This is a genomic window from Mucilaginibacter sp. A3364 (assembly GCF_059690715.1).
In genome coordinates, this window is sequence record NZ_JCAWED010000002.1 from 806,247 (window position 1) to 921,589 (window position 115,343).

Sequence of the window (115,343 nt, forward strand, 5' to 3'; positions counted from 1 at the left end):
TGGCCGGACAATTTTTGCCTAACGAGGGCAAGGTTGTTCAAACCAAGGACCTGCGCATGGGCTACCTGGAACAGGATCCGCACTTTAAGGATGCTGTTACCATAAGCGATTATATTTTCCATGCCGATAACGTGCAACAGCAGGCCATCCGTAAATATGAGGAATTGCTGGAAAACGACCCTGAAAATGCCGACGCTTTAAATAAGGTAATGGAAGAGTTGAGCGAGGTTGATGCCTGGGAATATGAGTATAAGATCAAAACCATTTTGGGTAGATTGGACATTCATCATCTAAACCAAACTATTACTACCCTATCGGGCGGTCAAAAGAAACGTTTGGCTTTGGCTAAGCTTTTAATTGACGACCCGGAGTTGTACATACTCGATGAGCCTACCAACCATTTGGACATTGACACTATTGAGTGGCTAGAGAAATTACTGACCGAAGGATCAAAAACCATCATTATGGTTACGCACGACAGGTATTTTCTGGATAATGTGTGTAACGAGATATTGGAGCTTGATCGCGGTAAGATCATACCCTACGTAGGTAACTACGGATATTACCTTGAGCGTAAAGCCGAACGTGAAGCATCTGACGAAGCATCATTTCAAAAGAACAGCAATTTATTGCGTAAAGAATTGGAATGGATGCGCCGCCAGCCTAAAGCCCGTGGTACCAAATCAAAAGCCCGTATAGACGCGTTTTACGAATTGGAAGATAAAACCAAAAACCGCGGCACTAAACAAACTGTGGAACTGAGCGTGAAAACATCCCGCCAGGGCAACAAGATCATGGAGCTGCATGATATAAGCAAGGCTTTTAGCGGTAATACTTTTACCAATCACTTTAGTTATGTATTTAAAAAAGGTGATAGAATTGGTTTAGCGGGTAAAAACGGCAGCGGTAAATCAACCCTGTTAAATATGATAACCGGCAATTTACAGCCGGATAGTGGCCATATTGAAACCGGTGAAACTACGGTATTGGGTTATTTCCATCAATCGGGAATTACTTTTAAGGAGGATGACCGTGTTATTGATGTGGTGAAAAACGTAGCAGAGTTTATCACGATGGCTGATGGTAAGATGATCTCGGCATCGGCATTGCTTACGCTGTTCCTGTTCCCTCCTGCCAAGCAATATGGTTTTATATCGAAACTAAGCGGTGGCGAGAAAAAACGTTTGCAGTTAATGCACATCCTGATGAAGAACCCGAACTTCCTGATACTGGATGAGCCTACAAACGACCTGGATATTGATACGCTGAATGTGCTGGAAGAGTTTTTGACTACCTATCCTGGTGTATTGATGATCGTATCGCACGATAGATATTTGTTGGATAAGCTAACCGATCAGTTATTTATTGTAGAAGGTGGCGGTATCGTTAGGGTTTACAATGGCAATTATTCTTCGTTCCGTATAGAACAGGAAGAGGAAAAACAACAAGGTAAAAAGGAAAGTACGCCTACTCCTGTTACCAGCCCAGCTGCTACACCTGCCAAAAATAAGCTAAGCTTTAAAGAGCAAAAGGAGTTAGAAACTCTGGATAAAGACATAGCGGCTTTAGAAACTGAGATCAAAAAGCTAAACGATGAGCTACATTCGGGCAGTTTAGGTAATGATGATATTATCAAAACATCAGAAAAAGTTGGTGTGTTAACTAGCCAGTTGGATGATAAAACCATGCGTTGGATCGAACTAAGCGAATAATTATAAGGCCATGAAGACATCAGATATTATAGCATCCCTCGGAGTAATTATATTACTGGTGGCTTTTTTGCTTAATTTATATAAGAAAATACCTGCCAATAGCAGACCATATACCGCTATGAATTTTATAGGTGCTGCTTTGTGTGGGTTCTCATCATACCTGATCAGCTTCTATCCTTTCGTGGTTTTAGAGAGTATATGGGCTGGTTTTGCGCTGGTGTCATTCTTTAAAGTTCCACGTGGAACATCGAAATAGAATATAAATAAGACTGTTCCACGTGGAACTTTTGCCAAGAGTTAACCCTCTATAAAAGAAATATTAGAATGTTCCACGTGGAACATGGAGGTAAAAATGTTTAAGAAATACGATATAATAGTTGTAGGTGCAGGCCATGCGGGTTGCGAAGCAGCGGCAGCGGCAGCTAACTTAGGTTCATCAGTATTGCTAGTCACCATGAACATGGGCACTATAGCACAGATGAGCTGTAACCCTGCCATGGGCGGTGTAGCCAAAGGGCAAATAGTACGGGAGATTGATGCCTTGGGCGGACACTCAGGTATTATCACGGATAAAACTTCCTTACAGTTTAGGATGCTTAACCTATCTAAAGGCCCCGCCATGTGGAGTCCAAGAGCGCAAAGCGACCGCATGAAGTTTGCCGAAGAATGGCGCTTAGCTTTAGAGCGTACTGAAAATCTCGACATATGGCAGGACATGGTAAGCTCGCTATTGGTAAGCAATGGGACTGTTAAAGGTGTACGTACCTCGCTCGGTATCGAGATAGAATCAGACGCCGTAGTATTGACCAATGGTACTTTCTTAAATGGCTTGATACATATCGGCGAGAAAAGATTTGGCGGCGGCCGTACCGCAGAGAAAGCTGCCACAGGAATTACCGAGCAATTAGTAACCCTCGGCTTCGAAGCTGGCCGCATGAAAACCGGTACCCCACCCCGCATTGATGGTCGTAGCTTAAACTACAGCCTGATGGAAGAACAATGGGGTGATGCAGAACGTGGTCGTTTTTCATACATCGATGTAGAAGGTATAAAAGAACAACGTTGCTGCTGGATAACCTATACTAACCCTAATGTACATGAAACTTTAAAGGAAGGCTTTGAAAAGTCGCCGATGTTTACGGGTAGAATTAAGGGTTTAGGGCCACGTTATTGCCCTTCTATCGAAGATAAAATTAACCGCTTTGCTGAACGCGACCGTCACCAAATATTTGTAGAACCGGAAGGCCTACATAGTGTAGAGATGTATGTAAATGGATTCTCTACATCATTGCCTGAGGACGTTCAATACAAAGCTTTGATCCAAATCCCGGGATTTGAGAACGCCAAAATGTTCCGTCCGGGTTATGCGATAGAGTATGATTACTTCCCACCTACCCAGTTAGGTTTGACTTTAGAAACCAAACTGATCAGCAATCTGTATTTCGCCGGCCAGATAAATGGTACCACCGGTTATGAGGAAGCAGCGTCGCAAGGCTTCATAGCCGGTATTAATGCGCACCAAAAACTGAAGGATAAACATGAACTGATCATGAAAAGATCAGAATCATACATCGGTGTATTGATAGATGACCTGGTGACTAAAGGCACCGAAGAGCCTTACCGCATGTTTACTTCGCGTGCTGAACATCGTTTACTGCTCCGCCAGGATAACGCTGATATCCGCCTAAGCCCTATCGGCCATGAGCTCGGCTTGATCAGCGATGAGCGTTTAGATAAAGTAAAACAGAAAGTAAAAAACTCTGATGATATAGTTGCGTTCACCCGCACTAAAAGTGTTGAACAAAACGTTGTAAACCCGTTGCTTGACGAGTTGGGAACCAGCGCGGTATCGCAGGCTACCCGTTTGTTTAATTTAGTTAGCCGGCCACAGGTAGCCATAAATGATCTGAAACGTGTTGACGAAGTACTGGCCAATTACTTATCAGCCTTTGATAAAGAAACAATTGAGCAGGCCGAGATCAAAATAAAATACGAAGCTTATTTTGAAAAAGAGCTTGACATTGTAGAGCGGATGAAAAAAATGGAGGACAAAGAAATTAATCCCGATTTTAATTATCAGCAAATGCAATCACTGTCAAAAGAAGCGCGCGAAAAACTAATGAAGATAAAACCGCGCACTTTGGGCCAGGCATCAAGGATCTCGGGCGTTTCACCGTCGGATATCTCTGTAATTATGGTTCATTTAACAAAATAGTATATAAATTATTGATTATCAAGTAATTATAAAATATTTGATTTAAGGCGATATTTTAAAATCCGAATGATAATCATCATAAAAACTAAAAAAACGTTTATTTCGCTTAAAAATGGGGTTAAATAAAAAACGGTCGATTTTTACAAAAATATTGATGCTACTTTCGGCCATTTTGCTGGTAATGGGCTGCGCGGTACAACAAAAGCCGGAAGGCGGTCCGCGCGACAAGACCCCGCCCAAATTGCTCAAGCAAAATCCCAAAAACGAAACCCGCAATTTTAAGGCGAAAGAAATTGAAATGGAATTTGACGAGTACTTTAAACTCACCAATCAATTCCAGGAAATTACCATTACCCCTAATATTGAAAAGTTACCGGAATTTAAAGTCCGCCAAAAAAGACTGATCGTTGAGTTTAACGACACGCTATTAAAAAACACAACCTACGTCATCAACTTTGGTAAGGCCATCCAGGATGTAAACGAATCAAACATCCTGAAAAATTTCACTTATGTTTTTTCAACGGGCGATCATATTGACTCCTTAAGCATATCGGGAAAGGTTGTCGATAACCAAACGCAGAAGCCCGAAAAGGAAGTTACCGTGATGTTGTTTACGCCGCAACAGGATTCCCTGCTTTTTGGTAAAAAGAAACCGGGCATTTTCACGTCCACTGATTCGGCCGGTAATTTTAAATTGAGTAATTTAAAAGAAGGCACTTATAAAATCTACGCGCTGAAAGAAGTAGCCAATGATAAGATATACAATAACGATAACGAGTTAATTGCATTCACCAATAAACCAATCGTATTAAAAAAAGATACGGCCAACATACAGCTAAAACTGTTTAAGCAAATCCCACCGGTAATACGTTTTACCGAGCGCAGGTTTGATAATATTGGCGCCATGTCGTTTATCCTAAATAAGGGCATTAACAAACCCAAAGCCCGAATTATAGAGCCACAAGGACTGGATGCTCAGAAAATAACAGAGTATAGCCGACGTGGGGATAGTATTCTGATCTATTCAAAAAACCTGGATTTTGACTCGGTTAAAGTCGAATTTTCTGAGAATAATATAGCGTTTGATACGATTACGCTCCGCAAAGCCAGGCGCGAAACTTTTACGCGGAACGTAGGCTTAGCGTATAATTTTAACAAAGGGTCGTCATTGCTTAAACCGGGATCTGATCTCCACTTTAGGTCTAATATTCCTATTCAATCTATTGATCAGTCTTTAATGACTTTAACCGAAGATTCTACTTCTGTTAGTTTCACTTTACAAAAAGATACCGGTAATACGAAAGGTTATACATTAAAGTATCGGTTTAAGCCCCGCGTACAATACAACATCATTTTCGAACCCGGGGCCATTACGACTATATATGGCGAAAAGAATAAACGCCTGGTGCAGAAATTTACACAAGATAAAGAAGACAATTACAGCAACCTGGCTTTAAAAGTTACATTGCCTGACGAAACAAAGGCCTATGTAGTTGAAATACTGGATGCTACAAAAACGATATTGCGTAGCGACCCCATTACCAAAAGCGGTATTCTAAACTACAAGGGTTACCTGGCCGCTAAATACACCATACAGGTAGTTTACGATAGCAACCGAAATGGCAAATGGGATAGCGGTAGCATTAAAGAAGTGCGACAACCCGAGAACATTTGGACAGCCGATAAGGAAATGACGCTACGTGCCAACTGGGATGTAGAAGAGGCTATAACAGTACCTAAAGAAGTTATTGCTCCTTAAACCAACCCGAATACATAACATAATTATCCGGCAGGCGATCAAGCATAGCGCGTTGATCGTCTGTTAATGGTTTTATTTTTTTTGCGGGGGTACCGGCATATAAATAACCTGATTCGCAGATGGTTCTCTCTAATACAACTGAACCTGCCCCTATAATTACATATTCTTCCACCACGGCATTGTCCATTACGATAGCACCCATACCTACCAAGGTATGATCATGTAATTTGCAGCCATGTACCAATGCGTTGTGGCCTATAGAAACATAGTTACCAATATCTGTAGCAGCGCCATTGTATGTACAGTGAATTACTGCGCCATCTTGTATGTTTGAATTGTTGCCTATATTAATATAATTTACATCCCCACGAATCACCGCGTTGAACCACACAGAGCAATTATTACCCATTACCACATCGCCAACAATGGTAGCGTTAGGTGCTATGAAACAATCGGTTCCCCAGGTTGGGTTTTTATCTTTAACGGGTAGGATTACGGGCATATTTATTTATTAAAATCAGCAGAATAATAATTACCAAATGATGCCAATGTAGCATCACTAACATCATAATTTACAAGCTTATCATCATCAGAAATTACAACTATACTAAACCTGTTATTTTCAAATTGGCCTATTGCACTTAATCCCCTTTCCGAAATATCTCGAACAGTTATACCTTTAGGTATAGTAAAAATGACGCTATCTTTCTGATTACTAAACACTCGAACCTTCACATCCTTTTGAAGAATACCCAAATTATTGGTGTGAGCTGTACTTTGCAGATAGTATAGAAAAACTAATACAATATTAACTGTAACTGAGATCCTAAACATCCATTTAAATTTCTTCGACATATTGAATTTATTTAAAACACCGTATCCTCCAAAACCTCCTGATGCTGGGGATAATCCGTCGTGTAATGCAATCCCCTGCTCTCCTTACGCATCATAGCTGATTTTACAACAATGTAAGATACCTGTATCAAGTTACGCAACTCGCAAAGTTTTACCGATACTTTGGTTTTCTTATAAAAATCTTCGGTTTCTTCATATAATAAACCTAAGCGACGCATAGCCCTTTCTAATCTAAAATCAGAACGAACAATACCTACATAATCGCTCATCAACTTCTGCATTTCGCGGATGTTATGAGTAACCAGGATATCTTCGTTGGATAGCTGAACACCTTTTTCATCCCAATCAGGAATGTTATCGGGTATTATCATCGTCTCAAAATCAACTACAGCACTTTTATAAATGCGATGTGCAAATACCAAAGCCTCTAATAATGAATTAGAAGCCAAACGATTAGCGCCATGTAAACCGGTTGATGAACATTCGCCGCAGGCGTATAAACGTTGTATAGATGAATGGCCAACATGATCAACCAACACACCGCCACACATATAATGACAGGCTGGCGCAACCGGGATCAAATCTTTCGTCATATCAATACCTATCTCTAAACACTTGGCATAAATATTAGGGAAATGCGCCAGGATATCTTTCTTATTACGATGACGGATATCCAGGTAAACATAATCTTCTCCCGATTTTTTTATCTCGGCATCAATAGCCCGGGCTACAATATCACGCGGCGCTAACGAACCGCGTTCATCATACTCGTACATAAATTCCTCGCCATTAGTGCGTTTTAAAACACCACCAAAACCACGTACAGCTTCTGATATTAAAAATGAAGGATATTCACCAGGGTTATATAAAGCCGTAGGATGAAATTGAATAAACTCCATATTGCGCACTTTACCTTTAGCACGATAAACCATAGCCACGCCATCACCGGTAGCAATGGTTGGGTTAGTAGTTATACTATATATATGCCCGGCACCACCCGACGCCATTACCGTAATTTTAGATTGTATTTTTTCTACCTCTTTACTTACCGTATTAAAAGCATAAATACCGTAACAAGTAATATCCTTGCTTGATTTATCCACAAACTCACCCAAATGGTGTTGGGTTATCAGATCAACCGCGAAATGATGCGTTAAAATTTCGATGTTAGGATTAGCATGGATCTGCTCCAGTAATGAACGTTCAATTTCAAAACCGGTGATATCCTTATAATGTAGTACCCTAAATTCAGAATGACCGCCCTCTTTAGCCAGGTCATAAATACCTTCGTTTGTCTTGTCAAAGTTGGTTCCGTACTCAATAATTTCATTAATACGGTCCGGTCCTTCTTTAACAACAATCTCCACAACTTCGGTGTCACACAATCCGTCACCGGCGTCTAAGGTGTCTGCAATGTGTTTTTCAAAGGAATCTTCTTTTTTATCCACAACCACCGCAACGCCGCCCTGGGCGTACTTAGTGTTTGATTCATCTTCGTTTGATTTTGTAACTATCAGTACCTTACCGTGTTTGGCAGCTTTAAGTGCAAAACTTAATCCCGCAATGCCCGAACCTACTACCAGGAAATCGACTGTTCTGGTCATGTTTTATGTGTTAGATGTGTAAAATTATAAACTGTGTTAACAACAGGGTATAAAGATGTTAATTTTGTGTAAGCAAAAACTTAGAAAGTTTTTAAATAGTGGATAACCTTGCTTTTCATGGTTAATTGTAACAATTTTTAAGCGACTTTTGCATTGTTTACACCACGAAACTAACATTTATCAACGTATCAAAATATTAACAAATAACTTTTTAAAATAAATGTTGTTTATCACAGCAATCTAATAATCAATAAAATAAATAATAAGGAATATTGATTTCATGTTAATAACTCGTTAAAAAGATATATCGACAAAAAAACATGAACCATTTTTTTAACAAAACTAACACCCTAATAACAATAGCTTTTTTATATAAATTAAAATAGTTGTTATTAATTGAATTGTGGAAATGAATACCTTCGAAGAAATAAACCTGAAAGGCTACGTGGAGGAAGAGATCGATCCGACGCTTGACCTTTATGCCGAAATTGAACGTTTAAAAAAAGAAAAAAATGCCATCATACTTGCGCACTATTACCAGGACGGAGATATACAGGACATTGCAGATTATATCGGCGATAGCCTGGGCCTTTCGCAAAAAGCTGCAGAGACCGATGCCGACGTTATTGTATTTGCCGGTGTACACTTCATGGCCGAAACAGCAAAAATATTATCGCCTACAAAAAAGGTTTTACTGCCCGATGCAAAGGCCGGATGTTCATTAGCCGACAGCTGCCCGCCGCATTTGTTTAAAAAGTTTAAAGAGCAACACCCTGATCACCTGGTAATTACTTATGTAAACTGTACTGCCGAACTAAAGGCACTAAGCGATATAGTTTGTACATCAAGCAACGCGGTGCAGATAGTTGAAAGTTTACCTAAAGATCAAAAGATCATCTTCGGCCCGGATAAAAATTTGGGTGCTTATGTGGCCAAAAAAACCGGTCGCGACCTGGTGTTATGGAACGGTGCCTGCATGGTGCACGAGATATTTTCGAGAGAGAAAATTACCAAACTAAAAGAGCGCTACCCTAATGCTAAAATACTTGCCCACCCTGAGTGTGAGGATGTTATTTTGCAAATGGCTGATTTTATTGGCTCGACAACCGGTATATTAAAATATGCTACTAAAGACCCAAGCCAGGAATTTATAGTAGCTACCGAACCGGGTATTATTCACCAGATGGAAAAAGAAAACCCGGGTAAAACATTCATTCCGGCGCCGCCGAATAATAATTGTGCCTGTAATGATTGCCCGCATATGAAGCGTAATACACTGGAAAAATTATACCTGTGTATAAAAAATGAAATGCCCGAAATTACTGTACCTGAGCATATTATTGAAAAAGCAGTATTGCCTATTCAGCGTATGTTGGATATATCTGCCAGGTTAGGCCTGTAATAAAACTAGGTCATTGCTAGGAACAAAGCAATCGCACGGAGAACGGTAGCAGACTTGCAAAGTTCGCGATTGCCACGCTACGCTTGCAATGACAAGTAGGATTAAACCTTTCAAATAATTTTAACTCTATATCGTAGAAAAAAGCAAATACTACGATTATGAAAAAAATTATTCTTTTAACTATAACCCTTTTAACATTCATCAACATTGCTGCTGATGCACAGCGCAGGGTTTATCGCCAGCCGCGCAGATCATATGCACAACCACAACGTCATAGTAGCCATGATAACCGCGATTGGTATACGCCAACATTTGGTGTGGCCATTGGCGCCAACTTTGCCAATGTGATTGAATCAGGTTATTCAAATAACTACAGTTCAGACGGATTGATTGGTTTGAATGTTGGTTTTACTGCCGATCTGCCAATTGTTTATCCTTTATCATTTGCTCCAGAGATCAGGTATTCACAAAAAGGATATTCAGTTACTGATAGGACAGGCGATTTTACACAACGTACCCACTTTATTGACCTGCCTTTACTGGCTAAATTTAAAGTGGCGCCAATGTTTAATATTTATGCAGGTCCGCAGTTTTCATTCTTGTTGTCAACAACCAATACTTTTGATAACGGCACAATTATTACTCGTGAGCATTATAGTAATGATGGCGACCAAAAAACATTTTTGGATGGTGTAGTAGGTGTAAGTTTTGATATTAACAGAAATGTAGATATCCATGGCCGTTACACGATAGATTTTGCTGCTTCGGATTACCGCGGCGATACTTATGAGCCCAGGTACCGTAACCAGGTTTGGCAAATTGGTTTAGGCTTTAAATTCTAAAAAATTTTTCGGCTCCGCCGATATTATGGCGATGGGTTGCGGCCCGTCGCCATTTTTGTTTTAGTGAATATCTGCCTTTCGGTTTTCTACAATGTCTTGTATACTTTGCGTCAGGTTTGATAGTAGGTTATAGCCGGTGGCAGATTCAATGGCTTGAACCGTTACCAGGTATTTTTTCCAGTCTTTGCTGATGCTATTATCGTTAGGCGTGTTGATAGCGATAATGCGCGTATTATTATTCACCCGTGTTATATCGTTATTACCTGTCGGGATTACTACAGCTATTTTCCAGATATTTTTGGGAATGTTGATAGTATGGTTTTTATCAACAATAGCGGTAAATGTTCCTTTTGCACCGGTTCCGCCGGTTCCATAGCTGCCCATAATAACGTAAAGCTCATTACCTTGTAAAGCCAGCGAACGTAAATAGGCCTCAAAATTGTTCCAGGTATGCTGGTTATTTTGCGGTGCCTGCGGTATCATATTGGTCATTAAAAAAGTAGCCGCATTAGCATTAGCCGAACTCGTCCTATCCGCCGAAGGACAATTATGCCCCCTGTCGAAACCATATTTGTTAAACCGGTAACTATCGCTTTGCACGGTATACCAATCTGCCAATAAACCATTGAACCCCGCAAAGTTATTACGACGATCGGCGGCATTGGTGATATTAGTGGCATCAACATGCCAGCTTACCCAGTTAGGGCCTGCCTTGGTGGCATTATACGATTCGACATAATAACCCATATCCATCAAATAATTATCCATCATACCAGAAACCGCCTGCGCGCCCGACGGATTACCAAACAACAGGTTGCTGTTATCGCCACTGGCCGGCGGAGCGTCCGAGCCAACACTAATTCCTCTGGAGACCGATGAGCTGATAACAGCCGCCGTATCTAAAAATATTTTTTCGGCTTCGCCGATGATAAGCTGAGAGTCTCCCCGGCCGAGAAACGTGATATCGTCAATATTGATACGACCGGTGCCCTTTTTGGATATTTTAAACCGGACTTTGCCGGGCGCGTTTACGGCGAAGGAATCAGTTGTAAAAGTGGTGACCGTATCTTTTACCGTAGCCAGCAATTGATAGTTGCTGCCGCTGTCTGTGGAAAAGTATAGATTCCATGTGGAATTTGAGCCCATACCGTACTTTGCGTGCCGTAGGCGGATAAATTGTACGCCGGTAATATCAAAGCCCATGCCCAGGCTACCCTTCGCCAGGCGGACGGATTTTGCCCCGTTTTTGATGTCAGCTTCGCTGGTGCCGATCAAAGCATTATCCAAGGTCCATAAACCGGTCAATAATTTTACCGAACCGATGGCATACGTTTTTTTGTCGCCTTGTTCAAAATCTTCGGTAATGGTATAAGTCGGTTGCTCAGCAAGGGGCGCAATTGCAGGCTGTATGGGCTGCGGTGTAAACGGATCTGCCTGGTGAATGGGCTTATTACTCTGGCAAGCGGCAAAAAATATAGCAAAAGCTAAAAACGAAAAAAATTTCCGGGGGAATAGCATCCGGTAAATGTCGGCAATTGGCTATAAAATAAAAAAGCGATGAGGATTGGCCCATCGCTTTTTTCAGTAATATCTAGCCGGGTTTAGTTGCCCGCGTCCTTTTTAGTTTCGATAGCGTCCTGTATACCTTGAGGCAGGCTCGATAACAGGTTGTAGCCCGTAGCAGTTTCAATATCGCGTACAGTAACAATATACTGCTTCCAATCGGTGTTTAAGCTGTTATTGTTAGGGGTGTTAACCGCAATTACACGGGTTGACGAAGTAACCCGACCAACATCGCCGGTGCCGTTAGGAATGATCAGGGCCACTTTCCAAACATTGGCCGGAACGGTTACTTTATTAACACCGTCGGTTAAGGTATTGAAAGCACCTTTTGCACTTGTACCGCCGGTACCATAACTTCCCATTATAACATATACCTCGTTGCCTTCAACAACCTTGGCACGTAGGAAACCTTCAAGGTCGGCCCAGGCTTTTTGGTTGTTTTGTGGGGCTTGCGGTATCATATTGGTCATCAGGAAAGTAGCCGAGTTGGCATTTATCGAACTTGTTCTATCGGCAGACGGGCAGTTATGTCCTCTGTCAAAACCGTAAGTTGCAAAATTATAGCTGGTGCTTTGTACAGCATACCAACCGCCCGGTAAACCATTAAATGCCGCAAAATTGTCCTGTCTTTTTACCGTAGTTGCAATATTGTTGGCGTCAACGTGCCAGCTTACCCAGTTAGGTGTAGCCCTGTTGCTGCTGTATGATTCTACATAGTAACCCTGGTCAATTAAATAGTTATCCAGCATCACCGCGTTGGCCTGGGCGTTTGATGGGTTACCAAATAACAAATTGCTGTTTTCGCCGCTGGCTGGTGGGGCATCGGTGCCTACAGTTACACCCCGTGCGGTGGTTGGTGTACTTGTCTGTGTAGTATCCGGGCCCTGGGTATCAGGCGTGCCAACAACAATGCCCGCGTCGCCTTTACCTTTAAATGTAATGTCGTCAATATTTACGCGGATGGTCGCGCTGGTTTTGGTGATCTTGAATCTCACTTTTGAAGTGGTGCTAACCGCGAACGAATCTAGAGATAAAGTGGTCGAAGTTTCTGTAATAGGGTTGCCCACATTGGTGTAGGTAGTACCACCATCGGTAGACATGGATAGCTGCCACGTACCGGCAGCGTCAGTACCATACTTGGCATGCTTAATAGCTATCTGCGTTACGCCGTTAATATCAAAATTCATGCTCAGGCTGCCGGTTTTTAAACGCACAGACCAATTGCCATTTTTAGCGTCTCCGGAAAGGTTACCAATCAAGGCATCATCCATTTTCCACGAACCCGTTAGCAAGCTCACATCGGCAACAGCGTAACCGCCTTTAGTGCCCGACTCAAAACCTTCGGTAATAGTATATGGCTGAGCTACCGGTGGTACTACAACAGGTGGAGTTGGCGGAGGTGTTTCTCCACCATCGTCGGTATTTACGGGGCTTTTCTTACAACTCGCCACAAAAACCGTTAACAACAGACCAGAATAGATCAGTATTTTTCTAAAACTCATAAGTAATTATTTTTTCGGTAAATATCGGCATCAAATATTAATTGTGTATTAATTTTTTTGTTATTTGGGCAATGTCATGCCTGTAGCCTGATTTAATATACATAGGCTAATATTGTATTAATTAAACAATACAAAACTTGTTTTAGTATAATAGCAGTTTTTGCGTATTTGCTTTCGTATTTTTGTTGGCTGAGAGTTTACTGATATTTTATGAACCAAAATCAGTGTAATCATTTTTAAAAATCAGTGTAATCCTAGTATATGTTCGATAATAAAGAAAAAACCAATATAGAAGCGCTTGGCGAGTTTGGCCTGATCAATCACCTGACCAAAAACATACAACTGGTGCAAAAAAGCACCGTCAAAGGCGTTGGCGATGATGCTGCCGTACTTGACCCGGAAGGCAAACGCGTATTGATATCAACCGATATGCTGTTAGAAGGTATTCATTTTGACCTGGCCTACACGCCACTAAAACACCTTGGCTATAAAGCCATACAGGTAAACCTGAGCGATATTTACGCTATGAACGGTATGGCAACACAGGTTACGGTTTCTATCGGCATGTCGAGCAAATTCCCGATAGAGGCTGTAGAGGAATTATACGAAGGTATTTATATAGCCTGCGAAAAATACGGGGTTGATTTGATTGGCGGCGATACTACTTCATCCAAACAGGGCCTGGTTATCAGCGTAACTTCTATCGGCTATGCCAATGCCGAAGACGTAGTTTACCGTAACGGCGCGCAGGAAGGCGACCTGATCTGTGTATCCGGCGATTTGGGCGGTGCTTACCTGGGCCTGCAGTTGCTTGAACGCGAAAAACAGATATTTTTAGAGAACCCGCAAATACAACCCGACCTTGAAGGCAAAGACTATATTGTAGAGCGCCAGCTGAAGCCTGAGGCCCGCAAAGATATTGTAGAATTATTGAAAGAGATAGGCGTAAAACCAACCTCGATGATCGATGTGTCTGACGGTTTGGCTTCCGAGATCATGCACATTTGTAAACAAAGCGGAAAGGGTTGCAGCATATACGAAGAAAAGATCCCGCTTGACCCAATGACCTTCGAGACAGCCCGCGAGTTTAACCTTGACCCTACCGTATGCGCCCTTAGCGGCGGCGAAGATTATGAACTGCTTTTTACGGTTAAGCAAGCCGACTATGATAAAGTTAAATTTAAAATGGATTTTACCATTATCGGCCATATTACCGAACCGGCTTCGGGCGCCAACCTGGTAACTAAAACCGGTAACATACATCCGCTAAAAGCGCAGGGCTGGAACGCTTTTCCTAACAGCGAAGCTAATAATGAGTAAACTGTAACATTAAAAGCTCATCAACATCTAAAAATAAAAACAAACCATGAAAAAACCTTTACTTATCGCAGCCCTGCTGTTATCGGGCTTAGCGCTTAAAGCGCAAACAGTAACGCTTAAATACGGCTATTCGCCAAAATCGTTTTACAAAACAACTTGTAGTGCTATTGCTGCTATGGATATGCAGGGGCCAGATAAAACGCCGCTTAAAATGAACATGGATATGCGCATGAATTACGAGGCCAAAACACAGCCACGTAAAACCGACGGCGCTTTTTTAATAACCCTGAAGTACACTGATTTTACCATAAAGATGAACATGAACGGTGCCGAACAGCCTATACCCGACAAAAACGCGTTGGTAGGGCAAGTGGTGTATGGCCAATGCGATAAAACCGGAAAATTGCATATCGACTCGGTTGCCGGAGCGCCCGATGAACAGAAGAAAGCAATGGTGATGCAGATGATCAACCAGTTTCAGGACCAGATGAAATTTCCTGAAAAACCAATGAAGGTAGGCGAAAGCGCGACGGTTGATATCCCCTTAAATGCACCGGGCATGGCGCAGGGTATGAATATGAACATGAATACCAAAGCCACTTATAAACTGGTATCGGTAAAAGATGGTATGGCTTATTTTGATGTGGTGCAATCATTAAAAATGGACATGGATCAAGGCGGTAAAGCTTTTACGATAGCGGCAGACGGCGACGGTAAAATGGTTTATGATATTGCCAAACAATTCCCGGTGGTGTTTACCAGTAATATGACTATGAGCTTTAATATACCCGGAGCCGATGCCCCGGGAGGTATGAAAATGAAGATGAACATGGACGTGAAAACCGATATAAGCGCTAACTAAACAATTACATATAAAAAAAGCCCATTGCAAGTTATTGTAATGGGCTTTTTTATTACTGCTTTTTTATGCTGAATTAATTTGAGAATGCCGTGAAAATTGCTGCCCTTTTGATACTATACTTTTAGCGAGTTCAAAATCAGCATAAAATGAAATTTAGATTTATAGCAGTTTGCATTGTTTTCATAAACAGTATCTCACCGGCGAAGGCATACACCATTAAGCCGGTGGGTTTAAAGTGTGAATATTTGAATGATCCGGCGGGCATAGATGTGCGTAACCCCCGGTTAAGCTGGCGGTTAGCAGCCGTAGATCAAACAGCTAAAGGCCAAAAGCAAACCGCCTATCAATTGATCGTTGCCGGCACGCCCGAAATTTTGAAGAGCGGGAAAGGCGACCTATGGGACTCGGGGCAGATCACATCTGATGAGTGCCTGAACATACAATACAGGGGAAACACACTAAGATCGGGCAGGCGATATTTCTGGAAGGTTCGCGTGGCAGACGAATCCGGAAAATGGACAAACTGGAGTGAGGCCTCTACATTTAGTATGGGACTACTTGATCCTTCCGAGTGGAAAGCCGGCTGGATAGGAAGCCCCGAAGCTGCAGGGAAGAAAATCCCGAAACCGCAATACAATACCATGCGCGACCCATGGTTCAGGAAAAATTTTGAATTGACCGAAAAACCGCGAAATGCGGTAATCTATGTCGCGTCTGTTGGCTATCATGAATTATATGTTAACGGGCGAAAAATAGGGAACAGCGTGTTGGCTCCCTCCGTGTCCGACTTGTCCAAACGAGCCCGCTATATCACTTATGATATTAAGGATTGCCTTAAAAAAGGAAAAAACACGATAGCAATATGGCTGGGTGTATCCTGGTCGGTTTTTCCGGCACATCAAACAGATAATAAGCCTGCTGCACCTATGGTCATCGCCCAGGCAGATATTACCTTATCCAAAGATCAAAAAATACAGATCGTTACGGATGATAAATGGAAGACGCACGACAGCCCTAATATGCTTACCGGTTATTGGGACCTGGGGCATTATGGGGGAGAGTATTATGATGCGAACCTGGAAATTGAAGGCTGGAATAAAGCGGGTTTTGATGACTCAAACTGGCGGCGAGTGGTAGTTTTTCAGCCCAAATTGATTCTTTCGGCAGAAATGTGCGAACCCAACAGAAAGATCAAAGAGATAACACCGGTAACTATTGAGGAACCGACGCCGGGGGTATTTAAAATAGACATGGGCGTTAATTTTACGGGATGGTTTCAGTTACATGTTACCGGCCGGCCGGGAGATGAAGTAAAGATCGAATTCTCGGAAACAAAGGCAGATAGCGTCAGGTTTGGTTTGTGCAGCAGGTACCGTATCGGCCCCAAGGGAAATGGTGTTTTTTGCAACAGGTTTAATTACGCCACCGGACGATGGGTGCGCGTCTCGGGCCTTAAAACAAAACTTTCTGTAAGCGACATTAAAGCCTGGATGATACGCTCCGACTATAAGCGCGCCGGCTGTTTCGAAAGCGATAACGCATCGCTGGACAGTATCTATAACGCCGCTACCTGGACTTTTGAAAACCTGAGCCTTGGCGGTATGGTGGTAGATTGCCCGCATCGCGAACGGCGCGGATATGGGGGCGATGCGCTAACTTCTACCCGCATGGCGCTTGATAATTATCAAATAGGCGCATTTTATACCAAATGGGCCGAAGATTGGCGAGATGTACAAGGCGCCGACGGCTACATACCACATACAGCGCCTACCACCGTAGGCGGTGGCGGCCCCGCCTGGAGTGGCTACAGCGCCACCCTTCCCTGGCAAATTTATAAGCAATATGGTGATGTTAATATTTTAGAGAAAAGCTTCCCTGCTATTGAGCGGTGGCTGGCGTTTATGGAGACCAAATCCCGCGATAACTTATTAGTTCGTTGGGGAGGGAGATGGGACTTTCTGGGCGACTGGGTGTGGCCGGGTGCATGGGACGAGCGCAGGCAAGTGGAGAAACAGGGCTTGTTTTTAGGCGATACCAAAGAAACCTTGTTTTTTAATAACTGTATCTGGGTGCATCATTTGGAGCAGGCGGCAAATATGGCCGATGTGCTGGGTAACGGCAAGGGAACTCATTACCGCAAGCGAGCGGCACAGATCAGGCTTGCCATACATAAAGCGTTCTTTAATCCCGACGATAACAGCTATGTAAATGGTTTTGAGGTGTATTTAGGTATGGCCTTGTATACAAATATTCCTCCGCCGGAATTACGCCAAAAGGTATGGGCAAGGTTGGAGTACGAAATAAAAGTAAAGCGTAAAGGCCACTTCTGGGGCGGTATTACCGCAGGAGCATACTTGTTTAACTTCCTGATAGACTCACAACGCCATGATTTGATCTACCTGATGGCCACCAAAGAAGACGCCCCGGGATGGCTCAATATGATCCGCCGGGGGCCCGGTACTTTTTTCGAAGACTGGTTTAGTGACGGCTCGGCCATGCACGCCTCCTATTTATATATTGGCGGCTGGTTTATTGGGGGCTTGGGCGGTATTCAGCGATCTGACGCTGGCTTCAAGCATTTTGTTATTGCACCGTGGATCAGTAAGAACGGCCCGAAAAGGGTTAAGAGCCACTATGATTCGATGTACGGGCGCATTGTGTCTAACTGGACATTGAAGGGGGATAAAATAAATATCCGGGTAACTATTCCACCAAATACAACAGCCACGTTAAAAGTTGCCGGTACGGCGAAGGATTTGAATGCGGGAAGTTATGATCTTGAATTTCCTTATAAATAAACGAGCAGGAAAGTAGCCTGATTACAAGATCACCGCGTCATTGCCGCCTGGAAATTATCCATCGCCGCGTGCAGCACATCGCTCATTTTTTTAACTATAAGATGAGCCTGGGCCACGGGAATAGTTTTTGAACCGTGTTCAATTAAACGGCGTTCGGTAACCAATGTGTTTTGATCTGTTAATACCAGGTCGTAAAAGCGTAGACTGTATTTATGGGCAGTTACATCTATCTGGAATTGTGCGGTAAAAGGATAACGACTTCTATTATCGAGGCCAACAACAGTTAAAAAAGCTTTACCGGCAACTACTCCAATTTTACTCTCCGGGATATCTTTAGCGTGTAAGTTAGCGATGGCCCATTGGCGGGCGCGCGAATAATTTTGTTTTTCAAACGGTTTGGTTTGCTCAACAGAAAAGCTATAAATAACAGTTTTATCTTTTGGCTTTATAAACAGGCCTTCAGCGTTTTTTTGCGCAAAGCAAACAGCCGAAGAAAACAGCAAGGCAATAAGGATAAGGTTTTTCATGCCTTAATGATACAAAATATTACTCGTTCAGTAAAAGGTCGTCGCCGCTTTCCACATATTTTTGGTCGAGCTGTTTGTTGGCTTTAGCTCCCAGGCTTTTAATTTTTTCGGCAGTTTTGGTTAGGTTGCCCGCTCCGTCAACCAGTTTATTCAGGGCGCCATCGTAGGCGCTTTGAGTTTGCTTAATGTTTTTGCCGATGCTTTCCATATCGCTTACAAAACCAACAAATTTATCATACATGCTGCCGCTTAAGCGGGCAATTTCCAACACGTTTTTGTTTTGGCGCTCCTGTTTCCACATACTGGCAATGGTGCGCAGGGTGGCCAGCAGGGTTGATGGGCTAACAATTACCACACGTTTATCCCAGGCATCGCTAAACAATTCCGGGTCAACCTGTACCGCCAGGCTGAAAGAGGATTCTATTGGCACAAACAGCAATACAAAATCCGGCGAATTGATCTGGTACAGATCATGATAGTTTTTGGTAGATAGCCCATGCACATGCCCGCGTAATGATTCGACGTGTGCTTTCGAGAATAGTTTTCGATCTTCTTCTGTCTCGCAATTCACCAAACGCTCGTAAGCTATTAATGACACTTTAGAGTCGATTATCAGGTGTTTCTCATCCGGGAGGTCTATGATAGCGTCGGGCTGCAAACGCGTACCGTCAAGGCTTGTAATGCTGGCCTGCAGGCGATACTCGCGGTCTTTCACCAGGCCAGATCGCTCCAGCACACGTTCCAATATCACCTCGCCCCAGTTACCTTGTTTTTTATTGTCGCCTTTAAGCGCTTTGGTCAGGTTGCTGGCTTCGTCGCTTATTTGCTTATTCAATTCCATTAACTGGGTGATAACGCCCTTCATGGTATTGCGTTCGGCGGCTTCCATGTTGTAAACCTTGTCCACCTTATCTTCAAAAGCTTTCAGGTTTTCTTTAAGCGGGTTGAGGATGACATCCAGATTAGCCCGGTTGGCTTCCACAAATTTCTGCGATTTTTCGTCCAGCAGTTTATTGGCCACATTTTGAAACTCCAGTTGAAACTTATTGCGGATCTCTTCTACTTCTGCCTTTTGTTCGGCGATCTTTTCCTGTTGGGATTTATAGTAAGAGCGGGCGCTTTCCAGCGATTGATTGGCTTGGTCAAGATTGGTACGTACTGTCGCTAATTCATCAATCAAGCGGTCTTTTTCTTCTTTTAATAACTCCGTAACGGTTTCCTTTTCGGCAACCAGGCCAAGGGCTTTTTGTTCGGCAATGGCCAGGGATATTTTAAGCTGATCGGCCTCGGCTTTTAAACGGCCCATCTCCTCTACCGAAACACTATCGACAGAAGCCTGCGGTTTTTTTAGGAACAGGAAAACCGCGATCAACAAGATAATAACCGAAACACCAAGTATTGCAAGCACCATTTTGATAAAAATATTAGCAAAACGAAGGTAGGAAAAAAATGTGCAAATATGCGGATGTGCGAATGTGCAGATAAAAAATTTGCAGCTCTAAAATGATGTGATACAAATCATCCGCACATCTGCATATGCCCGCCTCTGCAGATCGGGGTGCGCCACTTTTTTAAGTGCAAACCCGTCGCTTTTTATAAGTTGTTGATAAACAATAATATAAAAAATTATTGGGGTGCGCCGCATTGCGCCGCTTTTTTCGATAAATAATTGACAATTAATTGCTTATGAAAAACGAGTGCGCCACATGCGCCACTTTTAAAGTGGCGCACCCTGTACAGCCTTTTAGTTTGTTGTACCGTTGCTTTTCTCCACCCGTAAGCCCACATCGCTCACCTCATGCAAAGGATTGTCGCGCATGTTTTGCTCAATTTGGATACGATAGGTACCTGCGGCCGGGAACTTGTAGTTTTTACGGAAAGGGATCTGGAAATTATACAGGCTACCCGAGCCCTGGCCCAGCCATTCGCCATCGGGGTTGGCCAGTTTAAATTCATAGCGATTGGCGCTGCCTTTTTTCTCAGGGTTTGAGATCATGGCAAACAGGTTTGAATACTTGTAATCGCCGGTTACGCGCAGGTTGAGGTACATATTGTAGGGTACCGCTGCGTCATCTATTTTAACATCATACCCGATCTTGTTTTGATACGACCAGTTTTTGTTAGCTATCTCGGTATTTTGGTCTATAACCGCGTTCGGGTCCGAACAGCCGGTAGCGCCGGTTATTAGTAATAACAACAGCGCTACCGGGTATAAATGGGTTAAAATATGTTTCATTTTTATTATTCGGCTTGTGGTGCATTGCCTCCGCCGCCACCTTCGGGCCTGTTGCCACCGCCGCCGCGGTTACCACGATTACGGTTGCGGTTTCTGTTGCGGTTATTATTGTTGCCGCCTTCACGCTGACCGCCTTCCGGCCTTGGTTCGCCTTCGGCACGTGGCTGGCCACCTTCAGGGCGAGGTCCGCGATCCGGTCTTGGCTGGCCGCCTTGTTGGCGTTGCCCCTCAGGCCTTGAGCCTTGCTGACGGTTTTGGTCGCGCTGACCGCCATCCGGGCGTTGCCCTTGCTGACGGTTTTGATCACGTTGACCGTTTTCCGGTCTTTGCTGGCGGTTGCCTTGTTCGTTTCGCTGGCCTTGTGGCCTGTCCTGGCGCTGGCCGCCATCCTGGCGGGCCTGCTGCTGGCTGTTATCGCCACCCGGCTGACCGCCTTTGTTTTTATTACGGTTCTTGTTTTTCTTTTTGTTGCGATTGCGCTCATCCAAACGGGTAAGACTATCCTGGCCAACTACGTTTTCGTAATCCGGCGCTTTAACGGTTTCCACCTCGGTTTCAACATATACCAAAAGGTCATCCGGTAATACGCCTTCTTTGTTCATGGCCTGCACCTCTTTTACACGCGCGATCGGTACGCATATCCATGACTCTTCGCGGGGGTAGCTAAACCACATCTGCTTTTTAAAGATGTCGGTCTTTTGCAAACGGGCATCGCCTCTAAGCGTCTTTAAAAAGTTTACATTATCTGGGATGTGTTTCAGCGCATCCATGTAAGTATCCAGTTCGTAGTTTAAACAGCATTTAAGCTTGCCGCATTGGCCGGCCAGTTTAAGCGTGTTTAACGACAGGTTTTGATACCGCGCAGCGGAAGTAGATACGGTTTTAAAATCGGTTAACCAGGTTGAGCAGCACAGTTCCCTGCCGCAAGAACCTATACCGCCTAAACGGCTGGCTTCCTGCCTCATGCCTATCTGCCGCATCTCGATACGGATACGGAAGCTTTCGGCCATTTTTTTGATCAGCTCCCTAAAATCCACACGGCCTTCGGCAGTGTAGTAAAAGGTGGCTTTGCTTTTATCGGCCTGGTAATCCACATCGCTAAGCTTCATGCTCAGGTTTAGGCTCAGGGCCAGTTTGCGGGCGCTATGCATGGTTTCCCATTCCATATCCTTGGCCGATTTCCACTTGTCAACATCGGCAGGCGTGGCCCGGCGATAGATCTTTTTAGATACGTCCTCTTCCTTCACACGGCGCTTCACCATCTGCATGCGCACCAGCTCGCCGGTTACGGATACGTGGCCAATGTCATAACCGCCGGTGGCGGCTTCAACCACCACTAGGTCGCCGTTTTCAATGTAAACGTTATCTGTATTTTGATAGAACTCCTTGCGCGAGCCCTTAAACTTTACTTCTATAATAGAGAACGGTTTGTAATTAACCGGCAGGTCCATATGCGACAGCCAGTCGTACACATCCAGTTTGCTGCAACCATTAGTTAGGCATGAGCCATTACTTTTGCAGCCCGCCGGTGTACATCCGCCCCCCGTTGAACAACTTCCACATCCCATAATTTAATTCGATATATATTGATTCCCTTGCGGGCTTGGTTTAACTTTTAAATATCCTACAATTTGTAAAGATACATCTAAAAACAAAATTTTAGGGTTTGCATTTCTTTCTACATGATAATGAGCCCTTTCCAATTCGGTACTAATGGCCTGTGCCACCGGTATGCTCATAATGTTGGTCATTTTTTGCGCCGTGTCCAGTTCGGCAGCCGGTAAATGCACCAGGTTGCCGGCCCCCGCCATCAGCAAACAGCATTCGCGCATAAAGCTGATGCCGTAGCGTAAAAAGTTTTTCTGGTTTTCGCGGCCCATCTTGGCCAGCTGATCAACAAAGCTTACAATTTCTATCCCCTTGTTACCAAATGCAAGGCGCAACCACTGCACAAACAGTTGATGATAGCCTTTATTATCCTGCTGCAGCATCAGCAAGGCTTCGGTAAGATTGCCGTTGCTCAGGTAGGCAATTTCGGCAGCGGCGGTCTCAGTTTGGTTATGCTGGCTGATCAGATGTTCGCGGATCTCGTCGTAACTTAAGCATGGTATTTTTACCAGTTGCGTTCGCGAGAGGATGGTATTCAATATCTGGTCCTGGTTTTGGGCCACTAATAAAAACAGGGTATTGGGCTGCGGCTCTTCAATGATTTTAAGTAGCGCATTGCCCTCTTTATCCAAAAACTCGGGCAGCCAAAGTATCAGTATCTTATATTCCGATTCGAACGGTTTGAAGCTTAGTTTTTTGATGATCTGGTGGCACTCAGCAATGTTAATGTTGGCCTGTTTGTTATCGGCCTCCAGGTAATCGCGCCATACATCCAGGTTTAAATAGGGCATGGCAGTAAACGCCTCGCGCCACTGCTCCAAAAACGTAATGGCCGTATCTTCCTTATGCTTGGCGAAGAAAGGGTATGAAAAATGCAGATCGGGGTGCATCAGTTTATTGTACTTGCGGCATGATGAGCATTCGCCGCATGAATCATCGGCCTGCTTATCCAAACACGACAAATACTGTGCATACGCCACCGCCAACGCCAAACTTCCCGACCCCTCGGGCCCCAAAAACAACTGCGCATGACTAACCCGGTTATCTGTAACCGAACTGATCAATCGTTGCTTGATGGCCGCCTGCCCTACTATTTGTTTAAACTGCATTTGGTGCAAAATAGTTATTAGAAGTGAGATTTGGGATATGAGATTTGAGATGGGCGGGTTTTTGACACAAAACAAATAGAATACCCGTATCTTAGCTGTGATGAAAAAATGGATGTTATTGGCCGGTATTTCGCTGTTATTTATCAGCAGCAATACCCAGGCGCAGCAGGCTAAGGATAAAGTACCGGCATTTTTAACCGGCACTTTTGTTGATGATTACAAGATAACTTACACCATTAACGACACGCTGTGGATACAGCACCCGCGCACCAGATTCCACATCATTAAATGGAATACCGAAAAGCAATACCTGATTGCCCATAACGACGCCGCCAACCCCGGCGATAAGAATAAGTATACCCGCATTGACTACATGACATTTACCGGCATGGCTCCCTGGAACTGGGGTTACTGCCTCACCGCCTACGCCGCCGAGTCGGATAAGGAGGCCGAAGCAACTGCGGCAGCCGATCGCGCTAATCCCAAAACAGGTTGTGGCGGATACCCGTTTTCAAGAATGATGGTGACCAAATAAACTAATTCAAACATGAAATTCACCTCACATATCCCATCTCAAATCTCACAGCTATGAGAGTAATGGCTTTCGACTACGGTACCAAACGCATAGGCATTGCGGTTACCGACCCTTTGCAGATCATCGCCACCGGCCTTGATAATGTGCACCCCAACCAAATCATCGAATACCTGCAAAAATACCTGCAAACCGAACAAGTGGAACGCTTCATAGTAGGCGAACCCAAACAAATGGATAATACCCCCTCGCAATCGGCACAACATGTAACCGGTTTTGTTCGCCTGCTTAAGAAAACTTTCCCAACTATCCCTGTTGAAATGCTTGACGAGCGCTTTACCAGTAAAATGGCTTCGGCCGTTATAGCGCAGAGCGGCATGGGTAAAAAGGCCAGGCAGAATAAGGAGTTGGTGGATACGATCTCGGCAGTTATACTGTTGCAGACCTGGATGCAAACCGCTTGATGCTTTCCTGATAATGACGCGCGGGGAGAGTGTTATAACCGCCTGATAATCACCCTCAAAAATTTTCCTTATCTTTGCCCCCGTGGAAATTTTAGACGCCAAACTACAAACGTACTTAGATAACCATTGCGACGCCGAGCCTGATGCCTTAAAGCACATTAACCGCGAAACGCATTTAAAGGTGCTTAAACCCAATATGCTTTCGGGGCATTACCAGGGGCGGGTGCTAAGTATGCTGAGTAAAATGTTGAGGCCTCGCCGCATTTTGGAGATAGGGACCTTTACCGGTTACGCTACCATTTGCCTGGCCGAGGGGCTTACCGAAGACGGCATCATCCACACTATTGAAGTTAACCGCGAGCTGGAAGAAATGCTGGCCCAGCACTTTGCATTAACAGATGTTGAAAAAAAAATAAAGCAACATTTTGGCCCTGCAGAGGACGTATTGGCCGATTTTGAAGAGCAAGTGCTTGATTTAGTGTTTATTGATGCGGATAAAAAGAATAATTACCATTACTTTGCGTTAGTATTTGACAAAGTAAGATCCGGAGGGATCATAATAATTGATAATGTTTTGTGGAAAGGGAAAGTATATGGCGACGAAAAAGATGCCGATACCGAAAGTTTCCGCAAACTAAATGACCAGATAGCTGTTGACACAAGGGTTGAAAAATTGATTCTCCCGGTCCGAGACGGTCTGCTGATCATCCAAAAAAAATAATTATGAAGAGAACCTTACTGATTACTGCAACACTGCTGTTATCTATTACAACAGCGTTTGCTCAAAAGAACACTTCAACTTCGTATATCGAACAGTTCAAAGACAATGCCATATCTATTATGAATGAAACCGGCATACCGGCCAGCATTATTTTAGGTATAGCCATGCACGAGAGTGGTAACGGCAATAGCAATGTTGCAAAAAATTTGAACAACCAGTTTGGCATAAAAGGCGGTTACACCACTACGTATACCAAAAACAACAAAAAAGTTAAGTCGGCCTATAAAAAGTACGATTCTATACTGGAGTCGTTTGCTGATTTTGCGCGCATTATTACCAAACGCCAGGATGCCGGTAAAATATCAAGCAGCCTTACCCAGTACGATTATGTGAAATGGGTAAAAGGTATACAGCGTAGCGGATATGCCAGCAGCAAAAAATGGGCAGCCCAGGTTTTAGGCATTATTAATAAATACGATCTGGACGAGTTGGACAAAACTAATCCGCCACCGGCCGAGCCTGCTAAAGTTGCGCAAGTCAATTAATTTTTCCCGTAATAAAACCTATTTTGGCAAAATGATATTTGCCCGTGCTTTCTTTGTGTCCGTAAAATTCTATGCGGCATTAGCCCTTGTTATAATTGTTTTATTGTCATCGTGCGGGATACGCAAACCTGGTGGCGGTTTAACACCGGCCAAACCTGCCGGTACCAATCCGGCTGTATCAAACACCGTAGCGCAAAGAAATAACGAGATCATTAAGCAGGAAGCGCTATACCGTTCACCTGCCGCAACGGTTCCGTATACCCCGCAAACTTATATCGAGCGCTTTAAAAAAATAGCCATACAGGAAATGAACCTGTACGGCATACCGGCCAGTATAACACTGGCGCAAGGCCTATTCGAATCGGGCAACGGCAATGGCGACCTGGCCAAATATGCCAACAACCATTTCGGCATAAAATGTACCAGCGATTGGAAGGGCAAAAGCTTTTATAAGAACGATGATATTGAGAACGACTGCTTCCGTGTGTATGAAAACCCGGAAAACTCCTATCGCGATCATTCCGAATTTTTAAAGCGGAAACGTTACGCCGGTTTGTTTGAGCTGGACAAGAACGATTACGAAGGCTGGGCCTACGGATTGAAAGCAGCAGGCTACGCCACAAACCCTAAATACCCCGAGTTGCTGATCAATGTGATAAAAAGATACCAGCTGGACCAATATGATCGCCCGGAAAACGAAGAACAAAAAATTAAGCGCGAAGACCGTGTGTTAACACAGATCAATAACAACATTGGCAAAGAGGTAAAAGATTCGATAGTTACCGCCGCGCCCGCCTTTAAATTGTACGAAATACAAAAAGGCGACACACTATATAACGTATCAAAACGTTTTGGCCTTACTGTTGATGAATTAAAAGCATTGAACAACATGGGCGATAATAACATTAAAATTGGCCAGAAACTGGTTGTTGTTAAGTAAGCGCCTCCTGTTAATTATTGTTAAAAATATGCTTAAACCTAAACAATGGTTTAGTTTAGCTTTGTGATGAAACCGGGATTATTTTTACTACTCATACTATTAACCACCAAACTATTTGCACAGGATAACTATGTGGAGGGTATTGTATTTGATAAGGATAGTAAAGAGCGAATAGCTATTGTACATGTTTTAAATGCCAGCACGGGCGCAACAATTTACAATAACCTGAGCGGGATATTTAAAATAGAAGCCAAAATTGGCGATATCCTGATATTCACCAAAACAGATTACGTACCCGATACGTTACGTATACAGAATAGCATGGCGCAGGCCGTTTATTTACAGGCTACAGGTATACGTTTGAAGGAGGTGCGCATACGCGACTCGTTAAACAGCCCTATGGCCAGGCTAAAGGCCAATCGGGCGTTATATAACCGGGCTTACAGTACTACCGCCAATGCCGATCTGTTAAGTGTAGGTAATGGCAGGTTGGGTTTTAGTACCGATGCGCTTTACAACATGTTTAGCAATAAGGGGCGTGATTTGGCGCGTTTGCAAGGCGCACTGGATGAAGAGTATAAACAGGATGTGGTTGACCATAAGTTTACCAAAACGGTGGTAGGCCGTATAACTGGGTTAAAGGGAGCACAGCTAGAGGATTTTATGCTAAAATACCGGCCCGGCTACCATTTTATAAACTTTGCCAGCGAGTATGAGTTTATAAACTCGATACGAACCAATTTAAAAAGATATTACCGCAACCCGGATGCATACGCCCTCTCGCCCCTGCCGGATGGAGATGCAAAACCATAACAGCGGTTTAATAAGGAAAACGAGGTGTTTACCATAATTTTCCGTTAATTTGTGCTTATGTCAAAACATCTACGTGTATTAATTTTTTGGCTATGCCTGTTTGGCGCAACAAGCGCAAGCGCACAAGAGGCCGATACCACCAAAAAACCGGAAGTTAAAATTGACACCGCTTTACTAAACAGATACCGTTTAGGCCCCCGCAGAAATGCCATCCCCGTTAGGATGCGATCTGTACAAATACAGCCCAACTACCTGCCTATTACCATGCTCGACTATAAGGTTAACTACTGGAAAAAGTGGATAACCGTGCAGATTGACCTTAGCCAGGCAGCCTTTTCAAATAACTTTTCAAACGGAGGTGTAAGTTCAATGGCCGTCAACTCCAAATTTATATACCGCACAGAGTATCGTAAAAATACCTTTAGCTACACGGGCAACTTTGAGTTTTGGTATGGTATCACTAAAAATAAAGGCCAGGGCTCGCGTAAATCAAACGACCGTATATTTTTAGATAATAAATTTGCCACCCAGTTTTCTAAAAAATGGAGCTTCTTCGGCTCGTTAACTTTCGAGTCGCAGTTTGACCGTGGTTACCAGTATACCGGTGCCAATAATGTTTCGTTACCCAAACCTATATTGCTGTCGCGATTTATGTCGCCCGGTTATTTAACCGAGTCGTTTGGTTTTGAGTATAAGCCGGCACCGTATTTTACCACTCGCTTTGGTACGGGTACCGCCCGCCAAACCTTTGTGTTAGACACGGCCATCTATCGTACAAAAGCCGGTAACTATGGTGTACCTGTCGGGAAAAGAGTAAAAAACGACCTGGCTTTCCAGATTGTGTCTGAGTTTAACAAAGGTATAGCTACCAACATGGGTTTAAGATGGCGCTATGCCTTGTTCATCCCGTACGAAAAACATATCAGCTTTATAACTCATCGCCTGGATGTTGGGTTAAGCGCACAGGTAAACAGACTGATCTCGGCTAATATTAACGGCGTGGTGGTGTATGATAAAAACCAATCGAAAGAAGTACAGGCCTCGGAAAATATATCGTTAGGTATGGTTTATCGCTTCCCGTAACTTATACAGGGCATTTTGTAGTCACAAACACACAAAATGCAAAAAATCGCACAATAAAATTTCTTGGGCATAAAAATTGTTAACCTTAAGTAAAACAAACGTATTTATGAAAAGGATAGCATTTTTAGTATCAACAGCAATTTGTGCTTTTACCGTAAACTTAGCGGTAGCTCAGGTTAATACAGGACAGGGTACAGGCACCGGAACAGGTGTTGGTACAGGAACAGGCGTTGGCACCGGAACAGGTGTAGGTACAGGTACCGGAACGGGTACCCAAATAGGCACAGGTACCAATGGTACGCTTAACGGTACCGGAACTTTAAATGGCACCAACGGCACCGGTACACTAAACGGTACTGGCACGTTAAACGGCACAGGAACCTTAAATGGCACCGGCACTAATGGTAGTCTGAATGGCACCGGTACTTTAAACGGTACAGGCACGCTTAATAACAATGGTACCTTAAATAACAACGGCGGCAAGCCGGTGATAGGCGTTGGCACCAATGGTACGCTTAACAATACCGGTACTGCTGGGTACGGCAATTTAAACGAAACCCAGCAACGGGTAGATACCGGCAAAGCGATACGCCCGGTTAAACCACGCACAGGTACTGGCAATAATGGTGGCGCTACGGGTAATGGCACCAACGGCACCCCGCCGCCGCGTAAATAGTTGAAAATATAATTTAATAACGAGGGCCCTTAGGGGCCCTTTATCGTTTAATAATACTTGTATCAGCCAACAATTACATTTTCCTTAAAAACCAATCCATCAAAATGATAACTTTGCAGCTTATATAAAATTGAAGGTTATAAACTATGTTTGAAAATCTTTCGGATAAACTCGACAGGGCGTTTAAAGTCCTGAAGGGTCAGGGTAGCATTACAGAGATAAACGTGGCCGAAACCATGAAGGAAATACGCAAAGCCCTTCTGGATGCCGACGTAAATTATAAAACAGCCAAAGCATTTACTGATGATGTAAAGCAAAAGGCCATAGGCGCAAATGTATTAACCTCTATTTCGCCGGGGCAGTTGCTTACCAAGTTAATGAACGATGAGCTGGCCGAACTGATGGGCGGCACCGCTTCGGAGCTTAACCTGAACACATCGCCAACCATTATTTTAATAGCGGGCCTTAACGGTGCGGGTAAAACTACGTTTACCGGTAAGTTGGCGAACTTCCTTAAAACACAAAAAAATAAAAAGCCGCTTTTAGTGGCCGATGATATTTATCGCCCCGCGGCAATAACCCAATTACAGGTTTTAGGCGAGCAGATAGGCGTACCGGTTTATGCCAACCCGGAATCAAAGGACCCTATCGCGATAGCAAAAGAAGGTATAGCCCACGCTAAGCAAAACGGCCATAACGTGGTTATTATTGACACCGCCGGCCGCTTGTCTATTGATGAGGCCATGATGGTGGAAATTGAGCAGGTAAAAGCCGCCGTTAATCCGCACGAGATATTATTCGTGGTGGATTCGATGACCGGTCAGGATGCGGTGAATACCGCCAAGGTGTTTAACGACCGTTTGGACTTTACCGGTGTTGTTTTAACCAAATTGGATGGCGATACCCGTGGTGGTGCCGCACTTTCCATCAAATCGGTAGTTAACAAGCCGATCAAATTCATCGGTACCGGCGAGAAGATGGAAGCTATTGACGTGTTCCACCCGGACAGGATGGCTTCGCGTATTTTGGGTATGGGCGACGTGATCTCGTTGGTAGAGCGTGCGCAGCAGCAGTTTGACGAGAAGCAGGCAGCCGAGCTACAGAAGAAGATCCGCAAAAATAAATTCGACTTTAACGACTTCTACAGCCAGATACAGCAGATCAAAAAAATGGGTAACATGAAAGATCTGATGGGCATGATACCAGGCGTTGGTAAAATGATGAAGGACGTAGAGATAGGCGACGACGCGTTTAAAAACATCGAAGCCATCATCAGCTCCATGACGCCGGCCGAAAAGGAAAATCCGGACATCATCAGCCAAAGCCGCCGTACCCGGATCGCTAAAGGCTCGGGCACCAACATTACCGAGGTTAACCGCCTGTTAAAACAGTTTGACGATATGCGTAAGGTGATGAAGCAAATGAGCAACCCTGCAGCCATGGCCAGTATGATGAAACGCATGCCTAAAATGTAAAAATTGTATATACATAACTTATTAAAGCGGCTCCCGGGCCGCTTTTTTATTACGAAAAAATTAGCTTTACAGTTAATACATACCAACATATGCATAAGCTGAAAGCGATAGTTCTGGGAGGGGTTTTATTATATACAATTAGCGCAAAAGCACAGGTGCCGGGTTTAGCCATTGATGTTTTGCACTATGGGTTTGGTATACAACTAAACGATGCCAATAACAACATAAAAGGCAAGGCCGATGTAACTGTAAAATTTACCAGGAACACGGATTCATTCGCGTTAGACCTGGTGAAGAAAAATGCCGACGGCAAAGGTATGCTGGTTAGCGCGGTAACAAGCAATGGCAAAGCCGTGCGTTTTGTGCAGGATACCGATGCTGTTACCCTATACGGTAAAGGAATTAAAGATACCAAGGCAACCTTCACCATAAGCTACGAAGGCGTGCCCGATGACGGCCTGATCATATCAACCAATAAATACAAGCACCGTACTTTTTTTGGCGATAACTGGCCAAACCGCGCCCACAACTGGCTGCCTTGTGTTGATGACCCGGCCGACAAAGCTTCGGTTGATTTTGTGGTGACCGCACCAGCTCATTACCAGGTGGTGGCTAACGGTATTAAAGTGGACGAAAACAAACTCCCCGGAAACAAAAAACTAACCCATTGGCACGAAGCCGCGCCGCTATCAACCAAAATAATGGTTATCGGTGTTGCTAAATTCGCGGTAGCGCAATCGGGCACAGTAAACGGTATCCCGGTTTATAGTTATGTTTTCCCCGAGAATGAGGCACAGGGTTTAAAAAGTTATGAATGTGCCAACCAAATACTGCCTTTTTATATGGAGAAGATTGGTCCGTTCCCTTACAAAAAGCTGGCTAATGTGCAATCGAAAACCATTTTTGGCGGAATGGAAAATGCGGGCGCGATATTTTATTATGAAGACTCATTTAAAGCAAAGGATATTGAATCGCTGGTGGCGCACGAAATTGCTCATCAATGGTTCGGCGATTCGGCCAGCGAGAAAAACTGGAGCAATATTTGGTTGAGCGAAGGTTTTGCCAGCTATCTTACCCATTACTACCTGGAAAGTAAATATGGCACCGACAGCCTGAACAAACGCCTGGTGGAGGACCGGAAAAAAATATTCGCGTTTGAACGTAAGCGCTACAAGCCCATTGTAGATACTACCGTAAAAGGCGATTACATGGTATTGCTCAACGCTAACAGTTACGAAAAAGCCGCCTGGGTACTGCATATGATGCGCCGCCGCATGGGCGATGCCAATTTTTGGAAAGGTGTACGTGCCTATTACGCCAAATACACCAACGGCAATGCCAATACCGAAGATTTCAGGCAGGTGATGGAGCAGGCTGCGGGCCGTAACCTGGAAGGCTTCTTTAAGCAATGGTTTTATACGCCCGGTCACCCATACCTGGATATTGTTTGGAAGTATAACGAAAGCGACCAGGAGCTAAACATCACCATCACCCAAAAACAACATACCCTATACCGCATACCGCTAGACCTGGCCATTGATGGTAAAATCCAAACCATCCGCATTGGCGATAAGCAAACGGTTATTAACCTAAAAGCCGCCAAAAGGCCCACTAATGTTGTAGCCGACCCCAACGTTTCGTTGCTGGCCAGCTTCGCGATATCGGGTTTATAGGCAGTATTTCAGACCATCAAAATTTTCTGTACCTTACGCTACTAAATCTATCAAAAAGCGTGTTAGTAAAAACCTTTGGCAGCGCCGTTTATGGTATAGAAGCCATCACCATTACCGTTGAAGTTAATATAAGCGGAGGCGCCAAACCCTTCTACTTAATTGTGGGCCTGCCGGATAATGCCGTGCGCGAATCAATGCAACGTGTAGAGTCGGCCCTGCAAACTAACAACCTGCGCATGCCCCGCCAAAAGATCATTGTGAATATGGCGCCAGCGGATATCCGCAAGGAAGGCTCGGCTTATGATCTTCCTATTGCTATCGGGATTTTAGCCTGCTCTGGCCAGGTTAACAGCGAGGAGCTGGATAAGTATATCATTATGGGCGAACTATCCTTAGATGGCAGCCTTCAACCTATAAAAGGGGCTTTACCTATAGCCATTCAGGCCCGTAAAGAAGGTTTTAAAGGGTTTATCCTTCCCAAACAAAACGCCCGCGAAGCCGCCATAGTAAGCGACCTTGAAGTTTACGGTGTAGATAGCATAAAAGAAGTAGCCGGCTTTTTAAACGGCGACATAGACCTGCAGCGTGTAATTGTTGATACCCGCGAAGAGTTTTACAACAGCCTGAGCAATTACGACAGCGACTTTAGCGAAGTAAAAGGCCAGGAGAATATTAAACGAGCTTTAGAGATAGCCGCCGCAGGCGGACATAATGTGATACTGATCGGTCCGCCGGGGGCCGGTAAAACTATGCTGGCGCGAAGACTGCCTTCTATATTGCCGCCTTTGAGTTTATATGAGGCTTTGGAGACGACCAAGATCCATTCGGTAGCGGGCAAGTTATCCGCCGCGGATGCCTTGGTTACGGTAAGGCCCTTTCGATCGCCGCACCATACAATAAGCGATGTGGCTTTGGTTGGCGGTGGAGGCAATCCTCAACCAGGCGAGATATCTTTAGCCCACAACGGTGTTTTGTTCCTGGATGAATTGCCCGAGTTTAAACGTACCGCACTTGAAGTAATGCGCCAACCGCTGGAAGAGCGCCGGGTAACCATATCGCGCGCTAAGTTTACGGTTGATTACCCGAGCAGCTTTATGCTGGTGGCAAGTATGAACCCATGTCCTTGTGGTTATTATAATCACCCCGAGAAGGAATGTATCTGCCCGCCGGGCGTGGTGCAAAAGTATCTGAGCAAGATCTCCGGTCCGTTGTTGGACAGGATAGATCTCCACGTAGAAGTAACCCCGGTAAATTTCAGCGAACTGGCATCAGACAGGCTGGCCGAAAAAAGCGAACTCATCCGCGAACGCGTAATGAAAGCCCGCGAAGTGCAAAGCCAGCGCTTCGGCGAACGCCCCGATCTGCATGCAAACGCCCAGATGAGCCCCAAAATGGTGCGCGACATCTGCAAAATATCCGAAGCCGGCCAGGCCCTCCTCAAACGCGCTATGGAAAAGCTCGGCCTATCCGCCCGGGCCTATGACCGCATCTTGAAAGTATCCCGCACTATTGCTGACCTTGCCGGCAGCGAAGACATACAAATGGAACATTTGGCCGAAGCTATACAGTTTAGGAGTTTGGATAGAGAGGGTTGGGCTGGCTAAACGTTTCAAACATGCCGTGAAAAAGTAAGTAAATTAGAATAACCAAACCGCATGAAAAAACTAGGCGCCATTTTGCTATTACTCACCACGACATTATTCGCGCGCGCTCAAAACAATCAAACTATAACAGGTACAGTGCTTGACGACAAAGGCGCCCCCATACCAGGCGCCACTATATTCATCACCAACTCCAAATACATTACCGCGGCCGATAAAAAGGGAGAGTTTGCTTTTTATGGGATTAAACCTGGTGGTTACGAGGTGGTGGTGCGCAGCATTGGTTTTTCACCCTATGTGCAAAGTGTGGTGGTGCAAAACCAACCTGTTAAGCTAATAGTAAAGCTTAAGGAAAGCAACGACCAACTAAAAGCGGTTACCATTGACGGCTCGGGCAATCGCGAGCGGTACATGAAAATTTTTGTACGAAATTTTATTGGCGAAACCGATAATGCCAAACTATGCAACATCGTTAATCCGCAGGTAATACATTTTAGCTATAGCAAAAAAACAGCGTCGCTAAAGGTGAGGGCCGACGACATGGTTATTGTAGAGAATAAAGCACTGGGTTACCGCCTTAAATATTTGCTGCGCGAGTTTGAGGTTTTTACCAAAACCTTTACCTGCGTTAACGTCGGCTCGCCCTATTTTGAAGAGCTGCAGGGAACGGCCGATGAGCAAAAGCGATGGGAGCTTAACCGGCGTAAAGCATACCTTGGTTCGGCCAGGCATTTTATACGATCGGTTATGGGCGGTGCTACCTTTGCCGAGGGCTTTATATGTTACCGTATCCCCGAGAACATCAGCCAGGAGGAATTTGCCACAACTCCTGTAGAAAAAAACATCGACTCGTTGTTTGTGCCCGATGCCGGTAAAAGCTTTAAAGTAATGCAATGCCCGCCGGTGCAGATTGGTAGCACCAGTTTAAGGCTGGCCTTATATGTGGTATATGTTGGTCCCAAAGTGGCCGAGCGGGTTTACAAAAGTGGTATACGTGGCTTTGATAACCGTAACGACCAGCCAAGCATGCTGGTGCCGCAGGTTGATGCCATCAGGATAGATCGTAATGGTGGCATATCACCGTCAAAAAGTGTGGTGGTTACAGGCTATTGGTCAAAAATGCGGATAGCCAACCTAACACCTATCGAGTACAGCACCGTTGCATCGCCACAAACGGAGGCCGATGTAGAAAACCATTTCTCCATTAAAGAAGAGAAAGGTATTCAGAACATTCACGTAATCGAATGAGAGCTAAAGCTCGGTTATTATCACCTCATACTCGCCTAACCTGCCTGAGTTTCCGTTGATCTGAAGTGTTCCCTCAGATAAAAAACTATAATCCTGGTATTGGCAGGTAAAATCCATATGCACAACTCCTCCGTTTAGGGTTTTGCCATCGTATATAGAAATTTGGCCATACTCCATTGTTGTAAGCCTGACTGCCACATCAAGCGACTCTTTTAATAAGTTATTTTGAAACTGGTATGAGATTAAGGCTCTTATGCGTCTGTCTCCGTTAGATAATTGCCTTGCATTGGTTAAGCTGTTTTTAAAATGTGTGAAGGCCGAAAAGGATTTATCGCTCATGATTAAGATTTGGGTTGTTGACTAAGATAATAAAGGAGCCATAAAATCGAGAGAAAAGGTTGAAAAATTGACACAAAAGTAAGGTAGCATTACCCGCGGTTAGCGCCATTTTTGGAACGGTGTTTTATCGTAACTTCCTGTAGATAAATACTCCGACCCTAAAACCAGATAAACCCTGTTATGAAAACAAAACGCTATGTGCCAAGCATTGGCCCCGGCCTTATGTGCGCAATTATTTTAACACTAAACCTTATCACATACAGTTATGCCCAAACCGCCAAAAAATCTACCGGCCGCGGGCAGTGGACCGAAAAACAAGCCTGGGACTGGGAGAAAAAGCACGGCGTAATAAAGGGCTTTAACGCCCCGCAACCGGCCTACCCGGGCATGCCGCGTATTGATATCCTAAAAAAAGCAGACAGCCTGGGCTACAATAGTGTGCGCATATGGATACCCGCGCGCGAACGTGGTGCAGAATTTTTACAGGCTATTTTGGATGAGGCGGCACAATGCAATATGACGGTTTCGCCCGTATTAAGTACCAACAGCTATTTTAATATTACCGATGCCGCCGAGCGTGAAAAACAGATTAAAGCATACCTGGCCGCTACCGTAGGCAAGTTTAAAAACGATCCACGAATTGTTTTTTGGGACATAGCCAACGAACCGGCTTTAAGATATTCCTTCGATGGCAAGAACTGGGAAGACGGGGCCTTAGGTGAGATTGGTTTAGTGAAGGATATGGTAAGGTGGACAAGGGCGCTTGTGCCTACGCAACCCATCACCACATCGGCCCTGTTTTTAACCGAGCATGTGTATAACCAAAATAAGGTGCATGATGCTTTGAAAGAATTGGGCTCCATGAACGATATCCATAATTTTCACCTGTACGATCTGAGTGTCGACCGCATGAAGGCGCTTGACGTAATGGTAGCCGAGATCAAAAAGTTAGGTAATCGCCCGATAGTTTGTACCGAAATAGTAGGCCGCACGCGCGGTGGTACCTTTGCCCGTAGCCTTACGGCTTTTGCCAAGTATCATATCCATTTTTATAATTGGGGCTTGTTCACCAGCGACTCCAACTGGGATGCTGCCTGGGGCCTGAGTTCGTTCGAGCCGTATGAACCATGGTTTCACGACGTGTTACACCCCGATGGCGACCCTTACGAATGGCGTGATCTGGAATGGATAAGAAACTTCCGCTTTGCGAAACCGGGCGAACAAACCGACCCGGGCGCCGAAGTAACCGAGCGCTGGGATAAATGGCGCGCCTGGAAATGGATGGCAAACGGCCCGGTAAAAGGCTTGTATTATGTACCCGAAGGCAACGGCCCGCAAGCCATCGCCACCTGGGCGAAAACTATTGACGATGCCGAAGATATGGGCTACAACGGCCTGCGCCTTAAACTAAGCTACAGCGAGTGGAAAAAAGACACTACGGCCTTTTACAAGAAAGCAGATACCCTGTTAGGTTTTGCCGATAAGCACAACATGCGCGTTACCCCCGCCCTGCTTACCGATGATGACGCCGGAAACAATGAAGTTGCCCTATCAGACTATGTGAGCCAGGTGGTTAAAAAATACGGTTATGATACCCGCGTTTTAGCCTGGGAGCTTTATACCGCCCCGGGTAAACAAAATGTGCCGAAGGATAAGTTGAGATCAATATTAGCTTTAATATTCCGCGTAGCGCGATTTGAATTTATTGATCAGCCGCTAACGGCTACACCTGTAGTAAAAACCACCGATTTTGCACCGGGCTTTGATTACAAAGGCGCATTGATACACGGCAAGCGCGGCGGATGGAACCGCCTGGAGTATGAGGGCAGCAGCGATGCCGAGCTGTGTAATTACATCTGGAGCCTGAGCGATGTACTATCTTTCAGCACCGATAAAAAAATGCCCGAAACGGGTTGGCTGCTGAGCGTGGTTAACCGCTATGGCCGCCCTATGATCTGCTCGGCATGGAACGCGCCGGATGAGGCATCGGTTAAGCAAACATTGGACTTGTTCTCGCGTAATCAGGTGTTTTGGTATAGCGCCGGAAAGATAATGGATAAATCGGCTATACGGTCGTTCAGGTTTATGCGGATAAGTACGCCGCGGAGATAGTAAAAGGGCGCTTGAATAAAGGGACGTTTGTTTATTTGCCTGGTGGGGTATCTTGGCAGCAGTTGAGGAGGCGCTTACGGAGCCTGATAATCTCTGTTGTGAAGGGCTATAAACAGGTAGCCCAAAGGGGCTTCTTTGTGCTGGCTATCTTAATGGCAAATCAATAATCATATTGGTGGACAGCCAAGGGTTTTACGAGGCTCCTACGGAGCCCTGTCACCTCAATTATAGATTGCTATAAACACGTAGCCCCTCCAGGGCTTTTATGTCGGTTATCTCAAAAGCCAATTAATATCCATATGGGTAAATAGATATGTCGAGGGGTTTACGAGGCGCTACGGGGCCCTGTCGTCTCAACCATAGATTGCTTAAACATGTAGCCCCTCCGTGGCTTTTATGCCAGTTATTTTAAAGCAAATCAGTAACCGTATCGCTAAATGGAAAGCACCTACCGGTACCAGTTTTGCCCTCAGAAAACTCCGTAGGAGTGTCGTGTTTATAGAAAAACATTACATGTATAAAAAAGGCTCCATAGGTGCCTCGTAAAACCTTTCGGACGAGGTTGCTAATTTTTTTTGCCTAAGCACAATCTTTTGCAAGTCCTGCAATGTTGTATTGGTCCTCCCCCTCGGAAAAATCTGTATTCCAATACTAATTACTACATTAGTATAAACCCGTAATATATAACCAACATGTTGCAGCCCAATGAATTAAAGCTTGATTTGCCGGTGGCGATAGCAAACGGCGCTTTTTGTACTACTGCCGAGTTATGGCAAATACTTTTGGCAAGCTACCAGGGAAACCTGGACCTGGTAAAAGATACGGTTGCTGCAAAGCCCGAATTGATCTATGCCAAATACAACTATATGCCCCCAATTCACCTCGCGGCCAGGGAAGGGCACCTGGCATTGGTACAATATTTTTTAGCGCATAATGCATACGAGCCAGATCATGAAAGCTACCCATTCAGGGAGCGTTTAATAACCGTTGTAGAAGACAGGGGCTATAAAGAAATAGCAGCAACCTTAAAAGCATATTCGGGCCCTTCGGCGAGCTCTATATATCCAATAGAGAACGGGGACATACAGTATAAACGGACAGACCTTCAAAAAGAGTTTGAGCACGCTGTTGACACCAACGATCTGCATAAAGCGGAAGCGATACTGAGCAAGCACCCTGAGTTTGCACTTGACGATACCTTTTTTTGGGGCGAAGGCATACTGATGATGCCTGCCAAAGAGAACCATCGTGATATGATAGACCTGTTGATAAAGTTTGGTGCAAAGACTCCAACCATATTAAAATGGACACCACAATACTATTTTGAACGTACGGACGGCGCGGCCTATATGTTAGCTAAAGGAATGTCGGCGGCTACGATGAGTTGCCACCACGTAACCATTTTGCATGATATGGCCCGTAAAGGTTTTGTTGACCGGGCAGAGCTGCTGATAAATTACGGCGCCGATATTAATGCTGTTGACGAGGAATATCAGACGACACCCTTGGGCATGGCCGCAAAATGGGGACAGGAGGAAACGGTTAGCTACCTGTTAGCTCAAGGGGCAGATGTGAACAAAGCGGGCGCACCATGGTCAACCCCGCTGGCCTGGGCTACAAGAAATGAACACGCGGCGATCTGTGAATTGTTGTTAAGTGCCGGTGCTGTATAATATGTCGGTGACCGATTGAAAAACCGATCAAAAATTTACAACAGCGGCATACGCTTTTTTAGGCTCCAGATTAACACCAAACAACAATGGATATGCCTTTATAATTTTGCCGCGTTGAGCAGGTGGCGCCCCTGGCGTTGGTGTTGCTTGCGCGCCGCCGGCTAAACCACCGTCGCGACCGTCCAGCCAACTGCCTCGGTCTGATACGTTCCAGAAAGTAACATTGGTAATATGCTTTTTGTATTGTCTGAATATTTCAAAAACTTCTCCGTAGCGTTTTGCCTGTTTCTCTGCTATTTCATCTGTGTAAGCGGCCGCGGTATCCGGGGGCATTCCGGGTTGTGGCCTTGTGCGTATACTAATATCCAGTTCGGTGATCTGGCATTTTACACCTAAAGAAATATACTTATCCAGCGCTTGCCTGATCAGTTCGGCCGACGGGCTTCCCAGTTTCCAATGGCCCTGTATGCCGATGCCGTGAACAGGGACCTTTTTATCGATAAGGCTTTTTACCAGTTTGTAGATCTTATCCCGTTTTGACGGGTTCTCGCTGTTGTAATCATTGTAATAAAGCGCGGCTTCCGGGTCGGCAGCGTGTGCATACTCAAAGGCGGCGGCTATAAAATCCTCGCCACATATTTTGTACCATTGGGTTTCGCGCATGTATACATCTGTCCGGTCGTCAATGGCTTCGTTTACTACATCCCAGGCATATATTTTGCCTTTGTAGCGGCTTACAACGGTGGTGATATGGTCCTTTAAGCGTTTTAACAAAACTTCTTTGCTTACGGTATTACCGGCGCTGTCTTTAAACATCCAGGCCGGTGTTTGGTTATGCCATAACAGGTTATGCCCGCGTATTTTTATGTCGTTTTTTACTGCAAAATCAACAATAGCATCGGCATTTTTCCAGTTGTATTGGTCTTCCTTGGGATGAAGTGGTCCCATCTTCATATCGTTCTCTGCCGTTATGCTGTTAAACTCGCGTTTAATAAGCTCGGTCTCATCGCCCCCGGCAACATTGCGCGAATTAACTGCCACACCAATAGAAAAGTATTTTTTATAGTAGTCTTTCAGGCCCTTATCGGCAGATGCCGGCTTTTTAATAGCAATGAAGGTTACGGGCTTGCGATCAACCCACTGTACAGCTATAAGGGCTGAAGCAAAGGCCAAAGCGATAACAGTAGTTTTTGCAACACATGAGGGATCGGGAAAATTTAACATATCTATGGTTAAATAAGGCACATAAAGCTAATACATAACACTTTATTTACCAAAGGTATTATCGGTATCCCGGGGCGTTTTTTCCGTCTCAGCAGGGTCTCTCGGCAGAGGACCCTGCGCCGGTTCAATCCCAGATCCCGTTACCGGCGGTAAATATCACAGGCTCACCGCCGGTTACCATAATGGTATGCTCATGCTGCGCCACAAAGCCGCCTTTGTTACCTATTAGCGTCCACCCGTCTTCCTGCGTTTCGGCGATGGTTGACTTGGTGGAAATAAAAGTTTCGATAGCTACTACGGAGTTCTTTTTAAAGCGTTGAAAGTTAAAGCGGTCGCAATAGCTGGCAATTTCGTGCGGCTCCTCGTGCAGGCTGCGGCCAACACCGTGGCCGGTAAGGTTTTTAATTACCGTATAACCGGCTTTACGGGCTTCGGTTTCGATCAGCCTGCCAATCTCTGATATCCGCACACCGCCCTTAATTTGGCTGATGGCTTTTTTCAATATCTCTTTTGACGCATCTACCAGTTTGCCATGGCCGTGAATATCCTCCCCTAAAACAAACGAACCACCGTTATCGGCCCAAAAACCATTCAGTTCGGCCGATACGTCGATATTAACCAGGTCGCCTTCTTTTAATATTTTATGGGTTGAGGGTATGCCATGCGCAGCCTCTTCGTTAACGCTGATACAGGTATAGCCCGGAAACTTATACGTTAAATAAGGTGCCGATTTTGCACCCATCTGCGCCAGCAAACCGCCCCCGTATTCATCAAGCTCTTTGGTGCTCATACCCACACGGGCATATTCGCGCATTTTTTTAAGCGTAATGGCCACAGCATCGCTGGCTTGCTGCATTCCTATCTTTTCGTCTTCGGTAGTTATAGACATGGTTATGATATTGCTAATACAAAGATAAGGAATAAGCGGGCCGGCAGGGTTTGTGCAATGTAAGTTTATAGCCTGCCGGCCTGCTTATCAATATCCGTTTTGCTGTAGCGTAACATCAAACTTTGTTTGCCCGATACCGGTGCGGTTTATATAAGGCACAGCAAAGGTATCTCCGAAGTATAAAATATTCCTGCCGGATGGATAGTCGGAACCGCTTATCTTCTTTTTCGACAAACTGATCATGCTGTCCCATTTACCATTTTGCAGATCGAGAACGCCATATATGGCGCTTTGACTACCGGCTTTCCCGTCGGGCGCAGTCATGTGCAGTTTGTTATTTTTAACAAAGTAACCTGTAGAAGATTGTAATATGGACATTGACCTTGATGGCATATAGGCTTGAAATTTAGGCTTCAGATCGGCGGCATTGTAAGCGTTAATTACTATAGAGTTGTTGAAAGCAACCGATGTGTATTGGCCCGACCAGCGGCCCCGCTCGCAAAACGAAGCGATGAGTATGCCATTAACTTCTTCCATATGGTCAAGGTCAAAACCGGCCGGTTCGCCTAAGCCAAAATCATCCAGCTTTTTATTTACGGCAACGAAGCTTTTATCTATTTCTTTAACATGCGGCTTGTCAAACAATTCAATGTTCTGTTTTCTTTCGCCCGATGAAAGGTCAAGACTACCTATCCAGAGGGCTATCTTTTTGGTTTCGCTATCCTTAAAAAACAAGCCATAAAATAGCAGGTTTCGGTTGGTAGATGAAGGCGCATAGATCACGTCTGGCCCGTCGCCGCCTTCCTTCAGTTGCAGATCGGACTTGGCTATACCCTTAGCCTCGGTTTGTCCTTGCTCGTAACGGTAAATATTAACAGAGCCATTAATAAGCCAACTCACAAACAGGTCGCCCCAGGCGTTTGCCTGCATGCCTAATAAAATGCTGTTTTTAACCAATTGAGGTTTGTAGCTATTTAGCGGCTCCAGTTTATCGTTATATTGAACAACATCCACGTCCTGAGTAGTGCGTAGTTCTTTATCAAGCTTATTGATGCTGATAATAGCAAATACGCTTGGTAGCGCTACCCTGAGCTTGCGCTTGGCAGAAGTTTGCCTTACAGCTATGCCTTTAAACTCGTCATTATTAACCAAAATGGTGGGGTAGTTCATAAACTCGTCGGTATCCTTAAATACCTCTTTTTCTATCACTGTTTTCCCTGATGTTGGGTCTATAAGGAAACCTTTGTAGGTATTATTCATCCCCTTAACAAAAGCATGATCAGTAGCCGCGATAGCCAATATCTTGCCCTGGAAACGGGCAAGTTTAAGCGCGTAGCCGTTGTAGTTGTTTGTCCAAACAATGTTCATGTTTTGGTCGACGCCTGTTACCTGGAACTCGTCGTCGCTTTTTTCAACCAGAACCACATTAAGCTTATCGTTAATTTTAACGGTGCTGATGTTTTTGGCTTTTTCAATAATGTCTTTAGAAAGTACGGGGTCCTGCGCAAGCGCGAATAAAGGCAGCAAAGCCGCTGCCAGGCAGATAAGGTATTTTTTCATGATGAAGGTTAAGCCGTAAATATAAATAAAACGTAATAGCACGCAATGTTAAGTTTAAGCACAAATTGGTGTAGCATGCGCTACAAAAAAGTGTAGCGGTGTAGCTGCTACGCATAAAGTGCTACACCGGGCATGGCCCCGGCGGCGGGCTATTTAGGATGTGAGATTGTAACAAATTGGATAGGATCGGCAATTATTACCATTGGTCAATTTAAATCCTATATTCGTCCCGCAAAATATAACCCCTATTAATAATTAACATGAAAAAAATTGATATCGCATGCGTTATCGACGACGATGAGATCTATACCTTTACCGTAAAGCGTATAATCGACAATTCTCAGCTAGCCAACAAAACCCTGTTTTTCCCTAATGGTAAGCTAGCCCTGGATTTTTTTAAAGAGTATCTTGACCAAACCGACAGCCTGCCTGATCTTATCCTGCTGGATATTAACATGCCCATACTAGATGGCTGGCAGTTTATGGATGAATTTATTACCCTGAGTCCGCTTATTCCCAAACGCATTGTGGTTTACATTGTAAGCTCATCTGTTGACGATGCGGATATGCGTAAGGCACGATCGTACGAGCAGGTGTCAGACTTTATCGTGAAGCCTATCACCACCGAGATGTTTAAGAAAATGGTGGCCGAAACAACCGCGTCTGTTTAAGTCTGTCCAAAATTAAATAGAGCCCGTTTTGTACCTAACGTATAAAGCGGGCTTTATTATTTTACGCCTCTTGGTTGTATTGTTGTACTAAAAAATGTACAAAAACTGTGGTGCCTATTCTATTATAAAAACATCAATCTTTCCTAAAACTCAAAAAAATAAAGCCACGGTATCTAACCGTTGAATTAAACGGCAAATGCTGCGTTTTGGCACCTGCTTTGCCTAGTTTTGTGTATATCAAAATACACACATGAAAACTTTAAACTTAAAAATAGCTACAATAGGCTTTGCTATGGCAACCCTTGTAGTGGTAGAAACAGGCTGCAGCTCGATGAATAAAACCCAGAAAGGTGCCGTAATTGGTGCCGGCGCGGGTGGCGTAATAGGTGGCCTTATAGGCAAAAGTGCGGGCAATACAGCGCTGGGTGCAATTATTGGCGGTGCTGTAGGTGGTACGGCTGGTGCCTTGATCGGCCGCCGTATGGATAAACAGGCTGCCGAGATCAAGCAAAGCGTTCCGGGGGCGACCGTTATTCGTCAGGGCGAAGGTATATTGGTAAAATTTGACTCAGGTTTACTGTTCGATACCAATAAATCTGATCTGAAAGCAGCCTCACAATCTAACTTAACCAACCTGGCTACTTCACTGAAAAACAACCCGGAAACCAATATTTTGGTTGTTGGCCATACAGATGACACTGGTGGCGATCAGCTAAATATGGATCTTTCTGTTCGTCGTGCCGAGTCGGTAAAATCATTTATCACCGGCCAAAATGTTAGCTCATACCGCTTAACCACTACCGGTAAAGGCGAAAGCGAGCCAATTGCTGATAACACCACTGTTGATGGCCGTGCGCAAAACCGTCGTGTTGAGATCGTGATTGTTGCTAACGAGCAAATGAAAAAAGAAGCCAAACAAGGCTCATAAGTATAAATACCATATAGTTTTAATTAGCCCCGGCCGTTTGGTTGGGGCTTTTTTGTTTTGGGCGATGATGTTCTGACAAATCTTTGATCATCAGCTATTGATAAGCCGGTCTATATCGCTAATTTTGCTGCATGCTAAAAAGATCAGGCGCCATATTGTTAAGCATGCTGTACATAGTTACAGTATTTGGCTTTGCGCTTAATCTGCACTTTTGTGCCGATGTGTTGGTCAATGTAAAAGTTAACGCCCCAGTTAAGGACTGCAAAACCCTATCAGGCAAAAGCATGAAAACCTGCAAATACAAGCAGGTTGTTGTTAAGGTAAAAGATGCCCACCAAGCCGAAATTCCGTCGTTTATTAGTGGTCTGCAGGTTTTTGAGCTACCTAAACTTTTCCCGGGCGATTACCTGTTACCGGCCCAACAGGACGTGATATTGGCCATGCAGCAACGTGGCCCGCCACCAAATGTTGCCTGTGCCAAGGTCCCCACGTTTGTTAAAAACTGCAATTTCCGTATCTGATAATTATTCATCGTTTTGTTTTGGAGCGATAAAAAGTCGTGCCCTGTTTATTTACGATCAATAATTATTTTTTCAAATGAATTTTCATAAAACACTTATAGCGTTGCTGTTTGCGGCAACCACTACTTCGGCCATGGCGCAACACGAGCACCATACGGGCCACGGTACTGATACCACAAAAACAACATCGGCCAAAAAGAAGCCGATGTTAATGATGAACAGCCAATACTCGCGCAGCGTACCCATGAACCGTGATGGCTCAGGTACATCATGGGTGCCTGATGAAACCCCGATGTACGCCTACATGTTCCACGGTGAGAAATGGATGACCATGATTCATGGCAACATATACGCCCGCTACAATTACCAGGACGTGTTTAAGGCAGGCAGTCGCGGCGGCGGTAAGTTTGATGCCCCAAACATGATCATGGCTATGACGCAGCGCAAAATCGGCCGGAACGGCTTGTTCGCTATCAATACCATGTTCTCGCTCGATCCGTTAACGGTTGGCCTCGGCGGCTATCCGCTGCTATACCAAACCGGCGAAAGCTACAAAGGCGAGAAACTGGTAGATCGCCAGCATCCGCATGACCTGTTCGCGCAATTAAGCGTGGCCTACACTCAGCGTGTTAGTGATGACGCCGATGTTTTCTTCGCCTTCGGTTACCCGAGCGAGCCTGCGCTTGGGCCGCCAGTGTTTATGCACCGTTTGTCGGGCTTTAACAACCCTGATGCGCCACTGAGCCACCATTACCAGGATGCAACGCACATTGCTTTCGGTGTGAGTACATTGGGCTTACGGTTTAAGAACTTTAAACTGGAAGGTTCGGTATTTACCGGCCGGGAGCCGGATGAGCATCGCTATGATTTTGATAAGCCGAAGTTTGATTCGTACTCACTACGCCTATCCTTCAACCCAACCCGCGAATGGGCGTTGCAGGTATCAAACGGCTGGCTGCACAGCCCGGAAGAAGCTGAGCCGGGTGAGAATGTGGTACGTACCACAGCATCAGCCATACACACCAAAATGCTGAACGGCGATAGTTACATAGCCACCACCTTAGTTTACGGGCAAAACAAGCACGAGGGCCATGCCATTGAGCCATCAGTATTGCTGGAAAGCGCTTTGCAATGGCATAAAACCGCAGTTTACGGTCGTTATGAATACGTGCAAAAAAGCGCCGAAGCGTTTAACCTGTTGGCCGGGCTGCCGTCAAATCCGCATATGAATATTAATGCCATTACGTTTGGCGCCAACTATCGCATTGGTCAAATAGGCCAAACAGCTATTACCGCCGGCGCGCAGGGCGCGGTAAACATATCGCCAACACAACTTAAAAGCATTTATGGCGCGGTGCCAACCGCTGTACAGGTATATTTAAGGATAAACCCGATGTTGATGAAATTGAGAGCACCGAGGTAGGTTGTACGTTTTACGTAGTACGTTTGACGTGTTACTTTTTGAGGTATTATACCAGCCTATCTTACGTACTACGTCAAACGTTCAAATATCAATCACATCCTTCTTCTTCCGTGTTTTCATGCGTTTGGGCACAAACTCCAGGATCTCATTTTTAAGGGCCTCTATCATGCGGCGTTTCAAGAAATTACGTTGGATGACGATGCTTACCTCGCGGGCCGGTTCGGGGGCTTTAAAGTAGCGTACCTTGTCCAGCTGTTTGTCGCTCAGGTCGGCAAGGGCCAGTTCGGGTAAAATGGTGGCGCCGTTATTTTGGTCAACCATGCGTTTCAGGGTTTCTACACTGCCGGTATTGTATTCAAAATGCTGATAGCCCTGGGTGGCTTTTCGCCTTTGGCAAATGTTTAAAACCTGGTCGCGCATGCAATGGCCTTCGTTTAGTATCCATATCTCTTCCATATCAATATCAGCCGGGCTGATGTGTTTCTTTTTGGATAGATTGCTGTTTTTAGATACGTAAGCTACAAAGTTCTCGTAAAAAACAGGAATCTCCTTCAGTGTAGCTTCGTGCAATGGGGTTGATAAGATACCACAATCCAATATCCCCAGTTTTAATTGTTGGATGATCTGCTCGGTGGTTTGTTCCCATACGGTAAGTTTTACTGCCGGATATTTGGTTATAAAGCCCTTGATCACCTTTGGTAAAATATAGGGCGATACGGTTGGAATGATGCCTACCTTCAATTCGCCGGAAAGATCTTTTTGCCTGTCGGATATAATTTCTTTGATCTTCTCGCTTTCTGCCAGTAAAACACGTGCCTGTTGTATAATGTCTATACCTATTTCGGTAGGCACTACAGGCTGTTTACTACGGTCGAATAGCCTTACGCCTAACGTATCCTCCAGCTTTTGTATTTGCATGCTGAGGGTGGGCTGCGTAACAAAACATTTTTCGGCGGCTACTACAAAACTTCGGTAAGTATCCACGGCTACCAGGTATTCTAGCTGTACTATGGTCATGTTATAAATAAAATCTATGTAAATATAATAATTATTGATTTTTTCTATTGAAAGAATATTGCAAGCTTTGTTTAAACATTAAAGCCAATAATTATGGAAACGCCTAAAAAGAAACTCACAACAGCCTCCGGTATTCCGTATGCGGAGAATGAAAACTCTATGACCGCGGGGCCGCGCGGCCCAATATTGTTGCAGGATTTTGTGCTGCACGAAAAAATGGCCCACTTTAACCGCGAGCGTATCCCGGAGCGAGTGGTGCATGCCAAAGGATCCGGAGCTTACGGAACCTTTACTGTAACACATGATATAAGCCAATATACCCGCGCCAAAGTTTTTAACGACCTCGGCAAACAGACCCGTGTTTTCCTGCGTTTTTCAACCGTGGGCGGCGAGAAAGGTTCGGCTGATACCGAGCGCGACCCGCGAGGCTTTGCGGTTAAGTTTTATACCGAAGACGGTAACTGGGACCTGGTAGGTAACAACACCCCGGTATTTTTTGTAAAAGATCCGAAAAAGTTTGGCGACTTCATCCACACACAAAAGCGAGACCCGTACACCAATTGCAAAAGCGCAACCATGATGTGGGATTTTTGGTCGCTTAACCCCGAGAGTTTGCACCAGGTAACCATCCTGATGTCAGACCGCGGCACGCCTTACGGGTATCGCCATATGGATGGCTTCGGCAGCCATACCTTCTCCTTCATCAATGATAAAAACGAGCGCTTTTGGGTAAAGTTCCACTTTAAAACTCTACAAGGCATTAAAAACTTTACCGATAATGAAGCGGGCGATATGCGCGGCAAAAACCCGGACTTTGCGCAGCATGACCTGCTAACGCATATTGACAACGGCGATTTCCCGAAATGGGCACTTAAAGTTCAGATCATGCCGGAGGCAGAAGCCAAAACGTATCACATCAACCCCTTCGATCTAACCAAGGTTTGGCCACACGCCGACTACCCACTCATAGATGTTGGTGTGCTTGAGCTAAACGAAAATCCGGATAACTATTTTGCACATGTTGAGCAATCGGCATTCGCGCCGGCACATGTAATAGATGGTGTTGGCTTTTCGCCGGATAAAATGTTGCAGGGACGCATATTATCATACCCCGACGCGCACCGCTATCGCTTAGGCGGCAATTACGAGCAGATCCCCGTTAACCGCTGCCCATTCATGGTAAACAATTATCAACGCGATGGCTTAATGTCTGTGAACGGAAACGGAGGCTCTAATCCCAACTATTTCCCTAACAGCTTTGATGATATCGAGGCTGATAAAAGCTATAAAGAACCGGCCTGGGATTTCGGTTCATCTGTAGGTGATTGGTACGATCGTAATGCCGAAGGCGAGAACGATCATTACAGCCAACCCGGCGACTTGTATCGTTTAATGGACGAACAGCAAAAGAACGACCTGGTAACCAACATCGTTAACTCCATGAGCGGCATTGATGGCCCTAAAAAAGACCTGATCACCAACCGCCAGTTGTGCCACTGGTTCCGTGCCGATATTAACCTTGGTATCGCTATAGCAAAAGGCCTGCAGCTGGATCTGAACGAGACGATGAAGCAGATGAGGTAGGTTTTAGTCTGAGGTCTTGAGTCGAAAGTCTTAAGTCAGGCGCAAAATACTACTCAATAAAAAAACCCTTGCAAACTCGCGAGGGCTTTTTTATTATAACGACTTAAGACTTTCGACTCATGACTTTGAACTAATCTCTATTCCACCGTAACCGATTTAGCCAAATTACGCGGCTGATCGACGTTACAGCCGCGCATTACCGCTATGTGGTATGATAATAATTGCAATGGTATAGTAGCCAGCAATGGTACAAAGGCCTCATCTGTTTGAGGGATCTCTATCACGTGTTCGGCCATGCCGCGTACAATTTCGTCACCTTCGGTAACAATAGCAATTACGTGTCCGCCGCGTGCTTTAACCTCCTGTATATTGCTTACTACTTTCTCGTACGATGAGTTTTTGGTAGCAATAAACACTACCGGCAGGTCGGCATCTATCAACGCGATAGGGCCGTGCTTCATTTCGGCAGCAGGGTAACCTTCGGCGTGGATGTATGATATCTCTTTCAGCTTTAAAGCGCCTTCCAACGCAACCGGGAACGAGCTGCCGCGGCCTAAGAACAAGGCGTTGCTGGCATCTTTGTATTCGGCAGCTATTTGTTTAACATGTTCGTTGCACTCTAAAGTTTTTTCAACCAGGTCAGGGATCTGGTTAAGCTCGGTCAGAAACTCGATCAGCTTGCTTTGGTTAAGCGTACCACGTTGCTGCGCGATAAAGAAAGCAATCAATGTTAACACGGTAACCTGGGCGGTAAATGCTTTGGTTGATGCTACACCAATTTCGGGGCCGGCATGGGTATAAACGCCCGCATGCGTAATACGCGGAATAGACGCGCCTACTACGTTACAAATACCGAAAATGGTAGCGCCTTTTTCTTTAGCCAGCTCTAAAGCGGCCATCGTATCAGCAGTTTCGCCTGATTGTGATATGGCGATAACAATGTCTTTTTCGGAAATGATAGGGTTACGGTAGCGGAACTCTGACGCATACTCCACCTCTACCGGTACACGTGCGTATTCTTCTATCAGGTACTCGCCTACCAGGCCTGCATGCCATGAAGTACCGCAGGCTACAATGATGATACGGTCAACATTTTTAAGCTTATGCGCGTACTCGTTCATGCCGCCCAGCTGCACTTTGCCCTCGTTAGGGTAAATACGGCCGCGTAAGCAATCGCGGATAGAGCGAGCCTGCTCGTATATCTCTTTCATCATAAAGTGATCGTAGCCGCCCTTTTCAAGCATTTCAAGCTTCAGGTCCAACTCGTGGATATATGGAGTTTGAACGGTATTATCAATGTGTTTGATCAACAGGTTATCGCGCTGTATGTAGGCAATTTCCTTATCGTTCAAATAAATTACGTTTTTAGTGTATTCAACAATAGGCGTAGCGTCTGATGCAACGAAGTATTCGCCTTTGCCAACCCCAATAACCATCGGGCTGCCTTTACGGGCAGCTATTAACAGATCAGGCTCATCAACGCTCATTACAACAATAGCGTAGGCGCCGATAACCTTGTTTAATGCTACACGTACCGCTTCTTTCAGGTCGATGCCGGTTTCGCTGATAATGTCTTCCACCAAATGGATCAGCACCTCGGTATCAGTATCGCTTTTAAAGGTATGACCCTTTGCCAACAACGCTTCCTTTAAGGTTGCATAGTTTTCGATAATGCCGTTGTGGATGATAGTTAGTTTGCGGTCGCCGGATGAGTGCGGGTGCGAGTTGCGATCGCTGGGCGCACCATGGGTCGCCCAACGGGTATGGCCCATACCCACCGAACCATTAAGCGGGATATCTTTTACAAATTTTTCAAGATCGCTTACTTTACCGGCTTTTTTATAAACCTTAAGATCTTTATCTAATAGGGCAACGCCCGCGCTGTCATAGCCACGATACTCAAGCCGGTGTAATCCTTTAATAACAATGGGATAAGCATCCCTGTGGCCAATATAGCCTACAATTCCACACATAGAAGTAGTTTAGAGTTAACGTTGCAAATTTAATGAGCTATATGATAATATCATACAGCGATACAAATTAAATATTATAAAATAAAAAAGCCCGTTAAGGGCTCTTTATTATTTTGATATTTTTGTGTAAAATATATTTAACCTGAGACGGTATGGCGACGTTTTGTCGCTCCCCACCGCTATGGTTCGGCCATCGGCCTCGGCTGTTGAGTTAAAGGTAAGCGAAAACGCGTTACCATCGCCCTGGCCTAAAAACGTGCCATAATCAGTAGTAGTACCGCGTAGCAGGTTTTGCACGTAAGTGGTTACCAGGAAGTGATACTCTTTAGACGATGGTAAATAATAGCCGCCAAACCCACCGCTTCCTGCAACCGATCGCGGATCATTGGGGTTTGAATCCTCAATAATGGTACGCTGGTGCGCCAGGTCATACCGGTACATACTTATGCGCGGCATTGGTGGAAATGGTATGCCCGATCCCGGAACGGGAGTGACAACCAGTTCGGCCCGGTTAATTAAAACATCGCTACCTAAAGATTTAACAATATTTTTAATATATGGGAATGATATTTTAGCACGTAAGCCGCCTAATCCCTGTATATAAAACACATTGCGTGAAACCGCGGTATTGCTAAGCTCTGTTTGTACCTGTGCTGTGTAAGTATGTTTTACTTCGGCAGCGTGTGCAGTTATAGGCAGCTGCAACAATGAGGTATCAACCGTACTGCCGTTGTTGGTTTTAAAATAAACGTCGACAGATGATGAATCTAACGCTATCATAAATGTACCACCCGGGCCGGTTTGGTTTTTATCAAGCGTTACAAACAAACCTTTAACAGCGTTTTTGAATACCAGGTTTGATGCAAGCTGGTTAGCAGGTGCGCCAAAAAGGTTATTGTTAATAAAGTTTTGATCAAGCTTAATGCGTAGCTGTGGCCTAACCCGAATCAAGGTATCTGGCCCGCCAGCAACTATCTGCGTAATTTTGATGGTATCATGCGTGCGCGAAAAAAACGACTGCGTGCCTAGCGCTGTGGTGCCATGGCTCCACTGTTTAGTGTTAAAATAATTGGTAGCCGAGAAGATACGCTCATTAAGCTGGTACACATTGGCTTTGTAGCGGGATGCTAACGAGTCGCCGGTAAAGCCTGGGGCATATTTTAATACCAATATGGCCGAGTCGATAGTATTTGTACCAACCGGCAATTTGTAGGCGGTTTGATTTGGTAAATTTAAATCAAACACCATGTTGGCTTCTGTTGTGCCGAACGCGGGGTCCTTAAGGTACGAAAGCGGTGTTTTGGCCAAGCCTTGCGTTAATACCGAATCATCTAAAACGGTATTAATAAAAACGGTAGAAGTATCCATCAGGCTGCCATTTAATTGGTTTGATGAGTTGATACCCAAACCAATATTGTCCTGATTTTTACAGCTATTCAAAATAAAAAGACTTATTAACAGGGTCAATAAGTCTAGTCTGATAAATTTCATATTCGATCTCAAAAGCTTATCCAATATTCACTAATTCCTCATTAGCAATTTCGTCGTAAAAATTGTAATAATTTTCGAAATCTGATATAGAATCGAACTCCAAAACCGGTTTTTGGCTGTTTTTAACATTATTTAACACATCCGCGTCAATGTCATCGCTGCCTATAACAATGGCGTCGCTATAGCTAATTGCGCCTGCATATAATGCATTGTTAGTGGCCGGTTTGTACAGTTCGGTATGCTGCTCGTCCATGTCATTCATAACGGCTTTTTGTGCAAAATCGTTATTCATGGCGCCTTTAAAACCATCACCGTAAATAGAGTAAACTATTTTTGAATGTTTAAAGGTAGGATCGTCCTTGTACGTTGTTTTTAAGTAAGCAGGTACTAAAGCGCTCATCCAGCCGTGGCAGTGGATAATGTCAGGCGCCCAGCCCAGTTTCTTCACCGTTTCTAATGCACCCTTGCAAAAGAAGATAGTACGCTCGTCATTATCGGCGTAAAACTTGCCGTCTTTATCCTCAAACACATGCTTGCGCTGGAAGTATTCTTCATTATCTAAAAAATATACCTGCATACGTGCGGCCGGGATAGAAGCAACTTTTATAATTAGTGGATTATCGTTATCATTAATGATGATGTTCATTCCTGATAAGCGAATCACTTCATGAAGGCGGTTCCGGCGCTCATTAATGTTTCCAAAACGAGGCATCAGGATACGAATTTCGTAACCTTTTTCCTGCATAGCCTGCGGAAGCTGGCGTGTTATTTCAGAAATTTTGGTGAGTTCAAGGAAAGGCGACATTTCATGAGTTATAAACAAAAGCTTAGATTTACCCATCTCCAGATCAAATTAAATTTATGTAAGCCACCCAAAAAATTTGGGTTTGCAAATATAAGCATTATTATATGAAGTATCAACCAATTACGCAAGGGGTTTGGATAATTATATTCTATTGTGCAACTTCGCCAACTTTTTGTATCGCATAAGTATTGAAAAAGTTCCACAAAAAAACAGACCTGCAGCAACAGCTTAATGCATTGCGCAGCCAGGGTAAAGTAATTGGCCTGGTGCCTACTATGGGTGCGCTGCACGAGGGGCACCTGTCGCTGATAGCGCTGGCACAACAGGCCTGCGATGTGGTGGTGTGCAGCATATTTGTAAACCCCACACAGTTTAATGATCCCAAAGACCTTGAAATATACCCCCGCCCATTAGCTGATGACATTGCAAAACTAGAAGCTGCAGGTTGCGATATGCTGTTTAACCCGGAGGTGAACGAAATGTATGCCGGCAATGAGCAATGGCATTTAAACATTGGCCCGCTGGAAGGTTTGCTGGAGGGGAAATTTCGCCCGGGCCATTATCAGGGTGTTACACAGGTAGTACATAAACTGTTTGATATAGTTAAGCCGGATGTTGCGTTTTTCGGGCAGAAAGACTATCAGCAATACCTGGTGATAAACCGAATGGTTGAGCTGTTAAACATGCCTGTAAAGCTGCAAATGTGCCCCATACAGCGCGAAACGGACGGTCTGGCCATGAGTAGCCGCAACATACATTTAACGGCAGATGACAGGCGGCATTCTCTGGTGCTAAGTCGCACGCTGAATTACGTAAAACAAAACTTCGATCCCAATAAAATAGAACAATTGCAACAGCAAGCCGAAGCCGTAATAAGCGCCGAGCCGGGCGTTGAGCTGGCCTATTTTGAAATGGCAGATGGCGAAACCCTGCTGCCCGCCAACAAAAACACGCAAAGCGTTGTTGCCCTGGTAGCCGCCAAAGTTGGTAAAACGCGGTTGATTGATAATGTGATTGTGAGATAGTCTGAGGTCCATGGTCCATAGTCGATAGTCCATGGATGGATTATTTTACATACTATGGACTATCGGCCATTGACTATCGACTAAAAAAACCACTAACTTTGCCCCCATGATTATTGAGGTATTAAAATCAAAGCTTCACCGTGTAAAAGTTACCCAAGCCGAGTTAAACTACGTAGGCAGTATAACTATTGATGAAGATTTGATGGATGAGGCAAATATTATTGCCAACGAGAAAGTGCAGATCGTAAATAATAACAACGGCGCCCGCTTTGAAACCTACGTTATCCGTGGCGAACGAGGCAGCGGTACCATTTGCCTTAACGGCGCAACGGCGCGTTTGGCACAGGTAGGCGATATAGTGATCATTATGTCATATGCCTACATGGAGCAGGACGAGGCCCGCAAATACGAACCCATACTGGTATTCCCAGACCCGGATAACAAGCTGGTAAAGTAAGCTTTATTTAACCCCTACCGGCGCCGCGCTGATATTTAATACCGCCATGATATTGGTTTCGGTAGCTGTTTTTTTGCTAAGTTGATATATCAGCTTTACCTTCATGTCCGGGTCACGTATATACTTGTCTAAAAAGTTAGAATTATCGGCGTTAAGTGTTAACACGTTCCCCGATTCAACGTTGATGTTTTCTTTTGACGCTACTAAAATGGCCTCGCTTTCATCGCCGGAGCATAAATAAACTTTTACTGATTTAAGGTTTCCCAGGTCAAAATCGGCGGGAGTTGATGAGCGTAATTCGGCGGTGATCACCTTAATGGCGTTAATGTTATTATTCTTCTTGAAAAAGTTTTTGTCAAAGCTGCTGGCCAATGCCGCTACCGAATGGTTTTCGCCCACTTGCGTGCCGGCAGGTATAGTTAGCGTTGCTGTGTAAGGAAACGATGTTTTAACCAGCGACTGCATAGTGCCGCATGCAGTAAAACACAGGGCAATAGCCCAGGCAAGTATAATTTTTTTCATTACGGGTCGGTGTGTGTTGTGCTTAGTAATAAATATCGTTTATATAAACCAAAAAAGCTCGGCTTTGTGTTATAATTAAAACGAGGCCCGGAGCAAAATAGTTACATCGCTTTTATCAACCCATCAATAAAAGCATAAAAGCGCTTATCGGCGTAGTTGGCGGCGCCTTCGTGTTTGGCAATTACGCGGTGTTGACTATCTAGTATTACTGTTGTGGGGATACTTTCAAAATCAAGGCTCGTGGGCAATTGACCGGCCATGGCGTAAACCGGCAGATCGTACCCGTTTTTAGCCATAAATGCTTGCGACAGTTGCAGCTTGTTATCCACATCAACCGGCAATATCATCACTTTAGGGTTGTTTTTATAATGTTGATGCAGCTCGTTTAACGATGGCATTTCGGCGCGGCATGGCGGGCACCAGGTGGCCCAAAAGTTAATGATGAGTATTTTGCCCTTGATGTTACCGGTAGAGAAGACACTGTCCGTTGTGGTGCGAAGTTCGATTTTTGTGGGTGTTGTATTGATACCAGCCTGCGTAGAAGCTTCGGTAGGCGCGCGCATTAAGCCTATACGCATCATCGCGCTTATAAAAAACACCTTAACCGCCGGAACAAACAAAATAGCCAATGCTATTGCCAGTATGGCCGCGTTAGCAGTATTGCTCCAGGTTAGTTTGGCTTTGAATTTATTCATGCTGATGTAAAGTAAACAAAAAAGCCCCACAACAAGGCGGGGCTTTAATATGGGGTGTGTTTTTGGCTGTTATTTATTTGGCCGAAAACTTATAAATAGTAACACTCTTATACGTTTCGCCCGGATTTAGTACGGTTGACGGAAAGGCCGGTTGATTTGGCGAATCCGGGTAATGCTGGGTTTCCAGGCAAAAGCCGGTTCGTTGGGCATCTCCAATGTTACCTTTTAGCATATTTCTGCCGCGCATGTAGTTGCCGCTGTAAAACTGTATGCCCGGTTCGGTAGTATAAACCTGCATGGTTATGCCGCTTTTATCTCCGGTAATGGTGGTAATTGGTGCGGTTAATGTATGTTTATTCAGCGCGTAGTTATGATCATAGCCGCCGCCATATTTCAACTGCTCGTTGGTTTCGCCAATGCGCGAGCCTATTTCCATTGTTTTTGTAAAGTCAAACGGTGTGCCTGCAACGGGGCTTACACCTGTCGGGATCAATGTAGCATCAACCGGGGTATAGTTATCGGCAGCTATCTGCAGTTTATGATTTACGATGGTGCCGCTGCCTACGCCGTTCATATTCCAGTAAGTGTGGTTGGTTAGGTTAACCACCGTTTTTTTATCGGTAGTGGCGGTGTAGGTAAATTTCAGGCTATTATCATCCAGTAGCTCATAAGTAACCTTAGCGTTTAAATTACCCGGGAAGCCCTGCTCGCCATCTGCCGAAAAGTAGCTGATCTCTAAAGTGTGGTCGTTAACTTGTCTGGCATCCCAAACCTTAGTATCAAAGCCCTCTCGGCCACCGTGCAAAGTGTTTGCGCCGTTATTTATAGGCAAAGTATATTCTACGCCATCCAACTTAAATTTGCCCTTGGCTATCCGGTTACCAAAACGGCCAATACTGGCACCGTAAAATGATTTGGCGTTTTGGTAAGCAGCCAGGCTATCAAAACCTAAAACCACATCGGTCATCACTCCATTTTTATCAGGCACTATCAGGCTCACCAGCCTGCCGCCCCAGTTGGTAAACGCCGCCTGCGCACCTTTTTTGTTTTTGAGCATGTATAAGGCGGTTGCTTTACCGTTTATGGTTGATTTGAAGTTTTTGGCATCGGGGAGTTTGGCTGTTGTTTGCGCGTTTAATGTATAAACGGTACAAAGTAATAGGACTAAGGCCAGCGCCGGCTTTATAATTTTCATTGGGAAGGATTTATTTAAACAATGGTTTATACAGCCAAAGTACGATTCATCTGCCAACAAAAAAATATTGATCTAAATTGTTACGAGCAACTTTGTTCTTGCTTTTGAATAAATATCACTAAATTAGTTAAAGCAACATTGTGGCGCCTGTCTTAAACCTAACCTATCAACATGAAAACATTACTCAGTGTAATTACCATCCTCGTTTTATCGTCTTTGCAAACTTTTGCTCAAACCGGCAAAAGTTCTGCTTATGTGCTCAACGGAAATATTAGAGGGATTGATTCAGGGACGATATATAGTCTCTCGCCTAACATGAAAGTGATTGACAGCGCGGTTGTCAAAAAGGGCAAGTTTCTTTTAAGCGGGAAAATTGATTTATATGAACGTCAATTATTCAAAATTAATCCCGGTGAATGGCAGTTTGGCGCTTTTGTTGATGCGCCACGTATTACAGTTGATATTGACACTTTAGGCGCAGCGCATGAATATATTAATGGAAAAGACTGGCCTGTTATAATGCATACAAAGCAAAAAGGCTCTCCGCTTGCTGATATTTACGATCGATTTTTAAAAGAAACCGGACATGCAGAAAAAATTTCTCTTGGTGTAAAGCTGGAGTTTGCAATTAAAGATTCTGTAGCCTATATAGAAAGTAAAATAGACTCGATAAGCAAAATCATCCCTAAAAGAGAAAAGCGATGGGTAGAAAACTATGTTCGGCAAAATCCGACATCCATCCCCGGGATTTATATTTTTTCGAGATATTATAGTTTATTACGCGATACTTCCAAGGCTTATTTGCGCGACATGATAGGGCTGTTTTCGGGCCCGGCAAAAACATCGCCGGAGTATAAGGCGCTGGTGAATAACCTGTTGGCCATGGAAAGTACAGCGGTGGGCAAACCGGCTCCGGATTTTACTTTACTAAAAAGAGACAGAAGTAAATTTAAGCTTTCAACAACACGCGGCTCCGTAGTGATGCTCGACTTTTGGGCAAGTTGGTGTATCCCATGCAGAGAAGGTATACCCGGTTGGAAAGAAGTATATGCGAAATACCATGCTAAAGGGTTTAATATAATAAGCGTATCAGACGATAAGGTATGGAAGGATTGGGTAAGAGCCCTTGATCAGGAAAAAATGCCGTGGACGCAGGTTGTTGATGATGCTCCTACAAGAACTTCACCAGCCAGGGTTGGTAAACTCTACGCAACACGGGGCCTTCCTTATTTTGTTTTAATCGATAAAGCGGGAAAAATAATTATATCCTCCGGTGATGAACATTTGGTTAAAAAGAAAATTGAGGAAGCGTTTAAATAAAAGACAAGCTATTCTTAGCAAAAAAACTATAAACAAAAAAAGCCTCACATTTCTGTAAGGCTTTCTGTCTGTGGTGGGAGTTACTGGGTTCGAACCAGTGACCACTCCCGATTGAAAATCGGGATGCTCTGAACCGGCTACTCTGTTTTTATCAATTGTTCAATCATTTTTCTGCTTTTCCAGGCTTTGATCTGCTTTTCGCGTTTTAAACTATCTGTCTTAGTTGCGTATTCGTCTGTATGCCTTATCTCCCAATCGCCGACTTTACCTGTAAATCCAGAGTGATTAGTATTGTGTTTTTTCAGACGAAGGGTCACATTTTCACACGAACCAACATAGTACTTGTCTTTAATAGCGGAGTAGATTATGTAAACAAAATACATGATCGAATATAAACAAAAAAGCCTCACATTTCTGTAAGGCTTTCTGTCTGTGGTGGGAGTTACTGGGTTCGAACCAGTGACCCTCTGCTTGTAAGGCAGATGCTCTGAACCAGCTGAGCTAAACTCCCTTTCATTTTGCTCTTTAGTTCAGTGACTCTTCCGATTTAAATCGGAATGCTCTGAACCAGCTGAGCTAAACTCCCTTCGGTTCTCCTTCAACTATCGGGCGATATTGCCTGTTCGTTTTGGGACTGCAAATATAGAAACATGATCTATTTCTTCAAAATAAAAAATAAAAAAATATTTTAGTGCTTGACAGTCAGCTACAAAACAATGCTTTCGTAGCTGACTATTAATGCTTTTATAGGGCAGATACCGCAATATTGTCCACTTTTGCCAGTGCGCCGTAGGCCCGCAGGCCTATGCTGCCGGTTTTATACTCGTTGTCGCGGGCGGTTAAAACGGGTTGGGCGCTGTCGTTTATGTATACTTCAAAGGTATCGCCGTTAGCTTTAACTTTCACTTTGTAGGTTTCGTTCAACTTTATCGGGAACCGGGATGATTTGATCACCTCCCATGCCCTGTTGCTTGATTTGCCCAACTCAACAATCCCGCGGTTAGGATTAAGGGCAAGGTAATAGCCGTCAAAACTGTTAGCGCCGATGGCGGGATTTGCTACGCGGAACATCAATCCCGCATCGCCGGGGGCGGTAACGGTAACATCGGCATTGTACACAAAGTTGCTGAAACGGGTGCCGTTGATGATCACTTTAGAGCCTTGATTGCCCGAGCTATTTTTATCATTTGACGCGCAGTTGATAGCATTGTCTTTATAAAACCAGCCGCCACCGTATATCACGATGCCTTCGGCGGTATTGTTATCAAAGTTTTGGGTGTAGCTGTCGCTGATGAATTGGGGTTCGCCAATGGTCGGGAAAACCGTAACGCGGATGTTTTCTGAACCGAACGGAACCAGTGTTACCTCCTCTTCTTTTTCGCTTGAGGCTACCGGGCTGTAAGGCACATCCATGGCCGCGGTGCGGTTGTAGTCAATGGTCCATGATGGTATCTGGCGGGCTTTAACTTTTAAAGCAACCGGGCTCGCGTCGGAGTTGAATGGGTTGGCAGGCATTGCGCCTTTCACAAAGCTAAACTGGCTGGCCGGGGTGGCTTTGTCCAGCACCAGGCCATAGTTCCATGCCGAGGCCGCGCTTATCTTCGTCTCATAAAAACCTTTAACATCATACTCGCGGGTATTAACGGCATTCTGTTTAATTTTTAACGCGTACACCAGCGGACCGCGTTCCACACTCACACCATTATTTACCTGCTTTTGTACAGCCACTTCCATGGGGAAGTTAAGGGTTACTTTGTCGTTATTGTTCCACTTGCGTTTAAGGGTGAACAGGCTACCTGCTTTAACGCCGGCTTGCACCTGGCCATTTACCAATACCTGCGGGTTTTTGCACCATGCCGGTATGCGTAGTTGTAGTGGGAAAGACGTCGATTTAGCTAAACCAACAGTAAGGCTTATCTGCTCTTCGAAAGGGTAGTTAGTATCTTCAGTGATTTTAACTGCAGTATTGCCGGCTACTTTGGCCGAAGCTTCCATCGGGCCATATGCATTTACCGCCAGGCCACCATCCGGCGTCGCCAAAATACTGTTCTTTACAAAATAAGGCCAGCCCATATGCAGGTTATAGCGGCAGCATGGGAAACCCGAGTAAGGGCTTAACACAATGCCCGACGAGTAATCCTGGTTAAATCCATGGCCTCCCGGCAGGCTTTGTACCTGGTTGGCCAGCACATAGTACGCGTGTTGTTTCAAATCCCTTCCGTACTGGGCCGGCAGCGCGTTAAACGCCACTTTCTCTAACTGATCGCCCATTTTGGCATCGTGAATAATACGCGCGGCGGTTTCCAAACTCTGCATCCACTCTACCACGGTACAGGTTTCTATACCCTCTACACTGCTGCGCCCTGATAGGTGCTCGGTACCGGCGCTTAGGCCTTGCGGCTGTCCATGGTCATGCATCAGGTTATTAATACCGGCTTGCAAGGCATTCGTGGTATAAGGGCTCGGGTCAATTTGCGAATACACGGCCGGGAACTTCAGGGCCTGCGCAACATTTACCATATGTTTTGGCTGGTAATCATCACCAAAATAAAAAAACTGGTTTTTGGTGTAAATATCAACCCATGGGTAAGCCTGTTCCTTTAGTTTTTGAGCCAGGTCGAGCAAATATTTTTCGCCGGTTTTGTTGTATACCCAAAGCACCAGTTCCATGTTATCGCCCGCGCGCGATTTGCCCCAGTCAACCAGCGGTTCTTTATCCAGGTTGGCCAGTTGGTATTTAAAATATTTGGACAGGAAAGGAATAACACGTTTATCGTTAGTAGCCTCGTAATAGCTTTGCAGCGCGTACATAAACGGCATGCGCGGCCACCAGTCTTTCATTTTGGGCGGACCAAACAGCCCGTTTTCCTGCTGATGATCTAAAGTATAATTGATCCATTTTTCAGCTTTAGCTTTTAACTCCGCGTCATTAAGGGTATAAGCTAAAGCGATGAGGCCTTTAACATAATAAGGTGCCTTTTCCCAGCTATTGCCGGTGCCGCCCAGCCAATCGGCATTGGGGCCAAGGTTATCGGCTTGCGGATATAATTCTTCGGCATGGCCGGTAAAGCCATCGCGCTGCAGCTCCAGTTGTTTAAGCAGCCAGCCTTTTGCTTTAATGCTGCCCAGGGGCAACTGCACATAAGTGCCTTGTTTTAATGGTGCACGGTTAAAATCATAAGGTTTTTGGGCCGTTGCTGTTACTGCACACAAAGTGCTTAACACCACGCCGGCAGCCATTTTGATAAATTTCATGGTAATAGTGTACAAAATTGGTTGAGCCGTAAAACTAATCAATAGCGCAATTTATTGCGTAATATTTTGGTGGCTTTTTAAATTAGGGTTTGGCTAAGTGGTTTTAATGCCGATATTTAAAGGGCTGTTTTATCTTTCCGCTACGCGGGAAACAGAATAGACCTTAAGCCTAAAATAACCCAATATTAAACCAATTTATATCGATGGAAAAACGTCGTGAATTTTTAAAAAGCATGGGCATGCTTGCCGCAGGCTCGGTTTTAATGCCGTCATTAAGCGCGTTCACACCTAAAAAGGTGAAAAACGCCGGCATCCAATTATACACTTTCCGCCGCGAAATGCTGGCCGACCCACGAGGCACCCTAAAAGTTATTGCAGACCTGGGTATTAAGCAAATAGAATCGGCCGCCAGCAACAAAGGCTTGTATTATGGCTTAAAGCCTGCCGAAATGAAACAGGTTTGCAAAGACCTGGGCATGACGCTGCGCAGCGGACACTGTAGTATAAACGGCAACTGGCAAAGCACGATGGAGCAGGCTGCCGAAGCCGGCCAGGAATACCTGATCTGCTCGAGCATGCCTGTTAACGGGCAAACAGTTGACAATTACAAACGCGTATCCGACCGTTTTAACAAAGCCGGCGAGGAGTGTAAAAAGCTGGGCGTTAAGTTTGGCTATCATAACCATGATTCGGAGTTTGCGATGGATAATGGCGAGATATTGTTTGATGTAATGCTGAAAAACACCGACCCTAAGCTGGTGCACATGGAGCTTGACCTGGGTTGGGTGGTTGCTGCTGGTAAAGATCCGCTTCAATACTTCAAGAACTTTGGCCCGCGTTTCCCGCTGTGGCATTTAAAGGATATGAAAATGGATGGCAAGAATCACCGCAGCACCGAGTTTGGTACCGGCAACCTGGACGTTGTGAACTTATTAAAGCACGCCAAAGATTCGGGCCTGAAGTATTTCTTTATCGAACAGGAGGAATACGCTGTATCGCCTTTGGAGAGCATGAAGATAAATATGGCCTTTTTAGATAAGCAGGATATTTAATACAAAAAGCCGGTAGTTAATTAAAACTACCGGCTTTTTTCTGCGAGCTTACATTGCGATGTGCTGGTTGTGCCCGGGTCGCGGGTCCTCGGGGAGGATCTCCAGTTCGGGGAATTCAATATATTCTGCATACCATTGGATGGCCCCCACTACGTCAAGGGCATCTTCTGACACAATATCAATCGTTTCAAAAGCATAAAGCTTATTATGGGCGTAGCCATATAGCTGTATCTCGTTGCTGTTTGGTGTAAAATTATCCTCACTCAGGCAGTACACCCGTATTTTGAGTTCGGTGTCCCTGGAATGTATCACGTCTCGGCACGGATTATTCGGATCGGTAGCTAACAAATACACATTGTACTCCATAATTTTTTAACAATAGGTAACGCGTATAGTTTCAGGCAATTAATAATTTTATAACCTTAAATTGGTGTTTGGTTTATTTTTATAACAACCAAAGCTTTAATGGGTTTTTAATAAATGATTATTACGCCGAAAAATCATTTGGCCGCAACGCCCCAATGCGTAGTTTTTACCCGATAAGGGGAAATGTTGCATCGGAGAATTAACCCCATCCTGCTTTATGCCATTAATTTTATGTTCAAAATTGCTTTTTAGGCAATTGGCATTGCTTTTGGATATACTTATACAGCCCACCAAAGGGCTGTTTTTCATAGGTAGATGTAGGGTCGAAAACTGCGAGAGTTATTCGACCCTTTTTTGTGCAATAAACTTTGGGTTAAGAATCAGGCGTTACCCTCATCCCCACGTAGACACCTTCAAATCTTTTTACGAACGAATGGTCCATAAACGGAGCTCCTATGGAGCTTTTCAATTTGTTGTATTTTTCTATAAACACGTAGCCCCTACGGGGCTTAACTGTCAATGGCGCTAATGGCTCTGTAAGAGCCCCGTGTTTATAGCCAGGGGCTAACCAGATTTAAGCTCCGTAGGTGCTTCGTGTTGATAGCTACGTCCTACCCTTATTCAAGCTCCATGGGTGTTTCCTATCGCTCGATAAGAACACGCTCTGCCCGGGAAATGTTATCGCTAAACGAAACATCAACCTTAACCCAAAATGGGATTGCCCATGCATAATTTACCCAGAATGAGGAATGCGCTCAACAACTAAAAATTAAATCCGTTTCAAATAGCGAAAAATTGAGTTAAAAATTGCGTTTTACGCAATTGGCATCGTAATTGAATTAGATTAATCAGTCCAACCAAAGGACTGTTTTTCATAGGTAGATGTAGGGGCCAAAAACTGCGAGAGTTTTTAGGCCCCCTTTTTTTTGGCCCTGCGCTTAAACGTTGCAGCCGTCGCGACGCAATATTTTGCGTCTCCCGACAAATAAGTAACCAGCAATTCCCGTAACACGCGAACCGGAGACACAGAATGTCGTGTCGCTACACGTTCATCACAAAATGTGTCGGCTTTTTCATCACAATAAAATCTATATTTTTGCGCTAATGATGACGATGAGTGCGGCTATCCCTTTTAAACTGTTAAACCAGGACCTTCTTTTATTACCACAAAAAGCTATTTACTGGCAGCAGGAACGTGCTCTGATTGCTTCGGATGTGCATTTGGGTAAGGTTGGCCATTTTCGCAAAGCCGGCATCGCCGTACCGCGGGATATGGAGCAGGATGACTTGGCGGTGCTATCAGACCTCATCCACGAATATCGCCCCGAAACCATCTATTTTTTAGGCGACCTCTTCCATAGTGATATCAATGCTGACTGGGATTGGTTTGCCTTATGGCGCAGGCAATTCCCCAACCTAAAAATAGTGCTTATACGGGGTAACCACGATATTATTCACGACAGCCATTATCTTGAATTAAATATAGAATTGCATCATGAACTGCAGGTTGGCCCTTTCCTGATGCTGCACCACCCCTTAACCGAAGCTAAACTGGCCAAACTGGAAAGCTATGCCTTTTGCGGACACATACATCCCGGCGTTAGCCTGGTGGGTAAAGGTCGTCAAAGCCTAACCCTGCCGTGTTTTGCTTTTGGCAGCAAGCAGGCTATCTTCCCCTCTTTTGGCAAGTTCACCGGCCGTGTAGCTATCCGCAACGCGCAAACCGATCGTATTTTCGCGGTGCTGAAAGATAAAGTTGTGGCTATTGCTTAATGATGCTTTAAATAATCGCTGATAGCGAAGTTCAGGTTTCCGTATTCTATGTTGCGCTCAATAATACGGCATTTACTATCAAGCAGGTAATATATCGGCAGATCTGTTACCTGCCAGTTGTCAACATTGGGCGATTCCATTCCTTTCAGATCAGATACCTGTATCCATGTTAGTTTATCGTCTTTGGCAGATGTTATCCACCAATCGCGTTTATCATCAAATGATACACTAACAACTGCAAGGTCGGTACCCATACCCGGCAAAGGTTTAAGCAACATTTGTTGATGATTAAGGCGGGATGACGCGTTACGGGCCCGCCAAAATTCAACCAGTATCAGCTTTTTGTGAAGTGTTTTCAGATCTACCGTTTTGCCATTTGGCGTAGTGCCCTCTATAGCGGGTGCCGGCGTGCCCGGTTGTAGCTTCAGTTCGGACTTCAGGCGTATCCCTATCGCTTTGCCCGCGTCTGTGTTTTTCTGGTCGTCGCTAAATTTTTGATAAACCTCATAGTATTCGGCGGGATGGCGCTCATAACTCATGCTTTGCATTAAATGTGCCGCAATGGCATTATCGGGGATGCGTGTGGCGAATATGCCCAGCGCTACCCTTTTGGCTTCGCTGAGTTTGTCTCGTTCTATATGTAGTGTATTGGCTATAGCGGTGGTTTTGTCATTCCATAAAGGCGCAGACAAGTCGTATTCTTTTTGTAAGCGAGCTATGTTTGCCTTTATAGCCATGGCAACGCTGTCAACAATTTTATGATAAGCTGTTAGCTGGTTTTGTTTGAGTGATGACGATGTGATAGCCGGGTAATTGTCGGCTTTGGCTTTATCAAAAGTGATGTTGTATTTACCCGGATCAAGGTACACCTCAAACGACTGCGGATCCTTCCCGTTCTCACGCAATTCAATGGTATAAAAGCCAAGCTCCTCCAGGGTTCGTGATGGTATAGCAAAGCTGCCTTCTTTAACATTTATTACGTCGCGTATACCGGTTTCGTTCCTGATCGTTAAAGTGGCGTCGTTATAACCATTGGTGGTACCAGTAATCTCGATATGGTTACTGCTACAGCCTGCAAATATCGCCGCAAGGCAAAACATTAAAAAGGGTTTCAATGGCAATAAGTTTAAGTAATGACAATGTAGGGCTAAATGCCCAGATTAAAAAACGCGGCTATTTTAATGTTTATCCAAAAAGCTGCTGATAGAAATGCTGAGATTTTTAAATGGCAGATCGCGTTGTATGAACTTGCCATCCGGGTCTATCAAATAAAATGAAGGCAGCGTGGTTATACCCCATTTATAAGCATTGGGCGAGCTATTGCCCTTCAAATCCGAAACCTGCGGCCAATCAACCTTATCTACTTTAATAGCTTCCAGCCAGCGTTCTTTTTTGGTATCTAACGATACGCTTACTATTGCCAGTTGTTTTTCTTTATATCCAGGCAACGGGTTTAATACAATAGCTTCGTGCTGGCCGCGACTCAGTTCACTATCTGATCGCCAGAACTCCACCAATATTAACTTGGCGCCCAATTTCTTAAAGTCGATAGTTTTGCCATCGGGTGTAGTACCCTCTAACGGCGATGCGGTTTCCTGTTTAGATAGGTTTAGGATACCGTTTAGTTTTGCGCCAATGGCTTTCCCTTCATCGCTGTTCTTATCAGCCTCGCTAAACTTGTTATATATTTTCAGGAAACGCTCGGGCTCATCAACATAGTTCATTTTGGCGGTGATGTGTGCTGCCGCTACGTTTTTAGGGTATTTGGTAACAAAGGCTTCCAGCGTGTTAAGATTAGTGTTCTCTATTTCGTTGTGTATGGCACGTAAACGCTTGGCAATATCCTCGTACTTTTCGTCAGTTTCGGTAATGCCTTTTAGTTGGGTATTTAAATCGCGCGCTTCTTTGCGTAGGGCGGCAGTGGCGGCTTCGGCGGTGCGGGTATAATTAGTGATGTCGTTTTGCATGCCGGGCGCGGCGGTAGTGATGTTGGGATAATCGGCCAGCTTGGAGTTATCCAACTCAATATTATAAGTGCCCGGCTCCAGGTATATTTCAAATTTGTTGGGTTTGCTGCCGGCTAGTATCACCAGGTCATAATACCCCTTTTGATTAAGGCGCTGTTTGCTGATATGAAACTTTTCACCTTCAACGCTGGCCGTATAAATAGGGTCGTTTGTGGTTTGATCTTTAATAATGATGGTGCCCGATGACATGTCTTTGGCCACGCCATTAAACTCAATATCGCTGCTATTACTATTGCAGGCTGCAAATGCAAGGGCTATCACAAACAAATAAATGTATTTCATAAAGCAAACAGGTTAATATTGGGCTAAATATAACAAAGCTTGTAATGGTTCAAAAACATTGTTTTTTTAGATTGTTTCTAAATAGCCATTTCGCCCTCAAAACGCCGAACCCTTTTATATCTTTTGGCTTTTAAGTAATACTTTTGTCAAAATTTTTATCTATATAAGTAATGAGCGAAATTAAGCAAACCTTTAACTCATCGCTGGGCAAAAAGCTCATCATGGCTTTAACGGGCTTGTTTTTGTGTACGTTTTTAATTGTGCACTTAGGCGGTAACCTGTTTTTATTTGCGTGCGACCAAGGGTATGGTTTTAATATGTATGCCAACTTCCTTACGCACTTTCCGCCGATAGAAGTTATTGCCTACCTGTTGTACCTGGCCATTTTGGTACATGCCCTTTACGGTTTAATATTATCTATCGGCAACCGCAAGGCGCGACCTGTAGCGTACGCCTACCAGAATCAGGCACCTGCGTCATGGTCATCAAAAAACATGGGCTTGTTAGGCTCTATACTGTTTTTGTTCATCGTGATACACATGGGCGATTTTTGGTATAAATACAAATACACCCACACCGTAGGTTACAAAGAATACCGCACCAATGTACTGACTGACGAGCGCACGGTTACCGATTTCGTACCTGCTAACCCTGATTTCGAGCACTCATCAACCACGGTTGACGATGTGGAGATAGTACGTGTGAAAGATTTGCACGCCAAAGTATCTGAAAGCTTTAGTAACATTTGGTACGTAATAATTTACGTAATAGCCATGGGCGCGGTAGCGTTTCATTTACTGCATGGTTTCCAGAGCGCTTTCCAAACACTGGGATGGACGCACCGTAAATACACACCGGTGGTTAAATTTATAGGCACCTGGTTCTTTGGGGTGATTATCCCGTTGGGCTTTGCGTTGATGCCACTTTACTATTATTTCTTTTTTAAAGGTTAGATTGAGTTGATCACCAGATCAACCATCACAAAATATAACATAAACTATGAATTTAGACGCGAAGATCCCTGCCGGCCCATTAGCCGAAAAATGGAGCAAGCATAAATTTAACTTAAAACTGGTTAACCCGGCTAACAAACGTAAGTACGACGTTATTGTGGTTGGCACCGGTTTGGCAGGAGCATCGGCGGCGGCATCGCTGGCCGAGTTGGGTTACAACGTAAAAGCATTTTGCTTTCAGGATAGCCCGCGCCGTGCGCACTCAATTGCCGCGCAGGGTGGTATCAATGCCGCTAAAAACTATCAGAACGATGGCGACAGCGTTTACCGTTTATTTTATGATACTATTAAAGGGGGTGATTATCGCGCCCGCGAAGCCAACGTTTACCGTTTGGCCGAGGTATCGGTAAACATAATAGACCAGTGTGTGGCGCAAGGCGTACCATTTGCCCGCGAGTACGGCGGCTTGCTGGATAACCGTTCATTCGGTGGTTCGCAGGTGTCGCGTACGTTTTACGCGAGGGGCCAAACAGGACAACAATTGTTGTTAGGCGCTTACTCGGCCCTGAACCGCCAGATCCACAAAGGCAAGGTTAAAATGTACACCCGTACCGAAATGCTGGACGTGGTAGTTGTTGACGGCCAGGCTAAAGGTGTCATCACCCGTAACTTAATTAACGGCGAGATTGATACGCATACAGGTCATGCGGTGTTGTTATGTACTGGCGGATACGGAAACGTGTTTTACCTGTCAACCAACGCTATTGGTTCAAACGTAACGGCTGCATGGCGCGCGCACAAACGCGGCGCTTTGTTTGCTAACCCATGCTATACACAAATTCACCCAACCTGTATCCCGGTTACCGGCGATCACCAGTCAAAGCTTACGCTGATGTCTGAATCGTTACGTAACGACGGACGCGTTTGGGCACCAAAAACACAGGAAGTTGCCGAGAAGCTACGCACCAAACAGCTTACTGCTGCACAGGTTGCCGAAGGAGATCGCGATTACTTCCTGGAACGTAAATACCCGTCATTTGGTAACCTTGTTCCGCGCGACGTGGCTTCACGTAACGCTAAGGAAATGGTTGACGATGGTCGTGGTGTTGGCGGCTCGGGTATTGCTGTATTTTTGGACTTTGCTGACGCGATCAAACGCCTTGGCCAGCCTGCTGTAGCGGCTAAATATGGTAACCTGTTTGATATGTACTATCAAATTACCAACGAGGACCCATACACCCAACCAATGCGTATTTACCCTGCCGTGCACTATACTATGGGCGGCCTTTGGGTTGATTATAACTTAAGCACTACTGTACCGGGCTTATATGCTTTGGGCGAGTGTAACTTTAGCGATCACGGTGCTAACCGCCTGGGTGCTTCGGCGCTTATGCAGGGTTTGGCTGATGGTTACTTTGTGATACCATTTACACTGGGCGATTACCTGGCGTCTATCGGTCCGAAACCGGTTGATGCTAATCACCCGGCCTTCGCGCAAACTAAAAAGGACGTGGAAGACCGTATTGCTAAACTATTGGCCCTTAAAGGCACCAAAACGGTTAACGAATATCACCGCGACCTTGGCCACATTATGTGGGAATATTGCGGCATGGCACGCACTGAAGAGGGCCTGACCAAAGCCAAAGGGTTGATACAGGCTTTGAAAGCGGATTTCTGGAAGAACGCGCTGGTAATAGGTGCCAACGAAGAAGTAAACAACTCGCTTGAAAGAGCCGGCAGGGTAGCCGACTTTATTGAGTTGGGCGAACTGATGGTTGATGACGCCTTGATGCGTAAAGAATCATGCGGTGGTCACTTCCGCCTGGAATCGCAAACTGAAGAAGGCGAGGCCCTACGCGATGATGAGAACTTTACCTTCGCCGGCGCATGGCAGTATACCGGCGAAAATCAACCGGAAGTATTGCACAAAGAGGACCTTAACTTTGAGTTTGTTCATCCTTCTCAGCGTAGTTATAAATAGGAAGGTAGAATCAGGAGTCAAGACTTTTGAGGTTAGATAAATAAGAGTAATGACCCTTACAGATCCCATACTGGTAAAACTGTTGCAGCAAGCTTATTCGGGCGAGAAAGCTGCGGCATTTGCTTACCAGGGACACGCGGGAGCTGTAAGCAGCCAGGAGGAAAAAGCCGCAATCAGGCAAATTGAGATAGACGAGTGGAACCACCGGGCCGAGGTTTTAAAAATGATGGATCTTTATAACGTGCCGGTTTCAAAATGGTACGAGTTTAGGGATCACGTTATTGGCAAAACCATCAGCTTTAGTTGTTATTTGATAGGTTGGTTTATGCCGTTTTATTTTGCCGGCAGTTTAGAGAGCGGTAACGTATGCGAATACGTGCGCATGAAAAGGCTGTTTAACGCCCTCAACATCACCGAGCACGACGAGATGTTGTACGAGATGAGCCTGAAGGAAAAGGAACACGAGGTGTACTTTTTTGAGCAGGTAAAAAACAACAGGCTACTACCCTTTTTCGAAAGGTTTTTTGCCTGGGGCGAGCATAAACGTAAAAATGATATTGACCTTGTAAAAGGTTTTAAAATAGAAGATACAAATACATATTGCGCGGGATTCAAGGAGCCTAAAAAAGCTCCGGGTATACCGGCAAAAACAAATGAACAAAACGTTGAGGTTTTGGATGCGCGGTTAACCCTGCAACCTTCAGAACTTACAACTCAAATCTAACAAAGAATGAGCGACGGACACATGAATCTGACACTTAAGGTGTGGAGACAAAAAGATGCGAACACGACAGGTAAAATAGAGACCTACAAGGCCGAGAATATCTCGCCGGATATGTCGTTCCTGGAAATGCTGGATGTGGTTAACGAAAGCCTGATACACAAAGGCACCGAACCTATACACTTTGACCACGATTGCCGCGAAGGTATTTGCGGTATGTGCTCGTTATATATTAACGGCCGCCCGCATGGTCCTAAGCGTGCCATTACCACCTGCCAGCTGCACATGCGTAGCTTTAACGATGGCGATACCATTACCATCGAGCCGTGGCGCGCGGCAGCTTTCCCGGTTATTAAAGACCTCGCGGTTGATCGTTCGGCATTTGATCGTATCCAACAGTCTGGCGGTTACGTATCGGTAAACACCGGTGGCGTGCCCGATGCTAACATTATACCCATCCCTAAGGTAATTGCCGACGAGGCTTTCAACTCGGCTACCTGTATAGGTTGCGGTGCCTGCGTAGCAGCCTGTAAAAATGCTTCGGCTATGTTATTTGTATCTGCTAAAGTATCGCAGTTGGGTATGTTGCCACAAGGCCAGCCAGAGCGCTACAGCCGCGTGCAAGCCATGGTAGCCCAAATGGACGAAGAAGGTTTTGGTAGCTGCACCAACACCGGTGCCTGCGAAGCCGAATGCCCTAAAGAGATCAGCCTGATGAACATATCACGCATGAATAATGACTTCTTCAGCGCGAAGCTTTTTCGTGAGAATGCGGTGAATGGTGGTGATGGGGGTGAATAGGATTTAGCTATTTTAAGAATATGGAAACGGCCCGGGGAATAAGATTCCCGGGCCGTTTTTGTTTTATGGATATGACTATATCTGATCGCTAATTTAGCTAAAGATTGTCCGGAAAGTTTGCCAGAAAAAATGTTGCTGTTTCGTCTCCATATTTTGTTGGAGCGGGATCATCGCCGGTATTCAGAAAATTAATGCCGCCAGCCAAAAGCCCCAAAATGGTTATGCGGCCTGATGGAGCTATGTCAAAATCGTTTAAAGAAACATCATCAAGATTGCCTTTGCCTTTGATCTCACGCCGACCCATTAGGTCGCCATTAACCGAATATTTGTTTACATAAATAAAATGTGGTCTAAAATAGTTGCTAAGCTTATTTTCATAGTCGCCGGCCATAAAAATTTCCCCCTTATCCGAAACTTGTAAACGGTTCATTCCTCTGTCCATTTTTGTTCCGACTACCTTAGTCCACACGTCATCTCCATCTGAATTTACTTTTTGAATAACGTCCACATAAGTGATGTAATTATATCCTAACATATAAACACCTCCGTTACGATCGTTTTTGATGTCTGTAAACCAAATTGTACTTTGGTTTGCAAAAGTTGGACTAGGATTCGGCCCAAATGATCTGATCCATACCAGATGGCCGTCACTGTTATATTTGCACAGAAAATTCTTATTGTCAAAACTTTTCAACGGGTTAAGATTTTTCCCCACTATAGCGGTATCGGGCACTTGCAGGCAATAGCCGGCCATGTAAACATTTTGCTTATTATCAACGGATATAACAGGCTCCGCTTCAGCTATACCGCCCAGCAAAGACGGCAGTGCTTTAGCCCATTTAAAGGTTCCATCAGCACCATATTTTGCACAAAAAAAGTTGTTGTCAAAGTTTATGCTAAGGGTTTTATAACCAGATGCGCTATAAAACCTTATATTCCTGATGTCGCTGCTGCCGGTTACATAAACATTCCCATCGGCATCTATAACTACCTTGTTAAGTGCCGTTGTTTGCCGTTCAGCATCGTTTATTTCGTTTAGCCAAAGCACCTCACCCAAAGTGTTCATTTTAATGATACACCCGCTATTGCCTCCGCTTTTGAGCGTGTATTTTTGATCGCCTATGGTAATATTACCAGCCTTAATCACACGTACCCCAAGATATATGTTACCGGCGGCGTCTACATTTAAACTTTTGGCATAATGAGAGGTTGTGTTTGCAAGTATTTTTGACCAAACAAACTTACCTGTCGCGTCGTATTTTGCTAAGCCAAGCTGAGACTCTGATTTATTAAAAAAACTGGTAAAACCTGTTTTTAAATTGACAGATGGCCCGGGGTTTAGATCAACCGTGCCTTGAAAATTAAAAAATATATAAATATTTCCTGCGGCATCTGTTTTAACCCAATTGTCATGATTTGTTTGTTTTGCAGCATAGTCACCGGTGCGCATACCAATTATCCAACTGCTAGCATTGTTGGCAATGGTGGTGTATACGCCCGGTGGTAAAACTTCAGGAGTTACAACAGGAGGTGTTACCGGTGTAGTAGGAGGTGTTGGCGTAACAGCTACAGTGTCGTCTATTTTAACCGGCAGCGGTATTTGCTTACCACATGACGCAAACAGAAACAACAAAACAACAAGGATTAACTGTGAAAATTTGATCATGTATATAAAGTTCAGTTTTCAAATATAAGAAATACAGGTGATTATAAATGCCAATGTTTTCTCAAGCCCCACTGTTCTAAGTTTATAACACTCGCTGTCCGAAGTCGGAGACTTCGGACGACTATGCCTGTAGTCCGCGACTACAGCGGACCTTATCCAATATTTTTTATCTTTAACAATATGGAACCTAACCCACTAATCCTTCATTCAAAGTATTTTATTAAATCAAAAGAGGTTTACAGGTATACATGCTATCTATTTACAGCGATAATAATCCTGACTCAACTGCCAACAATATTTCCAGCGCTCGAATTATTATGGTCACTTTTAACCGGAGTAGCCGGTTTGGCATTATATATTTTAACCCCATTAGGCTTAATTTATAGTATAATGAGTTTTCTGAAGAAAGAGCCGCCTCATAAGTACCGTATGTTCTACCTGGCTGGTCATACGTTGTTCTTTATGATATTATTAGCACTGGCTATATCTATGGGAAAGGCAATTGCTACAGTTGTTTAAAACGGAACTATTTCCTGCTTTCTGTCGCTGCTAAATTTCATTTTAAAACAATACATTCGCCCCTACCATCATCCACCACCACATGTATTACTTCGCCATCGTCATTCCTATCATTGCATTTTTAGCATGGGTTATCTTCCGAAAAAAACGCCCGGCGAGTGTTGAGCCGCTGCAGGCTTTGGATAATAAATACATTTTATTGTTGGATACCCATGTAGACTACTACCACAACCTGGATGCTACCGCTAAAAAGAGATTTGAGGCTCAGGTAGCGCAGTTTTTTAGCTACGTGCATATAGAGGCTGTCGGCAGCACCTTAACAGATCTCGACCGCGTGCTGGTTGCCGCGAGCGCTGTTATACCCATATTTGGTTTGGGCAACTGGCGATACAATAATTTAACCAACGTAATTTTATACCCCGACACTTTTGATAACGACTACCAATTTGAGGGTAATGACCGTGCCATTATGGGCATGGTAGGTTCGGGGTATATGAATGGGCAGATGTTACTCTCTCGCGCGGCATTGATCAAAGGGTTTTCGGCTGCCGCCGGAAAGGGCAACACCGGGATCCACGAATTTGTGCACCTGCTTGATAAAGCCGACGGCGCGACAGATGGCGTGCCCGAACACTTGATACCGCACGAATATGCCCTGCCCTGGCTAAACATGATGCACCGGGAAATGCATCGAATTGAAAAAGGGAACTCGGATATTAACCCTTACGCGCTAACCAACGAGGCGGAGTTTCTGGCCGTAGCGTCCGAATATTTTTTTGAAAAACCAGATCAGTTTCAGCACAAACACCCCGAGCTTTATCTACAACTGAGCCGGATATTTAAGCAGGAACCAAATGACCAGGCAGGCTTATAAAACGGAAAAAAAGGGTGCGCCACTTTTTGAAAGTATAAATTATCAAATATTATAAATAATTAATAATCAGCCATTTAAAAAACAAAGCGGGTGCGCCGCTTTTTTCGATAAATGGTTAATAATCAATATATTATAAAATTTAGGTGCGCCACATGCGCCACTTTAAAAGTGGCGCACCCCGCTGTGCTGGTTCGCAGCTAAAAAAGAGTTTACGCCCCCTGGAAATCCGCGAAATCCTCAAACACAAAACTGCCGTCGTCTTCCTGCAGGCGGCCGGCTTCGAAGGATAGTTCTTCCAGTTTAATGATCATGGTGGTAATGCTCTGCGATAGGTCGGCAATGGCGGTGTCGGCGCTATCGGCATCGTTGGTTTGCAGGGCCACTACCAGTTTCTCTTTTAACAGGTTTAATGATTCTTTGATGATCTCTTTAACGTCGGTTTGTTGCATAGTGAGCAAATATACAAAATGCAGGTTGTTGCGTCCTGCCCGATGCGCTAATTGTATAGCCCGCTGTACGCAAAGCAGGACGGAAAACCGCCTAAACAGGCTTTAAACGGCCAAAATTGCCCTATAATGGCACATGGCATAGTTTTGGCAATTATCTTATCGATAACAAAAACTAAAACATACTTACCATGCAAAACATAAACATCACCGACATTTTAATAAAAGCCCTTGATCTGGAGTTGAAAGAATTGTTAATGCAGGACCTGCAGCAATACCGAACCAAACAAGCAGCTTAATTAAAACAAAAAAAGGAATACATTATGCAATATTATCATCAAAACGCATCGGTGGTTTATACCGATAGTGAAGGCAGGAAAATAGATACGTTTGTGATATTTGATACTGACCGTGAAACGGGCCTAACCCATATCAATCATGAAAATTTAATGGTTGAGGCCGGCAAGCTGGAGTTACATGCTAAAACAGTAGGTAAGTATCACCTGCCTATTAACGATGCCTTTAGCTTCGAGATATTGCGCAAACTACGCGATAAGTATTCGGCTATTGATGATAAGCAGGAAACCAAGGCAGCCAAACAGCCGGTGACCGAAAAGCCAAAACTGTTGCTATTGCAGGCATCATAAAAAAGAAAATCTACCATTTACCTATAGAAAAGCAAAAAAGCCGGTGCGTTGAGCACCGGCTTTTTGTTTATGGTTTGGCTAGCGCCTCGTCAACCAGTTGCTTTAACTCTTTGTAGCGTTCGCCACGGCCTTTATTGCCTACGTAGAACGTCATTAAAAAAGCCGAGTAGTGATTATCGTTGCTGACCCAGGGATAGCTGCCAAACAAGCCCGGGCTGCTTGCATAAGGGCTTAAATTGCTTAAGGTGGAACCTTTGCTTACCCATTCGCCATAGCCATAACCCAGTTCGCCACCAGCTTCGGCAGGCGAATAGGCTATCTTAACATCGGCCGTATTACGGTTTACCTGCATTTGGGCAATGCTTGCCTCGCTCAATATGCGTTTGCCATTGAAGGTCCCTTTGTTCATGATCATCACCAGGAAATTCAGATAATCTTCAGGGGTGCTGATGCCGCTGCCTGCGGGCAACGGTAGTTTGGCGTTGCCGTAATCGGTATGCTTCATATTAAGCGGCTGCGCAATGCGCTCGGCAAACAGTTGCTGAAAGTTTTTGCCGCTTATTTTTTCTATCACCGCAGCGGCTATTTGCAAGCCAACATTGCTGTAATGAAATACCTTTCCGGGTTTACCTTCCATAGGTAGTTTGGCTACGTCCTGCATAGCATCGTCCATGGTGGCATAACCACGCATCTCTTTCAAATCGTCTTTTAATGATAAGGCTTCGATACCCGTTTGGTGCGACAAGCATTGGCCGATAGTAATACCACCTTTGCCGCCTTTGGCTAGCACCGGCAGAAACTTGCCTACTGTATCATTCAATGAAAGTTTGCCCTCGTCAACAAAGGTCATTACCAGGGCTGCGCTTAACCATTTGCTACAACTGGCTATGGGTTGGCGGGTTGATAGGGTGTAGTCGGCGTTGTCTGCTTCGCGGCCTTGCCTGCGGGCCACCATCCGGCCCATCATTTTTTGCCGGATATTCATGTTGTTGGCGCTATAGTTATAAACCAGCTTGCCGTCTTTATAAATTACCAATATGGCGCGGCCTCCCATTTCGGCGGCGTTGTCATCAAGCCAGGCATCCAGCTTTTTAAAATTGTATTGGGCGAAGGTTGTGTGGGCAACCAACAAAAACAATGTAGTAAGGAAAGTGTAAAGGAGTTTCATTTGCTTAAACACTATCATGTGATAGGCTTTGTTTAGAATGAAATAACCGGTGAGGGTTTAACCGGCCGGTAAATAACTCTTTACGTTATTTTTCAAAGTAAACCGCTTCGTAAGTTGTCGTCTTGCTGCCATTAAAAACTTCACTGTCGTAATAAAGAATAGATAACCTATCGGATGTTACACTTCTAATGGTGGCTGATTTGCTATATGCCGGCATATCATAAGTTCCGACACCTGGGGTAGTGACTGTTTGGGCGGGATAGTTATAGGTTATAATATTACCTTTTACGGTATACGTAAACTTAAATGTGCCATTGTATAATGAACTTCCGGTACCATCAGCATTAAACTGATCGTAAAATGTGCGACCATAGTTTTTAAGGGTACTGATGATAGTCCATGGACCATCGTTTTTATTAGACTTGATAGTATCAATAGCATAATACCATTTCCCAACCAAGGCAGTCGCATTAACAGTTGGTGTATTTGGATTTTCAGGTGTAGCACTGCCGTCTTTCTTGCAAGAATAAATAAACGCGACAGCCAATAGCAGAAGAAATATTTTTTTCATGATAAGGTTTTATTGCGACTAATATACGCAATTACGAGCCTTAAACCCCAAACTGCGTTAAATGATGATCAAGGTGCTTGGCAAAAAGCACGTTCCATTCCTTAGCCGTTAACCGGCCGAATGATAACGATTCTTTACCATCAAAATGTGCTTCGCCCAATTGTTGAGTTTTGTCAAGATATTGGATAAGACGGGCTTTTTCGGCTTCGAAATCTTTAGGTTCGGTTATTAAAAATGCTTTGGCGGTTGGCGTATTGCGTTTATAGGGTTTGGGGCCAACCACAACACCTTTAACCAGGGTTTTAATAACAAAGCGCATAAACGCACCGGGCTTAGGGTGCTTATCGGTATATACCATTTCGTAGCTCACGTTGCAGTGAGCCAGCATTTGGTCAACCGACATTTTGCCCCAAAGACCTTGCGTTTGCGGCGTTAGTTTACTGATGCGATCGTTAAACACGGCAACATCGGCCGCGCTAAATATATTTTGCATTGCTTTAAGTTTGGTGATATAAAGATGGGTATTTACCCTATTACCACCAAGTACTTATATGTTAATAAATCCTTTACGTTTTTGCTTGCCTGCGTCAACCGATAAAACAATGGCGAAGGTTAATAAACAAACAACCAACACAATGCCCGCATACAAAGCGGCATGCGAGCGTTGCATTGATGTTAGTACAAAAAAGGTCATTATAGTAATGGCCAGGGTGGTTACAATGGTGCTTAGTGAGTTGCTTTTCATAACATTTTGTTTTTGTTATTAATGTTATGGCAAATAGTGCACCATTAGCCGGTTATGCGGGGTATTGTATCTTTTAATGTTTGTTGTGGGGGATTTGCTCCCCAAAGTATGGCGTGATGGACGCAACCGCCCGGGACAAGCTCCCGGGCAACATGCATCCGGAAACAAACCTACTTTACCTCATAAATAACCTTCGACTTGTATTGAGCCGAGGTACGCACTGAAAGGATCACTGCAAAAAAGAATAAACAACCTATCAACCAAACTCCGGCCAATACATCTTTCAAAAGGTTGTCATCCATCAAAACTATTATAGCCAATGTAAATAAAACAACTAGTGCGGTAGTTACTTGCGTGGTTAGTGATGATTTTGTTTCCATGTTACTATATATTTAATATTAGGGTATTTAACCTAAGTCAAATAATGCACCAATATCAAAACAGGGCCTAAATCATAGTAAAAGCAAGGTTTGGGAAATTGTGCCACAAAAAGTTGGGGAATTATCATCCCCAAACCATGGAAATTGTAACACGGCTGTTACAATTTGTTACAATGGTTTATTGAACAGATGCCGCGAAAGTGGCAACATCATTAGCGGTGCCCGTAAACGCCCCGGGCGAGGTTGTTTTTAAACCGGCCATAGCAGCAGCAAATTCGCCGGCTTGTTGTAGCCCTGTGCCTTTAACACGCTGGTATAAATAGCCGGCCATATAGGTATCGCCACAACCAGTGGCATCAATAACCTGTTTAGGATGATAGGCCGGTATTTGATAAAATGTGCCCTTTGAATAAATTACTGACCCTTTACTGCCATTGGTTATCACTGCCTCTTTAACACCCCAATCGGCCAGCGCTTTAACACCATCGGCAACGGTATCATAGCCGGTAAGCGAGCGGAGTTCGCCTTCGTCAGCCTTTAAAATATCTACGTATTGCAGCCCTTCTTTTTTCTCTTTCCAATCTGTGGCAAACACCTGTTCGTTGATCACCTCGCGCAGATAGCCCTGCGCATCCAGAGATACTTTGCCACGCGATGATAGGTTTTTGATGATATCAACGCTAAAATCATCGCCCAGTAGAGGTCCTAAATGGAAGAATTTGGCTTCAACACCATTTAACTCAGACATGGTAAAAGCATCTGCTCTTTGCGATACACGTTGTGTGCGTTTATCCTGGTCGGCCTCGTAAATGTTTTCAAAACAAACAGTGTGTGTACTTGGCTGCACTTTTATGTTGATGCCATTATCGCGCAAATCATTTACATACCGCATCTCGGGTTGGCCAAGGGCAGTAACCAACAGGTAGTTAATATCCAGTCGGCTTACGGCTTCCGAAAAATAATAGGCGGTACCGCCCGGCATAAACAGGGTGGTTTGTGTATTAACTATTTTATCAGAAGTGATGTGGCCAACGCAGCAGATATCGTACATAAAAATTTGGAGCGAAGGGCCAATATAGCAATACTATTTATACACGCCAAACAAGTCTGTAATTGCTTTGCGCCTAAACTCAAAAATGTTACGTATTTCTTTGTCGACCAGTACCCTGTTAGCAAGGCGGCCAACAGCGCCATAAGGAATGGCGTAATACAATACATCCGTCATTAACACACCGCCTTTTATTGGGGTAAAATGATGCTCGTGGTGCCACATAGCATAGGGGCCGAAACGTTGCTCATCAACAAAATAGTCGTGTTCTTTAACATGGGTTATTTCGGTCATCCAATCCAGCTCAATGCCAAACAATGGCGATACTTTGTAGGTGATGAGCATGCCGGGGTAAACTTTACTATCGGCAGTAAAATCCGACGTGACTTTGAACCGCATGGCAGGTGGTGTTATTTTAGCCAGGTTTATAGGCGACGTAAAAAAGTCCCAGGTTTCGGCAAGGGGAATGGGCAGTTTCTGCTCAAATTTAAAATAATATGTTTTCACGCCGCAAAATGCACAAAAACTCAGCCACTAAGCGCTTAGGATTTAACTATTGCACAATTTTATTGGCACATGCCGAACTGGCAAAAGCTTCGGGCTTGGCCTTAAATACAAAACCCATACTTAATATATAACCCATAGCTTCATGTAGCGCCTGGTTTGATTTAAATGATGGGTTGGTATTAATATCTGCATGCACTTCCAGGTCAACATCATACAGGTCCAGCAGGTCGCATAATTTATAGGCAATGTCAATAGACTTTTGTACCTCGGTAAGCATACGCTCCTTAATGCTCATTTTTTGCGACGTGCGTTCTTGCTGAATAAACATAAAGCCGCCCCGGCCTTCGCGCAGAAAAACAATAACGGTAGCAAAATCCGTCACCGCGCCTTTAACCTGCGAATCGGTACCAATACAAACTTTTAGCTTATTACCCAGTAGTGTTTCGCGCTCAATGGCCTCTTCTACCTCTTGCATAATGGGCGATTGGATGATCTCGCCGCTGAATTTTCTCCAGGTCATATATAAAGTGTTTAAGTAGAACCTTTTAAACCTTATATCGGGTTTACTAAAGATACGGCTTAATAAACTTTGCCTGTATAAAGTAAATGCTATTTATTTGTTAACATTGGGCTTAATATCAACAGGTTACATGTGTTTGCAGGAGCACGGGTGGCATGTGTATGACGGGGCATGCCCGTACATGGATAAAAAAGGCAAATTAATTAATTGTAAAATCATAGAAATTTATAATTAACTTAGTACTAGGGCGTTCATGCGCTATAACCTAAATTATCAAACTTAATTACTGACGAATATGAAATCATTAATTTTCAGCCTTATTTTATTGGCCGGTTCGCAATTGGCTGTGGCACAAAAAAACATCGAGGTAAATAACTTACAGGGAAAGGAAAATCTTATAAAAAGCTCATTCGCTTATAAAGATTTCCAGCCGGGAAAAGTGATTTTTAAAAACAAAACAATAATTGACGCTCAGCTTAACTACAGCCGCTTAAATGAACAGATCGTTTTTATTGACGAGGATAAAAAAGAAATTTTAGGCCTTGGTGAACCACAAACAATTGCAATGGTAGCTATAGGCAATGATATTTACCGTTACAACCCATCAACCCGCAGCTATGTAGTTAAATTAAGCAACTATCCCGATGTTAATTTAAATGCCCGTATAAAATGTAAGTTGTTGGCAATTGCAACGGCCGGTGCTTATGGCGCTTATACAAATTCATCAGCTGTTCAGTCGGCCGGTGCATATGGCAAGGTAAAACCTGTAAATGCAAGTGATGGGTCTTTGCGTTATTCGGGCGATGAAAATGAAACCTACACTTTAACCGAAACCTATTATCTTTCAAATGAGGATAATATTGTTTATGCTGATAAAAAAGGTTTCAGCAAAATGTTCCCTAAACATATTAAAGCACTAACAGCCTACATATCCGAGAATAAAATTGATTTTATGAAACAGGCGGATGTTGAGAAATTGCTGGATTATGCCCGGTCATTGCCGCCTGCCAGCTCTTCGCAAGTGTTGCAAAACAATAGGTTAACAGCCGGTCTGTAGTATTATAACGCGCTAATAAAATCTCTCCCAATGCAGGAGAGATTTTTCTTTTTAAAGGGTTTCATAAAGCCGCCAGCCGGTTACCCTAATAATTATACAAGCCCCAGTTCTCCGGCCAGCATTTCAGCCGACATGTCAATACCGTTAACAACATGTTTGGCGCGTTGGTAATAACCCTCGCGCTCAGCTAGTTTTTCGGCAATAAAGTTTATTAAATCTTCGCCGTGCAGGCCTGCTATCAGGGGGCGTGTGGTTTTGCCTTTGTCCAGGCGCTCGGCAAGGGTTTTTGGTGTGAGTTTAATGTAAAGGGTTTCGCCGTTGGCGTTCATCCATTCCATGTTGTCAAAAAAGCAAGGCAGGCCGCCACCGGTTGATATGACCGCATTGTCTGCGTAAGGGGTTTCTTTCAATATTTTTGATTCCAGCTGGCGAAACTCATCCTGGCTGTGGTTGGTAAAATACTCGGCTATGGTACCGCCTGTCTGTTCTTCAAAAACGTGGTCAAGGTCAACAAAATCATACTCCAGTTTAGCGGCCAGTTTGCGGCCCCATGAGGTTTTGCCGCAGCCCATAAAACCCACAAAAAATATCTTCATTACTGTAATTTAACTCTCGGATCTATCCAAACATAAACAACATCCACCAAAATGTTGATCACCACAAAAATAAAAGCAATAAACAATATGGCACCCATCACCACCGGGAAATCTGACATTTCCAACGCGTGAACGGTGGTTTTTCCTAATCCGTTATAACCAAATATATATTCCACAAAAAAGGATCCCGCCAGTAACGACGCGAACCAGGTAGCTATAGCGGTAATAACAGGGTTCAGCGCATTTTTTAAAGCGTGACGATAAATAATGGCGTTGCGGCCCAATCCTTTTGCTTTCGCGGTGCGGATATAATCCTGCCCTAACACGTCCAGCATCGCGTTACGTGTAAGCTGTACGATAATGGCCAGTGGACGGAAGCCTAATGTAAGCATAGGCAACACCAGGTTTTTCAAACTCAAAACCTCGCCTTTAAAAGGATCATAGCTATATAAACTGCCCGACATGTTCAAGCCGGTGTAATTACTCAACACAAAGCCAAATATCCAGGCAATGATGATGCCTGCGAAAAACGAAGGTGCCGAGATCCCCAAGGTAGAAAATGCCAGCGCGGCCCTATCCACCCAGGTATCTTTATACATAGCGCTCAATATCCCCAAAAACACACCTATAATAACCGCGAACAACATGGCAGTTGCAGCCAGCACCAAGGTATTGGGCACAACCTCCATTAACAGGGAAACCACATCCTTACTGGTTTGATAGGAGCGGCGCAAATAAGGCCATTTTAAGGCGACAACCTTAGCATCCGAAATAGCGAACAAGCGCGAGTAGTGATACCGCTGCTGCTCGGTTGCGTTATTTAAATGGATGCCGATGGGAGAAAGGTCGTTAATGTAATATACAAATTGAATATGCAACGGTTTATCCAAACCAAACTCCTTGCGTACTGCTTGTAGCGACTGCACATCGCCGCGCTGTCCCTGCGTCATCCGCGCCGGGTCAACCGGTAAAATATTGAACAGGAAAAATACCACAACCACAATGCCCAGCAACACAGCCTGGCTATAAAAAAACTTGCGGATGAGATATTTTATCATGGCTGCGCCTTAAAGTATTGCGCCGCTATATCATCATAAGCAGGCACGGTATGGTAGTGCCATTTATTTAATATGGTTCCGTTTTTAAGCAGTATGATGCCTGGGTTGGCCCGTACCATGGTTTTTAGCGGCACACCATCGGCATAAAATACCTCGCTTACCAAATGATGCCTTTTAACAAAGGCCTGCACAGTAGTTGGCGAGGTTGCGGTTAGCAAAATAGTGCGCGTATTATAGTTGCGGGTAAGGTTAATAGCTAAGGCATTAAGTTTGGTTATCGCGTCTTCGCTGGTATGGTTCAGGTCGTAAGCTACAATGAACAAGCTATTGAACGGATTGGTAAGCAGCTCCTGCGTATAGTCGTTGCCCTGGGCATCTTTTATCTGTAGATCGCGTATTTTAGGTTCGAAGCCCTTTTTGATCAGCTTACTTTCGGGGCTGCCAACTACCTCCCAGTTGGCATCTTTCCAGATGCCGCTTTTAATGTACTCCTTATCATTCATGGTTTTGGTTTCGGCGGTTTTTTTGTTTTTGAGATTGTACATGATCTCAAACTCATCCAGCTGGGCCCCCTCTGGGATCTTCATTTGGTCGGGGATGTTGTTACCTACCTTGTAGGGCAGGAAATCGACTATCGGCATAAAATTATACGTGTATAAACCAAAGCCGACTGATAAAATAATAGATGCCGTTAACAACTGGTCGCTGGCCTTTGCGCTAAATACAGGTTTTATGCTGTCGCGATATTTGAATATAACGAGTATAAGCACAAGCAATACCAGGTCCTTGCTGAAAGATTGCCATGGCGTAAGTGGTATAGCATCGCCAAAGCAGCCGCATGTTTGCACCACTTTAAAAAATGCCGAGTAAAAGGTAAGGAACGAAAAGAATATAATAATGAGCAGCAGGCCCCAGGCCACCTGTTTCCCGCGTACGCCTATCAGCAAAGCAAAGCCCAGTATGATCTCGAGCGCGCAAAGCAATATGGAAATGCTTAGTGCCAGCCCATCTAAAAATGTAATGTGAAATACTTCGAAGTATTCGATCAGTTTATACGAAAAACCAAGCGGGTCGTTAGCCTTGATCAGTCCCGAAAAGATGAACAACAAGCCTACCAGCAGGCGGCAAATCCATATTAAACTTTTTTTCATTGTACCCCTAATTTAATGAGTGCGAAAACCGAGTAGTTTAGCATATCCTGGTAATTGGCTTTAATCCCTTCGGATGCCAAAGTCAGGCCTTTGTTATCTTCTATTTGCTTAACGCGAAGCAGTTTCATCAATATCAGATCGGTTAATGAGCTGATACGCATATCGCGCCAGGCCTCACCATAATCATGGTTTTTGGCAAACATCAGGTCTTTGGTTTCCTGTGCTTTGGCATCAAATTGTTCGTTAACATAGGCCGGGTCAAGCTCAACCGGGGCATCAGGCGCGCATTCCAGCTGCATCATGGCTATAATGCAGTAGTTAATAATGCCTATGTACTCGCCAACCACGTCCTCGCCCACTTTTGAAACCTTTTTTTCTTCAAGCGTACGGATACGTTGTGCTTTGATAAAGATCTGATCGGTGATGGATTCCAAACGAAGGATGCGCCAGGCGGTGCCATAGTCATGCGTTTTTTTCATGAATAGGCCTTTGCAAATATTAATAACGGCGTCGAATTCGGCTGATGTATTGTTCAAGGTGTTGTTCTTTTTGTTGAAACGTTGTAAGGTTGGAATGTTGTAATGTTTTAGATGGCGATGGATGTTCAGCTAGTTAAAGATTAAAAGTAACTTTACAACCTTTCAACATTGCAACTTTACAACGACAACCCAGTGGCTAAAGATACATTTTTTAATAAAAAGGCAACACTAAACGCCCGCGGAAAACTGATTGACCTAAGCACCCCGAAGGTGATGGGTATTATCAACCTAACGCCCGATTCGTTTTTTGAAAGTAGCCGTAAGCAAACTGTTGGCGATGCTGTGCAGCAAGCCGGACAAATGCTGAATGATGGTGCTGCGATATTGGATCTGGGTGCCTACTCCTCACGCCCCGGTGCCGAAGATATATCTGTACAGGAAGAAACTGATCGTTTATTGCCTATTGTTGAAGCTATAGTTCAAGCCTATCCTGACGCTGTACTTTCTATAGACACTTTCCGAGCATCCGTAGCCGAGGCGGCGATCAATGCCGGTGCGCATATCATTAATGATATTTCTGGCGGACAGCTGGACGCAGAAATGTTTGCCACCGTAGCCCGTTTGCAGGTGCCGTACATCCTGATGCACATGAAAGGCAATCCCCAAACGATGACACAGCTGGCTACCTATGAGGATGTTTTTACCGAAGTGCTTGATTATTTTAATGCTGGCGTTGCCCAATTGAAAAAGTGGGGAGTAAACGATATCATTATCGACCCGGGGTTCGGCTTCGCCAAAAAGCCGGAACATGGTTTTGCTTTGTTGAAACGATTGGAAGATTTTGAAGCACTGGATCTACCCATACTGGTCGGCATATCCCGCAAAAAAATGATATACGGCACCTTAGGTAACACGGCAGCCGAAGCTTTAAACGGCACTACGGTATTAAACACTATAGCCCTGAGCAAAGGCGCCCATATTTTACGGGTGCATGATGTGAAGGAAGCAGTGGAAGCTGTGAGGTTATGGGAGGCAATTAGCCAATAATATTTTAGCCTGTTAAACCTTTTGTGTATTTCGTGCTCCCAGCATTATAATCTATCTATAAACACCTATGAAACTTATCCGCACCTTAACGTCTTGCTTTTTAGCTTTTTTTACACTTTATGCTCATGGGCAAAAAATAACAAGCTTTAATCTCGGTATATCCCAAGACAAAACAACCATTCGATCTGTTGGGTTTTATGTTGATGGAGGCATGGCCTATGTTCTTCCTAACGGAGATATTAGAATATACCCTGTTCCTCATGTAGGAATGATTTATTACGATAAATTTGACGGTCAATACAAGCAGGGTAAATTAAAATCAATAGGCGACACGCAAATTGATTACTACGACCAGTTTGGCGGCGAGGCCAGCATGGGGAAAATAAAAAGCATAGGCCCGTTAAGCGTAACCTATAACGATAAATTTGGCGGCTTTGATAATATAGGCCGTGTAAAGTCAATCGGTGCTACCGGTTTTACTTACTATGATCATTTTGACGGGGCGGATAACAATGGCAAGTTAAAATCTGTGGGTAACATCAAAATAACTTACTACGATCACTTTGATGGTAAAGACGTTGCCGGAAAGGTCAAATCAATAGGCAATACCGTTATTACCTATTATGATCATTTTGATGGCGACAATGCCGGTAAAATAAAGTCAATAAACGGCGACACCCCGCATGTGCGCATCAATTGGTATTAAATGGTGGCCTCTTCCCCCACCAACTCACCCGCCTTGCACTTCACATCATTCCGGGCCCATTTTACCATGGCCGTCATTACAGGCATCAGCGCCTCGCCGGCTTTGCTTAATTTATAAGTAACAAACGGGGGCACCACGGGCTCTGCTTTTCTAATCACTAATTCATCAGCTTCCAGTTGCTTTAAATGTTGTATCAGCATTTTTTCGGTAACGGCCGGTATGGCGCGTTTTATCTCGCTGTAACGACGCGGGCCGTCTTTTAGCTGGTATAATATAATAGGTTTCCAATGCCCGCCAATGCGGTTCATTACATAGGTAACCGGGCAATGCAACTCGGCAAGGCCTTTATTCATGTTTTGGGTCGAACTTTCTTTTACTGCTGTCATGATACATACTTTGGGGTAAGTACTTGTAAAAAAGTAAGTACAAATATAGCTTTGCATCGTCAAATAACAAAAGAAAAACATCATGAACATTACAGTAACAGGGTCATTAGGTAACATAAGCAAACCACTGACCGTAACATTAGTAAAAGCAGGCCACAACGTAACGGTAATAAGCAGCAATGCAGATAACGCGAATGCCATTGAAGCTCTTGGCGCCACCCCGGCCATTGGTTTGGTAACCGACGTAGCTTTTTTAACCCAGGCCTTCACCGGAGCCGACGCATTATACATTATGACACCGCCAAACCGCCAGGCAACCGAATGGAAAAACTACATTGGCGGTATCGGTAAAAACTATGCAGCGGCGGTTGCAGCATCGGGCGTAAAAAAAGTGGTGCACTTAAGCAGCCTCGGCGCGCATTTGGAAGATGGCACCGGCCCTATAGCAGGTATACGCCGTGTTGAGCTGGCTTTAAACGCTTTAGAAGATGTAGCCGTTAAGCACTTGCGCCCGGGTTATTTCTTTACAAACTATTATGCCAATGTGGGCATGATACAACATGCTGGTATTTTAGGTAGTAACTATTCGGCCGACACGAAAGTTGTGCTAGTTGATACCAATGATATTGCCGATGCCGCCGCCGAAGAGTTACAAAGCGATTTTACCGGCAAAAGCGTGCGCTACATTGCCAGCGAGTTATTAACCGGTAAAGAAATAGCAGCCACACTGGGTGCCGCCATTGGCAAGCCCGAACTACCTTGGGTTGAGTTTAGCGATGCCGATGCATTGAATGGAATGGTGCAGGCCGGCCTTTCTGAAGAAATAGCTTCAAACTATGTAGAAATGGGCCAGGCTATCCGCACAGGCGTTTTAAATGAGGATTACTTCAAAACCCAAACACCGTTAAGCAAGCGCAAGCTGAAAGATTTTGCTGTAGAATTTGCGAAAGCCTTCTAAACGCTTGACCCCTCCCAACCCACCCCGAGGGAGAGGGCTTTTTTAGGAAGTCTCGTCGCTTGCAATAAAAAGTCTCCCCCTTTGGGGGAGATTTAGAGGGGGTCTCGCTTAAAAAACTTACTTTTGCCTCACTATGAGCGAAGAAAGATCATTAAATTTTATTGAGGAGATAGTTGAAGAAGATCTGGCCAGCGGCAAGCATGGCGGCAGGGTGTTAACCCGTTTCCCGCCCGAGCCCAATGGTTACCTGCATATCGGCCATGCCAAGTCTATTTGCTTAAACTTCGGCCTCGCCAAAAAATACAATGGTAAAACCAACCTGCGTTTTGACGATACCAACCCGGTTAAGGAAGACGTGGAGTATGTTGACAGCATAAAAGAAGACGTAAAATGGCTGGGCTTTGATTGGGCACAGGAGCTTTACGCGTCTGATTATTTTGATAAGCTATACGAGTTTGCTGTCATCCTGATCAAAAAAGGATTGGCTTATGTTGATGACAGCACAGCCGAAGAAATAGCTACCCAAAAAGGTACACCAACCACACCCGGCACGCCAAACCAATACCGCGAACGCATTGCAGAGGAAAACCTGCAACTGTTTGCCGATATGAAAGCCGGAAAATTTGCCGATGGCGAACGTGTGTTGCGCGCTAAAATTGACCTGGCTTCGCATAACATGTTGCTGCGCGATCCTTTGTTGTATCGCATTAAACACGCTCATCACCACCGTACCGGCGATGCCTGGTGCATATACCCGATGTATGATTTCGCGCACGGGCAGTCGGATGCTATTGAGGAGATAACACACTCCATATGTACGCTGGAGTTTGTACCTCACCGCGATCTGTATGATCTGTTCATCAAAAACCTGGAGCTTTTCCCGTCAAAACAATACGAGTTTGCACGCCTGAACATGACCTATACGGTAATGAGCAAGCGCAAACTATTGCAACTGGTTGAAGATAAATTTGTGGATGGCTGGGATGATCCGCGCATGTCAACCATCAGCGGTTTGCGCCGCCGTGGTTATACGCCTGCCTCTATACGCGAGTTTTGCGAGCGTATAGGTGTCGCGAAGCGCGAAAATATGATCGACTTTAGCCTGCTGGAGTTCTGTATCCGCGAAGACCTGAACAAAACCGCATGGCGCCGCATGGCTGTGCTTGATCCTATAAAACTGATCATCACCAACTACCCGGAGGGCCAGACAGAGACCCTGCACGGGGAGAACAACCCAGAGGTTGAAGGTGGAGATGGTGGCCGCGATATCCCATTCAGCAATGAGTTGTGGATAGAGCGCGAAGACTTTATGGAAGAACCTCCAAAGAAATTCTTCCGCCTGGGTGTTGGCCTGAGCGTGCGCCTTAAAAATGCCTACATTGTAAAATGCGAAGGCTTTAAAAAAGATGAGAACGGCAATGTTACCGAAGTGCATTGTACCTACATCCCCGAGTCAAAATCGGGCGGTGATACCAGCGGTATTAACGTAAAAGGTACCATACATTGGGTTAGTGTACCACATGCTAAAACTGCCGAGGTACGTTTATACGATCGCTTGTTTAAAGTAGAAGACCCATCAAACGAAGAAGGTGATTTTAAAGATTATATTAACCCTGACAGCTTGCAAATTACAAGTGCCTTTGTTGAGCCAGACTTGTTAAACGCTACCCCGGGCAAAGGGTACCAGTTTATACGTAAGGGTTATTTTACGCTGGATAAGTTATCGACGGATGAGAAACTGGTTTTCAATAGAACGGTGACTTTAAAGGATGGCTGGAAAGCGCCTCAGGGAAAATAAATAAATTTGTCATTTCGACGAGGAACGAGGAGAAATCTTATACGTGCGATCTGTTTCGCGTATAAGATTTCTCGCTATCGCTCGAAATGACATTTTTTTATCCGATGGCTAATACTTCCTATAAACATTATACAACACATTCAAATCCAGCTGACTTAATTGCGCGGTGTTATCCGTCTGCACAAAATGGCGTTTAAAAGCGATGATCGCGGCGTTCACATCGCTTATGTCGTAACCTATCAGGCGCAGGGCGGTTACATAGTCAAACCCATCAGGCGCAGGTTCTACAATGGCATCGCCCCAATAGCCAAAGCCGTTTTCCGCCAGGGTTTTCCAGGGGAATAGTGGTCCGGGATCCGGTTTGCGCTTGGGGGCAAAATCCTGGTGACCGATGAAGTTTGCCGTTGGTATATTATAAGTTTTTTTTAGCTGAGCCAGCAATAATAACAGGCTTCTGATCTGTTCGGGGGTAAACGGTTCTTTGCCGTTGTTATCTATCTCTATCCCTAGCGATCCGCTGTTCATGTCCGTAACATTCCCCCATTTACCAACGCCTGCATGGTTTGATCGCATGTAGTCGTTCACCATATGGTAAACTTTGCCGGTTTTGGCAACTACGTAATGCGCGCTAACTTCGGTGCGCAGGAGCGTAAAAGTGCGTAAGGTTTGTTGTATGGAATCCTGCGCGGTATAGTGTAATATCACGTAATTGGCTTTGCGCATGCCGAAATTTACCGTGCCCACCCATTCGGATGGAAATGCTTCAACACCGTTACTATCGCACACAATAGCCGGTAATTGCTGACGGGCAATGCTGAGAAGCGAATCGGTTTTGGTATTGTAAAACAGGTTAGTCACCGCGAATGGCGAAAGCGGCGCCGCCGGTGTGGTACCGCCAACCACCACCTGTGGCGCAGGGGCAGGCGTTGATGTAGTTACAACTTTCGGCGAGCATGAAGCTAAAACAGCGGCATACAATCCCGACAGGAAAATGAGGCTATACTTTTTAAGCATGTGGCTAAATTAAAGTATTAACCTAACACTGCTGCTAATAAAATGTTGTGGCTTACTTGTAAAGCTTTTTGTTCTTGTCGAAAAACTCTTCCAGGCGACCTTTGTAACGCTCTTCGGCAAACAGGTCCATTATCTTTAAAAAAGCCTTGTAATTGGTAACATATGGAAATGCTATTTGTGCACTGGTGATCTTTGATTCGTCGGTTAAAAACTGGTTAAGCAGCGTCATTAACTGCTCGGTTTTAATGCCGTTGTTGGTCACGCTTTCCTTCAGCACCTGTATCTTTTCGGCATCATTACGCTTTTGGCGCATTTTGTTCAATATGGCCGTTACCTGCACATCGCTCATGGGCTCGGTAGGGCGTTTATGGTTGGCAAGTATGGTATCTGTAGTAGCAGCTTTGTAGCGAGCTACGGTACCGGCTGTAGCGTTAGTACCGGCAAATAAAGCGATAGTGATCGCTGATAAGTAAATCAATTTCTTCATCTCAATCAGGGTATTATGTAATAAAAATAATACATGAGTAAACTCATGCCAACAAATATTCCGAAAAAGATCGTAAAAACGCCGAAATGAATTTTTAATTAAAAAATCTCAAATTATTGGTTAAATAGTTAAAGATCAGCGCTGGCAAATGTATCGCCCTGGCGCAGGTCACCGCTTTCAAAACCTTTTTTAAACCAGTACATCCGCTGCGCGCTGCTGCCGTGGGTAAAACTATCGGGCGCAACGCGGCCCTGGTATTTTTCCTGCAAGCGGTCGTCGCCTATCTGATGTGCCGCATTTAGCGCCGAATCAATATCTCCCGGTTCAATAATAATATTGTTGTGATGATTTTTATCAATGTAATGCGCCCAAATGCCAGCGTAAAAATCGGCCTGTAACTCCAGTTTTACCGATAGGCGATTGTATTCCGTTTCGCTCATTTGCTGCCGCGCTTGCTCCATTTTGGCCGATGTACCCATCAGGTTTTGGATGTGGTGCCCAACCTCGTGCGCTATTACATAAGCACAAGCCGCTTCGCCGGGCGCCTGGAATTTATCTGCCAGTTCATCAAAAAAGCTTAGGTCAAGATACACCTTGCCGTTGGCCGGGCAATAAAAAGGCCCGGTGGCCGATGAAGCATAACCACAGCCTTCGGCATTCACCTCGCCGCTGAAGAAGTGTAAAACAGGGCGCTGGTACTCTTCGCCCTGTGCCTTGAGCAAGCTATCCCAAACAACGGTTGTACCTTCAAATATCACGCGTGCAAACTGCTTGCTCCGGCTTTCCTCGCCGCCGCCGGGTTGGGTATTGATCTGTTCGGAATTACTGCCGTTATCAAAAAACTGCCCCGGGTTTATACCGGTAAACAGGTAAAACACTGCGCCTATCAGGCCAATAATGCCACCGCCAAACAACAGCCCGCGACCACCGCCGCTGCTGCCTTCTTCTACGTCATTACTTTCGCGTCCACCAAACCATTTCATAATGTTTATTTCTTTTTCATATTAAACGATATACCCGATGCTATACCCAACGCAAAATAGGGGTAGTTGTTCTGGAAATAAATATTGTAGGGGTCCTGTCCGCGGTAACCCACCGTGCCGGTAAACGCTACGTTTTCCATAAAGCTAAATTGGTAAAAGTATTTTAAAGAAGCGTTAAGGCGCTTGCTTACGTCGGTAATATTGTGGCCATCTATTTTATCCATAACATAAGTAAAATCAAACCGTAGCCGCTGGCGATGATGGTATTTGTCTGCAGCGCCATTTTTATCATTCGCCATATCATAAAACCAGCTCCCGTTGGCGCGTATAAAGCCAAACTTATTGGTTAGCTCTTTGGAGTAGCCTGTTTTAAATAAACCGGTATGCAACTCCAGGCCGATAGAAGCAAATTGGTTAACAGCTTTACGACTATCGGCCACTTTTTTGCCGAAATAATAGTTTAAGGAATAAAAGTTAGTAGTGAATTTACCATCAACCAAATTAAAGTTTCCGGTAGAATCAATGGTTGGCCCCTCCTGTCCATTGGAGTGATGCGAGTAACCTAACGATATAAATTTAGGCTGCGACGGATTGTCATTTAACCGCGTGTACAGTGTACCACCCGGCATGTAACTGGGCGAGCGCACCGGCGACTTATAAGCCGAAAACAAACGCAAATAAACCCTCGGCGAAAACAGGAAAAAGAAACGCGACCTTTTGGTGCCAAACACCACAATATTAGGATTGATATCGGCAACTAACAAATACTTTTCGGGCCCGCCGTACTCATTTCCAAAAAACAAAGTAGGCGCGTTTTGGCGATAGACGGTGTTAAAAGCCTCATTTAGTTCATAGTTGGTTTTCACGGTATCGGCACGCAGCTGGGCAAACGCCCGGGAACACAGCGTACAAACAATAAATAGTGTTAAAACAGTAGTTGTTGGCGCGTCGGTTTTTTTCATTAAGAGTATATACACTATAGGCCCTCAAATAGTTTTTAAGGCAACACTTATTTAGTGGTTTTGCCAATGGCGGCTAAAAAGCTTATATTCACGCTTGTACTTTTTTCTTTCAAAGCACCACAATGAAAAAGATCCTTATCCCCGGCCTGCTACTTTTGGCAAGCATAGCACAAGCACAACAAAAAAAAATCAGCGGCTTTAGCCCGGCATCGGCCACCAAACAATTGCAAACCGAGCAAGCTTTTGACCAATCCATCAGCGCTAAACGCATTGGCGAAACCATGAAAGAGCTTTCGGCCTACCCGCACCATCTAGGTTCGGCAGGCAGTAAGGCGGTGGCCGAAAAGGTTTTGGCCCGCTTAAAAAGTTATGGTTTCGATGCGCATTTGCAGCCTTATAAAGTATTGTTCCCCACACCTAAAACACGCCTGCTGGAAATGACCGGGCCTGTTAAATATATAGCGGGCTTAAAAGAGCCGGCCTTAAAAGAAGATGCGACATCCGGTCAGCAAGGCCAGTTGCCTACCTATAATGCCTGGAGTGCCGATGGCGATGTTACCGGAAAACTAGTGTTTGTAAACTACGGCTTACCGGCCGATTATGAAAAACTGGCGGACATGGGTATTGAGGTTAAAGGCAAAATTGTTATTGTAAAATACGGCCGTTCATGGCGGGGGATCAAACCTAAAGTAGCTTATGAACATGGAGCTATTGGCTGCATTATTTATTCTGACCCGGCCGACGATGGTTATGCCGCCGGCGATGTATACCCCAAAGGCGCTTATAAAAGCGAGAACGGTGTACAGCGCGGCTCGGTAATGGATATGGTGATCTATCCCGGCGACCCGCTTACGCCTAATATTGGCGCTACCGAAAATGCCAAACGCTTAGACCGTAAAGACGCGCCAACCATTTTGAAAATACCGGTACTGCCCATCAGCTATAAAGATGCCAGGCCTTTGCTGGCGGCGCTTGACGGCCCCGTAGTACCTGCCGATTGGCGCGGCGCTTTGCCTATCACCTACCACGTTGGCCCGGGCAAGGCAACCGTACATTTAAAATTGGCTTTTAACTGGAATTTGGTTACCGCGTATAATGTCATAGGCACCATAAAAGGCTCAACCTATCCCGACCAGTGGGTGCTGCGCGGCAACCACCATGATGCCTGGGTAAATGGCGCCGATGACCCGATAAGTGGATTATCTCCGCTACTGGATGAAGCCAAAGCCTTGGGCGACCTGCTTAAAACCGGCTGGAAACCCAAACGCACCATTGTTTACTGCGCCTGGGATGGCGAGGAGCCCGGCCTGTTAGGCTCAACCGAATATGCTGAAGACCATGATGCTGAGTTAAAGCAAAAGGCGGTCGTTTATATCAACTCGGATGATATCTCTCGCGGCTTTTTAGGCGTAGGTGGATCGCACGGCTTAGAAAAGTTTATGGGTGAAGTAGCCGAAAGTGTTACGGACCCGCAAACCAACGTTACTATAGGTGCCCGTGCGCGAGCTAAAGAGTTAAGTTCAGCAACATCTGCGGCAGCGAAAAAAGAAATTATGAACCGCGATAGCCGTATTGAGGCCCTGGGTTCCGGCTCTGATTATTCGTCGTTTTTACAGCACCTGGGCGTGCCGGCTTTAAACATAGGTTTTGGTGGCGAAGGTGCCGGTGGCGATTACCATTCTATTTACGACTCATTTGACCATTACCGTCGTTTTAAGGATCCTGATTTTGTTTATGGTGCGGCATTGGCCAAAACTATTGGTCATAGCGTTTTACGGATGGCCGATGCTGAAGTGCTGCCCTTTGATTTCCGCAACCTTGCGCAAACTATAGAGCGTTATGCCAAAGAAGTAGCCGACATGACTAGTACCCTGCGCGATGCTACTGCGACCGACAACCAGCTGATCAAAGCCAATATTTACACCCTGGCACTTGATCCAACTAAACATCTGGCCCCGCCAAAACAAAAAGCCGAGATACCTGCTATTGATTTTGCACCGCTAACAAGCGCCATTGAAGCCCTTAAAACCAGCACGGCTAAACTGGCCGAACGTAGTGCTGCTGCAGATAAAAACATTGATCAGAAGGCCATGAATGAAAAACTTTACCAGGCCGAGCAACAATTGCTGGCACCGGAAGGTTTGCCACGCCGCCCATGGTACAAGCACGCTATATACGCGCCCGGGTTTTATACAGGTTATGGTGTTAAAACCCTTCCCGGTATCCGCGAAGCGATAGAGCAACGTAATTTTTCTGAAGCACAACAGCAAATAAACGTAGTAGCCAAAACCATTGCCGGGCTGGCTGCTTACCTGGATAAAGTGGGGATATAAAAGAGAGTGGCGGTTATTTGGTTTTTTTGGCCTTGATGATAAGCCAAATAACCACCAGCGCAATAATACCTGCACCGCCGCCAATTGCCCAAATAGGTAAGGGACTGCTGCCCGCTGCCTGTGCGCCGGGCGTATTAAGCTCAACATCCATATGAGGGAGCCTTTGTGCCGTATTGGGCGTAGTATCTGTAAATGCCGCCAGGTCATGATCAGGTGCAGTAGCTTCGTCATTACCCATCAGCAATTGGTACTGGCCGCCTTTTTCAAGGTAGGCCACTATAGATTGCTCCAAAGAATAAACAGAAGCTGCACCAATTTTTAAAGGCTGATTTTTGCCGTTCTCAATGTCCAGTATCAAATTATCTGTTTTGGCCGAAAGCAAATATTCTGCTTTTGCCGATGAACCAAGCTCGCCTGTGTAAACATGCCGAAACTCCTTGCCAACCTGTTGATAAATAGAAAACCGACGACTTGGAGCACTTTCACCGTTTAAAGCCAATGTCAATTTATCGATACGGAATTTGCGTTTGAAATTAAGCCGCACACTACTAATGTTACCGCTATCGATCTGCGCTATTGTAGTTACCGGATATTCAAGGTAAACAGGATCAGCATCTGAGGCCGATTGGTAGACGCCGGCGTCTAATAGGCTATACCGGCCGGCCTTAGGGGCAAAAACTTTTAGCTTAAAATATTTATAGGTATTGGCGGGGAAGTTGATCAGTTGTTCTTGACCTCTGCTGTTCCCAATGGCGAGATCTTCATTAATAGAGAACCAGTTTTTCAGGTCGTAACTTCCCTGCAAAGATGCATTTTGCGGTTGACCGGGATGGTTTGCACTCAGGCACAAATGATCTACAGGGTACCGGCTTATATTTTGCATGATGAAGGTAACCGTAGTATCAGTTACTATAGGCCTGGCCATCATAAAGGCCAAAAAACTGCCGCCCCTTTTTTTTAAAATTTGCTTACCGAAAACATATGGCACAAATTTGCCGCCCATGGTAGCCACCCGCAGATCGGACAGATTTGCGTTGGAAGAATAAAGTACATCGTGCTGCAGTGGAATTTTGTAAAAGCCCGAGGTTGTTACATCAGCCAGATTGGCTTTGTAGTTAAACGCCTGCTGGGCAAACAATACAGGGCTGCCGGTAGTAAATAACAGCGTTAAAAAAAATGCGCTTAGCTTTTTCATCCTAAACATTGTTTTTTTGCTAACGCGATTTACCGGCATGCGGTTTAATAAAATCGCGGCAACCCTGTTCAATCAGTTTAAAAACAGGTTCAAACTGGGTATCGTCGTGATATGGGTCGGGTACAATTTCGTTACCCAGCAGCAAGCTTACTTTTTTCGCGTCATTAGCATTGCGCGCCATGGCCAGTATATTGGTCAGGTTGCTACGGTCCATCACCAGGATCTGATCGAAGGTGTCAAAATCACTCACCCTAAAAAGACGGCAGATCTGTTTGCTGATATCTATCCCGTAACGCTGCGCCACGCGGGTTGAGCGCCTGTCGGGACCGCTCCCCACATGCCAATCGCCGGTACCGGCCGAATCTATAGTCCAGTTTAACCCTGCTTTATCGGCCTCGTGTTGCATAATCCCTTCCGCCAATGGCGAACGGCAAATATTGCCAAGACATACCATTAATATTTTCAACCTTACAGCAAATACTATCCAAATATTTTATTCAATAACCCCGCTAACCTAACACCACCTTTTAGCAGTTGTTGATTAAGGGTGTCTATATACTTATAGTTATATTTATAACTCAGGTTTTCTTCCGGCTTAACATCGCTGTAAATTTTATCAGCAATTTGGTTCGACTCAAAAACCCATTTTGCTACAGGGGCGCTCTGCCACTCGGCAGTTTGTTTTGCTGTGGGGAAGTCGATTGCACGTACGTACTCGGTATAGCTTAGGTCCTGGAAGTTTATTAATTCGGTATCCCAAATAGTATGCAGGTTGGTAAATTTGCCAAACCAGCTTAATTTAACATCGTTACCCCCTTTGTCAGACGCGTGCCCGGTATGCATTGGCTGGTGAATATCTTCAACAAGGTGGATAAGCACACGCAGGTAAAGTAGTTTATTTTCCTGGGTAGTGGTTTTCTTTTTCAGCTCGTCAACCAAAAAATTTATTTTGGTGTAGGCGTCAGTCCCGCTGTCGTGGTTTAAAAATTCAACCATCTCAGGATAAGCCATTGGGCGGTCAAAATTAACGAAATGCCAATTGTACAGATAGTTATATTTTTCTTCAGATTTAATAAAATCGGCCCAGTTGCTGGCCATAGCAATACTCTCGTTGCCTAAAATAGCTTTAACCGCGGCGCGGGCTTTAGCGTTTAAATGATTTTCGGCAATCTGGCCGCTAATACGGTGGCCGTTGGTGCCCCAGGCCATGCTTTGCATAGGGATGATCATGGCCAGGCCCAATGCTATTTTCTTTAAAAAAGTTTTTTTCATTTTATAATGATTTTGGGTTACAAACAAGTTTTTTGGTTAAGCGTAAGTTGATAGGTATAACGTTTGACGTGCTTGAAAACTGAATAAGCGAATCATTTTGCCCGATTACTTTAAAACTTTCCTCGTACACACCAATGCGAAAACAGCCGTCTTTTTTTAAATTGTAATCGGCATTACAAAACAGGCCATGCAGCTTTAGCGTATCGTTATTTTGTTTATAAGCGCCTTTGGCATATTCTGTCCATTGGCCGCTGTTCATGCAGGTATCAACACCGTTGTTTACCTTACTAAAGGTGCGCATTTTTACAAAGAACGAGTCGCAGCTAAATTTAAAACTATAAAGCGAATAACTCAACAATTGCTTTTGCTGCGCAATGCTATCCTGCTGCCATTCGCCCTGCAAATAAGCATTGCCCTTACCCTGCATATTGGGGTTGGGCGCACAAGCTGCCAGAAGAATGAGCGGTAAAAGGAGAAAGGCAAAAAGCTTTTGCATTGCTTTATATAAATGCAGGCCCGGTTTTTAACCCAAGCCTGCAAGATGTTTTATTTCAAACTACCGATCATGTCTTCAGGACGCACCCACTCGTCAAACTGCTCGTTGGTTAAATAGCCTAAACCAATAGCGGCTTCGCGCAATGATGAGCCGTTGTTCAGTGCTGTTTTAGCGATCTTGGCCGCCTTCTCATAACCGATATGCGGGTTAAGCGCAGTTACCAGCATCAGCGAATTTTCCAAATGCTTTTTGATGCCTTCATAGTTTGGCTCAATACCTGCCGCGCAATTGTTGTTGAACGATACACAAGCATCGCCAATTAAACGTGCTGATTGCAGGAAGTTAGCCGCCATAACAGGCTTAAATACGTTCAACTCATAATGACCGTTTGACCCACCTATTGAGATGGTAACATCATTACCCATAACCTGCGCGGCTACCATGGTAACGGCCTCGTTTTGGGTAGGGTTAACCTTGCCCGGCATAATAGATGATCCCGGCTCGTTATCCGGGATGTGAATCTCGCCAATGCCAGAGCGCGGGCCCGATGCCAGCATACGGATATCATTGGCTATTTTCATCAGCGATACAGCTATTTGTTTAAGCGCGCCATGGCTTTCTACAATAGCATCGTGAGCGGCAAGTGCCTCAAATTTATTCTCGGCGGTGATGAATGGCAGGCCGGTAAACTCGGCTATATATTGGGCCACCTTTACATCATAACCTTTTGGGGTGTTAATACCCGTACCTACGGCGGTGCCGCCCAAGGCTAGTTCTGATAAATGCTCAAGGGTGTTCTTCAGCGCTTTCAGGCCGTGGTTTAACTGCGATACATAACCCGAAAACTCCTGGCCCAACGTAAGCGGGGTGGCGTCCATCAGGTGGGTACGGCCAATTTTTACAACGCTTTTAAAGGCTTCGCTTTTGGCTTGCAGGGTATCTCGTAATTTTTCTATGCCGGGTATGGTAACGTCGATCACCATTTTATAGGCGGCGATGTGCATGGCTGTTGGATAGGTGTCATTTGACGATTGTGATTTGTTCACATCATCATTAGGGTGGATAAAGGTTTTGCCTTCGCCCAGTTTATTGCCGGCCAGTACATGGGCACGGTTGGCAACAACCTCGTTAACGTTCATGTTTGACTGTGTGCCCGAGCCTGTTTGCCAGATCACCAACGGAAACTCATCCGCCAGTTTACCGGCTAATATCTCATCACAAACGGCGGCTATCTGATCGCGTTTGTCGGCGGCCAGAACGCCAAGGTCTGCATTGGTATAGGCGGCGGCTTTTTTCAGATAGGCAAATGCCTCGATGATCTCTTTGGGCATAGATGCCTCCGGACCAATTTTAAAGTTATTGCGCGAACGCTGCGTTTGCGCGCCCCAATATTTTTCGGCAGGTACCTGAACCTCGCCCATGGTATCATGTTCTATTCTGAAACTCATTATGGTATACTGTAATTTTTTCAGGCGTAAAGGTAGGGCTTATACTATTGCGATGTAAACTATTGTTGTAAAATTTTGGCGGCAGTTAAAACAACGCAGGGTCCCTTGGCGGGAGAGCCTGCTGAGACAGATCAAAACAATAACAGCGGCGTAGGTAAGTGTAGCGTCGTATGCGTAGCACGCTACACTGCTACACCAGGTGTAGCATGCTACAGCCTCTTGCTTTTGTCAGATATTTATATAATATTTGATAATAGCCTTTTAATTATAAACAAATTAACTTATCACAATGGAAAATCAAACCAATCCGCAGCCGCAGGTAATTATCGTGGCTAAACAAAAAAGTGTAGGCGTTGCCTTTTTACTGGCGTTTTTATTTGGTCCGCTTGGGCTGCTGTACGCTACGGTAATGGGTGGCCTGGTAATGCTGGTGGCATCTGTAGTACTGTTTTTTTTAATACCTATTATAGGCGGTATTATAGCCTGGATAGGTTGCATGATATGGGCTGTTGTAGCCGCGCAAAATGCCAATAAAATAAAATTTCAATAGTTTATGATGTGCCCCGGAACCATGGGTATGGAACTGGGGCATGTTGATTTAAGGAGTTACCCTTGCGCTTTCTCCCTCAAAAGAATATTGGCATTCTAATACATATTTTGCCTGTCATGAAAGTCATTTCTGTTTTAACCTTTTTGTTAATAATTCAACAAACCGCAGTTGCTCAAATTAAAACTATTAAGGTTGATAAAAAAGCGATTCCTAAATCCATAAAATATTCCGGACATATTATTGATGCGGTAAGTTACACCGATACTGACGGAAGCCACTTATTAATTACTACAGAAACTGGTGAAATTGTTGTAAGTAAAGATGAAGGTTTAAGAAAAGCCGAATTATACGCTTATTGTTATTCTGTCAAAGCAAACCAATATAAATTAATGTGGGCGATGCACGACTTTACAATAGAGTGCCCGGTGGATATCAAAGCAAGTTACGTTGCAAATACTTTAGCACTTACCGACCTTGATAAAAACGGTAAGGCAGAGGCTTGGTTAATGTATCGTGTTGGATGCCGCGGCGACGTGAGCCCGCTAAATATGAAAATAGTTATGCATGAAGGCGCTAAAAAATATGCGGTAAGGGGGACCGCTAAGATATTTGTGAACGGAACGAATTACGGTGGTGGAGAATATTTATTAGATGACTCATTTAAACAAGGTGCCGATGTTTTTAAGCAGTATGCCATAACCCTCTGGCAGAAAAATTTGTACGAAATTTTACGCTAGAATAATTGGCCGAGGCTAAGCCTCTTTAACATAGTGCAGTTTTATATTCACAAGTCATTTCTGCACCCACCCCTCTTTCAAAAAAGTCAGCTTAGCGCCTTTTATAAAATCACGGATATCAGTTTTAGCGTTTGCCCGCCTGTTGGTCAGCTCAAAAAAATAAATGGAGGGATTAGTGGTAAAGCCTTGCGAATTATTATAGCCTTTGTGCACCACATCCAGCCTGAAGCGGCGCACCTGTGGGGTCTGACTTACATAATACGCTTCCGCTATGGCGATGATCTTCGGCTCGCCGGGGCCTAGTAGTTCGGGGTATAACAGGCCGCTTGCAAAAACCTCCATCAGCGTATCAGCGCCGGGATATTCAACAGATTTGTTGCCGAATTGCAGGTTTCGGTCATCGATCACTTTGATCTTACCACTATACTTTTTGTACGACTGTGGTTGATATTGTGTTTTGAAAAGATCCATTGCCCAGAATATCTCCTGGTCGCCGGCTTTGGCAGCGTTTTCGGCAGGAGTTTGGGCCGAAGCCGAAAAATTCATAAGCAACAAAAAATACCAAAGGCAATTTTTCATGATCTAAAACTTCCTCTCCACTCCCTTAACCCATTCAACCAACCCCGCACTTTCTTCCTTACTCACCATCAGCTTCACCAACGCCGGCACCTGCCCCACCTGTGCCAGTTTGTAAAAATAATCGGCATAATAAGTATCAAAAAAGGATTTGCTGGCTTTTTTGGCCGATGCTTGTCCCGCCAGGATAAATATACTTTTAAGCTGATACTCGAGTAGCGCGTTGCCAATTAATTTTTTTGCCTGCCCTGCTTCAATAACCGAGGCAATGCCCGTATTTAGCGCAGCTATCTCCTTCGCGTCGGCAGATATGCTTTTGGCGCCATCGGCCTTTAGCACACCGCCTTTTAATATACTTTGCAGGTTGGTCATAGCTTCTTCGGCACGCTGGCCGTTAGGCTCCAGCAACAAAAAGCTGCAAAAGGCCAGCAGGGCGTTGGCGCGTTTGTTTTGATGGAAGGTTACCAGGCCGTACAGGCGTTGGCTGTTGGCATGTTTCGGGTCGAGTTTAATGGCATCAATGGCCGCGAGTTCGGCCTGGGCGTATTGTTTGGCGCGGAAACTGGCGATGCCTAAATTGAAATGCAGACTTTGGTCCTGCGGATAGGCTTTTAAGCCGTCTTTGTAAACCACAATGGCTTTTTCGGGCTGTTTGGCATTATCATAAATACTGCCCAGCATACTAAAGCTTACTGCGGCATAGTTGTTCGGCGTTTTTACTACCTGCTCCAGGTAGGGTATGGCTTCCGCGCCCTTGCCTGCGCTCACTAAGGCCTGCGCGGCTTTATAGTTAGCGGCAGGGTCATCGGTAACCTGGGCAAATGCAGTGTTTGCTATCAGCAAAAAAGTAAATGGTATTAAAAGCTTTTTTAAATACATGTTATTCAAATTGGCGTTTGGTAGTTGTGGCCCAATCGCTAAAAGTTTTAATTTCTGTAGGGTGTGCGCCAAGCCACTCCTTATCTTCGGCCGCGTTGGTGGTCATGGTAATAAAGTGGGCAAATACCGGCATATGGCCCGATGATGCCAGCGCGCCAAAATAGTCAACCATAAATTTTTTATGGAATGAAGGTGTTTCCTTAACGCTTTGCTCGGCAAAAATTTTAAAAACCGACTCGAGTTGCAGCTGCAAAGAATCAACCGGCGACAAGCCTTTTTTATCAACCACCGAACCTGTAGCGGCTAACTGTATAGCCAGTTGTTTGGCCATATCGCCCGATGCTGAGGGAAGTGTCATGTTGGTTGATCCGTCGGCATTTTTTTTGATGCCGCTGTTTAATATTCCTCTTACGTAGGCCATGGCTTCTGCAGATCGTTTGGTGTTTGGTTCCTGCAGCAAAAAACTGCACCATGCTAATAACGATGCCGCCCTGTTATTGTTGCCCAAAGTAGCCATAGCGTAAGCACGGTGACCGCTGGCATATTTAGGCTGTAGTTTTATCACTTCAATAGCCAGGCGCTCGGCATCGGCAAAGTTTTTTTGGCGCATATAGGCCAGGCTAAGGTTAAGTTTTAACTGCGCATACTGCGGAAATAGTTTGATGCCTTGCTGGTAGCAGTTTAAAGCTTTTTGAAACTCGCCCTTATCATCATAAATACCGGCAAGCAAATCATAAGCCGGGGGTACAGTATTGGTGGCGGCTACTTTTTCAAGTATGGGTACGGCATCGGTTTTTTTGCCCGAAATAACCAGGGTATAAGCTTTCTCGTACAGGCCGTTCATATTATCAGGGTCAACTTTTAAGGCCTCGTCATATTTTTCAATAGCCTCGGTATACTGGCCTTTATCGTTAAGGGCAATACCTTCCTTTATCAGGTCGATAGCCTTGGTTTTGGCATCCTGTGCAAAAGCACCTATCGAACAAAAAAGCGTTATTAGTGTTAAAAGTGTTTTAAAATTGGTTTTCATCTTCGGGTTGGGTGTAGGTTATGGTTATAAATTTAAAAACGTTATTAACCAAAACAATAAAAATGTTTAAAACTTTAGTTTCAGCCCGGTATATAATTTGCAATTTTCGCAGTCGTTTAATCCCCTGTACATCTAAATGAATTTAATGAAGAAAAGTCTGTTTACTTTTGCCGCCTCTCTGCTGTTGCTGGCATCATGCGCATCGGCCCCTGATAAAGAAAATGGCGAACCAACGGATAGCGATAAGCCGCTTGATACCAAAGCTATATTAGCCTATAACCCCAAAACCGGCGACAAGCAAATAGACGAGTTTATAAAAAACCTGCACAAAAAGTATAGCTTTAACGGCAACATACTGGTAGCCAAAAAAGGAAAGATAATTTACGAAAACGCGATAGGCTGGGCCGATTACCTGCATCGCGACAGCTTAAAAATAGATTCGCGCTTTGAGCTGGCATCCGTTAGTAAAACCATGACGGGTACTGCCATTTTACAACTGATAGAGCGCGGCAAGCTACGCCTGGACCAGGATGTGAAAGAGTTTTTTCCGGATTTTCCGTATGATGGTGTAACCGTTAAACTGCTGTTGACGCACCGCTCGGGCATGATGAACTATGTTTATTTTGTGGATGATATTTACCGCAAGGAAAAGCTGAACCAGCGCAAAGGCTTGAGCAATATGGGCGCTATGGATATGATAGCCAAGTACAAACCTGCCCGCTACAATGCTCCCGATAAAAGCTTTCATTACAACAACTCCAACTATATGGTGCTGGGCTCCATAATTGAAAAGGTTACCAAAATGCCTTATGCCCAATATATGCAGCAAAATATTTTTAAACCTGCCGGGATGCTGCATACCGACGTATACTCGAAAGCCAATTATGAAAAAATACCGGTTGATGTGGTGGGGCATGATCGAGGAAGCTGGAAATACTCGGTAGCGCAAAACTTTTTAGACGGCCCGGTGGGCGATAAAGGTATATATAGCACCGTTGGCGACTTGCTGATATTTGACCGCGCCCTACGTGCAGGCAAGCTATTAAAGAAAGCGACGATGGATTCGGCTTACGTTGCGCGTAACCCTTTAATTCGTGGTCACTTTAGCTATGGATACGGCTGGCGCACGTTTGAAGCGCCTAACCAAAAAGTGGTTTACCACACCGGCTGGTGGCATGGCTTTAAGCACATTTACCTGCGCGATATGAAAAACGATATTACCGTAGTGCTGTTAACCAACCTAAACAACGGCAGCCTGATGAAACTGGACGGACTGTATAAAATTCTTGGCATGCCGGTTGTGCGTAAAGATGCATACAGCGGTAATGGCGATACGAGTGAGGACTGATTTGATGTGCAGATATGCGAATGTGCATATTTGCAAATGAAGGGAATTAATTAAGTAATTTAATAATCAGATCATGAAATGTTACGCGTGCTGATCGATCATCTGCACATCCGCACATTTGCATATCTGCACATTTAAAACATATGTTTGACAAACTAATGGAAGCCCAGCAAAAGGCTGGCGAGATAAAGAAAAGACTGGATGCCATAACCGTTACCGGCGTTGCCGAGGGTGGCAAAATTACCGTTACAGCTAATGCCAACAAGGCGGTGCAAAGCGTAGCCATTGATGGCGATTTTTTAAAAGAAGCTGATAAGGAAGAGCTGGAAGAACTGCTGGTAGTAGCCATAAACAAAGCCATGCAGCAAGCCGATAACGTAAGCCAAAGCGAAATGGCTGCAGCTACCAAGGATATGTTTGGGGGCCTGGGCGGAATGTTTGGCCGTTAGATAGAAAATATCGAACACCGAATATCGAATGATGAATATCGAACGTTTTACTTCGACATTCGGTGTTCAACATTCATTATTCGATATTCAAAAAACCTATGAAAGCTACCTATTACGGACAATCAACCATTATGATCGAAACAGAAGGCAAAAAGCTGTTGTTCGATCCGTTCATCACGCCTAACCCGGCGGCTAAAGCTATTGATATTCACGCGCTCAAGCCGGACTATATCCTGGTATCGCACGGCCACGGCGACCACGTGGCCGACCTGGTGGCCATACAAAAAAGCAGCGGCGCCAAAGTTATCTGCATTGCCGAAATTGCCGACTGGTTGGGCAAACAAGATATAGAAGCGCACGGCATGAACATTGGCGGTAGCTTTAACTTTGAGTTTGGCCGTGTTAAAATGGTGGTGGCTATACATTCAAGCACTTTGCCTGATGGTTCGCCGGGTGGCAACCCTGCCGGCTTTGTGTTGTACAGCGGCGGCAAAAAGATCTACTTCGCCGGCGATACCGCGCTTACTTATGATATGAAACTGCTGGAAGATGAAAACCTGGATTGGGCCATCCTGCCAATTGGCGACAATTATACTATGGGCGTTGATGATGCCATTAAAGCAACCAATTTTATTAATTGCAAAAATGTGATCGGGGTGCATTATGATACCTTCCCGGTTATTGTTATTGATAAGGAAGAAGCTACCGAGAAGTTTATCAAAGCGGGGGTGAATATTAAGCTGCCGGCTATTGGTGAGAGTATAGATCTATAATTAATCATCCCACCAAAATGCCACAGCTAAGCAATATAAGCTGTGGCATTTTTCATATACTTCATACTATACTATCTTTGCCGGCATGTCGGCACAATTGTATTCTCCGTTTGATTCGTTAAACTTTAGCAACCGCAACTGTTTTTTAACCGGGCAAACCTTAAACTCCGAAGAGGAAAAGGTGCAGGTTTTTCCGCAATGGCTGATGAGTCGTTACGCGCTGGAAGATCGCCCGTTTAAATTGCTTGACGAAAGCATGGCCACTTATAAAGACCTTAAACTACCTTGCAGCGCCACCGCCAACGAAAACTACATTGAGCCGCTTGAAGCCGAAATTGCCGCCGCTTTTACCGCTGGTTACGATGCTGTAAAACAGCTGGACGAGCTCAAAATATTTCAATGGGCGGGTAAACTGTTGTACGGCATTATTTTTAACGAGATACAAAGCGGTATTCGCCAGCAGCGCGCGCAAGGAGAAGAGTTTAATATATCGCAATCCATCATCCACAAATTCCGTAATCTGCACCTGATGTTGCAGAGCATTAACCAGCCTTTGGTATTTGAGGATTTTACACCTTTCAGCCTGTTTTTATTCAAGGTGGATAATAATGAGCAGGAGTTTGGCTATCGCGATGAGATCAATACGCTAACCTTCGCGTTGCGGATAAATGATTTTGGCCTGGTGATATGTATGCAGGACAATGGTGCCAATCGCAATTATCACCGCGAAATACTGGAAAAAATAGGCGACGCTACCCTGCACCCCATACAGTTTGAAGAATTTAGCGGGCGTGTGTTTTATTCGGCTTACCTGTTTAACCGCCTGCCCGAGTATTCTATTTTACCTGTCGGCGATGAGATTTACCTGGAAGCCATGCCCCTGCGCGGCATAAGCAGCAAACCGCTGTTTGATCATTGGCAAAACAAAACCTACGGCCAGGTGCTGGAAAGCTTCTGGAAAAACTGGGGTTTCCTGCTGCTCGAGATCATTAAGGACCCCGAAAACCCGATGAGCTTTTTAACCGACGATGGAGATAACCTGGTTAACGGAGCATCGATCCAACTCCCTCACTGATCTGCTGAATAAACGCCGGTAGTACGTTAGGATGCAATATCAAGGTTATAAATACCCCGCATAGCGCCCCGTAAAGGTGAGCATCGTGGTTAATATTATCGCGCGATTGTTTGGAGGCGTAGTGGCAATATACCAGGTACAGCACCCCAAATATGATGGATTTGATAGGGAACGGGAATGGCATAATGTACATCGTCGTCATCGGCGCGTACATAATAAAGCTGAATATCACCGCGCTCACGGCCCCCGAAGCTCCCAGGCTATGATACCAGTAATCATTTTTATGTTTGGCAACCGTTGGCAGATCGCTCAATATCAAACTGCTGATGTATAACACGCCAAACTGCCAGTGGCCGATAGCAGGCTCCAACGTAAAGGCAAAGAAATAATAGGATAGCATGTTAAAGAACAGGTGCATCCAGTCCTTATGAATCAGGCCGCTGGTAATTACGGTATAAACCCGTTGCCCGCGCGACACGCTATGCGGGTGCAGCATCCATTTGCCGTAAATTTCTTCATTACTAAAAGCCAGCAATGAGCAAAGTATAGTTATTGCAAAAATTAAGGAAGCCACGGGAGCCGCCTGTATATATTCCATCATTTTAAGTCGAGTTTAACGTTGGTGAGCAAGCGCCCTACCGGGTACCTAAGATAGGTTTTTTCAAAATACGGCGAATTGCGATACACAAAATTTAACTGGGCCGCCGCGCTGGCCGCTAGTTTAGGGTCTTTAGCTTTTTCGTCATTCAATTTTTTGCGTAGGGCAGGGTCGCGTTTTAATAAGGCTGCGGCATCATCTTCAAAAACATAATCTGAGAAATGCTCCTTGGTGCCCAATATCGAATCAAAAAAGTTCCAGGCGAAGAAGGAATCAACACCTTGCGGCTCCAGCGTTTCCACAATGTAGCGATTGAGGCTTTGGTTGGTGCAAACTACATAGTCGCCCGCTAAAAACTTAACAGGCGCTGTAACCGGGCTAAGTGTAACACCGCTATGGGTGTAATGCCCTTCGTAAGGGCGGGCGGCGGTTTTGTAATCGGCTATGTAATACATTTGCAGGTTGAGCGTGGTATCATGCCTCAGTTGTTTCATGGCCACGTTGTTGAGTTTGTATAACTCAATGATCTTCCCCCATGCCTGTGGGATAATGTAGGCTACCGGCTTATCCGCTGTGGTAGTTACCTTATAGTTATTAAAGTACTTAATGGTTTTGGTGAAAGGCTTGGTGCGATCGTAGTACAAGCGGCTCAATCCGCTAACCTCGCTGGGTTTGTGCCCGGCAGTGAAACCTTTAAATTGCAGGGTATCGTAATGTTCAAAATCAACATCCCAGTTTAAGGCGAAAGTTTTTTGTTGCTTTACTTCTTCGTCGGCTTTGTGTTTTAAGTCGCCGATAATTTTAGCGTCACGTTGGTTAATATCAATCAGCGCTTGCATAAAAGCGTAAGTGGCCCAAACACGTTTATCAAACGATTTGAGCATATGTGTCTCGGTAATATAGCTGATGATGTTATGCTGGCTGGTATAGCCTGTGGCAAAGCGGGGCGTCTCCAAAAAAGCTACCAGGCCCGAATCAGGCGTCTCGCCTTTGCTATCCACGTACGGTGTCATTTCATAACCAGCCGTCTTCATCCGCTTATACAACTCCGGCGAAAGGGTTTTACCGGTGTACGCGGCAAGCGTTTTGTTTTGTTTATCCTTCTGGGTCTCTATCAGCGTCATTACATACTGGTAATCGGCGCCGTTGCTGGTGTGGTTGTCCAGGAATATCTCGGGTTTCCAGGTGTTGATGATCTGTTGCAGGGCCAGGGTATTACGGCTATCGGCTTTGATAAAATCACGGTTCAGATCCAGGTTTCGGGCATTACCGCGGAAGCCGTAGCTTGATGGGCCGTTTTGATTAACCCTGCTTACACCACGGTTAAGACTGCCGTCGATGTTATATAACGCAACAAAGCATAGTACCACATCCTTAGGCAGGGCGTTCTTTTTCAGCAGATCGCGTACAAGCATCATGCTGGCGTCAACACCCTCGGGCTCGCCGGGATGTATGCCGTTGTTGATAAGCAGTACGCGTTTGTTTTGCTTTTTTATGAGTGCAAGGTCAAACACACCATCGCGCGATAGTACCACCAGCGTTAAAGGATAACCAACATCCGTGGTGCCATAGTTGATGAGCCTGATCTGCTTTTTACCGGCTGCCAGTTTTTTGTAGTAGGCAATAACTTCGTGATAGGTGGCCGTACGGTTTTTATCGGCGCTTAGCTCAAAAGGGGTTAGTTGCGCCTGTGTTTTGGTGATGATAAAACAGGCCAGCAATGCGGTTAAAAAAGCTTTCATGCAAGGTGCTTGGGTCTTTAGGATTGGTCGGCAATTTCGGCCTGTATTTTTTTGGGGAGGCCTTTTACCACCTCAAGATACGAATGATCTATCATATCCAGCAGTTGCTTGCGGGTAAGGGTGCCGTCCATATGCACGGTGTTCCACATTTTTTTGTTCATGTGGTAGCCGGGTTGTACTTCGGGGTGGCGCTCGCGTAGTTCGGCGGCCAGTTCGGGGTCGCACTTTACGTTAAAGCTGGTTCCTTTGCTTAGGCTTATCAGCAAAAACATTTTGCCTGCTACTTTAAACACCAGCGTGTCCTGGTCAAAAGGAAACCCTTCGGTAACGGCCGGCTTTAGCAGGCAGTAGTCGCGTAGTTCTTCTATATTCAAGCCTTAGTATCTGATTGGTTTGGTATATGATGGAGTGGTGCCTCCAAAGTTAAGTTTCACGCCTATAACGATCTGGCGGTACTGGTCGAGCGCATTGTTTTTAAAGCCGCTTGGCGAATCGGTGTAACCATCCATGCCTTCGCCCCAGGTAAAGGTGTGGTTATAACCCAGCGTAATACCCATAAAAGGCTCGTCGTAATCGTTAAATATCTTAATCTCGTAGCCTATCCGGAAGGGGAGCATCATATTAACGCTTTTGTCCTGGCCCGGGAAACGATAAGTACCCACAGGATATTGACTATCCGCAACAAGGTTGGTGCGCTGTATAAAGCCCATATTATTAAACATCAAACCAAAACCGGTGCCTACATAAAAATCTTTTAGTACAGCAACAAAACGGCTGCGCGAGTAATCGATGATCTCGCCCAGTTGCAGGTCGCCATGTAGTAAAAGCGCTTTGTAGTTATTTTTATATTGGCGTTTATAAAAATCGAGTTCGGTACTGCCACCGGCCAATGTGCCAAATTGCAGCTCAAGGCCAATTGGTACATAAGGGGTAAGGTTATAATAGCCGGCAACACCAAATGCATAAGTGTCTTGCGCTATTTTCATATCGGCATAAGGGCGCACAGAACTGGCATTAAGCTCGATGGCGTATTTGGAGTAATTATAGCCTTGCGCCTTAACACCGTTACATAACGTTAACGCGATAAAAAACAGAAGTATCTTTTTCAAAACAAAATAATGCTAATATTTACACCAGACAGTAAAACCCACACGTTATTAACGTAACACGCAGCCGCACAAATATATGAAACTTAATTCAGCCTTAAATTATACCGTAACAGATCGTTTTTTGCGCTATGCGGTTATTGACACACAGTCAGACCCAACCTCAAATGCCGCTCCATCAACCCAAAAACAAAAGGATTTAGGTAATTTATTAGTGGCCGAATTGCATGCTATGGGCGTAGCCGACGCACATTTGGACGAGTTTGGCTGTGTTTACGCAACCATTCCCGCAAATACGGATAAGGCCGATGTACCGGTAATTTGCTTTTGCTCGCATATGGATACATCGCCCGATTGCAGCGGCGAGAATGTTAAACCCATCATCCACCAAAACTATGACGGCCGCGACCTGGTATTACCTGATGACGAAACGCAGGTACTGCGTATGCATGAGCATGCCGACCTGAAAAACCAACTGGGCAATGACATTGTAACCGCCAGCGGTACCACGCTGTTAGGGGCAGATAATAAAGCCGGCGTAGCCGAGATTATGGACGCCTGCTACCAGCTCATGACCAACCCCGAAATCAAACACGGCAAAATAAGCATCCTTTTTACGCCCGATGAGGAGATTGGCCGCGGCGTCGATAACGTAAATATTGAAAAAGTAGGCGCTGTAGCTGCCTATACCATTGATGGCGAAAGCGCGGGCCACCTGGAAGATGAAACTTTTTCTGCTGACGGACTAAAACTCATCATCAGCGGCGTGAGTGTGCATCCGGGCTTTGCCAAAGGTAAAATGGAAAGCGCCATTAAAATTGCAGGCGATATCATCGCTAAACTACCCCACAACCTATCGCCCGAAGGGACAGAAGGCAAACAAGGTTTTGTACACCCCGTAAGCATGCTGGGCCATGTTGAAGAAGCGACCATTGAGTTTATTGTGCGCGATTTTGAAGATAAAAATCTGGAAACGCATGCTCAAACTTTGTTAGGCGTAGCCGATGCTGTAATGCAGGGGTATCCAAACTCAAGCTATCGCTATGAGATAAAGCCGCAATACCGCAACATGAAAAATGTGCTGACACAACACCCGCATATTGTTGAGTTCGGCCTGGAAGCCATCAGCCGCGCGGGATTAAATGCCAAACTATGCAGTATACGTGGCGGCACCGACGGCTCGCGCCTATCATTTATGGGGCTGCCCTGCCCTAATATTTTTGCGGGCGAGCATGCTTTCCATGGCAAACAAGAATGGGTATCGGTACAGGACATGCAACGGGCGGTTGATACCATTTTGCATTTGTGTGCAATTTGGGAAGAGAAGGCTTAAGCGCTATTTCAGGTTTTTGCACTTATTGGCTTCGTACCATAGCATCCAGCGCTCTTTGTCATCCTCAAAAACGTCAACATCCGGGTATCCTTTCGGGTTTTTACCATCGGTGCGTACCGAAACCGTGGTGTAGCGGGCAATAAACTTCAAGGCCTTTAAAAATTGTTTTTGGGTAACGGTTAAGGTATCGCGGTTTTCGTGCTCGTTAACGTACTTTTCTGCAATAGCAATGTTTTCTATAAAGCGGGCTTTAAACTTCAGGTTCTCTTTGCAGTCCTCATCCTTCCTAATAATCGCTACTTCGGCCAGTACATTTCCTTGCGGACTTAGCTTTATTTTTAGTTCCTTTTCTTTATCAATTTTAACCTGTTGTGATAAATAGCCTATCATGCCAACAGCGAGCATGTTGTTGCCGGATGTTGTGATGTTAAAGGATCCGTTAACGTCTGTCTGCGTGTTGTTTTCCCCATTTAAACTAATATTGGCACCGGGGATTGGGGAGCCATCACGGGCATCGGTTACAATGCCTTTAATATTATAATAGCCTTCGCCTTTTTTGGTTATCGATATCCCTGCAACTTTGCCGGCAAGCGTTTGTTGCACATTGCTTTGCTGTGGCTGAACCTGGGCACCAGATACTGTAGCAATAGCTCCGGTAGTGGACTCTTTCCGCATAGTAGGATAACCAACCACCACTACCTCTTTTAACACAGTTGGCTTATTTGCCGCTATCATGGTGTTACTATCAGCAACCATAAAATTATCCAGCGGATGCTTACGGCGTACTTTGCTTTTGCCGGTAGTTTGGGGTAGCCTGGTATCATTAGCAGCAGTTAATTCGGGCCCTTTCAAATTGGGTACAGGTATTTTGGCAACAAGGGCATTGGTGTCTGTCTTGGCTTTATCTGCCGGTGCCGTTTTTACAAAAGCCGTTTCTGTGTTTGCTTTTGGTGTTTCTCGGCTTAGCCACCAGGCGCCAATACCCAGTAAAAGTAACACGCTTGCCGCTGCCGCCCAGGTACGGTACATAGGCACCACACGTTTTTTATCTTTTGCTACGCGATCGGCTATCCGTTGGTTTATATGATCGATGTGTGGCTGATGATCTGTTTGTGCAGCCTCCATACCCAGCATCACATCCATTAGTTCGGCATTATTTTGCGCGCGCAGTTCCAGCTCGTACATGGCACGTGCGTCAAGTTCCCCGTTAAGGTACTTGCGTATCAGCAATATGTCGGCCTTACTAACGCTCACTGTTTTTCTCCATGCAAATTTTAAGGTTACGCTTGCCGTTTTGTATATAGCTTTTTACCTCGTTAAGCGTAAAACCGGTAATTTCGGTTATCTCTTTATAACACTTCTCTTTTAAAAAAAATAACTCTACACTTAGCTTTTGTGCTTCAGCCAGTTTTTTCAGGCAGCGCTCCATCAGGCTAAGCTGTTCTTCTTTATTGTCATTATCCAGATGCAATTCTACCGGCATTTCCATAAAATTATCCAAAGTAGTGCCCGGCATTTTTTTATCAGCCCGTAACTGCATCAGGCAATAATTACGGCTAAGCGTGTACAGCCAGCTGCCAAAATTGCCAATATCATGCTTATGCACCTTTTGTACCAGTTCCTCAAATATCTGCATGGTGGCATCCTTGCTTTTATCGGTATCCTGCAAATAACGGTAGCAAACGTAGTAAACACTGTGGCTGTGGTTTTGAAATAATTCGGCAAGCAGGGCCAGGTCGCCGGTTTCCCGGTAACGTGCAAGCAGTACATTGTCGTCGGCTGCAGCAGGCTTTTTTCTATTGCTGAATAAGGTCATTTTCCGCAGGTCAAAATAATTTTTTTAAATGGTTTATGGAAATGTGCACAACGCTGCATCAACTCATAAAAACTTACAATTATGAGAAAGACCTTATTATTACTGATGATACTGGCAGGCCTGGTATCATTCGCCAAAGCCGCCGGCAGATTGATAAGCGGTACAGTTTACGATAAAGCAGGTAAACAAAGCCTTCCGGGCGTAGCTGTATTGGTATACGGCACCAAAGTAACCACAACTACCGACGTTAACGGGCGATATAAAATAGAAGTGCCCGAAGGATCAACCAAACTAGCGTTTACCTACATCGGTTTTAAAGCACAAATGGTTGCCATAGGCAAAAAGAACGTAATAGATGTATGGCTTGACCCCGAATCGTTACAGCTGAATGAGGTGGCTATAATTGGCTATCCCACTATGCGAAAGGAGTCAGTAACGAGCGCTATTACTACAATATCGGCCACGCAGGTGCAGCCTCAACAAACCAATGTGCA

Annotated in this window: 114 protein-coding genes and 1 tRNA gene (2 of these 115 cut by a window edge); 54 read left to right on the forward strand and 61 right to left on the reverse strand. The window is 44.8% G+C overall.

Annotation, left to right across the window (positions count from 1 at the left end; translation table 11 throughout):
- The 4 genes from AC59JT_RS15865 to AC59JT_RS15880 form a co-directional block, all read left to right on the forward strand.
- Positions 1-1,712 carry the 3' portion of an ABC-F family ATP-binding cassette domain-containing protein gene (locus AC59JT_RS15865; protein WP_497400684.1) on the forward strand. It extends 148 nt beyond the left edge of the window, so 1,712 of the gene's 1,860 nt are visible here — the last part of the coding sequence; the start codon falls outside the window, past its left edge; its stop codon occupies positions 1,710-1,712.
- A gap of 10 nt (positions 1,713-1,722) precedes the next feature.
- Positions 1,723-1,968, forward strand: coding sequence for a CBU_0592 family membrane protein (locus AC59JT_RS15870; RefSeq protein ID WP_497400686.1), 246 nt, complete (start codon positions 1,723-1,725; stop codon positions 1,966-1,968).
- A gap of 96 nt (positions 1,969-2,064) precedes the next feature.
- The gene (gene mnmG / locus AC59JT_RS15875) at positions 2,065-3,927 is read left to right on the forward strand and encodes a tRNA uridine-5-carboxymethylaminomethyl(34) synthesis enzyme MnmG (RefSeq protein ID WP_497400688.1); all 1,863 of its coding nucleotides are present in this window, start codon (positions 2,065-2,067) and stop codon (positions 3,925-3,927) included.
- A gap of 154 nt (positions 3,928-4,081) precedes the next feature.
- Positions 4,082-5,686, forward strand: coding sequence for an Ig-like domain-containing domain (locus AC59JT_RS15880; RefSeq protein WP_497400690.1), 1,605 nt, complete (start codon positions 4,082-4,084; stop codon positions 5,684-5,686).
- Here AC59JT_RS15880 and AC59JT_RS15885 read toward each other — a convergent pair.
- The 3 genes from AC59JT_RS15885 to nadB are packed head-to-tail and all read right to left on the reverse strand — an operon-like array spanning position 5,673 to position 8,145.
- Positions 5,673-6,188 (reverse strand): gamma carbonic anhydrase family protein, encoded by a 516-nt coding sequence (locus AC59JT_RS15885; RefSeq protein ID WP_497400692.1) that lies wholly within the window; start codon positions 6,186-6,188, stop codon positions 5,673-5,675. The two genes, AC59JT_RS15880 and AC59JT_RS15885, sit on opposite strands and share 14 nt — an antisense overlap.
- Before the next feature lie 2 nt (positions 6,189-6,190).
- Complete coding sequence (locus AC59JT_RS15890) at positions 6,191-6,541, reverse strand: hypothetical protein (RefSeq protein ID WP_497400694.1); 351 nt, start codon at positions 6,539-6,541, stop codon at positions 6,191-6,193.
- Between the two features lie 11 nt (positions 6,542-6,552).
- On the reverse strand, positions 6,553-8,145 hold the full coding sequence (nadB, locus tag AC59JT_RS15895) for an L-aspartate oxidase (protein ID WP_497400696.1): 1,593 nt from the start codon (positions 8,143-8,145) through the stop codon (positions 6,553-6,555).
- A gap of 409 nt (positions 8,146-8,554) precedes the next feature.
- Here nadB and nadA point away from each other — a divergent pair, with 409 nt between their 5' ends.
- Both nadA and AC59JT_RS15905 read left to right on the forward strand, forming a co-directional pair.
- Positions 8,555-9,547, forward strand: a complete 993-nt coding sequence (gene nadA / locus AC59JT_RS15900; RefSeq protein WP_497400698.1) for a quinolinate synthase NadA — start codon at positions 8,555-8,557, stop codon at positions 9,545-9,547.
- Positions 9,548-9,705: 158 nt separating this feature from the next.
- On the forward strand, positions 9,706-10,389 hold the full coding sequence (locus AC59JT_RS15905) for a porin family protein (protein WP_497400700.1): 684 nt from the start codon (positions 9,706-9,708) through the stop codon (positions 10,387-10,389).
- Positions 10,390-10,449: 60 nt separating this feature from the next.
- Here AC59JT_RS15905 and AC59JT_RS15910 read toward each other — a convergent pair whose 3' ends face one another.
- Together AC59JT_RS15910 and AC59JT_RS15915 are read right to left on the reverse strand one after the other, a co-directional pair.
- Positions 10,450-11,907, reverse strand: coding sequence for a DNA/RNA non-specific endonuclease (locus AC59JT_RS15910; RefSeq protein ID WP_497400702.1), 1,458 nt, complete (start codon positions 11,905-11,907; stop codon positions 10,450-10,452).
- A gap of 83 nt (positions 11,908-11,990) precedes the next feature.
- Positions 11,991-13,454 carry a DNA/RNA non-specific endonuclease gene (locus tag AC59JT_RS15915; protein ID WP_497400705.1) on the reverse strand — a complete coding sequence of 488 codons (1,464 nt, stop codon included), beginning with the start codon at positions 13,452-13,454 and terminating at the stop codon, positions 11,991-11,993.
- A 261-nt stretch (positions 13,455-13,715) separates the two neighbouring features.
- Between AC59JT_RS15915 and thiL the strand changes: the two genes are divergently transcribed.
- The 3 genes from thiL (at position 13,716) to AC59JT_RS15930 (ending at position 18,434) form a co-directional block, all read left to right on the forward strand.
- Positions 13,716-14,774, forward strand: coding sequence for a thiamine-phosphate kinase (gene thiL / locus AC59JT_RS15920; RefSeq protein ID WP_497400706.1), 1,059 nt, complete (start codon positions 13,716-13,718; stop codon positions 14,772-14,774).
- A 46-nt stretch (positions 14,775-14,820) separates the two neighbouring features.
- Complete coding sequence (locus tag AC59JT_RS15925) at positions 14,821-15,636, forward strand: hypothetical protein (protein WP_497400708.1); 816 nt, start codon at positions 14,821-14,823, stop codon at positions 15,634-15,636.
- A gap of 146 nt (positions 15,637-15,782) precedes the next feature.
- Positions 15,783-18,434, forward strand: coding sequence for a family 78 glycoside hydrolase catalytic domain (locus AC59JT_RS15930; protein WP_497400710.1), 2,652 nt, complete (start codon positions 15,783-15,785; stop codon positions 18,432-18,434).
- A 29-nt stretch (positions 18,435-18,463) separates the two neighbouring features.
- Here AC59JT_RS15930 and AC59JT_RS15935 read toward each other — a convergent pair whose 3' ends face one another.
- The 5 genes from AC59JT_RS15935 to AC59JT_RS15955 all read right to left on the reverse strand — a co-directional run bounded on the left by AC59JT_RS15935 (position 18,464) and on the right by AC59JT_RS15955 (position 23,914).
- Positions 18,464-18,961 carry a hypothetical protein gene (locus AC59JT_RS15935; RefSeq protein WP_497400712.1) on the reverse strand — a complete coding sequence of 166 codons (498 nt, stop codon included), beginning with the start codon at positions 18,959-18,961 and terminating at the stop codon, positions 18,464-18,466.
- Between the two features lie 19 nt (positions 18,962-18,980).
- Positions 18,981-20,372, reverse strand: coding sequence for a DNA recombination protein RmuC (locus tag AC59JT_RS15940; RefSeq protein ID WP_497400714.1), 1,392 nt, complete (start codon positions 20,370-20,372; stop codon positions 18,981-18,983).
- A gap of 333 nt (positions 20,373-20,705) precedes the next feature.
- Positions 20,706-21,197 carry a gliding motility lipoprotein GldH gene (locus tag AC59JT_RS15945; RefSeq protein WP_497400716.1) on the reverse strand — a complete coding sequence of 164 codons (492 nt, stop codon included), beginning with the start codon at positions 21,195-21,197 and terminating at the stop codon, positions 20,706-20,708.
- Between the two features lie 5 nt (positions 21,198-21,202).
- A complete protein-coding gene (gene ricT / locus AC59JT_RS15950) occupies positions 21,203-22,765 on the reverse strand; it encodes a regulatory iron-sulfur-containing complex subunit RicT (RefSeq protein WP_497400718.1) in 1,563 nt (520 codons plus the stop codon).
- 3 nt (positions 22,766-22,768) lie between these two features.
- A complete protein-coding gene (locus AC59JT_RS15955; protein ID WP_497400720.1) occupies positions 22,769-23,914 on the reverse strand; it encodes a DNA polymerase III subunit in 1,146 nt (381 codons plus the stop codon).
- A gap of 100 nt (positions 23,915-24,014) precedes the next feature.
- Here AC59JT_RS15955 and AC59JT_RS15960 point away from each other — a divergent pair, with 100 nt between their 5' ends.
- From AC59JT_RS15960 to AC59JT_RS16015, 12 genes are all read left to right on the forward strand, one after another.
- Positions 24,015-24,449, forward strand: a complete 435-nt coding sequence (locus AC59JT_RS15960) for a hypothetical protein (RefSeq protein ID WP_497400722.1) — start codon at positions 24,015-24,017, stop codon at positions 24,447-24,449.
- A 53-nt stretch (positions 24,450-24,502) separates the two neighbouring features.
- Positions 24,503-24,910: a Holliday junction resolvase RuvX gene (gene ruvX, locus AC59JT_RS15965; protein ID WP_497400724.1), complete on the forward strand. Its 408-nt coding sequence runs from the start codon at positions 24,503-24,505 to the stop codon at positions 24,908-24,910.
- An 82-nt stretch (positions 24,911-24,992) separates the two neighbouring features.
- Positions 24,993-25,631 carry an O-methyltransferase gene (locus tag AC59JT_RS15970; RefSeq protein ID WP_497400727.1) on the forward strand — a complete coding sequence of 213 codons (639 nt, stop codon included), beginning with the start codon at positions 24,993-24,995 and terminating at the stop codon, positions 25,629-25,631.
- Between the two features lie 2 nt (positions 25,632-25,633).
- Positions 25,634-26,176, forward strand: a complete 543-nt coding sequence (locus tag AC59JT_RS15975; protein ID WP_497400730.1) for a glucosaminidase domain-containing protein — start codon at positions 25,634-25,636, stop codon at positions 26,174-26,176.
- Between the two features lie 31 nt (positions 26,177-26,207).
- Entirely contained in the window at positions 26,208-27,116 is a 909-nt protein-coding gene (locus AC59JT_RS15980) for a glucosaminidase domain-containing protein (protein ID WP_497400733.1), read from the forward strand.
- 66 nt (positions 27,117-27,182) lie between these two features.
- Positions 27,183-27,929, forward strand: a complete 747-nt coding sequence (locus AC59JT_RS15985) for a hypothetical protein (RefSeq protein ID WP_497400735.1) — start codon at positions 27,183-27,185, stop codon at positions 27,927-27,929.
- A 57-nt stretch (positions 27,930-27,986) separates the two neighbouring features.
- Complete coding sequence (locus AC59JT_RS15990; RefSeq protein ID WP_497400738.1) at positions 27,987-29,012, forward strand: DUF3078 domain-containing protein; 1,026 nt, start codon at positions 27,987-27,989, stop codon at positions 29,010-29,012.
- Between the two features lie 106 nt (positions 29,013-29,118).
- Complete coding sequence (locus AC59JT_RS15995) at positions 29,119-29,688, forward strand: hypothetical protein (RefSeq protein ID WP_497400740.1); 570 nt, start codon at positions 29,119-29,121, stop codon at positions 29,686-29,688.
- A 146-nt stretch (positions 29,689-29,834) separates the two neighbouring features.
- Positions 29,835-31,163 (forward strand): signal recognition particle protein, encoded by a 1,329-nt coding sequence (gene ffh, locus AC59JT_RS16000; RefSeq protein WP_497400742.1) that lies wholly within the window; start codon positions 29,835-29,837, stop codon positions 31,161-31,163.
- 89 nt (positions 31,164-31,252) lie between these two features.
- Positions 31,253-32,836, forward strand: a complete 1,584-nt coding sequence (locus tag AC59JT_RS16005; RefSeq protein WP_497400744.1) for a M1 family metallopeptidase — start codon at positions 31,253-31,255, stop codon at positions 32,834-32,836.
- Between the two features lie 59 nt (positions 32,837-32,895).
- Positions 32,896-34,440: a YifB family Mg chelatase-like AAA ATPase gene (locus AC59JT_RS16010; protein ID WP_497400746.1), complete on the forward strand. Its 1,545-nt coding sequence runs from the start codon at positions 32,896-32,898 to the stop codon at positions 34,438-34,440.
- A gap of 51 nt (positions 34,441-34,491) precedes the next feature.
- Positions 34,492-35,685 carry a carboxypeptidase-like regulatory domain-containing protein gene (locus tag AC59JT_RS16015; RefSeq protein ID WP_497400748.1) on the forward strand — a complete coding sequence of 398 codons (1,194 nt, stop codon included), beginning with the start codon at positions 34,492-34,494 and terminating at the stop codon, positions 35,683-35,685.
- A 3-nt stretch (positions 35,686-35,688) separates the two neighbouring features.
- On the opposite strand, the gene AC59JT_RS16020 is transcribed toward AC59JT_RS16015, so the two are convergent.
- Complete coding sequence (locus tag AC59JT_RS16020; protein ID WP_497400751.1) at positions 35,689-36,024, reverse strand: hypothetical protein; 336 nt, start codon at positions 36,022-36,024, stop codon at positions 35,689-35,691.
- 180 nt (positions 36,025-36,204) lie between these two features.
- Between AC59JT_RS16020 and AC59JT_RS16025 the strand changes: the two genes are divergently transcribed.
- On the forward strand, positions 36,205-38,136 hold the full coding sequence (locus AC59JT_RS16025) for a glycoside hydrolase family 2 TIM barrel-domain containing protein (RefSeq protein ID WP_497400753.1): 1,932 nt from the start codon (positions 36,205-36,207) through the stop codon (positions 38,134-38,136).
- A gap of 692 nt (positions 38,137-38,828) precedes the next feature.
- On the forward strand, positions 38,829-39,809 hold the full coding sequence (locus AC59JT_RS16030; RefSeq protein WP_497400758.1) for an ankyrin repeat domain-containing protein: 981 nt from the start codon (positions 38,829-38,831) through the stop codon (positions 39,807-39,809).
- Positions 39,810-39,836: 27 nt separating this feature from the next.
- Here AC59JT_RS16030 and AC59JT_RS16035 read toward each other — a convergent pair whose 3' ends face one another.
- The 3 genes from AC59JT_RS16035 to AC59JT_RS16045 form a co-directional block, all read right to left on the reverse strand.
- Entirely contained in the window at positions 39,837-41,033 is a 1,197-nt protein-coding gene (locus AC59JT_RS16035; RefSeq protein WP_497400761.1) for an endo-1,4-beta-xylanase, read from the reverse strand.
- A gap of 124 nt (positions 41,034-41,157) precedes the next feature.
- A complete protein-coding gene (gene map, locus AC59JT_RS16040; protein ID WP_497400763.1) occupies positions 41,158-41,922 on the reverse strand; it encodes a type I methionyl aminopeptidase in 765 nt (254 codons plus the stop codon).
- Between the two features lie 87 nt (positions 41,923-42,009).
- The gene (locus AC59JT_RS16045) at positions 42,010-43,482 is read right to left on the reverse strand and encodes a hypothetical protein (protein ID WP_497400765.1); all 1,473 of its coding nucleotides are present in this window, start codon (positions 43,480-43,482) and stop codon (positions 42,010-42,012) included.
- Positions 43,483-43,742: 260 nt separating this feature from the next.
- Here AC59JT_RS16045 and AC59JT_RS16050 point away from each other — a divergent pair, with 260 nt between their 5' ends.
- The 4 genes from AC59JT_RS16050 to AC59JT_RS16065 all read left to right on the forward strand — a co-directional run bounded on the left by AC59JT_RS16050 (position 43,743) and on the right by AC59JT_RS16065 (position 47,025).
- Positions 43,743-44,153 carry a response regulator gene (locus AC59JT_RS16050; RefSeq protein WP_497400767.1) on the forward strand — a complete coding sequence of 137 codons (411 nt, stop codon included), beginning with the start codon at positions 43,743-43,745 and terminating at the stop codon, positions 44,151-44,153.
- A gap of 250 nt (positions 44,154-44,403) precedes the next feature.
- Positions 44,404-45,081: a YiaD family glycine zipper/OmpA-like lipoprotein gene (locus AC59JT_RS16055; protein ID WP_497400769.1), complete on the forward strand. Its 678-nt coding sequence runs from the start codon at positions 44,404-44,406 to the stop codon at positions 45,079-45,081.
- Positions 45,082-45,212: 131 nt separating this feature from the next.
- Complete coding sequence (locus AC59JT_RS16060; protein ID WP_497400771.1) at positions 45,213-45,602, forward strand: HYC_CC_PP family protein; 390 nt, start codon at positions 45,213-45,215, stop codon at positions 45,600-45,602.
- A 76-nt stretch (positions 45,603-45,678) separates the two neighbouring features.
- The gene (locus tag AC59JT_RS16065; protein WP_497400773.1) at positions 45,679-47,025 is read left to right on the forward strand and encodes a hypothetical protein; all 1,347 of its coding nucleotides are present in this window, start codon (positions 45,679-45,681) and stop codon (positions 47,023-47,025) included.
- An 81-nt stretch (positions 47,026-47,106) separates the two neighbouring features.
- Here the strand turns inward: AC59JT_RS16065 and AC59JT_RS16070 are convergent, their stop codons facing one another.
- Positions 47,107-48,042 (reverse strand): hydrogen peroxide-inducible genes activator, encoded by a 936-nt coding sequence (locus AC59JT_RS16070; protein ID WP_497400775.1) that lies wholly within the window; start codon positions 48,040-48,042, stop codon positions 47,107-47,109.
- 93 nt (positions 48,043-48,135) lie between these two features.
- On the opposite strand from AC59JT_RS16070, the gene AC59JT_RS16075 reads away from it, so the two are divergent.
- Complete coding sequence (locus AC59JT_RS16075) at positions 48,136-49,626, forward strand: catalase (protein ID WP_497400777.1); 1,491 nt, start codon at positions 48,136-48,138, stop codon at positions 49,624-49,626.
- 137 nt (positions 49,627-49,763) lie between these two features.
- On the opposite strand, the gene glmS is transcribed toward AC59JT_RS16075, so the two are convergent.
- From glmS to AC59JT_RS16090, 3 genes are all read right to left on the reverse strand, one after another.
- The gene (glmS, locus tag AC59JT_RS16080; protein WP_497400779.1) at positions 49,764-51,599 is read right to left on the reverse strand and encodes a glutamine--fructose-6-phosphate transaminase (isomerizing); all 1,836 of its coding nucleotides are present in this window, start codon (positions 51,597-51,599) and stop codon (positions 49,764-49,766) included.
- A gap of 108 nt (positions 51,600-51,707) precedes the next feature.
- Positions 51,708-53,090 (reverse strand): DUF4270 family protein, encoded by a 1,383-nt coding sequence (locus AC59JT_RS16085; RefSeq protein WP_497400781.1) that lies wholly within the window; start codon positions 53,088-53,090, stop codon positions 51,708-51,710.
- A gap of 16 nt (positions 53,091-53,106) precedes the next feature.
- Positions 53,107-53,931 carry a glycogen/starch synthase gene (locus AC59JT_RS16090; RefSeq protein WP_497400783.1) on the reverse strand — a complete coding sequence of 275 codons (825 nt, stop codon included), beginning with the start codon at positions 53,929-53,931 and terminating at the stop codon, positions 53,107-53,109.
- 152 nt (positions 53,932-54,083) lie between these two features.
- Here AC59JT_RS16090 and panC point away from each other — a divergent pair, with 152 nt between their 5' ends.
- Positions 54,084-54,920, forward strand: a complete 837-nt coding sequence (panC, locus tag AC59JT_RS16095) for a pantoate--beta-alanine ligase (protein WP_497400785.1) — start codon at positions 54,084-54,086, stop codon at positions 54,918-54,920.
- 106 nt (positions 54,921-55,026) lie between these two features.
- A complete protein-coding gene (gene panD, locus AC59JT_RS16100; RefSeq protein ID WP_497400787.1) occupies positions 55,027-55,377 on the forward strand; it encodes an aspartate 1-decarboxylase in 351 nt (116 codons plus the stop codon).
- Between the two features lie 3 nt (positions 55,378-55,380).
- On the opposite strand, the gene AC59JT_RS16105 is transcribed toward panD, so the two are convergent.
- From AC59JT_RS16105 to AC59JT_RS16115, 3 genes are all read right to left on the reverse strand, one after another.
- A complete protein-coding gene (locus AC59JT_RS16105) occupies positions 55,381-55,899 on the reverse strand; it encodes a hypothetical protein (RefSeq protein ID WP_497400789.1) in 519 nt (172 codons plus the stop codon).
- A gap of 101 nt (positions 55,900-56,000) precedes the next feature.
- The gene (locus tag AC59JT_RS16110; RefSeq protein WP_497400791.1) at positions 56,001-56,594 is read right to left on the reverse strand and encodes a TlpA family protein disulfide reductase; all 594 of its coding nucleotides are present in this window, start codon (positions 56,592-56,594) and stop codon (positions 56,001-56,003) included.
- 73 nt (positions 56,595-56,667) lie between these two features.
- A complete protein-coding gene (locus tag AC59JT_RS16115; protein WP_497400793.1) occupies positions 56,668-57,789 on the reverse strand; it encodes an aldose epimerase family protein in 1,122 nt (373 codons plus the stop codon).
- A gap of 171 nt (positions 57,790-57,960) precedes the next feature.
- On the opposite strand from AC59JT_RS16115, the gene AC59JT_RS16120 reads away from it, so the two are divergent.
- A complete protein-coding gene (locus tag AC59JT_RS16120; RefSeq protein ID WP_497400795.1) occupies positions 57,961-59,109 on the forward strand; it encodes a redoxin domain-containing protein in 1,149 nt (382 codons plus the stop codon).
- A 137-nt stretch (positions 59,110-59,246) separates the two neighbouring features.
- Here the strand turns inward: AC59JT_RS16120 and AC59JT_RS16125 are convergent, their stop codons facing one another.
- The 3 genes from AC59JT_RS16125 to AC59JT_RS16135 form a co-directional block, all read right to left on the reverse strand.
- A complete protein-coding gene (locus AC59JT_RS16125) occupies positions 59,247-59,492 on the reverse strand; it encodes a GIY-YIG nuclease family protein (RefSeq protein ID WP_497400797.1) in 246 nt (81 codons plus the stop codon).
- A 50-nt stretch (positions 59,493-59,542) separates the two neighbouring features.
- Positions 59,543-59,620: transfer RNA gene (locus tag AC59JT_RS16130), tRNA-Val, on the reverse strand.
- A 233-nt stretch (positions 59,621-59,853) separates the two neighbouring features.
- On the reverse strand, positions 59,854-62,364 hold the full coding sequence (locus tag AC59JT_RS16135) for a beta-L-arabinofuranosidase domain-containing protein (RefSeq protein ID WP_497400799.1): 2,511 nt from the start codon (positions 62,362-62,364) through the stop codon (positions 59,854-59,856).
- 203 nt (positions 62,365-62,567) lie between these two features.
- Here AC59JT_RS16135 and AC59JT_RS16140 point away from each other — a divergent pair, with 203 nt between their 5' ends.
- Positions 62,568-63,416, forward strand: coding sequence for a sugar phosphate isomerase/epimerase family protein (locus tag AC59JT_RS16140; RefSeq protein ID WP_497400802.1), 849 nt, complete (start codon positions 62,568-62,570; stop codon positions 63,414-63,416).
- 48 nt (positions 63,417-63,464) lie between these two features.
- Here the strand turns inward: AC59JT_RS16140 and AC59JT_RS16145 are convergent, their stop codons facing one another.
- Complete coding sequence (locus tag AC59JT_RS16145) at positions 63,465-63,782, reverse strand: hypothetical protein (protein ID WP_497400806.1); 318 nt, start codon at positions 63,780-63,782, stop codon at positions 63,465-63,467.
- Between the two features lie 96 nt (positions 63,783-63,878).
- The gene (locus tag AC59JT_RS16150) at positions 63,879-64,091 is read right to left on the reverse strand and encodes a hypothetical protein (RefSeq protein ID WP_497400808.1); all 213 of its coding nucleotides are present in this window, start codon (positions 64,089-64,091) and stop codon (positions 63,879-63,881) included.
- A 795-nt stretch (positions 64,092-64,886) separates the two neighbouring features.
- Here AC59JT_RS16150 and pdeM point away from each other — a divergent pair.
- Positions 64,887-65,555: a ligase-associated DNA damage response endonuclease PdeM gene (pdeM, locus tag AC59JT_RS16155; RefSeq protein ID WP_497400811.1), complete on the forward strand. Its 669-nt coding sequence runs from the start codon at positions 64,887-64,889 to the stop codon at positions 65,553-65,555.
- Here the strand turns inward: pdeM and AC59JT_RS16160 are convergent.
- The gene (locus tag AC59JT_RS16160) at positions 65,552-66,670 is read right to left on the reverse strand and encodes a TlpA family protein disulfide reductase (protein ID WP_497400813.1); all 1,119 of its coding nucleotides are present in this window, start codon (positions 66,668-66,670) and stop codon (positions 65,552-65,554) included. The genes pdeM and AC59JT_RS16160 overlap by 4 nt on opposite strands.
- A gap of 63 nt (positions 66,671-66,733) precedes the next feature.
- On the reverse strand, positions 66,734-67,864 hold the full coding sequence (locus AC59JT_RS16165; RefSeq protein WP_497400815.1) for a TlpA family protein disulfide reductase: 1,131 nt from the start codon (positions 67,862-67,864) through the stop codon (positions 66,734-66,736).
- Between the two features lie 170 nt (positions 67,865-68,034).
- Between AC59JT_RS16165 and AC59JT_RS16170 the strand changes: the two genes are divergently transcribed.
- Genes AC59JT_RS16170 through AC59JT_RS16185 form a run of 4 tightly spaced genes read left to right on the forward strand, consistent with a single transcriptional unit; the run spans position 68,035 to position 72,320 of the window.
- Complete coding sequence (locus AC59JT_RS16170) at positions 68,035-68,817, forward strand: succinate dehydrogenase cytochrome b subunit (RefSeq protein WP_497400817.1); 783 nt, start codon at positions 68,035-68,037, stop codon at positions 68,815-68,817.
- A gap of 46 nt (positions 68,818-68,863) precedes the next feature.
- Positions 68,864-70,798, forward strand: a complete 1,935-nt coding sequence (locus AC59JT_RS16175) for a fumarate reductase/succinate dehydrogenase flavoprotein subunit (protein ID WP_497400819.1) — start codon at positions 68,864-68,866, stop codon at positions 70,796-70,798.
- Positions 70,799-70,847: 49 nt separating this feature from the next.
- Positions 70,848-71,522: a hypothetical protein gene (locus AC59JT_RS16180; protein WP_497400821.1), complete on the forward strand. Its 675-nt coding sequence runs from the start codon at positions 70,848-70,850 to the stop codon at positions 71,520-71,522.
- A gap of 6 nt (positions 71,523-71,528) precedes the next feature.
- On the forward strand, positions 71,529-72,320 hold the full coding sequence (locus tag AC59JT_RS16185) for a succinate dehydrogenase/fumarate reductase iron-sulfur subunit (protein ID WP_497400823.1): 792 nt from the start codon (positions 71,529-71,531) through the stop codon (positions 72,318-72,320).
- A 97-nt stretch (positions 72,321-72,417) separates the two neighbouring features.
- On the opposite strand, the gene AC59JT_RS16190 is transcribed toward AC59JT_RS16185, so the two are convergent.
- Positions 72,418-73,986, reverse strand: a complete 1,569-nt coding sequence (locus AC59JT_RS16190; protein WP_497400825.1) for a hypothetical protein — start codon at positions 73,984-73,986, stop codon at positions 72,418-72,420.
- Between the two features lie 390 nt (positions 73,987-74,376).
- On the opposite strand from AC59JT_RS16190, the gene AC59JT_RS16195 reads away from it, so the two are divergent.
- The gene (locus tag AC59JT_RS16195; RefSeq protein WP_497400827.1) at positions 74,377-74,505 is read left to right on the forward strand and encodes a hypothetical protein; all 129 of its coding nucleotides are present in this window, start codon (positions 74,377-74,379) and stop codon (positions 74,503-74,505) included.
- Between the two features lie 82 nt (positions 74,506-74,587).
- Positions 74,588-75,379: a M90 family metallopeptidase gene (locus AC59JT_RS16200; RefSeq protein ID WP_497400829.1), complete on the forward strand. Its 792-nt coding sequence runs from the start codon at positions 74,588-74,590 to the stop codon at positions 75,377-75,379.
- Positions 75,380-75,588: 209 nt separating this feature from the next.
- Here the strand turns inward: AC59JT_RS16200 and AC59JT_RS16205 are convergent, their stop codons facing one another.
- Complete coding sequence (locus AC59JT_RS16205) at positions 75,589-75,828, reverse strand: hypothetical protein (RefSeq protein ID WP_497400831.1); 240 nt, start codon at positions 75,826-75,828, stop codon at positions 75,589-75,591.
- Between the two features lie 320 nt (positions 75,829-76,148).
- On the opposite strand from AC59JT_RS16205, the gene AC59JT_RS16210 reads away from it, so the two are divergent.
- On the forward strand, positions 76,149-76,472 hold the full coding sequence (locus tag AC59JT_RS16210; RefSeq protein ID WP_497400833.1) for a hypothetical protein: 324 nt from the start codon (positions 76,149-76,151) through the stop codon (positions 76,470-76,472).
- Positions 76,473-76,539: 67 nt separating this feature from the next.
- On the opposite strand, the gene AC59JT_RS16215 is transcribed toward AC59JT_RS16210, so the two are convergent.
- From AC59JT_RS16215 to AC59JT_RS16250, 8 genes are all read right to left on the reverse strand, one after another.
- The gene (locus AC59JT_RS16215; RefSeq protein WP_497400835.1) at positions 76,540-77,640 is read right to left on the reverse strand and encodes a serine hydrolase domain-containing protein; all 1,101 of its coding nucleotides are present in this window, start codon (positions 77,638-77,640) and stop codon (positions 76,540-76,542) included.
- A gap of 85 nt (positions 77,641-77,725) precedes the next feature.
- Positions 77,726-78,211 carry a hypothetical protein gene (locus AC59JT_RS16220; RefSeq protein WP_497400837.1) on the reverse strand — a complete coding sequence of 162 codons (486 nt, stop codon included), beginning with the start codon at positions 78,209-78,211 and terminating at the stop codon, positions 77,726-77,728.
- Positions 78,212-78,251: 40 nt separating this feature from the next.
- Entirely contained in the window at positions 78,252-78,704 is a 453-nt protein-coding gene (locus AC59JT_RS16225) for a DUF1569 domain-containing protein (RefSeq protein WP_497400839.1), read from the reverse strand.
- A gap of 54 nt (positions 78,705-78,758) precedes the next feature.
- Complete coding sequence (locus tag AC59JT_RS16230) at positions 78,759-78,956, reverse strand: hypothetical protein (RefSeq protein ID WP_497400841.1); 198 nt, start codon at positions 78,954-78,956, stop codon at positions 78,759-78,761.
- A gap of 170 nt (positions 78,957-79,126) precedes the next feature.
- The gene (locus tag AC59JT_RS16235) at positions 79,127-79,336 is read right to left on the reverse strand and encodes a hypothetical protein (RefSeq protein ID WP_497400843.1); all 210 of its coding nucleotides are present in this window, start codon (positions 79,334-79,336) and stop codon (positions 79,127-79,129) included.
- Between the two features lie 178 nt (positions 79,337-79,514).
- Positions 79,515-80,387 carry a PfkB family carbohydrate kinase gene (locus AC59JT_RS16240; RefSeq protein WP_497400846.1) on the reverse strand — a complete coding sequence of 291 codons (873 nt, stop codon included), beginning with the start codon at positions 80,385-80,387 and terminating at the stop codon, positions 79,515-79,517.
- A 33-nt stretch (positions 80,388-80,420) separates the two neighbouring features.
- Positions 80,421-80,891, reverse strand: a complete 471-nt coding sequence (locus tag AC59JT_RS16245; RefSeq protein ID WP_497400850.1) for an SRPBCC family protein — start codon at positions 80,889-80,891, stop codon at positions 80,421-80,423.
- 46 nt (positions 80,892-80,937) lie between these two features.
- Positions 80,938-81,411 (reverse strand): ribonuclease H-like YkuK family protein, encoded by a 474-nt coding sequence (locus AC59JT_RS16250; RefSeq protein WP_497400852.1) that lies wholly within the window; start codon positions 81,409-81,411, stop codon positions 80,938-80,940.
- 295 nt (positions 81,412-81,706) lie between these two features.
- Between AC59JT_RS16250 and AC59JT_RS16255 the strand changes: the two genes are divergently transcribed.
- Positions 81,707-82,468, forward strand: a complete 762-nt coding sequence (locus AC59JT_RS16255; RefSeq protein ID WP_497400854.1) for a hypothetical protein — start codon at positions 81,707-81,709, stop codon at positions 82,466-82,468.
- 92 nt (positions 82,469-82,560) lie between these two features.
- Here the strand turns inward: AC59JT_RS16255 and AC59JT_RS16260 are convergent, their stop codons facing one another.
- From AC59JT_RS16260 to AC59JT_RS16275, 4 genes are read right to left on the reverse strand one after another with little or no spacing between them, the layout of a single operon-like run.
- Entirely contained in the window at positions 82,561-83,064 is a 504-nt protein-coding gene (locus AC59JT_RS16260) for a shikimate kinase (protein WP_497400856.1), read from the reverse strand.
- Positions 83,064-84,122 carry an ABC transporter permease gene (locus tag AC59JT_RS16265; protein ID WP_497400858.1) on the reverse strand — a complete coding sequence of 353 codons (1,059 nt, stop codon included), beginning with the start codon at positions 84,120-84,122 and terminating at the stop codon, positions 83,064-83,066. The genes AC59JT_RS16260 and AC59JT_RS16265 overlap by 1 nt, the downstream gene beginning before the upstream one ends.
- Positions 84,119-85,273, reverse strand: a complete 1,155-nt coding sequence (locus AC59JT_RS16270; RefSeq protein WP_497400860.1) for a BT_3928 family protein — start codon at positions 85,271-85,273, stop codon at positions 84,119-84,121. The genes AC59JT_RS16265 and AC59JT_RS16270 overlap by 4 nt, the downstream gene beginning before the upstream one ends.
- Positions 85,270-85,752: a DUF1599 domain-containing protein gene (locus AC59JT_RS16275; RefSeq protein ID WP_497401672.1), complete on the reverse strand. Its 483-nt coding sequence runs from the start codon at positions 85,750-85,752 to the stop codon at positions 85,270-85,272. The genes AC59JT_RS16270 and AC59JT_RS16275 overlap by 4 nt, the downstream gene beginning before the upstream one ends.
- 192 nt (positions 85,753-85,944) lie before the next feature.
- Between AC59JT_RS16275 and folP the strand changes: the two genes are divergently transcribed.
- Both folP and AC59JT_RS16285 read left to right on the forward strand, forming a co-directional pair.
- On the forward strand, positions 85,945-86,799 hold the full coding sequence (gene folP / locus AC59JT_RS16280) for a dihydropteroate synthase (protein ID WP_497400862.1): 855 nt from the start codon (positions 85,945-85,947) through the stop codon (positions 86,797-86,799).
- A 268-nt stretch (positions 86,800-87,067) separates the two neighbouring features.
- Positions 87,068-87,505 (forward strand): hypothetical protein, encoded by a 438-nt coding sequence (locus tag AC59JT_RS16285; protein WP_497400864.1) that lies wholly within the window; start codon positions 87,068-87,070, stop codon positions 87,503-87,505.
- On the opposite strand, the gene AC59JT_RS16290 is transcribed toward AC59JT_RS16285, so the two are convergent.
- The gene (locus AC59JT_RS16290; protein WP_497400867.1) at positions 87,502-87,891 is read right to left on the reverse strand and encodes a winged helix-turn-helix transcriptional regulator; all 390 of its coding nucleotides are present in this window, start codon (positions 87,889-87,891) and stop codon (positions 87,502-87,504) included. The two genes, AC59JT_RS16285 and AC59JT_RS16290, sit on opposite strands and share 4 nt — an antisense overlap.
- A gap of 82 nt (positions 87,892-87,973) precedes the next feature.
- Here AC59JT_RS16290 and AC59JT_RS16295 point away from each other — a divergent pair, with 82 nt between their 5' ends.
- Both AC59JT_RS16295 and AC59JT_RS16300 read left to right on the forward strand, forming a co-directional pair.
- Positions 87,974-88,849, forward strand: coding sequence for an NmrA family NAD(P)-binding protein (locus tag AC59JT_RS16295; protein ID WP_497400870.1), 876 nt, complete (start codon positions 87,974-87,976; stop codon positions 88,847-88,849).
- 133 nt (positions 88,850-88,982) lie between these two features.
- Positions 88,983-90,647 (forward strand): glutamine--tRNA ligase/YqeY domain fusion protein, encoded by a 1,665-nt coding sequence (locus AC59JT_RS16300; protein WP_497400872.1) that lies wholly within the window; start codon positions 88,983-88,985, stop codon positions 90,645-90,647.
- Positions 90,648-90,755: 108 nt separating this feature from the next.
- Here AC59JT_RS16300 and AC59JT_RS16305 read toward each other — a convergent pair whose 3' ends face one another.
- The 4 genes from AC59JT_RS16305 to AC59JT_RS16320 all read right to left on the reverse strand — a co-directional run bounded on the left by AC59JT_RS16305 (position 90,756) and on the right by AC59JT_RS16320 (position 94,093).
- Positions 90,756-91,661, reverse strand: coding sequence for an N-acetylmuramoyl-L-alanine amidase (locus AC59JT_RS16305; protein ID WP_497400876.1), 906 nt, complete (start codon positions 91,659-91,661; stop codon positions 90,756-90,758).
- 52 nt (positions 91,662-91,713) lie between these two features.
- Positions 91,714-92,148, reverse strand: a complete 435-nt coding sequence (locus AC59JT_RS16310) for a proline and serine-rich protein 1 family protein (protein ID WP_497400878.1) — start codon at positions 92,146-92,148, stop codon at positions 91,714-91,716.
- Between the two features lie 128 nt (positions 92,149-92,276).
- Positions 92,277-93,131 (reverse strand): KPN_02809 family neutral zinc metallopeptidase, encoded by an 855-nt coding sequence (gene ypfJ / locus AC59JT_RS16315; RefSeq protein WP_497400880.1) that lies wholly within the window; start codon positions 93,129-93,131, stop codon positions 92,277-92,279.
- A gap of 5 nt (positions 93,132-93,136) precedes the next feature.
- The gene (locus tag AC59JT_RS16320) at positions 93,137-94,093 is read right to left on the reverse strand and encodes a hypothetical protein (protein ID WP_497400882.1); all 957 of its coding nucleotides are present in this window, start codon (positions 94,091-94,093) and stop codon (positions 93,137-93,139) included.
- A 122-nt stretch (positions 94,094-94,215) separates the two neighbouring features.
- On the opposite strand from AC59JT_RS16320, the gene AC59JT_RS16325 reads away from it, so the two are divergent.
- Positions 94,216-96,426 carry a transferrin receptor-like dimerization domain-containing protein gene (locus AC59JT_RS16325; protein ID WP_497400884.1) on the forward strand — a complete coding sequence of 737 codons (2,211 nt, stop codon included), beginning with the start codon at positions 94,216-94,218 and terminating at the stop codon, positions 96,424-96,426.
- A 13-nt stretch (positions 96,427-96,439) separates the two neighbouring features.
- Here the strand turns inward: AC59JT_RS16325 and AC59JT_RS16330 are convergent, their stop codons facing one another.
- Genes AC59JT_RS16330 through fumC form a run of 5 tightly spaced genes read right to left on the reverse strand, consistent with a single transcriptional unit; the run spans position 96,440 to position 100,837 of the window.
- A complete protein-coding gene (locus AC59JT_RS16330) occupies positions 96,440-97,621 on the reverse strand; it encodes a hypothetical protein (RefSeq protein ID WP_497400886.1) in 1,182 nt (393 codons plus the stop codon).
- Between the two features lie 19 nt (positions 97,622-97,640).
- Positions 97,641-98,075 carry a low molecular weight protein-tyrosine-phosphatase gene (locus AC59JT_RS16335; protein ID WP_497401674.1) on the reverse strand — a complete coding sequence of 145 codons (435 nt, stop codon included), beginning with the start codon at positions 98,073-98,075 and terminating at the stop codon, positions 97,641-97,643.
- 26 nt (positions 98,076-98,101) lie between these two features.
- Positions 98,102-98,893, reverse strand: coding sequence for a S1/P1 nuclease (locus AC59JT_RS16340; RefSeq protein ID WP_497400888.1), 792 nt, complete (start codon positions 98,891-98,893; stop codon positions 98,102-98,104).
- Between the two features lies 1 nt (position 98,894).
- Complete coding sequence (locus AC59JT_RS16345; protein ID WP_497400890.1) at positions 98,895-99,389, reverse strand: fumarate hydratase; 495 nt, start codon at positions 99,387-99,389, stop codon at positions 98,895-98,897.
- A gap of 50 nt (positions 99,390-99,439) precedes the next feature.
- Positions 99,440-100,837: a class II fumarate hydratase gene (fumC, locus tag AC59JT_RS16350; RefSeq protein WP_497400893.1), complete on the reverse strand. Its 1,398-nt coding sequence runs from the start codon at positions 100,835-100,837 to the stop codon at positions 99,440-99,442.
- A 289-nt stretch (positions 100,838-101,126) separates the two neighbouring features.
- On the opposite strand from fumC, the gene AC59JT_RS16355 reads away from it, so the two are divergent.
- Both AC59JT_RS16355 and AC59JT_RS16360 read left to right on the forward strand, forming a co-directional pair.
- Positions 101,127-101,387, forward strand: coding sequence for a hypothetical protein (locus AC59JT_RS16355; RefSeq protein WP_497400895.1), 261 nt, complete (start codon positions 101,127-101,129; stop codon positions 101,385-101,387).
- A 116-nt stretch (positions 101,388-101,503) separates the two neighbouring features.
- Positions 101,504-102,124 carry a M949_RS01915 family surface polysaccharide biosynthesis protein gene (locus tag AC59JT_RS16360; protein WP_497400897.1) on the forward strand — a complete coding sequence of 207 codons (621 nt, stop codon included), beginning with the start codon at positions 101,504-101,506 and terminating at the stop codon, positions 102,122-102,124.
- A gap of 54 nt (positions 102,125-102,178) precedes the next feature.
- Here the strand turns inward: AC59JT_RS16360 and AC59JT_RS16365 are convergent, their stop codons facing one another.
- The 3 genes from AC59JT_RS16365 to AC59JT_RS16375 are packed head-to-tail and all read right to left on the reverse strand — an operon-like array spanning position 102,179 to position 104,609.
- Positions 102,179-102,703: a hypothetical protein gene (locus tag AC59JT_RS16365; RefSeq protein WP_497400899.1), complete on the reverse strand. Its 525-nt coding sequence runs from the start codon at positions 102,701-102,703 to the stop codon at positions 102,179-102,181.
- A 3-nt stretch (positions 102,704-102,706) separates the two neighbouring features.
- Positions 102,707-103,579 (reverse strand): tetratricopeptide repeat protein, encoded by an 873-nt coding sequence (locus AC59JT_RS16370; protein ID WP_497400901.1) that lies wholly within the window; start codon positions 103,577-103,579, stop codon positions 102,707-102,709.
- Position 103,580: 1 nt separating this feature from the next.
- On the reverse strand, positions 103,581-104,609 hold the full coding sequence (locus AC59JT_RS16375) for a tetratricopeptide repeat protein (RefSeq protein ID WP_497400903.1): 1,029 nt from the start codon (positions 104,607-104,609) through the stop codon (positions 103,581-103,583).
- A gap of 145 nt (positions 104,610-104,754) precedes the next feature.
- On the opposite strand from AC59JT_RS16375, the gene AC59JT_RS16380 reads away from it, so the two are divergent.
- The 4 genes from AC59JT_RS16380 to AC59JT_RS16395 all read left to right on the forward strand — a co-directional run bounded on the left by AC59JT_RS16380 (position 104,755) and on the right by AC59JT_RS16395 (position 108,254).
- Entirely contained in the window at positions 104,755-105,957 is a 1,203-nt protein-coding gene (locus tag AC59JT_RS16380; protein ID WP_497400905.1) for a serine hydrolase domain-containing protein, read from the forward strand.
- A 143-nt stretch (positions 105,958-106,100) separates the two neighbouring features.
- On the forward strand, positions 106,101-106,406 hold the full coding sequence (locus AC59JT_RS16385) for a YbaB/EbfC family nucleoid-associated protein (protein WP_497400907.1): 306 nt from the start codon (positions 106,101-106,103) through the stop codon (positions 106,404-106,406).
- Between the two features lie 98 nt (positions 106,407-106,504).
- Positions 106,505-107,179, forward strand: a complete 675-nt coding sequence (locus tag AC59JT_RS16390) for a metal-dependent hydrolase (protein WP_497400909.1) — start codon at positions 106,505-106,507, stop codon at positions 107,177-107,179.
- 85 nt (positions 107,180-107,264) lie between these two features.
- A complete protein-coding gene (locus AC59JT_RS16395) occupies positions 107,265-108,254 on the forward strand; it encodes a hypothetical protein (RefSeq protein WP_497400911.1) in 990 nt (329 codons plus the stop codon).
- On the opposite strand, the gene AC59JT_RS16400 is transcribed toward AC59JT_RS16395, so the two are convergent.
- Genes AC59JT_RS16400 through AC59JT_RS16415 form a run of 4 tightly spaced genes read right to left on the reverse strand, consistent with a single transcriptional unit; the run spans position 108,223 to position 111,703 of the window.
- Complete coding sequence (locus AC59JT_RS16400; RefSeq protein ID WP_497400913.1) at positions 108,223-108,855, reverse strand: rhomboid family intramembrane serine protease; 633 nt, start codon at positions 108,853-108,855, stop codon at positions 108,223-108,225. The two genes, AC59JT_RS16395 and AC59JT_RS16400, sit on opposite strands and share 32 nt — an antisense overlap.
- Positions 108,852-110,594, reverse strand: coding sequence for a M14 family zinc carboxypeptidase (locus AC59JT_RS16405; RefSeq protein ID WP_497400915.1), 1,743 nt, complete (start codon positions 110,592-110,594; stop codon positions 108,852-108,854). The genes AC59JT_RS16400 and AC59JT_RS16405 overlap by 4 nt, the downstream gene beginning before the upstream one ends.
- Positions 110,595-110,611: 17 nt before the next feature.
- The gene (locus AC59JT_RS16410; protein WP_497400917.1) at positions 110,612-110,968 is read right to left on the reverse strand and encodes an MmcQ/YjbR family DNA-binding protein; all 357 of its coding nucleotides are present in this window, start codon (positions 110,966-110,968) and stop codon (positions 110,612-110,614) included.
- A gap of 3 nt (positions 110,969-110,971) precedes the next feature.
- Positions 110,972-111,703, reverse strand: coding sequence for a hypothetical protein (locus AC59JT_RS16415; protein ID WP_497400919.1), 732 nt, complete (start codon positions 111,701-111,703; stop codon positions 110,972-110,974).
- Between the two features lie 76 nt (positions 111,704-111,779).
- On the opposite strand from AC59JT_RS16415, the gene pepT reads away from it, so the two are divergent.
- The gene (gene pepT / locus AC59JT_RS16420; RefSeq protein WP_497400921.1) at positions 111,780-113,033 is read left to right on the forward strand and encodes a peptidase T; all 1,254 of its coding nucleotides are present in this window, start codon (positions 111,780-111,782) and stop codon (positions 113,031-113,033) included.
- Between the two features lie 3 nt (positions 113,034-113,036).
- Here pepT and AC59JT_RS16425 read toward each other — a convergent pair whose 3' ends face one another.
- Positions 113,037-114,287: a carboxypeptidase-like regulatory domain-containing protein gene (locus tag AC59JT_RS16425; RefSeq protein WP_497400923.1), complete on the reverse strand. Its 1,251-nt coding sequence runs from the start codon at positions 114,285-114,287 to the stop codon at positions 113,037-113,039.
- On the reverse strand, positions 114,277-114,849 hold the full coding sequence (locus AC59JT_RS16430; RefSeq protein ID WP_497400925.1) for an RNA polymerase sigma factor: 573 nt from the start codon (positions 114,847-114,849) through the stop codon (positions 114,277-114,279). The genes AC59JT_RS16425 and AC59JT_RS16430 overlap by 11 nt, the downstream gene beginning before the upstream one ends.
- An 81-nt stretch (positions 114,850-114,930) precedes the next feature.
- Between AC59JT_RS16430 and AC59JT_RS16435 the strand changes: the two genes are divergently transcribed.
- Positions 114,931-115,343, forward strand: the 5' end (the start) of a protein-coding gene (locus tag AC59JT_RS16435; RefSeq protein WP_497400927.1) for a YfbK domain-containing protein. Its footprint extends 1,576 nt past the window's final position; only the first 413 of its 1,989 coding nucleotides appear in the window; the start codon lies at positions 114,931-114,933; its stop codon lies beyond the right edge, outside the window.

Bases quoted from the DNA above. Each gene is read 5' to 3' on its own strand.
- AC59JT_RS16105 (WP_497400789.1), bottom strand. From the start codon at position 55,899: ATGAAAAAAATTATACTTGCCTGGGCTATTGCCCTGTGTTTTACTGCA.
- AC59JT_RS16385 (WP_497400907.1), top strand. From the start codon at position 106,101: ATGTTTGACAAACTAATGGAAGCCCAGCAAAAGGCTGGCGAGATAAAG.
- AC59JT_RS15985 (WP_497400735.1), top strand. From the start codon at position 27,183: ATGAAACCGGGATTATTTTTACTACTCATACTATTAACCACCAAACTA.
- panD (WP_497400787.1), top strand. From the start codon at position 55,027: ATGATTATTGAGGTATTAAAATCAAAGCTTCACCGTGTAAAAGTTACC.
- nadA (WP_497400698.1), top strand. From the start codon at position 8,555: ATGAATACCTTCGAAGAAATAAACCTGAAAGGCTACGTGGAGGAAGAG.
- AC59JT_RS16170 (WP_497400817.1), top strand. From the start codon at position 68,035: ATGAGCGAAATTAAGCAAACCTTTAACTCATCGCTGGGCAAAAAGCTC.
- AC59JT_RS16125 (WP_497400797.1), bottom strand. From the start codon at position 59,492: ATGTATTTTGTTTACATAATCTACTCCGCTATTAAAGACAAGTACTAT.
- AC59JT_RS16380 (WP_497400905.1), top strand. From the start codon at position 104,755: ATGAAGAAAAGTCTGTTTACTTTTGCCGCCTCTCTGCTGTTGCTGGCA.
- AC59JT_RS16235 (WP_497400843.1), bottom strand. From the start codon at position 79,336: ATGGAAACAAAATCATCACTAACCACGCAAGTAACTACCGCACTAGTT.
- AC59JT_RS16055 (WP_497400769.1), top strand. From the start codon at position 44,404: ATGAAAACTTTAAACTTAAAAATAGCTACAATAGGCTTTGCTATGGCA.
- AC59JT_RS16005 (WP_497400744.1), top strand. From the start codon at position 31,253: ATGCATAAGCTGAAAGCGATAGTTCTGGGAGGGGTTTTATTATATACA.
- AC59JT_RS16225 (WP_497400839.1), bottom strand. From the start codon at position 78,704: ATGCAAAATATATTTAGCGCGGCCGATGTTGCCGTGTTTAACGATCGC.
- AC59JT_RS16115 (WP_497400793.1), bottom strand. From the start codon at position 57,789: ATGAAAATTATAAAGCCGGCGCTGGCCTTAGTCCTATTACTTTGTACC.
- AC59JT_RS15880 (WP_497400690.1), top strand. From the start codon at position 4,082: ATGCTACTTTCGGCCATTTTGCTGGTAATGGGCTGCGCGGTACAACAA.
- AC59JT_RS16360 (WP_497400897.1), top strand. From the start codon at position 101,504: ATGAAAGTCATTTCTGTTTTAACCTTTTTGTTAATAATTCAACAAACC.
- AC59JT_RS15935 (WP_497400712.1), bottom strand. From the start codon at position 18,961: ATGAAAAACCTTATCCTTATTGCCTTGCTGTTTTCTTCGGCTGTTTGC.
- AC59JT_RS16265 (WP_497400858.1), bottom strand. From the start codon at position 84,122: ATGATAAAATATCTCATCCGCAAGTTTTTTTATAGCCAGGCTGTGTTG.
- AC59JT_RS16085 (WP_497400781.1), bottom strand. From the start codon at position 53,090: ATGAAATTTATCAGACTAGACTTATTGACCCTGTTAATAAGTCTTTTT.
- AC59JT_RS16390 (WP_497400909.1), top strand. From the start codon at position 106,505: ATGAAAGCTACCTATTACGGACAATCAACCATTATGATCGAAACAGAA.
- AC59JT_RS15945 (WP_497400716.1), bottom strand. From the start codon at position 21,197: ATGAAACATATTTTAACCCATTTATACCCGGTAGCGCTGTTGTTATTA.
- AC59JT_RS16290 (WP_497400867.1), bottom strand. From the start codon at position 87,891: ATGACAGCAGTAAAAGAAAGTTCGACCCAAAACATGAATAAAGGCCTT.
- ypfJ (WP_497400880.1), bottom strand. From the start codon at position 93,131: ATGAAATGGTTTGGTGGACGCGAAAGTAATGACGTAGAAGAAGGCAGC.
- AC59JT_RS16045 (WP_497400765.1), bottom strand. From the start codon at position 43,482: ATGAAAAAATACCTTATCTGCCTGGCAGCGGCTTTGCTGCCTTTATTC.
- AC59JT_RS16310 (WP_497400878.1), bottom strand. From the start codon at position 92,148: ATGAAGAAATTGATTTACTTATCAGCGATCACTATCGCTTTATTTGCC.
- AC59JT_RS16430 (WP_497400925.1), bottom strand. From the start codon at position 114,849: ATGACCTTATTCAGCAATAGAAAAAAGCCTGCTGCAGCCGACGACAAT.
- AC59JT_RS15990 (WP_497400738.1), top strand. From the start codon at position 27,987: ATGTCAAAACATCTACGTGTATTAATTTTTTGGCTATGCCTGTTTGGC.
- AC59JT_RS16325 (WP_497400884.1), top strand. From the start codon at position 94,216: ATGAAAAAGATCCTTATCCCCGGCCTGCTACTTTTGGCAAGCATAGCA.
- AC59JT_RS16300 (WP_497400872.1), top strand. From the start codon at position 88,983: ATGAGCGAAGAAAGATCATTAAATTTTATTGAGGAGATAGTTGAAGAA.
- AC59JT_RS16175 (WP_497400819.1), top strand. From the start codon at position 68,864: ATGAATTTAGACGCGAAGATCCCTGCCGGCCCATTAGCCGAAAAATGG.
- AC59JT_RS16065 (WP_497400773.1), top strand. From the start codon at position 45,679: ATGAATTTTCATAAAACACTTATAGCGTTGCTGTTTGCGGCAACCACT.
- AC59JT_RS16030 (WP_497400758.1), top strand. From the start codon at position 38,829: ATGTTGCAGCCCAATGAATTAAAGCTTGATTTGCCGGTGGCGATAGCA.
- nadB (WP_497400696.1), bottom strand. From the start codon at position 8,145: ATGACCAGAACAGTCGATTTCCTGGTAGTAGGTTCGGGCATTGCGGGA.
- AC59JT_RS16405 (WP_497400915.1), bottom strand. From the start codon at position 110,594: ATGAAAGCTTTTTTAACCGCATTGCTGGCCTGTTTTATCATCACCAAA.
- AC59JT_RS16375 (WP_497400903.1), bottom strand. From the start codon at position 104,609: ATGAAAACCAATTTTAAAACACTTTTAACACTAATAACGCTTTTTTGT.
- AC59JT_RS16195 (WP_497400827.1), top strand. From the start codon at position 74,377: ATGAGTTTTCTGAAGAAAGAGCCGCCTCATAAGTACCGTATGTTCTAC.
- AC59JT_RS15955 (WP_497400720.1), bottom strand. From the start codon at position 23,914: ATGCAGTTTAAACAAATAGTAGGGCAGGCGGCCATCAAGCAACGATTG.
- AC59JT_RS16025 (WP_497400753.1), top strand. From the start codon at position 36,205: ATGAAAACAAAACGCTATGTGCCAAGCATTGGCCCCGGCCTTATGTGC.
- AC59JT_RS16015 (WP_497400748.1), top strand. From the start codon at position 34,492: ATGAAAAAACTAGGCGCCATTTTGCTATTACTCACCACGACATTATTC.
- AC59JT_RS16165 (WP_497400815.1), bottom strand. From the start codon at position 67,864: ATGAAATACATTTATTTGTTTGTGATAGCCCTTGCATTTGCAGCCTGC.
- AC59JT_RS16120 (WP_497400795.1), top strand. From the start codon at position 57,961: ATGAAAACATTACTCAGTGTAATTACCATCCTCGTTTTATCGTCTTTG.
- AC59JT_RS15890 (WP_497400694.1), bottom strand. From the start codon at position 6,541: ATGTCGAAGAAATTTAAATGGATGTTTAGGATCTCAGTTACAGTTAAT.
- ffh (WP_497400742.1), top strand. From the start codon at position 29,835: ATGTTTGAAAATCTTTCGGATAAACTCGACAGGGCGTTTAAAGTCCTG.
- AC59JT_RS16320 (WP_497400882.1), bottom strand. From the start codon at position 94,093: ATGAAAAAAACCGACGCGCCAACAACTACTGTTTTAACACTATTTATT.
- AC59JT_RS16220 (WP_497400837.1), bottom strand. From the start codon at position 78,211: ATGAAAAAAATATTTCTTCTGCTATTGGCTGTCGCGTTTATTTATTCT.
- AC59JT_RS16075 (WP_497400777.1), top strand. From the start codon at position 48,136: ATGGAAACGCCTAAAAAGAAACTCACAACAGCCTCCGGTATTCCGTAT.
- thiL (WP_497400706.1), top strand. From the start codon at position 13,716: ATGTTCGATAATAAAGAAAAAACCAATATAGAAGCGCTTGGCGAGTTT.
- fumC (WP_497400893.1), bottom strand. From the start codon at position 100,837: ATGAGTTTCAGAATAGAACATGATACCATGGGCGAGGTTCAGGTACCT.
- AC59JT_RS15940 (WP_497400714.1), bottom strand. From the start codon at position 20,372: ATGGTGCTTGCAATACTTGGTGTTTCGGTTATTATCTTGTTGATCGCG.
- AC59JT_RS16275 (WP_497401672.1), bottom strand. From the start codon at position 85,752: ATGAAAAAAACGCATGACTATGGCACCGCCTGGCGCATCCTTCGTTTG.
- AC59JT_RS16370 (WP_497400901.1), bottom strand. From the start codon at position 103,579: ATGTATTTAAAAAAGCTTTTAATACCATTTACTTTTTTGCTGATAGCA.
- AC59JT_RS16110 (WP_497400791.1), bottom strand. From the start codon at position 56,594: ATGAATAAATTCAAAGCCAAACTAACCTGGAGCAATACTGCTAACGCG.
- ricT (WP_497400718.1), bottom strand. From the start codon at position 22,765: ATGGGATGTGGAAGTTGTTCAACGGGGGGCGGATGTACACCGGCGGGC.
- AC59JT_RS16255 (WP_497400854.1), top strand. From the start codon at position 81,707: ATGAAATCATTAATTTTCAGCCTTATTTTATTGGCCGGTTCGCAATTG.
- AC59JT_RS15930 (WP_497400710.1), top strand. From the start codon at position 15,783: ATGAAATTTAGATTTATAGCAGTTTGCATTGTTTTCATAAACAGTATC.
- AC59JT_RS16400 (WP_497400913.1), bottom strand. From the start codon at position 108,855: ATGATGGAATATATACAGGCGGCTCCCGTGGCTTCCTTAATTTTTGCA.
- AC59JT_RS16205 (WP_497400831.1), bottom strand. From the start codon at position 75,828: ATGCAACAAACCGACGTTAAAGAGATCATCAAAGAATCATTAAACCTG.
- AC59JT_RS16335 (WP_497401674.1), bottom strand. From the start codon at position 98,075: ATGGTATGTCTTGGCAATATTTGCCGTTCGCCATTGGCGGAAGGGATT.
- AC59JT_RS16150 (WP_497400808.1), bottom strand. From the start codon at position 64,091: ATGAAAAACAGCCCTTTGGTGGGCTGTATAAGTATATCCAAAAGCAAT.
- AC59JT_RS16135 (WP_497400799.1), bottom strand. From the start codon at position 62,364: ATGAAATTTATCAAAATGGCTGCCGGCGTGGTGTTAAGCACTTTGTGT.
- AC59JT_RS16185 (WP_497400823.1), top strand. From the start codon at position 71,529: ATGAGCGACGGACACATGAATCTGACACTTAAGGTGTGGAGACAAAAA.
- AC59JT_RS16345 (WP_497400890.1), bottom strand. From the start codon at position 99,389: ATGCAAAAGCTTTTTGCCTTTCTCCTTTTACCGCTCATTCTTCTGGCA.
- AC59JT_RS16240 (WP_497400846.1), bottom strand. From the start codon at position 80,387: ATGTACGATATCTGCTGCGTTGGCCACATCACTTCTGATAAAATAGTT.
- AC59JT_RS16090 (WP_497400783.1), bottom strand. From the start codon at position 53,931: ATGGGTAAATCTAAGCTTTTGTTTATAACTCATGAAATGTCGCCTTTC.
- AC59JT_RS16270 (WP_497400860.1), bottom strand. From the start codon at position 85,273: ATGAAAAAAAGTTTAATATGGATTTGCCGCCTGCTGGTAGGCTTGTTG.
- AC59JT_RS15905 (WP_497400700.1), top strand. From the start codon at position 9,706: ATGAAAAAAATTATTCTTTTAACTATAACCCTTTTAACATTCATCAAC.
- AC59JT_RS16285 (WP_497400864.1), top strand. From the start codon at position 87,068: ATGATTTATTACGATAAATTTGACGGTCAATACAAGCAGGGTAAATTA.
- pepT (WP_497400921.1), top strand. From the start codon at position 111,780: ATGAAACTTAATTCAGCCTTAAATTATACCGTAACAGATCGTTTTTTG.
- AC59JT_RS15910 (WP_497400702.1), bottom strand. From the start codon at position 11,907: ATGCTATTCCCCCGGAAATTTTTTTCGTTTTTAGCTTTTGCTATATTT.
- AC59JT_RS16295 (WP_497400870.1), top strand. From the start codon at position 87,974: ATGAACATTACAGTAACAGGGTCATTAGGTAACATAAGCAAACCACTG.
- AC59JT_RS16140 (WP_497400802.1), top strand. From the start codon at position 62,568: ATGGAAAAACGTCGTGAATTTTTAAAAAGCATGGGCATGCTTGCCGCA.
- AC59JT_RS15980 (WP_497400733.1), top strand. From the start codon at position 26,208: ATGATATTTGCCCGTGCTTTCTTTGTGTCCGTAAAATTCTATGCGGCA.
- AC59JT_RS16305 (WP_497400876.1), bottom strand. From the start codon at position 91,661: ATGCTTAAAAAGTATAGCCTCATTTTCCTGTCGGGATTGTATGCCGCT.
- AC59JT_RS16035 (WP_497400761.1), bottom strand. From the start codon at position 41,033: ATGTTAAATTTTCCCGATCCCTCATGTGTTGCAAAAACTACTGTTATC.
- AC59JT_RS16060 (WP_497400771.1), top strand. From the start codon at position 45,213: ATGCTAAAAAGATCAGGCGCCATATTGTTAAGCATGCTGTACATAGTT.
- AC59JT_RS15995 (WP_497400740.1), top strand. From the start codon at position 29,119: ATGAAAAGGATAGCATTTTTAGTATCAACAGCAATTTGTGCTTTTACC.
- map (WP_497400763.1), bottom strand. From the start codon at position 41,922: ATGTCTATAACTACCGAAGACGAAAAGATAGGAATGCAGCAAGCCAGC.
- AC59JT_RS15885 (WP_497400692.1), bottom strand. From the start codon at position 6,188: ATGCCCGTAATCCTACCCGTTAAAGATAAAAACCCAACCTGGGGAACC.
- AC59JT_RS16365 (WP_497400899.1), bottom strand. From the start codon at position 102,703: ATGAAAAATTGCCTTTGGTATTTTTTGTTGCTTATGAATTTTTCGGCT.
- AC59JT_RS16200 (WP_497400829.1), top strand. From the start codon at position 74,588: ATGTATTACTTCGCCATCGTCATTCCTATCATTGCATTTTTAGCATGG.
- AC59JT_RS16215 (WP_497400835.1), bottom strand. From the start codon at position 77,640: ATGAAACTCCTTTACACTTTCCTTACTACATTGTTTTTGTTGGTTGCC.
- AC59JT_RS16180 (WP_497400821.1), top strand. From the start codon at position 70,848: ATGACCCTTACAGATCCCATACTGGTAAAACTGTTGCAGCAAGCTTAT.
- AC59JT_RS16230 (WP_497400841.1), bottom strand. From the start codon at position 78,956: ATGAAAAGCAACTCACTAAGCACCATTGTAACCACCCTGGCCATTACT.
- ruvX (WP_497400724.1), top strand. From the start codon at position 24,503: ATGAGAGTAATGGCTTTCGACTACGGTACCAAACGCATAGGCATTGCG.
- AC59JT_RS16330 (WP_497400886.1), bottom strand. From the start codon at position 97,621: ATGAAAAAGCTAAGCGCATTTTTTTTAACGCTGTTATTTACTACCGGC.
- AC59JT_RS16050 (WP_497400767.1), top strand. From the start codon at position 43,743: ATGAAAAAAATTGATATCGCATGCGTTATCGACGACGATGAGATCTAT.
- AC59JT_RS15925 (WP_497400708.1), top strand. From the start codon at position 14,821: ATGAAAAAACCTTTACTTATCGCAGCCCTGCTGTTATCGGGCTTAGCG.
- AC59JT_RS16340 (WP_497400888.1), bottom strand. From the start codon at position 98,893: ATGAAAAAAACTTTTTTAAAGAAAATAGCATTGGGCCTGGCCATGATC.
- AC59JT_RS15975 (WP_497400730.1), top strand. From the start codon at position 25,634: ATGAAGAGAACCTTACTGATTACTGCAACACTGCTGTTATCTATTACA.
- glmS (WP_497400779.1), bottom strand. From the start codon at position 51,599: ATGTGTGGAATTGTAGGCTATATTGGCCACAGGGATGCTTATCCCATT.
- AC59JT_RS16190 (WP_497400825.1), bottom strand. From the start codon at position 73,986: ATGATCAAATTTTCACAGTTAATCCTTGTTGTTTTGTTGTTTCTGTTT.
- AC59JT_RS16070 (WP_497400775.1), bottom strand. From the start codon at position 48,042: ATGACCATAGTACAGCTAGAATACCTGGTAGCCGTGGATACTTACCGA.
- AC59JT_RS16020 (WP_497400751.1), bottom strand. From the start codon at position 36,024: ATGAGCGATAAATCCTTTTCGGCCTTCACACATTTTAAAAACAGCTTA.
- mnmG (WP_497400688.1), top strand. From the start codon at position 2,065: ATGTTTAAGAAATACGATATAATAGTTGTAGGTGCAGGCCATGCGGGT.
- AC59JT_RS16355 (WP_497400895.1), top strand. From the start codon at position 101,127: ATGGAAAATCAAACCAATCCGCAGCCGCAGGTAATTATCGTGGCTAAA.
- AC59JT_RS16210 (WP_497400833.1), top strand. From the start codon at position 76,149: ATGCAATATTATCATCAAAACGCATCGGTGGTTTATACCGATAGTGAA.
- AC59JT_RS16395 (WP_497400911.1), top strand. From the start codon at position 107,265: ATGTCGGCACAATTGTATTCTCCGTTTGATTCGTTAAACTTTAGCAAC.
- AC59JT_RS16250 (WP_497400852.1), bottom strand. From the start codon at position 81,411: ATGACCTGGAGAAAATTCAGCGGCGAGATCATCCAATCGCCCATTATG.
- AC59JT_RS15870 (WP_497400686.1), top strand. From the start codon at position 1,723: ATGAAGACATCAGATATTATAGCATCCCTCGGAGTAATTATATTACTG.
- pdeM (WP_497400811.1), top strand. From the start codon at position 64,887: ATGATGACGATGAGTGCGGCTATCCCTTTTAAACTGTTAAACCAGGAC.
- AC59JT_RS16145 (WP_497400806.1), bottom strand. From the start codon at position 63,782: ATGGAGTACAATGTGTATTTGTTAGCTACCGATCCGAATAATCCGTGC.
- AC59JT_RS15915 (WP_497400705.1), bottom strand. From the start codon at position 13,454: ATGAGTTTTAGAAAAATACTGATCTATTCTGGTCTGTTGTTAACGGTT.
- AC59JT_RS15960 (WP_497400722.1), top strand. From the start codon at position 24,015: ATGAAAAAATGGATGTTATTGGCCGGTATTTCGCTGTTATTTATCAGC.
- AC59JT_RS16260 (WP_497400856.1), bottom strand. From the start codon at position 83,064: ATGAAGATATTTTTTGTGGGTTTTATGGGCTGCGGCAAAACCTCATGG.